At 36.7% G+C, this 115,343-nt stretch carries 110 protein-coding genes, 1 pseudogene, 1 riboswitch and 1 other annotated feature (1 of these 113 cut by a window edge); of the genes and pseudogenes, 86 read left to right on the top strand and 25 right to left on the bottom strand.

Annotated features, from left to right (window positions below; all coding sequences use genetic code 11):
- The first annotated feature begins 345 nt into the window (after positions 1-345).
- From A2J09_RS13220 to A2J09_RS13205, 4 genes are all read left to right on the top strand, one after another.
- A complete protein-coding gene (locus tag A2J09_RS13220) occupies positions 346-1,518 on the top strand; it encodes an ATP-grasp domain-containing protein (RefSeq protein WP_036162311.1) in 1,173 nt (390 codons plus the stop codon).
- A gap of 38 nt (positions 1,519-1,556) precedes the next feature.
- On the top strand, positions 1,557-3,239 hold the full coding sequence (locus tag A2J09_RS13215; protein ID WP_012295671.1) for a methyl-accepting chemotaxis protein: 1,683 nt from the start codon (positions 1,557-1,559) through the stop codon (positions 3,237-3,239).
- A 702-nt stretch (positions 3,240-3,941) separates the two neighbouring features.
- Complete coding sequence (locus tag A2J09_RS13210; protein WP_012295669.1) at positions 3,942-4,301, top strand: hypothetical protein; 360 nt, start codon at positions 3,942-3,944, stop codon at positions 4,299-4,301.
- Positions 4,302-4,310: 9 nt separating this feature from the next.
- Entirely contained in the window at positions 4,311-4,733 is a 423-nt protein-coding gene (locus tag A2J09_RS13205; RefSeq protein ID WP_036162309.1) for a hypothetical protein, read from the top strand.
- A gap of 455 nt (positions 4,734-5,188) precedes the next feature.
- On the opposite strand, the gene A2J09_RS13195 is transcribed toward A2J09_RS13205, so the two are convergent.
- Entirely contained in the window at positions 5,189-6,376 is a 1,188-nt protein-coding gene (locus tag A2J09_RS13195; RefSeq protein ID WP_012295667.1) for a site-specific integrase, read from the bottom strand.
- A 48-nt stretch (positions 6,377-6,424) separates the two neighbouring features.
- Complete coding sequence (locus A2J09_RS13190) at positions 6,425-7,237, bottom strand: helix-turn-helix domain-containing protein (RefSeq protein WP_051563299.1); 813 nt, start codon at positions 7,235-7,237, stop codon at positions 6,425-6,427.
- A gap of 132 nt (positions 7,238-7,369) precedes the next feature.
- Between A2J09_RS13190 and A2J09_RS13185 the strand changes: the two genes are divergently transcribed.
- From A2J09_RS13185 to A2J09_RS13150, 9 genes are all read left to right on the top strand, one after another.
- Complete coding sequence (locus A2J09_RS13185; protein ID WP_012295665.1) at positions 7,370-7,618, top strand: helix-turn-helix domain-containing protein; 249 nt, start codon at positions 7,370-7,372, stop codon at positions 7,616-7,618.
- Positions 7,615-7,884, top strand: a complete 270-nt coding sequence (locus tag A2J09_RS13180) for a hypothetical protein (protein WP_012295664.1) — start codon at positions 7,615-7,617, stop codon at positions 7,882-7,884. The genes A2J09_RS13185 and A2J09_RS13180 overlap by 4 nt, the downstream gene beginning before the upstream one ends.
- 76 nt (positions 7,885-7,960) lie before the next feature.
- Positions 7,961-10,546: a phage NrS-1 polymerase family protein gene (locus A2J09_RS13175; RefSeq protein ID WP_012295663.1), complete on the top strand. Its 2,586-nt coding sequence runs from the start codon at positions 7,961-7,963 to the stop codon at positions 10,544-10,546.
- A 344-nt stretch (positions 10,547-10,890) separates the two neighbouring features.
- Entirely contained in the window at positions 10,891-11,241 is a 351-nt protein-coding gene (locus A2J09_RS13170) for a hypothetical protein (protein ID WP_051563297.1), read from the top strand.
- 20 nt (positions 11,242-11,261) lie between these two features.
- Positions 11,262-11,903 (top strand): hypothetical protein, encoded by a 642-nt coding sequence (locus A2J09_RS13165; protein ID WP_012295661.1) that lies wholly within the window; start codon positions 11,262-11,264, stop codon positions 11,901-11,903.
- Between the two features lie 4 nt (positions 11,904-11,907).
- A complete protein-coding gene (locus tag A2J09_RS13160) occupies positions 11,908-12,264 on the top strand; it encodes an RNA polymerase sigma factor sigma-70 region 4 domain-containing protein (RefSeq protein ID WP_012295660.1) in 357 nt (118 codons plus the stop codon).
- 566 nt (positions 12,265-12,830) lie between these two features.
- A complete protein-coding gene (locus A2J09_RS24255; protein ID WP_231112966.1) occupies positions 12,831-14,312 on the top strand; it encodes an HK97 family phage prohead protease in 1,482 nt (493 codons plus the stop codon).
- Between the two features lie 116 nt (positions 14,313-14,428).
- A complete protein-coding gene (locus A2J09_RS23775) occupies positions 14,429-14,605 on the top strand; it encodes a hypothetical protein (protein WP_012295657.1) in 177 nt (58 codons plus the stop codon).
- Positions 14,606-14,702: 97 nt separating this feature from the next.
- Positions 14,703-15,635, top strand: coding sequence for a hypothetical protein (locus tag A2J09_RS13150; RefSeq protein WP_012295656.1), 933 nt, complete (start codon positions 14,703-14,705; stop codon positions 15,633-15,635).
- 189 nt (positions 15,636-15,824) lie between these two features.
- Here the strand turns inward: A2J09_RS13150 and A2J09_RS13145 are convergent, their stop codons facing one another.
- From A2J09_RS13145 to A2J09_RS13130, 4 genes are all read right to left on the bottom strand, one after another.
- Positions 15,825-16,145: a hypothetical protein gene (locus A2J09_RS13145; RefSeq protein WP_036162306.1), complete on the bottom strand. Its 321-nt coding sequence runs from the start codon at positions 16,143-16,145 to the stop codon at positions 15,825-15,827.
- Positions 16,146-16,222: 77 nt separating this feature from the next.
- Positions 16,223-17,038, bottom strand: coding sequence for a hypothetical protein (locus tag A2J09_RS13140; protein WP_012295654.1), 816 nt, complete (start codon positions 17,036-17,038; stop codon positions 16,223-16,225).
- A 295-nt stretch (positions 17,039-17,333) separates the two neighbouring features.
- Entirely contained in the window at positions 17,334-17,606 is a 273-nt protein-coding gene (locus tag A2J09_RS13135) for a hypothetical protein (protein WP_012295653.1), read from the bottom strand.
- Positions 17,607-17,650: 44 nt separating this feature from the next.
- Complete coding sequence (locus A2J09_RS13130; RefSeq protein ID WP_036162304.1) at positions 17,651-17,872, bottom strand: helix-turn-helix domain-containing protein; 222 nt, start codon at positions 17,870-17,872, stop codon at positions 17,651-17,653.
- Positions 17,873-18,190: 318 nt separating this feature from the next.
- Between A2J09_RS13130 and A2J09_RS13125 the strand changes: the two genes are divergently transcribed.
- Together A2J09_RS13125 and A2J09_RS13120 are read left to right on the top strand one after the other, a co-directional pair.
- Positions 18,191-18,586 (top strand): hypothetical protein, encoded by a 396-nt coding sequence (locus tag A2J09_RS13125; protein WP_012295651.1) that lies wholly within the window; start codon positions 18,191-18,193, stop codon positions 18,584-18,586.
- 201 nt (positions 18,587-18,787) lie between these two features.
- Complete coding sequence (locus A2J09_RS13120; RefSeq protein WP_012295650.1) at positions 18,788-19,630, top strand: hypothetical protein; 843 nt, start codon at positions 18,788-18,790, stop codon at positions 19,628-19,630.
- 336 nt (positions 19,631-19,966) lie between these two features.
- Here A2J09_RS13120 and rpsD read toward each other — a convergent pair whose 3' ends face one another.
- On the bottom strand, positions 19,967-20,569 hold the full coding sequence (gene rpsD, locus A2J09_RS13115) for a 30S ribosomal protein S4 (protein WP_008176787.1): 603 nt from the start codon (positions 20,567-20,569) through the stop codon (positions 19,967-19,969).
- Between the two features lie 468 nt (positions 20,570-21,037).
- On the opposite strand from rpsD, the gene A2J09_RS13110 reads away from it, so the two are divergent.
- Positions 21,038-22,918 (top strand): sensor domain-containing diguanylate cyclase, encoded by a 1,881-nt coding sequence (locus tag A2J09_RS13110; RefSeq protein WP_031418603.1) that lies wholly within the window; start codon positions 21,038-21,040, stop codon positions 22,916-22,918.
- A gap of 82 nt (positions 22,919-23,000) precedes the next feature.
- Here A2J09_RS13110 and A2J09_RS13105 read toward each other — a convergent pair whose 3' ends face one another.
- Together A2J09_RS13105 and hisJ are read right to left on the bottom strand one after the other, a co-directional pair.
- Positions 23,001-23,480: a GAF domain-containing protein gene (locus A2J09_RS13105; protein ID WP_012295648.1), complete on the bottom strand. Its 480-nt coding sequence runs from the start codon at positions 23,478-23,480 to the stop codon at positions 23,001-23,003.
- A 24-nt stretch (positions 23,481-23,504) separates the two neighbouring features.
- Complete coding sequence (hisJ, locus tag A2J09_RS13100; protein ID WP_012295647.1) at positions 23,505-24,299, bottom strand: histidinol-phosphatase HisJ; 795 nt, start codon at positions 24,297-24,299, stop codon at positions 23,505-23,507.
- A 162-nt stretch (positions 24,300-24,461) separates the two neighbouring features.
- Between hisJ and ezrA the strand changes: the two genes are divergently transcribed.
- From ezrA to A2J09_RS13075, 5 genes are all read left to right on the top strand, one after another.
- The gene (ezrA, locus tag A2J09_RS13095) at positions 24,462-26,165 is read left to right on the top strand and encodes a septation ring formation regulator EzrA (RefSeq protein WP_012295646.1); all 1,704 of its coding nucleotides are present in this window, start codon (positions 24,462-24,464) and stop codon (positions 26,163-26,165) included.
- 83 nt (positions 26,166-26,248) lie between these two features.
- The gene (locus tag A2J09_RS13090; protein WP_012295645.1) at positions 26,249-26,716 is read left to right on the top strand and encodes a GNAT family N-acetyltransferase; all 468 of its coding nucleotides are present in this window, start codon (positions 26,249-26,251) and stop codon (positions 26,714-26,716) included.
- Positions 26,717-26,832: 116 nt separating this feature from the next.
- Entirely contained in the window at positions 26,833-27,987 is a 1,155-nt protein-coding gene (locus tag A2J09_RS13085) for a cysteine desulfurase family protein (RefSeq protein ID WP_012295644.1), read from the top strand.
- Positions 27,987-29,201, top strand: coding sequence for a tRNA uracil 4-sulfurtransferase ThiI (gene thiI / locus A2J09_RS13080; RefSeq protein WP_012295643.1), 1,215 nt, complete (start codon positions 27,987-27,989; stop codon positions 29,199-29,201). Before A2J09_RS13085 ends, thiI begins: the two co-directional genes overlap by 1 nt.
- A 152-nt stretch (positions 29,202-29,353) precedes the next feature.
- Positions 29,354-29,572, top strand: coding sequence for an alpha/beta-type small acid-soluble spore protein (locus A2J09_RS13075; protein WP_012295642.1), 219 nt, complete (start codon positions 29,354-29,356; stop codon positions 29,570-29,572).
- Positions 29,573-29,642: 70 nt separating this feature from the next.
- On the opposite strand, the gene thiE is transcribed toward A2J09_RS13075, so the two are convergent.
- From thiE to thiM, 3 genes are read right to left on the bottom strand one after another with little or no spacing between them, the layout of a single operon-like run.
- On the bottom strand, positions 29,643-30,284 hold the full coding sequence (gene thiE / locus A2J09_RS13070) for a thiamine phosphate synthase (RefSeq protein ID WP_012295641.1): 642 nt from the start codon (positions 30,282-30,284) through the stop codon (positions 29,643-29,645).
- Positions 30,274-31,098, bottom strand: a complete 825-nt coding sequence (thiD, locus tag A2J09_RS13065) for a bifunctional hydroxymethylpyrimidine kinase/phosphomethylpyrimidine kinase (protein ID WP_012295640.1) — start codon at positions 31,096-31,098, stop codon at positions 30,274-30,276. The genes thiE and thiD overlap by 11 nt, the downstream gene beginning before the upstream one ends.
- Positions 31,086-31,853 carry a hydroxyethylthiazole kinase gene (thiM, locus tag A2J09_RS13060; RefSeq protein WP_012295639.1) on the bottom strand — a complete coding sequence of 256 codons (768 nt, stop codon included), beginning with the start codon at positions 31,851-31,853 and terminating at the stop codon, positions 31,086-31,088. The genes thiD and thiM overlap by 13 nt, the downstream gene beginning before the upstream one ends.
- An 86-nt stretch (positions 31,854-31,939) precedes the next feature.
- A riboswitch (TPP riboswitch) is annotated at positions 31,940-32,038 on the bottom strand.
- Positions 32,039-32,225: 187 nt separating this feature from the next.
- Here thiM and mbcS point away from each other — a divergent pair.
- The 5 genes from mbcS to A2J09_RS13035 all read left to right on the top strand — a co-directional run bounded on the left by mbcS (position 32,226) and on the right by A2J09_RS13035 (position 37,305).
- The gene (gene mbcS, locus A2J09_RS13055) at positions 32,226-33,809 is read left to right on the top strand and encodes an acyl-CoA synthetase MbcS (protein WP_036162300.1); all 1,584 of its coding nucleotides are present in this window, start codon (positions 32,226-32,228) and stop codon (positions 33,807-33,809) included.
- A gap of 183 nt (positions 33,810-33,992) precedes the next feature.
- Entirely contained in the window at positions 33,993-35,006 is a 1,014-nt protein-coding gene (gene sppA / locus A2J09_RS13050; RefSeq protein ID WP_012295637.1) for a signal peptide peptidase SppA, read from the top strand.
- A 12-nt stretch (positions 35,007-35,018) separates the two neighbouring features.
- Positions 35,019-35,645: an RDD family protein gene (locus A2J09_RS13045; RefSeq protein WP_012295636.1), complete on the top strand. Its 627-nt coding sequence runs from the start codon at positions 35,019-35,021 to the stop codon at positions 35,643-35,645.
- A 137-nt stretch (positions 35,646-35,782) separates the two neighbouring features.
- Entirely contained in the window at positions 35,783-36,286 is a 504-nt protein-coding gene (gene tpx, locus A2J09_RS13040; protein ID WP_012295635.1) for a thiol peroxidase, read from the top strand.
- An 89-nt stretch (positions 36,287-36,375) separates the two neighbouring features.
- Complete coding sequence (locus A2J09_RS13035; protein ID WP_012295634.1) at positions 36,376-37,305, top strand: class I SAM-dependent methyltransferase; 930 nt, start codon at positions 36,376-36,378, stop codon at positions 37,303-37,305.
- Positions 37,306-37,363: 58 nt separating this feature from the next.
- Here the strand turns inward: A2J09_RS13035 and A2J09_RS13030 are convergent, their stop codons facing one another.
- Complete coding sequence (locus A2J09_RS13030; RefSeq protein ID WP_008176818.1) at positions 37,364-37,813, bottom strand: universal stress protein; 450 nt, start codon at positions 37,811-37,813, stop codon at positions 37,364-37,366.
- A 401-nt stretch (positions 37,814-38,214) separates the two neighbouring features.
- Between A2J09_RS13030 and ald the strand changes: the two genes are divergently transcribed.
- On the top strand, positions 38,215-39,330 hold the full coding sequence (gene ald / locus A2J09_RS13025; RefSeq protein WP_031418618.1) for an alanine dehydrogenase: 1,116 nt from the start codon (positions 38,215-38,217) through the stop codon (positions 39,328-39,330).
- Positions 39,331-39,503: 173 nt separating this feature from the next.
- On the opposite strand, the gene A2J09_RS13020 is transcribed toward ald, so the two are convergent.
- Positions 39,504-40,592 carry a M24 family metallopeptidase gene (locus A2J09_RS13020; RefSeq protein ID WP_012295632.1) on the bottom strand — a complete coding sequence of 363 codons (1,089 nt, stop codon included), beginning with the start codon at positions 40,590-40,592 and terminating at the stop codon, positions 39,504-39,506.
- Positions 40,593-40,823: 231 nt separating this feature from the next.
- On the opposite strand from A2J09_RS13020, the gene A2J09_RS13015 reads away from it, so the two are divergent.
- The gene (locus A2J09_RS13015) at positions 40,824-41,507 is read left to right on the top strand and encodes a metal-dependent hydrolase (protein WP_031418620.1); all 684 of its coding nucleotides are present in this window, start codon (positions 40,824-40,826) and stop codon (positions 41,505-41,507) included.
- Between the two features lie 152 nt (positions 41,508-41,659).
- Complete coding sequence (locus A2J09_RS13010) at positions 41,660-42,967, top strand: DRTGG domain-containing protein (RefSeq protein WP_031418621.1); 1,308 nt, start codon at positions 41,660-41,662, stop codon at positions 42,965-42,967.
- A gap of 52 nt (positions 42,968-43,019) precedes the next feature.
- On the opposite strand, the gene A2J09_RS13005 is transcribed toward A2J09_RS13010, so the two are convergent.
- Complete coding sequence (locus tag A2J09_RS13005; protein ID WP_031418622.1) at positions 43,020-43,325, bottom strand: YtpI family protein; 306 nt, start codon at positions 43,323-43,325, stop codon at positions 43,020-43,022.
- Positions 43,326-43,415: 90 nt separating this feature from the next.
- Between A2J09_RS13005 and A2J09_RS13000 the strand changes: the two genes are divergently transcribed.
- The 8 genes from A2J09_RS13000 (at position 43,416) to A2J09_RS12965 (ending at position 53,745) form a co-directional block, all read left to right on the top strand.
- Positions 43,416-44,360, top strand: a complete 945-nt coding sequence (locus tag A2J09_RS13000; RefSeq protein ID WP_036162298.1) for a DHH family phosphoesterase — start codon at positions 43,416-43,418, stop codon at positions 44,358-44,360.
- A gap of 21 nt (positions 44,361-44,381) precedes the next feature.
- Positions 44,382-47,465, top strand: a complete 3,084-nt coding sequence (gene dnaE / locus A2J09_RS12995; protein WP_012295627.1) for a DNA polymerase III subunit alpha — start codon at positions 44,382-44,384, stop codon at positions 47,463-47,465.
- 132 nt (positions 47,466-47,597) lie between these two features.
- Positions 47,598-48,239 (top strand): FadR/GntR family transcriptional regulator, encoded by a 642-nt coding sequence (locus A2J09_RS12990; protein WP_012295626.1) that lies wholly within the window; start codon positions 47,598-47,600, stop codon positions 48,237-48,239.
- 24 nt (positions 48,240-48,263) lie between these two features.
- Positions 48,264-49,121 (top strand): acetyl-CoA carboxylase, carboxyltransferase subunit beta, encoded by an 858-nt coding sequence (gene accD, locus A2J09_RS12985; RefSeq protein WP_012295625.1) that lies wholly within the window; start codon positions 48,264-48,266, stop codon positions 49,119-49,121.
- Positions 49,114-50,070 (top strand): acetyl-CoA carboxylase carboxyltransferase subunit alpha, encoded by a 957-nt coding sequence (locus A2J09_RS12980; protein WP_012295624.1) that lies wholly within the window; start codon positions 49,114-49,116, stop codon positions 50,068-50,070. Before accD ends, A2J09_RS12980 begins: the two co-directional genes overlap by 8 nt.
- A 311-nt stretch (positions 50,071-50,381) precedes the next feature.
- Positions 50,382-51,341: a 6-phosphofructokinase gene (gene pfkA / locus A2J09_RS12975; protein ID WP_031418625.1), complete on the top strand. Its 960-nt coding sequence runs from the start codon at positions 50,382-50,384 to the stop codon at positions 51,339-51,341.
- A 26-nt stretch (positions 51,342-51,367) separates the two neighbouring features.
- Positions 51,368-53,128 carry a pyruvate kinase gene (pyk, locus tag A2J09_RS12970; protein ID WP_031418626.1) on the top strand — a complete coding sequence of 587 codons (1,761 nt, stop codon included), beginning with the start codon at positions 51,368-51,370 and terminating at the stop codon, positions 53,126-53,128.
- Between the two features lie 227 nt (positions 53,129-53,355).
- The gene (locus A2J09_RS12965; protein WP_012295621.1) at positions 53,356-53,745 is read left to right on the top strand and encodes an FxsA family protein; all 390 of its coding nucleotides are present in this window, start codon (positions 53,356-53,358) and stop codon (positions 53,743-53,745) included.
- Here A2J09_RS12965 and A2J09_RS12960 read toward each other — a convergent pair.
- Positions 53,729-54,694, bottom strand: coding sequence for an AI-2E family transporter (locus tag A2J09_RS12960; protein ID WP_036162296.1), 966 nt, complete (start codon positions 54,692-54,694; stop codon positions 53,729-53,731). The two genes, A2J09_RS12965 and A2J09_RS12960, sit on opposite strands and share 17 nt — an antisense overlap.
- Before the next feature lie 238 nt (positions 54,695-54,932).
- Here A2J09_RS12960 and citZ point away from each other — a divergent pair, with 238 nt between their 5' ends.
- From citZ to A2J09_RS12845, 23 genes are all read left to right on the top strand, one after another.
- Positions 54,933-56,048: a citrate synthase gene (gene citZ / locus A2J09_RS12955; protein ID WP_025114482.1), complete on the top strand. Its 1,116-nt coding sequence runs from the start codon at positions 54,933-54,935 to the stop codon at positions 56,046-56,048.
- A gap of 79 nt (positions 56,049-56,127) precedes the next feature.
- The gene (gene icd / locus A2J09_RS12950; RefSeq protein WP_031418629.1) at positions 56,128-57,390 is read left to right on the top strand and encodes an NADP-dependent isocitrate dehydrogenase; all 1,263 of its coding nucleotides are present in this window, start codon (positions 56,128-56,130) and stop codon (positions 57,388-57,390) included.
- Positions 57,391-57,573: 183 nt separating this feature from the next.
- Positions 57,574-58,512, top strand: coding sequence for a malate dehydrogenase (gene mdh / locus A2J09_RS12945; RefSeq protein ID WP_012295618.1), 939 nt, complete (start codon positions 57,574-57,576; stop codon positions 58,510-58,512).
- A gap of 284 nt (positions 58,513-58,796) precedes the next feature.
- Positions 58,797-59,237 (top strand): MaoC/PaaZ C-terminal domain-containing protein, encoded by a 441-nt coding sequence (locus A2J09_RS12940; RefSeq protein ID WP_008176852.1) that lies wholly within the window; start codon positions 58,797-58,799, stop codon positions 59,235-59,237.
- Between the two features lie 53 nt (positions 59,238-59,290).
- The gene (locus A2J09_RS12935; protein ID WP_012295616.1) at positions 59,291-60,007 is read left to right on the top strand and encodes a response regulator transcription factor; all 717 of its coding nucleotides are present in this window, start codon (positions 59,291-59,293) and stop codon (positions 60,005-60,007) included.
- Positions 60,004-61,536: a two-component system histidine kinase PnpS gene (gene pnpS, locus A2J09_RS12930; protein ID WP_031418633.1), complete on the top strand. Its 1,533-nt coding sequence runs from the start codon at positions 60,004-60,006 to the stop codon at positions 61,534-61,536. The genes A2J09_RS12935 and pnpS overlap by 4 nt, the downstream gene beginning before the upstream one ends.
- Before the next feature lie 375 nt (positions 61,537-61,911).
- The gene (locus A2J09_RS12925) at positions 61,912-62,280 is read left to right on the top strand and encodes a CidA/LrgA family holin-like protein (RefSeq protein WP_036162295.1); all 369 of its coding nucleotides are present in this window, start codon (positions 61,912-61,914) and stop codon (positions 62,278-62,280) included.
- A complete protein-coding gene (locus tag A2J09_RS12920; RefSeq protein ID WP_012295613.1) occupies positions 62,277-62,990 on the top strand; it encodes an LrgB family protein in 714 nt (237 codons plus the stop codon). Before A2J09_RS12925 ends, A2J09_RS12920 begins: the two co-directional genes overlap by 4 nt.
- A gap of 99 nt (positions 62,991-63,089) precedes the next feature.
- Positions 63,090-64,052 carry an FtsH protease activity modulator HflK gene (hflK, locus tag A2J09_RS12915; RefSeq protein WP_031418636.1) on the top strand — a complete coding sequence of 321 codons (963 nt, stop codon included), beginning with the start codon at positions 63,090-63,092 and terminating at the stop codon, positions 64,050-64,052.
- Complete coding sequence (hflC, locus tag A2J09_RS12910; protein WP_012295611.1) at positions 64,052-65,062, top strand: protease modulator HflC; 1,011 nt, start codon at positions 64,052-64,054, stop codon at positions 65,060-65,062. The genes hflK and hflC overlap by 1 nt, the downstream gene beginning before the upstream one ends.
- A 184-nt stretch (positions 65,063-65,246) precedes the next feature.
- Positions 65,247-65,663 carry a hypothetical protein gene (locus tag A2J09_RS12905; protein ID WP_031418637.1) on the top strand — a complete coding sequence of 139 codons (417 nt, stop codon included), beginning with the start codon at positions 65,247-65,249 and terminating at the stop codon, positions 65,661-65,663.
- A gap of 379 nt (positions 65,664-66,042) precedes the next feature.
- Positions 66,043-68,670: a DNA polymerase I gene (gene polA / locus A2J09_RS12900; RefSeq protein ID WP_012295609.1), complete on the top strand. Its 2,628-nt coding sequence runs from the start codon at positions 66,043-66,045 to the stop codon at positions 68,668-68,670.
- Between the two features lie 12 nt (positions 68,671-68,682).
- Positions 68,683-69,555: a bifunctional DNA-formamidopyrimidine glycosylase/DNA-(apurinic or apyrimidinic site) lyase gene (mutM, locus tag A2J09_RS12895; protein ID WP_012295608.1), complete on the top strand. Its 873-nt coding sequence runs from the start codon at positions 68,683-68,685 to the stop codon at positions 69,553-69,555.
- 13 nt (positions 69,556-69,568) lie between these two features.
- Complete coding sequence (coaE, locus tag A2J09_RS12890) at positions 69,569-70,162, top strand: dephospho-CoA kinase (protein ID WP_031418638.1); 594 nt, start codon at positions 69,569-69,571, stop codon at positions 70,160-70,162.
- Between the two features lie 203 nt (positions 70,163-70,365).
- The gene (locus tag A2J09_RS12885; RefSeq protein ID WP_008176871.1) at positions 70,366-71,388 is read left to right on the top strand and encodes a glyceraldehyde-3-phosphate dehydrogenase; all 1,023 of its coding nucleotides are present in this window, start codon (positions 70,366-70,368) and stop codon (positions 71,386-71,388) included.
- A 185-nt stretch (positions 71,389-71,573) separates the two neighbouring features.
- On the top strand, positions 71,574-72,044 hold the full coding sequence (gene nrdR / locus A2J09_RS12880; protein WP_008176873.1) for a transcriptional regulator NrdR: 471 nt from the start codon (positions 71,574-71,576) through the stop codon (positions 72,042-72,044).
- Between the two features lie 16 nt (positions 72,045-72,060).
- Positions 72,061-73,425, top strand: a complete 1,365-nt coding sequence (locus A2J09_RS12875) for a replication initiation and membrane attachment family protein (RefSeq protein ID WP_036162294.1) — start codon at positions 72,061-72,063, stop codon at positions 73,423-73,425.
- 27 nt (positions 73,426-73,452) lie between these two features.
- Entirely contained in the window at positions 73,453-74,382 is a 930-nt protein-coding gene (gene dnaI / locus A2J09_RS12870) for a primosomal protein DnaI (RefSeq protein WP_257216206.1), read from the top strand.
- A 425-nt stretch (positions 74,383-74,807) separates the two neighbouring features.
- Complete coding sequence (thrS, locus tag A2J09_RS12865; protein WP_012295603.1) at positions 74,808-76,739, top strand: threonine--tRNA ligase; 1,932 nt, start codon at positions 74,808-74,810, stop codon at positions 76,737-76,739.
- 170 nt (positions 76,740-76,909) lie between these two features.
- Positions 76,910-77,057, top strand: a sequence feature (ribosomal protein L20 leader region).
- A gap of 95 nt (positions 77,058-77,152) precedes the next feature.
- Positions 77,153-77,656: a translation initiation factor IF-3 gene (gene infC, locus A2J09_RS12860; protein WP_012295602.1), complete on the top strand. Its 504-nt coding sequence runs from the start codon at positions 77,153-77,155 to the stop codon at positions 77,654-77,656.
- A gap of 31 nt (positions 77,657-77,687) precedes the next feature.
- Positions 77,688-77,888 carry a 50S ribosomal protein L35 gene (rpmI, locus tag A2J09_RS12855; RefSeq protein WP_004226312.1) on the top strand — a complete coding sequence of 67 codons (201 nt, stop codon included), beginning with the start codon at positions 77,688-77,690 and terminating at the stop codon, positions 77,886-77,888.
- Positions 77,889-77,943: 55 nt separating this feature from the next.
- Positions 77,944-78,303, top strand: a complete 360-nt coding sequence (gene rplT / locus A2J09_RS12850) for a 50S ribosomal protein L20 (protein ID WP_004226314.1) — start codon at positions 77,944-77,946, stop codon at positions 78,301-78,303.
- A 134-nt stretch (positions 78,304-78,437) separates the two neighbouring features.
- Positions 78,438-78,701, top strand: coding sequence for a DUF1294 domain-containing protein (locus A2J09_RS12845; protein ID WP_012295601.1), 264 nt, complete (start codon positions 78,438-78,440; stop codon positions 78,699-78,701).
- A 29-nt stretch (positions 78,702-78,730) separates the two neighbouring features.
- Here the strand turns inward: A2J09_RS12845 and A2J09_RS12840 are convergent, their stop codons facing one another.
- Positions 78,731-79,123 (bottom strand): hypothetical protein, encoded by a 393-nt coding sequence (locus A2J09_RS12840; protein WP_008179260.1) that lies wholly within the window; start codon positions 79,121-79,123, stop codon positions 78,731-78,733.
- A gap of 105 nt (positions 79,124-79,228) precedes the next feature.
- Between A2J09_RS12840 and A2J09_RS12835 the strand changes: the two genes are divergently transcribed.
- The 12 genes from A2J09_RS12835 to A2J09_RS12780 all read left to right on the top strand — a co-directional run bounded on the left by A2J09_RS12835 (position 79,229) and on the right by A2J09_RS12780 (position 90,797).
- Positions 79,229-79,714: a dUTP diphosphatase gene (locus A2J09_RS12835; protein WP_012295600.1), complete on the top strand. Its 486-nt coding sequence runs from the start codon at positions 79,229-79,231 to the stop codon at positions 79,712-79,714.
- A 97-nt stretch (positions 79,715-79,811) separates the two neighbouring features.
- Positions 79,812-80,900 carry a M42 family metallopeptidase gene (locus A2J09_RS12830; RefSeq protein WP_008179256.1) on the top strand — a complete coding sequence of 363 codons (1,089 nt, stop codon included), beginning with the start codon at positions 79,812-79,814 and terminating at the stop codon, positions 80,898-80,900.
- 231 nt (positions 80,901-81,131) lie between these two features.
- Positions 81,132-82,652 (top strand): thiol-activated cytolysin family protein, encoded by a 1,521-nt coding sequence (locus tag A2J09_RS12825; protein WP_012295599.1) that lies wholly within the window; start codon positions 81,132-81,134, stop codon positions 82,650-82,652.
- A 294-nt stretch (positions 82,653-82,946) separates the two neighbouring features.
- Positions 82,947-83,912, top strand: a complete 966-nt coding sequence (argF, locus tag A2J09_RS12820) for an ornithine carbamoyltransferase (protein WP_031416420.1) — start codon at positions 82,947-82,949, stop codon at positions 83,910-83,912.
- Positions 83,913-84,219: 307 nt separating this feature from the next.
- The gene (locus A2J09_RS12815; protein WP_012295597.1) at positions 84,220-85,116 is read left to right on the top strand and encodes a LysR family transcriptional regulator; all 897 of its coding nucleotides are present in this window, start codon (positions 84,220-84,222) and stop codon (positions 85,114-85,116) included.
- A gap of 185 nt (positions 85,117-85,301) precedes the next feature.
- The gene (locus A2J09_RS12810; RefSeq protein ID WP_012295596.1) at positions 85,302-86,630 is read left to right on the top strand and encodes an LLM class flavin-dependent oxidoreductase; all 1,329 of its coding nucleotides are present in this window, start codon (positions 85,302-85,304) and stop codon (positions 86,628-86,630) included.
- A gap of 46 nt (positions 86,631-86,676) precedes the next feature.
- Positions 86,677-87,690, top strand: a complete 1,014-nt coding sequence (locus tag A2J09_RS12805) for an LLM class flavin-dependent oxidoreductase (RefSeq protein ID WP_012295595.1) — start codon at positions 86,677-86,679, stop codon at positions 87,688-87,690.
- Between the two features lie 12 nt (positions 87,691-87,702).
- Complete coding sequence (locus A2J09_RS12800; protein WP_012295594.1) at positions 87,703-87,981, top strand: glutaredoxin family protein; 279 nt, start codon at positions 87,703-87,705, stop codon at positions 87,979-87,981.
- 19 nt (positions 87,982-88,000) lie between these two features.
- Positions 88,001-88,819 carry a transporter substrate-binding domain-containing protein gene (locus A2J09_RS12795; RefSeq protein WP_012295593.1) on the top strand — a complete coding sequence of 273 codons (819 nt, stop codon included), beginning with the start codon at positions 88,001-88,003 and terminating at the stop codon, positions 88,817-88,819.
- Between the two features lie 24 nt (positions 88,820-88,843).
- On the top strand, positions 88,844-89,548 hold the full coding sequence (locus A2J09_RS12790) for an amino acid ABC transporter permease (RefSeq protein WP_012295592.1): 705 nt from the start codon (positions 88,844-88,846) through the stop codon (positions 89,546-89,548).
- 11 nt (positions 89,549-89,559) lie between these two features.
- Positions 89,560-90,267, top strand: a complete 708-nt coding sequence (locus A2J09_RS12785) for an amino acid ABC transporter permease (RefSeq protein WP_012295591.1) — start codon at positions 89,560-89,562, stop codon at positions 90,265-90,267.
- Between the two features lie 17 nt (positions 90,268-90,284).
- Positions 90,285-90,797, top strand: coding sequence for a GNAT family N-acetyltransferase (locus tag A2J09_RS12780; RefSeq protein ID WP_012295590.1), 513 nt, complete (start codon positions 90,285-90,287; stop codon positions 90,795-90,797).
- 41 nt (positions 90,798-90,838) lie between these two features.
- Here A2J09_RS12780 and A2J09_RS12775 read toward each other — a convergent pair whose 3' ends face one another.
- Both A2J09_RS12775 and sspI read right to left on the bottom strand, forming a co-directional pair.
- Complete coding sequence (locus A2J09_RS12775) at positions 90,839-92,218, bottom strand: FAD-binding oxidoreductase (protein ID WP_036162293.1); 1,380 nt, start codon at positions 92,216-92,218, stop codon at positions 90,839-90,841.
- Positions 92,219-92,296: 78 nt separating this feature from the next.
- The gene (sspI, locus tag A2J09_RS12770) at positions 92,297-92,506 is read right to left on the bottom strand and encodes a small acid-soluble spore protein SspI (RefSeq protein WP_008179231.1); all 210 of its coding nucleotides are present in this window, start codon (positions 92,504-92,506) and stop codon (positions 92,297-92,299) included.
- A gap of 101 nt (positions 92,507-92,607) precedes the next feature.
- On the opposite strand from sspI, the gene A2J09_RS12765 reads away from it, so the two are divergent.
- Positions 92,608-93,285: an RNA polymerase sigma factor gene (locus A2J09_RS12765; RefSeq protein ID WP_227256898.1), complete on the top strand. Its 678-nt coding sequence runs from the start codon at positions 92,608-92,610 to the stop codon at positions 93,283-93,285.
- Positions 93,286-93,472: 187 nt separating this feature from the next.
- Positions 93,473-95,623: a bifunctional diguanylate cyclase/phosphodiesterase gene (locus tag A2J09_RS12760; RefSeq protein WP_227256899.1), complete on the top strand. Its 2,151-nt coding sequence runs from the start codon at positions 93,473-93,475 to the stop codon at positions 95,621-95,623.
- A 45-nt stretch (positions 95,624-95,668) separates the two neighbouring features.
- On the opposite strand, the gene A2J09_RS12755 is transcribed toward A2J09_RS12760, so the two are convergent.
- From A2J09_RS12755 to A2J09_RS12750, 3 genes are all read right to left on the bottom strand, one after another.
- Positions 95,669-95,860: an H-type small acid-soluble spore protein gene (locus A2J09_RS12755; RefSeq protein ID WP_012295586.1), complete on the bottom strand. Its 192-nt coding sequence runs from the start codon at positions 95,858-95,860 to the stop codon at positions 95,669-95,671.
- Between the two features lie 12 nt (positions 95,861-95,872).
- Complete coding sequence (locus tag A2J09_RS23475; RefSeq protein ID WP_139015345.1) at positions 95,873-96,040, bottom strand: YfhD family protein; 168 nt, start codon at positions 96,038-96,040, stop codon at positions 95,873-95,875.
- A 120-nt stretch (positions 96,041-96,160) separates the two neighbouring features.
- A complete protein-coding gene (locus A2J09_RS12750; protein WP_012295585.1) occupies positions 96,161-97,570 on the bottom strand; it encodes a LysM peptidoglycan-binding domain-containing protein in 1,410 nt (469 codons plus the stop codon).
- A 165-nt stretch (positions 97,571-97,735) separates the two neighbouring features.
- Here A2J09_RS12750 and A2J09_RS12745 point away from each other — a divergent pair, with 165 nt between their 5' ends.
- The 3 genes from A2J09_RS12745 to A2J09_RS12735 all read left to right on the top strand — a co-directional run bounded on the left by A2J09_RS12745 (position 97,736) and on the right by A2J09_RS12735 (position 101,028).
- Entirely contained in the window at positions 97,736-99,085 is a 1,350-nt protein-coding gene (locus A2J09_RS12745; protein ID WP_036162292.1) for an FAD-binding oxidoreductase, read from the top strand.
- Between the two features lie 148 nt (positions 99,086-99,233).
- Positions 99,234-100,067: an alpha/beta fold hydrolase gene (locus A2J09_RS12740; RefSeq protein ID WP_012295583.1), complete on the top strand. Its 834-nt coding sequence runs from the start codon at positions 99,234-99,236 to the stop codon at positions 100,065-100,067.
- Entirely contained in the window at positions 100,051-101,028 is a 978-nt protein-coding gene (locus A2J09_RS12735; protein WP_012295582.1) for a sensor domain-containing diguanylate cyclase, read from the top strand. The genes A2J09_RS12740 and A2J09_RS12735 overlap by 17 nt, the downstream gene beginning before the upstream one ends.
- 7 nt (positions 101,029-101,035) lie before the next feature.
- Here the strand turns inward: A2J09_RS12735 and A2J09_RS12730 are convergent, their stop codons facing one another.
- Positions 101,036-101,431 carry a (deoxy)nucleoside triphosphate pyrophosphohydrolase gene (locus tag A2J09_RS12730; protein WP_031416407.1) on the bottom strand — a complete coding sequence of 132 codons (396 nt, stop codon included), beginning with the start codon at positions 101,429-101,431 and terminating at the stop codon, positions 101,036-101,038.
- A gap of 193 nt (positions 101,432-101,624) precedes the next feature.
- Between A2J09_RS12730 and A2J09_RS12725 the strand changes: the two genes are divergently transcribed.
- The 3 genes from A2J09_RS12725 to pheT all read left to right on the top strand — a co-directional run bounded on the left by A2J09_RS12725 (position 101,625) and on the right by pheT (position 106,248).
- The gene (locus A2J09_RS12725) at positions 101,625-102,389 is read left to right on the top strand and encodes a TrmH family RNA methyltransferase (protein WP_012295580.1); all 765 of its coding nucleotides are present in this window, start codon (positions 101,625-101,627) and stop codon (positions 102,387-102,389) included.
- A 391-nt stretch (positions 102,390-102,780) separates the two neighbouring features.
- Complete coding sequence (gene pheS / locus A2J09_RS12720; protein WP_012295579.1) at positions 102,781-103,818, top strand: phenylalanine--tRNA ligase subunit alpha; 1,038 nt, start codon at positions 102,781-102,783, stop codon at positions 103,816-103,818.
- Between the two features lie 12 nt (positions 103,819-103,830).
- Entirely contained in the window at positions 103,831-106,248 is a 2,418-nt protein-coding gene (gene pheT, locus A2J09_RS12715) for a phenylalanine--tRNA ligase subunit beta (RefSeq protein WP_012295578.1), read from the top strand.
- 159 nt (positions 106,249-106,407) lie between these two features.
- On the opposite strand, the pseudogene A2J09_RS12710 reads toward pheT, so the two are convergent.
- Together A2J09_RS12710 and rnhC are read right to left on the bottom strand one after the other, a co-directional pair.
- Positions 106,408-107,052, bottom strand: a pseudogene (locus A2J09_RS12710) (transposase); the annotation flags it as partial.
- Positions 107,053-107,454: 402 nt separating this feature from the next.
- Positions 107,455-108,381, bottom strand: a complete 927-nt coding sequence (gene rnhC, locus A2J09_RS12705) for a ribonuclease HIII (RefSeq protein WP_012295576.1) — start codon at positions 108,379-108,381, stop codon at positions 107,455-107,457.
- 135 nt (positions 108,382-108,516) lie between these two features.
- On the opposite strand from rnhC, the gene zapA reads away from it, so the two are divergent.
- From zapA to A2J09_RS12675, 6 genes are all read left to right on the top strand, one after another.
- The gene (gene zapA, locus A2J09_RS12700; RefSeq protein WP_012295575.1) at positions 108,517-108,777 is read left to right on the top strand and encodes a cell division protein ZapA; all 261 of its coding nucleotides are present in this window, start codon (positions 108,517-108,519) and stop codon (positions 108,775-108,777) included.
- A 5-nt stretch (positions 108,778-108,782) separates the two neighbouring features.
- Positions 108,783-109,322 (top strand): CvpA family protein, encoded by a 540-nt coding sequence (locus A2J09_RS12695; RefSeq protein WP_012295574.1) that lies wholly within the window; start codon positions 108,783-108,785, stop codon positions 109,320-109,322.
- A gap of 59 nt (positions 109,323-109,381) precedes the next feature.
- Positions 109,382-111,091 (top strand): DNA polymerase/3'-5' exonuclease PolX, encoded by a 1,710-nt coding sequence (gene polX, locus A2J09_RS12690; protein WP_012295573.1) that lies wholly within the window; start codon positions 109,382-109,384, stop codon positions 111,089-111,091.
- 18 nt (positions 111,092-111,109) lie between these two features.
- Positions 111,110-113,476, top strand: a complete 2,367-nt coding sequence (locus A2J09_RS12685) for an endonuclease MutS2 (protein WP_012295572.1) — start codon at positions 111,110-111,112, stop codon at positions 113,474-113,476.
- 22 nt (positions 113,477-113,498) lie between these two features.
- Entirely contained in the window at positions 113,499-113,912 is a 414-nt protein-coding gene (locus A2J09_RS12680) for a DUF350 domain-containing protein (RefSeq protein ID WP_008179180.1), read from the top strand.
- Positions 113,913-114,340: 428 nt separating this feature from the next.
- Positions 114,341-115,343: the 5' portion of an AMP-binding protein gene (locus A2J09_RS12675; protein WP_031419385.1), read on the top strand. Its footprint extends 692 nt past the window's final position; the window shows 1,003 of its 1,695 coding nt (coding positions 1-1,003); its start codon is at positions 114,341-114,343; its stop codon lies beyond the right edge, outside the window.

Genomic DNA, 115,343 nt, shown 5'->3' with positions numbered 1-115,343 from the left:
CGGAGTTTATTTCCTTGTAGGTAAATTATGGAAATATTTACACTTAATAATTATGACAAACACAGTGGCCATAGCGGAAGTGTCAACGTTGAGTACTAAAATGAATGCTCCAATATTAAAAAAGATTAACAGTATAAGAGTTATATTATATAGGTAAATATACTTGTTAGTAGTTAGATATCCTTTTTATCAATTACGATGTAAAATTACCTAAATAATAAAATGCGAAACTATGGATATTATAGGTATTTTATATTAATATAGATGATAGTTATTCTAACATACTTTTAATAATTATTTTAGGCTATGGATATTTAGAAAAATATACAGATAGGAGTGTAAAAGTTGATAATACTAGATAGACCTTATGTTTCTGATTTATTAGCGCACACAGTTAGTAAGAATAAAATTCCAGTTATCAAATTAAATGAAGTTTTTATACCAAATGAATCTACTATAAGTTTAAAAAAGGTAGACGATTTGTTGATTGAATTAGAGAAGAAGAATTATCAAATTCTCTTTAACTCTGAAAATGGACTTAATATTTTATCTAAATATGCACCTAATCACTACTTAACAATTGTTACAGATATTTTGAAAAATAAAGTTACTTTCAGGAAAACATTAAGTAGTCATTTTAAAGATTTCTTTTTCACAGAAGTATCTCTAAAAGAATTAGATGAATTAGATCCTGGTTCACTACCTTTCCCTATTATTGTTAAGCCTGTTATAGGATATTCAAGTGTAGGAGTACATCGTATTGATAAGGTAGAAGAATATAAAGAAACTATTGAACAACTTAAGTTTGAAATGGAAGTTACAAGTGCAGAGTATCCAATCGAAGTTATTAATAATCAATCCTTTATAATTGAGAAATTAATTGAAGGTGATGAATACGCTGTTGACGTATATTTTACAGAAGAAGGCGAGCCTGTTATCCTAAATATTTTTAAAAGAATGTTTAGGCATGAGAAGGACATGAGCGATAGAATTTACTATACGAGTAAGCAAGTAATAAATGAGTCCCTCAACAACATTCAACAATTTTTAAAAACTATTTCATCGCTCTTCGCATTAAAGCTTGTCCCTATACATATTGAAATTCGCATCGATAATCTCGGACAGATAGTTCCTATTGAAGTAAACCCACTTAGATTTGCTGGTATCGGTACAAATGAACTTGGCGTTTATGCATATGGTGTCAACGCATGCGAGTACTTTTTTAAACAACAAAAGCCTGATTGGGAAAATATAATTAATCAAATGGATGATTCAATTTATAGTTTTTGTTGTGCTGAAATAGATGCATCTATTGATTGTAAGAAAGTTGTGTCTATTAATCATGAAGCGTTTAAACTAAATTTTGAAGAAATTTTAGAATATCGACGGATGAAAGTGAATGAAAGCTCTACTTTTGCTGTAATATTCCATAAATCACCAGATTTAAAAGAAAATACTAGGTTATTGAATTTAGATCTGAATCAATATATTACGTTAAATGAATTGGTATTTGTTTAATAATAGTTAATTTTATATTACAGTTAGGAGCGTTAACGATGTTTAAAGGTATGACCATTAGAAAGAAAATATTATTAAACGTATTAATGCCTATTATTGTTATAAGCACAATTTTTAGTTTTGCCATATTTATTGTAGCTGAGCGTTTAATCGATGGATATATTATTCCTCAGTTTGAAGAGAGCTTAACAATGAAAATGGATGACTTTGAAGAGTTATTTGATAAAGAATTAATCAATAGTGCTAAAACAAACAAAAGTGCATATCAAGAACTGTTGTCCAGAGGAAATGACTTTCAAAAAGAGTATGAATTAGAAAATGTGTATATTATGAGTAAAGTAGATAATAAAGAAGTCATTTTATTTTTAGGTAATGACGATAAGTATTTATCACCACTAGCGTTTACAGATGAACAAAAAGCAGCGCTAGATACAACTAAAATGGTTACAAGTGATATTTATATAGATGATTACGGCGCTCATAAGTCTACATTTTTACAAGTTCCAGGAACAGATTCTGTCTTAGGGTTAGATGAAGATGCAGATTTTATAGTTGATCTGGAGAATTTATTAATAAAGGTATGTGTGTTATTAGCACTTATATTTATTGTGGTAAGTGGTATACTAGCATATTTCACTGCTAAAAGAATTTCTAAACCGTTAAATGAACTTGTTGATTATACTAAAGTAATTGCTGCTGGTGATTTAACACAGGAAATTAAAAATACAAGTAATGATGAAATTGGTCAGCTTGCATCAAGTTTTAATAGTATGCAAGTGCAGCTAAAAGAAGTTATAGGTCATGTATCCTCAACAGCAGACTATGTAGCAAGCGGGTCTAAAGAATTGACGCAAAGTATAGAGCAAGTGACAGAAATGGCCAATCAGGTATCAGCAGCAATTCAGGAAGTTTCAGTAAGTAGTGAAATGGTAACAACTGGGGCTATTCAAAATCAAATTGCGATTAGAGAAATATCAGAGGGGATAGTAGAAATCACAGAATCTACTACAAACGTTTCTGATGAATCTATTAGAACATCTGAAGAATCCAATCAAGGTAATCATGTCATTCAACAATCCGTACAAGGAATTGATTCAATTAACGAGCTTTCAAAAGCCTCTATGCAAATGACAGAACAAATGCATCGACGTTCTAAAGAAGTAGGACAAATTACAAATGTTATTACAAGTATTTCAGATCAAATTAATTTACTAGCATTAAATGCAGCTATTGAGGCTGCTCGTGCAGGTGAATACGGAAAAGGATTTGCTGTTGTCGCAGATGAAATAAGACATTTAGCAGAACAATCTGCCCAATCTGCTAATGACATAACTAAATTAATCTCTGAAATGCAAAACAATTCTAATGAATCGGTTGAAGCTATTACGAGAGTAGTAGATGAAATTAATCATGAGACTATCGCAATAAGATTGGCTGGAGATACTTTTCAAAAAATCTCATCTCTAATTTCAAACATTAGTATGCGAACGCAATCAATTGCTTCAACAGTAGAACAAATATCAGCAAGCTCTGAACAAGTATTAGGGACTACTGAGACAACTGTGCAATCATTGGAGCAAACATCAGCAGGTACCCAAAATATTGCTTCAACTATGCAAGAGCAATCTGCTTTTATGGAAGAAATGCTAGGAACAGCTAATCAATTAAACGAGATGGTTGAAAACTTAAAAGGTCAAATTGCACATTTTAAAATTAAGTAATCCTAGCAAAGTTAAAAGGATAAATTACAACCAGGAATGTATGTTCTGATGGAGGAGTCAGTGAATTGGAAGTTGTGAAGACGATGTCTTTGTCTTATTAGTAGATTCTTATATGAAGATTATTTCAGAGGTCTTAGATTTTACAAATATTCTAGAGCAAAAAGCACTATCACCAATACGGTAAAAAGCTACTATGAAGACCCACTGACCTATAAAAATGATATATATAAACACCTTTTGTTGAGATACGGGTAAAGGATAACCAAACAATCAACGGAGGTGTTTTTTCTATGGGAACAAAAGTAGGTTATCCAATAGAAGTAAAAATGAAGGCAATTGAGAAGAGATTAGCAGGAACCCCGGTCAAACAGGTATTAGAAGAATTAATAATAATAACATTGGTGTGTAATATACTACGATGGACTGCCTGAATCCCTTCGTAGATGTAGAAGTAGGAGCAATTATTATCTTTTATCCTAATTATTGAAAAGTAGTTAATCAAACACCTTCTCCATATAAATAATAGTCGTTTCAATCTTTTCGTGGCCGAGGGATTTCATTATTTAGACTGTTATCTGCATACGGCTCTTTTGTTTGTGAAGAAATAAATACATAACCATTTTCTTTAAGCTGTTCACCATCTTCTAATAGAATTTCAGAACGCCACACTCTATACTTTTTAACACTGCACGAACTCCTTTTATGAATTCACTGGAATCTGAACAGTTTATTGTTGCTCCAAGGATCGCTCCGATTGTATGGTTCGTTGCAGTTACATGTGTTAAACTAGTTGTAAAACAAATTCCAAAAGCAACAGTGAAATTTTCTTCACACGCAGTTATACAGGCTAACGCACGTCAACTTTCTTCCAAACAAGTTGCTGATGTAATTGTAAATGGAAGAAAATTCATGGATAAACATACACGTGCTAGAGCTATTTACGATAAAGATCAAAATATTAATGTAGTGTTTATAGGGAATTCAAAAGAGGTTGCAACGGTTTACAAACCTGATAGTGGGGAAATCGCTAAGAAATTTATTAATAGTAACTGGGGATGGTAAGATTTAATTATGGCAACCTTATACGATAGATCATTTGATGCATCAAAGACAAGTTTAGAAGTTGTTAATATAGAGAGTGATACTGTTTCCAGTAATATTTTGATTAAACTTAATTGTGGTGAACATCATTTAGATTTTAAGTTTTTGGTTTTACGAAGTGACCTTATAATGCTGCATACGCTGATATTAAATAATTGGGACGAATTATTGGAAGCAGAAGTATGGGACTCAACGGATCCATCTTTTTCATTTGCTATTTTAGCGAATAATAGTGATCTAATTGATGAACAGGTTTACCAATTCCAATTTTGGATTGATGCAGGAGAATATAACTCTCATAGAGCTACTCGTTCCGGTATTGGTATTACAATTTATCAAGATAGAAAATCTATTGAAGAATTTGCATTACAGATAAAAAAAGAATTTGATTAGGATTTAAAGCAAAGACCAGGCGCTCAATTGAAAGTGTGTACCTGGTTTTTATTAATTTATTCACTTTTTAATTCAGCCAAGTCATCTAAATCACAGTACTTATTAATGTAACTCTTAGCTGAACTCTTCGCTGAATGTTCCCTTGTTTTATCTCTGTTTTTTTCTCTGTAAGCCTGTGTAGCTCGTTTTGTGCTTCGGAATGAAGATAAATGTACATCTGTCCGTTGATTTTTTTGAAATAAATTAAAGTGACGTTCCCTCATTCGCTCCCCTAAACCCCCAGTAAAAAACGCTAATTATCCAAAGTAAAATACAAAACAAAAACCCCGTAAACACTTGGTATACCAAGGCTACGGGGTTTAAGAATCCGAAGATTTCTATCGTTAAAAAATTAACGAGAGTAGAATACAACTCACCTAGAAAACGCATTAACACCAATGGTTTAAGGTATATATTTAATTTTTAGCCCCAGAATTAGCCCCAATGCTATCACTGAAAATCTGAACTGTTTCTTCTTCAAGTTCTTTTAATACATGGCCATATACTTCATAAATCATTGCTGGCGTATTTCCTAAACGTTCGGCAATCACTTTCACATTGACACCTTTATTTAATAATACGGTACAGTGTGTATGGCGTAATCCATGAAGTGTGATTTCAGGTAGACTTGCTTTTTCTATCACACGTCTAGTCATATAAAGTAATCCAGAATCCGAAATTGGTTCACCTGTTTGATAGGAGACAAATACATAACTCGTATCTTTAATTTTCTTTCCGAAAGCAAAAAGAGTAGCCTTGCACCATGTATGGTACTTTTCTAATTGAGCTAATACAGATTTTTCAACTTTAATCGTACGCAGGCTATTTTTAGTTTTAGGTGTACGAGTTCCTTTTTGATCGCGTGTACGTTCAATAGTAATCGTATTGTTTTTAAAATCGATGTTCTTCCATTGAAGACCACACGCTTCACCTCTACGAATACCTGTATAGGCGATCAATAAAAGGAACGTATAATTTGTAATGTTTTCGGTTTCCTTAGCAGTTTTTAAAAACAGTCCTAATTCTTCAGGAGTTAAATAATTTTCGTCTGCTTTATTGGAGACGTTAGTTGCTTCATCAAATGCGATTTTGGTAAAACGATTTCGAAGTAAAATTTCTTCTTCTACTGCAGCGTTGATAGCAATTTTAAATAAATTGTGGAGCAATCTAACTGTACTTGGCTTGTATGTCTTTTCTAGCTCATTAATATAATGCTTTTGATAGATAGCTTTCGTAAGTTGTTGCAGCTTGAAATGTCCGATTAATGGCTTCATTTGTAAACGGATAGCCATTTCACGTTGTTTACGTGAGGTTATTTTCCATTTCTTTTGATTGGATTCATACCAAATATCTAGCCATTGGCCAACTGTTAGGTTATCATTTTCAATATACTTTGTTTCACCGCGCAGCGTTTGAGCCTTAACTTCCAACAGGGCTTTCAATGCTGCTTTTTCTGTTTTAAAGCCACTTTTTTTCTTTTCTCTCCGTTTATTAGCAGCATCATAATACTTATGGCGATACACCCACAGTTTTTCTTTATTTGCATTGAAATAGTGATATATTTCAGGTTCTTTTACTGATTTATATAACTTCACCTTTATCATTCCTTTCAGTTGCTGGCGAGCGCGTGTACAGGAAAAGGTGAGTGTTATTTAATCTTCATCATTGTTTAAGAGTGTAATGAGCTCTATAGACTTAATTAATCTTTGCTTCTCCTCATTAGTTAATTTTCTTCCCCTAAAATTTAATAGTTCTGAATTAAGGTTTAAAAGTTTTTCAATATCAAAAAAAGTTTCTTCTGCTTTTTCAAAAGGTATATATTGTGTCCGGGTGATACCGTCTTCTGTACTGCTTTGATAAGCTGGTAATGCAAAAGTAATCTTATGTGTAATATCTCCGCCAGATTCCTCAAATTCTTTTACTAAAGGATTCATGAATACTTTTTCGTCATCATTTTTACCTGATACAACAGAAGTTTGATGACCTTCAGGCATCCAGTTAGGCTCATAATTCTTTAAATCTTTTAACGCCATACTTAGTAACTGATTTTTTATGTTATTTTTAATTTCTTCAGTTGTTACGAAGAAATTAAATAAATACTCACCACCTGATTTACTATCTTCCGTTTCGAAATAAGAGGAGTACATTTCGAGTAATTCGTTATAGTTTTTACACTTTAAACTTTCGTTTTTTAGATCTTTTATTAGTTGTAGCTGGCTAGCATTAAAAGAATCGACTGTAAAACCTGTGTCAATATCTGCTAATAAATTAAGGTATCCAAAAGATACATCTAATTCATATGCAATTTTATAAAGTATTTCAAATGAAGGATTCTTATTTTTATTTTTTTCCAATTGTGAGAGGTAGGGGTGTGAAATACCAATCCTCTTTGCTGCTTCCCTTAATGTAAGTTTCTTTTCCTTTCTTGCATTGCTGATAACTTCTCCAAAAGTTTCTGCTATCATTGTTCCACCTCGCTGATTTAGCTTTTCTTTATCATATATGCCATTTGGTTGTTGGTCAATAACAAATGACTTGACTTTGGTAGCTAGCAACCTTAAAATGTGATTTATAGATAAATTGTGAGGTGAAAAATAATGTTCGAATTTGAATTGAAAAACAATAATGATACCAAACTTCAAATTGCTTTAAAAGGTGAAACATTGCGTAGTTTTTCAAGTTGTATAGGTGTTTCTCATGCATTCTTATCACAGGTTTTAAACAAAAGAAGAAAACCGTCTGCAATCGTTGCTGGTAAAATAGCTAAGGGATTAGGAAAAGAAATAGATGAAATTTTTTTAGTGCGATTGGTAGATAGCAACCGAAAGAGTGGTGCTGTGAAATGATTCCTGCAAACATTGAGGTGAATATTGATAAACAAGCCATTCAACAATACATAAAGATGCGGCTTGATGAAGAAGTTAGAGAAATTTTTTTCTTAGTGGATTTAAAAAAAATGTCAGAACTTCTGTGTATGAGCGAACGCTATATTGAAGATGAATTTTTGCGTGATCCGCGTGTTAAGGTACTGGAGGTAAGACGCAGAAAGAAGAGGTGGTGGAAGTATAAGCCACTGATTCAAGTGATAGATGAAATAGTTTCAGAATGGTAAAAATACACAACTTGGCGAGCGTGTGTACAGGGGGTAATTCCCAACGTGATGTGGCTTTGAAAGAAGGTGACAATGAATGTTGCAGAGCCAACAAATTTTTGAAATAGAACAAACTGAATTTACACTTTCACAACTGAAAACAGATTCTTATAATGACATTCCAATTGAGCTCCAACAGCTTAACAATTGGATCGTATGGAGATTAGAGTCACGTGATGGCAAAAATACTAAGATACCTTATAACGTGAATGGCGGTGAAGCACGTTCAAACGACGCTAATACATGGAGTTCTTTTGTAGATGCAGTAACAGCAGCAAGGACAGGTAGATATAATGGCATAGGTTTTATGTTTACACAGAATGATGAATACATCGGAATTGATATTGATAATTGCTACGAAAACGGAGTATTCAATGAGGTAGCAACTAGTGTAATAGATTCACTAGATTCATATACAGAGTTTTCACCCAGTAAAACTGGAGTTCATTTAATTGTGAAAGGTAAGATGCCTGATTGGGTAAGTGGTACAGGTAAAAAGAGCTCGAAATACGGTATAGAAATTTATTCGTATGGCCGTTATTTTACCTTCACAGGAGATAGAGAAAACGGAAATGAGATTCAAGAACGAACGGATGAAGTAGCCAAACTTTTAGAAACTTATTTTACTCGTGATGAAATGGCTGCATTTGCAAATGTAATCATTCCACAAGGTGTAGCAAACAAGGAAGAGGATTCTGTAACATGGCAGCGTATGTTTAATTCAAAACAAGGTGAAAAAATACAAGCAATGTATCGTGGAGAATTAATTATTGATAATGATCATTCGTCAACGGATTTGTCACTGTGTAATTATCTTGCTTTTTGGTGTAATAAAGATTTTTGGAAAATGGATCGGATGTTTAGACAGTCAGGTTTGATGCGTGATAAATGGGACGAGCGTAGAGGTGAATTATTATATGGTGAAATAACACTAATAAAAGCTATTTCTACTAAAAAGGAAACCGTTTCAGAATATGCAAACAAGAATGAATTACTGGCACAAGAAATTGATTCATTGATTTTCCCAAAAGGTTATATTTCTAAAAATGGCTGCTTGTATAACATCCTTGAGAAGAAAGATCGAAATGGTGAAGTGGAAGAAATCGAAATATTAATATGCCGTCAAACACCGATTATCACTCGATCATTCATGAATGTAGAATTTTCACAGTTATATCATGAACTAGCTTGGTCTGATAAGGGCAGGGGATATAAAGAAGTTATACCCGCTGGAGACCTTGCTATAAAAAAGGAATTATTGAAGCTTTCATATAAATCATTGGCTGTTACAGATAACAATGCCAAACACTTAATTACTTACTTCGATAGATTGAACATGGTGAATCATTTAGACCATGAGCACCTGGTAGAGAGGCTTGGCCATATAAAAAATACTTTTGTACATCCATTAAAAGCTGATAATGTAACAATTTTACCGCCTGATATTGGTGAAAAGCAATTATTAGAAGCCTTTCAATCATCGGGTACAAGTAATGAATGGATTGAAAACGTGTTTAAGCCCATTAAGAAACATCCAAAAGCTTTGTTAATGGTATTAGCGTCATTTACGTCAATCTTACTTCAAGATTTGAAAATGAAGCCATTCATTATTGATTTATCGGGTGTGACATCTCAGGGTAAGACAACGGTTTTAAGGGCTTGTGCAAGTGTATGGGGTACTGAGCATTTAGTATCAGAATGGAGTTTGACCAAAGTGGCAGCAGAGAGGAAAGCGTCATTTTTAAATAGTTTCCCTATTATTCTTGATGATACTAGAAAAGCAGATGAAAAGCAGTTACAGGGCTTTATATATGCTTTTAGTGGTGGTAGATCAAAAGGGCGTGGTTCAATCAGTGGATCTCAACGTGAATTTACATGGGGGAATCTATTGCTATCGACAGGAGAGGATTCGCTAAACGATTACGCTGAACGTGCTGGCGGTGTAGCTGCCAGGATATTGCCCATTACAGGCTTACCATTCGAAGGTGAGAATTATCAGTTTTTCAGCAATTTATATAATGCTATTGAAAACTACTACGGTTCAATAGGTTTAGAATTTGTAAGTCATTGGAATGAAAAGAAAAATACTGTGCTTCAATACTTTAGTGAATATAACGACATATTTCAAAAGAAATCCCAAGGCAATGAGGTTATAAGTAGAATTGCAAGATATTATGCTGCAATTGTTTATACAGGTAGATTATTAAATGAGTTTTTTAATTTGGAAATTGACTTGTTTCAGCTTTATCGTTTGTTTGATGAGTTAAATGCCGAAAATAAAGCTGTAGATAAACCTATGCAGTTGTTGGAGGCGATATTATCTGATTTAGATGCGGATAGAGGGGCTGTATATGGCGAATATCTGCCACACAGTGTGACGAAGGCAGTATATAAGAATGGTACCATTTATCTTTTGCCAAGTTACTTAAAGGATTTTCTTAAGTCGGAACAAAACACTATTCGTAATGAATGGCTTCGTAGAGGTATTTGCATTGAGAGTATTAATAATGGCAGTGTGGTTGACTATCAACAAATTAAACATAAGGGGAGGAAATTTAGAGGTGTAGCAATTCAACCGAAAATTATTGAAGAGTTAGGCTTTAATTTTGAGGAAAAGGGTTAGCTGTACCATGAGTACCACATTAGAAAGAATTAATATTATTTTTGGTACTCTTTTAAAACCCCTGATATCAAGGCTTATACAGTATTAGTACCAAAAGTACCAAGAGTACCAAGAAAAATATATATGATGAGAGAAAAAGTAGTTTAGCTATTTTGTACGTGTTTATATATATCCTATTTTCTTTTTGGTACTAGGTACTTTTGGTACTGTTAGCTATGAAGTGTTGGCATATAAGGGTTTATAAGGTACCAAATAAGGTACCACATAGCATATAAAGTATGGAAGGGTACCAAGACATGTCCAAATTGAATTAAAAAGTAACATATATTGTGGAGGGAATTGTCATGATATTAGCAAAGTTTGAAATAGATGTTTTATCAAGTTATTGGAAGAATTACAAAGCAAATAAGCACCGTATGAAACAACGTGAACACGAATATGGAAATAGCGGTCTCGACTCTTCAGAAGACATATTTTTGCAAAGAATTTCTATTATTACAAATGCAATTGAGTCAATTTACAAAGAAGTAGATGAGGACTTAAAAACAATTATCGATATGAGATATTGGTTCAAAGATGGACTAGCTAGTGATTGGGAAGTGATCGCAGATCGGCTTTTCATTTCTCGAAACAAAGTATTGAAATTGCATAATTGGTTGATTTATAAAACAGCTAAACGTGTTGGTTGGGCTTAATTGAGAGGATGGTGTGTTGCATGAATCAAACCATTATTTCGGAAGCTTTCGGTGAACAATTAGCACTCATTACAGCTGACACACCCTATGAGATTGAAAGTAATTCAGATACTTTCATTTCAGAACTAGAACATAAAGTAAGAAAGTTTATGTATTCGTTGTGGATGGATGCCCAAGCTAATAAGCTAGCAAACTATTTAGAGAAGAAACAAGCAGCACACTTTGCCCAGTTGTACGAATTTAGTTATGGCATTTCTTCTTGTGATAACGATGATCCTTTTTCAAATAGAACAGATACACTTGCCTTAATGATTATCGATGAGAAGGCTGCGTATAAGAAACGTATAGAACGTATTAGGCTTCAATATAAGCGTTTCAATGAGATATGTGAATTAATAAGTGTGGAAGATAGTGAGTTGTTTATACATTATTTTGAGCAGTCTCAGAAGGTAGACTACGAAACTTTAAGGAATACTGTTATTAGAAATCTAACAATGATCAGTGAACGTTATTGGCATGATGAACAAATAGCAGAAGAAAAGACAAAAGAAGTTAGCGCAACTATAGATGGAGAAGCACCAAAGATAGTACCAAGACCAGATATGAGTAAGCGTATGAAGCGTCAAGAGAAGTTAAGAAAACTCTTTGCGAAGGGAAGATAGGTTAATGGCGAACGAAGTGGATGAGGATTTCAGTATACAGGTTCGAATGATTGGCGATATTTATAATCTTATGAATAGAATTGAATACTATGAATCAGCAGCTAATAACGAATCATACGAACAAAAGAAACGTGAAGTAGCTACAAAACAATTGGGATTCCTTCAACAAGACTTAGAAGGTTACAAAATGTTTATGAGAAATAGTAATTCGAGAATGACTAAAATTGTTTATTACAAATACATTGAAGGGTTCACATTAGAAGAAGTTGCCGAACAAATAGGTATGCATCCGAATAATGTTAGAGCAATTCATCCAAAGTTTTCAAGATACTTAAAAAGTGAGGGATTGAATTATGAATGAAATACGTTGTACGAAATGTGGAAAGCTATTACTTAAAGCTGCTAAAGAACATGAAGCTGGAACACCGCTAAGTCAATGTGATTTAGAAATACAATGCACGCGCTGTAAAGCAATCAACCGTTACAAAGCTAAATAACATTAGAAGCTCACGAAGCTCATTACATTCCAGCAATGGTGTGTGGTGGGCTTTTATTTTTTTGTCACACTTGGTTGGTAGCCCCCCTACCAAATTAATTTTTTGTCCATTTTCCTGTAGACCGTATGAGCATGTAATTGCGCGCCTCAAAATTAATTTTTGAAAAAATTTTAGTGTGACAAAGTCTGTAAGCAATATATAACCCTGGTTTCATGCTACTTACAGGGTCTGTGCCATTTTGTCACATCTTGTCACAGTACACCATTGTGACAAAGTATGTCCTCATGCTGAAAGGAGGTGAAGTTGAATGTGGCTAATTATTTTCGATTCAATTCATTAACACTTAATCGAAGGGTAAAAATATCTATTGTTCAGTACAAAAGAGAAAGATTCAAGTTAAAAAATAATCAAATAAGAAGTAGGTGCTTATGTGAAAGTAAACGAAAGACGAGCAATGAAAAATGTACAAATTACAACTCGATCTAAAAAAGAGGGAAATGGGAATGTTGCGGTAGGTTATGCGGCTGTATTTAATTCCCCTACAGATATAGGAGATATGTTTAAAGAGGTAATTGCGCCAGGAGCGTTTAAACGGGCATTAGCTACAGGAAATGACGTGTGCTGCTTGATGAATCATAACTGGGAGAAAATTTTAGGCCGCACGAAATCAGGGACATTGAAGTTAGAAGAAGATCAGCATGGATTGAAATTTGAAGTGGATCTCCCTAACACAACAGATGGGACTGATTTAATTGCATTGATGGAGCGTGGTGACATTTCTCAATGTTCTTTTGGTTTTAGAATTGTGGACGAGTCTTGGGATCATTCAGTAGTTCCTTCATTACGAACAATCCATGAAGTAGAACTATATGAAGTATCGATTGTAACGATACCAGCTTATGAAGATACGGAAGTTAGTTTGACACGAAGTGCAGAAAATGTGGAATACACAGGAGGAAATTATCTAATGAGAAAAATGGTACAACAAAATAATGAAACACGCAAAAAATTTGGTAACTATTTAGCGGGGAAAATTCTTTCAGATGAACTTCGCTCGCTAGGAATTGATTTTAAAAACGGAAAAGTATTAGTTCCTACGGTTATTGCAAATGAAATTATTGGCTATACAGAACAGGAAAACTTGTTACGTAAATTTGGTACAGTCGTACCTTTAGACGAACAATTACAGTATCCGGTTTTAATAGATAGCTCAGATGTGCAAGTACATGTAAATGCTATTGAACGTACAGAAACAATCCCTGTCAACTCGATCGGCTTGAAGGCAGAAATATTAAATCCAGTTGAATTTGACTCGTTATCTCGAATTAAAAAACGTTTATTAAAAATGAATGTGAATGTTGCAGATTTAATTTTAAACGTCATGAAGAAAGAATATGTGAAGAAGGAAATTAATTTTATGTTTAACGGTACCGGTGCAGCATATAACGAAGGATCTTTGTATAATCGAGCTGTTGTTTTTACAGGTGAAGGCACTGATAATAATAAAGCTTTACGCGATTTATCAAAAAAACCTTCAACAGCGGTGCGAAACAATGCACGCTGGTTTGTTAACGATGCAGGGCTAGAGTTGGCAGAAACGATTACATTACCGAACGGAGAAGCAGCACTGAAGACATTGGAAAATTCAGAGGCTGGGGTAAAGTATACATTCTTTGGTTATCCATTACATTGTGTGGATGCAGTGAAAGGAACTAATGAAGTCAGTGCTGTCTTCTACTTTGGAGATATGTCGTCATTTGTAATCCAAGACAATTCAACAGGATTAGAGATTGAGATTTCAACAGAAATGTATGCACATCTAAATGAGGTAGGATACAAACTTTATAACTTATTGGACGGAAAATTAATTTATTCGGATCTTGAACCTACAGTATATCGATACGAAATATAATTCTATGTAAAACACTTACTTCGGTAGGTGTTTTTTTATGTCAGATTTGTATGATTGGAAATTTGCTGAGTTTAATTTATAGTTGAATTAAATTTGTGAAAAAGAGAGGGATAGTTATGGCTAAAACAATATTTTTTATAGTTGATGGAGAACTTAAGACGGTTCATCCTCCAAATGGCGTTAGATTGACTGCTGGAATTAATTTTGCTGATGTGATTTCTGGGCGAGAATACAAAGTCTTACTTGTAGAAGATACTGATATACAAGCTAATGTAGTCCTAACTCAAATTTGATAAAAAGTATGATAAGAGTCACATCTAATCAAGTGAGGCTTTTTATTAAACTAATAGGTATTAGTAGTAAATTATATGTTGGGAATGGAGTTAAGAAATGATGGAACAAGTAGAGTTATCGAATCTTGAGATTAGAAATTTACTTCTAGAAACGCTTGCATACGAAGGGGACAATATAGATACAGAAGGTAAGACTTTTAAGATGTATGGATATCAAGGAAGTCAATCTGATTTATTTCGATTATTAAATGGATTGCTAATAGAGAAAGGGATCAGATCTTGTAAAGATACTATGTACGGTTCAGCCTGGGGATGTAGTTCGCATTTATTGTATGAAAATAGTAATATTAATCTTTCTAAAAGTGAAATTCTAAAAGTGTACCAAGAGTTTAATAATCTTATTGTTCAAGGAATAATTTCACCTGGAGCTTATGGAAGCTACGGGACTGAGCTGCCTTTTTTTCACGTAACTAGTTATGGGATGGAATGTATTAAGCAAGCAGATATTTTGCCATATGACCAAGATGGTTATTTGAAAAAGTTGCAAAAAATAAAGGACGTGAACGATTGGGTTGTATTTTATGTAACGGAAGGGTTACGTTGTTTCAATGCAAGTTGTATTAACTCCTCAATGATAAATATTGGGTTGGCTGGCGAAACTATTGCAGAAGAATTAACATCTAGTTTTTTGGACTTTCTGAAAAAAAATGACACTCCATTATCAGTTAGTTTTGAAGCGGAATTGGTGGTATCACGCATCACTATTGCTCAAAAATATACCAAATATATAGAGTATCAAAAAAAGTATTTAAAAAATAATCAAGATGTAGGTTTATCAGCGTTGAAGCCTAAACTGGATAACTCTAGTTCAGAAATCTATGCAACATTTACGCGGTTAACTAGGAATTCAGTTTCTCACCCCAATGATATTATTATGGATAGAATTAAAGTACTTATGTTCTTTTTATCATTTGTAGATTATTGTGAACTTCAATACGATTTTATTAACTATTATAAGCTAAATTCCTAGAGTCCTTATACTTATCTAATTAATAGTGACTAATTTGAATACCCTTATAAAAAGACCACTCAGTGATGGGTGGTCTTGCTTTTGTAGTCCGAATATACTGTGGTAATAGTAAGTATCGTGGGATAATCGCAAAATAATCTTTATATCCTTTGTGAATAGTTATGTGATGCCATCCAGTTGAACAGCTCTTTATATTTGAGATAGGTGCTTTAAAGGAGCTGGCCCTAAATCAATAATTTTTATGATTTGAACATGGGTTACAGTTCCTTTTATTAAATTTATAAGGAATGGATAGACATGTCCAACATAGTCATCTAAAGATTTACACTCAAGATTGGTTTGCATACGAATAAGAAATTTAACTTCACAATCAGTGTAATTTTCTCCGTCAATGATTTTGGTGTTTGATCTTAAGATTTTTATTGTTGCAGAATTATTTTCAACGATAGTATTGTTTTCAATCTTTGAATAACAGGAACGAATAAAGGCAATACCTACTACACCGATCATATAGTTCCTCCTTTAGCTATAATTTAGGTTCTTCATACAAATACAATTCTGTTTAAGTTTCCAATAGTGTTTTAGCTCTAAATTTTTTTATAATGTTTTTTAGAAATGTATATATTTTCTATGTCAAAAATTTTGATAAACGTTTTCCCGTTAGGACTCACTCGAGGTGTTCCGTATACAATTACTGGAACGCCATTATCCCATGAACCAGATTTATAAGGTAAATCACTCCAAATAATATCTGCCACAGTATCATCTAGTAGAATACTAAGGTTGTTGTTTGAGTTAGTATTTAGCCATATTCGTTTATTGGAATTTCTGATATATCCGCAATAAAAGCCTGATATATTATGAATAATCATTTTATCCCAATCGAAGAGTATGTCTTTTAAAGGGAAACTTTTATTATTTACAGTGATATTCAACTTGGTATTATTTAAAGCACCTTCTAAATGTTGATTTAATATATTCCTTAAAGTTTTGCTTTTAGTTGTTTTTTTTGCAGGGTCAAGCGTAAAGGAATTTTTATTGTGTCCTTTTGTTGCACCAACATTCCCTGTTCCTTGCGTTTGAGTAACAGAACTAGATGCTGTGAAAAAATTTGTTTTCTTCAGTTTGATTTCATTTGGATTAACAATTATTTTAGACACTTTATTTTTTCCAGGGCTACTTGATACAGATTTTGATGAACTTTCCTTTGAGCATTTGCCAATATGAGTTGCAGCAAAACAAGGCGGTTTGTTATCAGTGGAAGCTTTTCGAAAACTTGCTTTTCCTTTACATTCAATACACTTTAGATGTTGTCTAAGAAATAATTTTTCTGGTTCTGGTAGTAAATTGAAATCGTAAGAATTATATCTAGTATTATTAAAGGTACACAAAGCTGTATCCATATTTTCCTCCTAGTATGTATAGTGGTATTTCCCCTTTGTTGTAATTTTATTGGAAAAATAAAAAACAGACAATCAAAAAGTAAGTTACCTTTTTGTCCCACCGCAGTGTCCTACCGTTAAAAAGCTGAAATCCATTGGGGGAGTGAGTTTTAAGCGATGAAATTTGAATTTTAATCATTAATTCTTTTAATCTTTTAAAACACGCAATTAATAATTAATATATATAATCAAGCAGCTGCAGAAATGTGGTTGCTTTTTATTTATGGCCAAAAGAAAAACACTTTCAGCAGCACAATCAGCCGAGAGTGTTTTTTTCTTTCAACCATTTTAATAGAAATTCCTCTGTTTCCTTAGCAGGGTAATACCACTTGCCACCAACCTTTGCTTTAGGAAAATTAGGATCGTGGAAGAAATTATCTTGGATTGAGTTCCAACTCATACATGTTCTACGCTTAAGTTCGTTAGAATCCCAAAATAGCAATTCATTTGAATGTTCATTTATTTTTTCTTCTATAGCTTCTTTAAGTAATTCCTCAACAACCATATTATCAATTTGAATTTTAATCATTTTTAATTCTCCAAAGGTATAACTAAATATTACGGACACCCGAATTATTGGGCGTCCTCTTTTTTATTCGGTGTGTATTCGATTAAATCAGAGATGTCGCAATCTAAAGCGATACATAATGCTTCAATAGTATTTAGATCAATTCGTGTTACCTCATTCTTTTGCAAAGCATATAAAGTATTTTTATTTAATCCACTTTTCTCTACTAATTGCGGAACTTTAATTTTTCTTTCAAACATAATTCTATCCAAAGTAATTTTAATCAAAATAATCCCTCCTAATTCAATTATACAATGAAGTTGGTATTTTTTCATAATTACTATTGACTAAATATTAACTAGTATGTACAATGAAGTTAGTAAAAAGTACAATGAAGTTAGTAAAAAGTACAATGAAGTTAGTACAAATCTATTTGATATGACCATCAAAGGTTAGTCGGTGAATGGACTAGAAATAGCTGACATGATGAAAGGGGAGATGAAATGAAAGTAACAGTTAAAGAATGGTGTGTTATGTCTGACCACAATAAACAATTACTTTTAAAGGCAGTAGCAAACAAATAAAACATATATAGAAGGGAAATCATGAATATGCAACAACAAAAACAAAACGTATTGGAAAAAGCAGTACTAGAAAGTAATAACAATGTTTATTGTTTATCTGCACAAATAGTTCAATTAAGAGTTGTACAACAGGCAACATCTCATTTAATGGATAAAATTGATGAAATCACTTATAAAGGTTGGCATGAGAACAGTGGAATGGCGTATGCATCCATTTTAGAAATTCAAGATACATTACGATTAATTGATATGGCCTTTAATCCATTGTTTAAGGAGATGTCGGAAGAAGTCAAAACCCTAAATATTCATACACAAGAATTGTATGAGACAGTGATTAAAAGTGAATCAGAGCAATCAAATATAAGTAATATCCACAAAGGTGAAACTCAAAGTATTTCAGAGGAGGTCTTCCAATAAGAAAGTTATCAAAGGAATGTATTCATAGAAGATATGTTAAATAGAGTATTAAGGTACCTTATGAAATTATAGGGTGCCTTAGTTTTTTTGAGTGATAGAACTTTGATACAGGAATATTTAAACTAGTATTATCCTAAATTGTGGTATAATTTTCGAAAAGCCTATGTTAAATGTCACAAATTGAGAGGATACTACAAACAAATGACCGATATTCAAAAAATGGTTGAAGAATATGTTGAATCGCAATGCGACGCAGAAACAAAAGTCATTTCTTCAAAGCCAGAACAAAAATATAATGATTTAGGTTATGAAGTTACCATATGGAATGTTAAAACTGATAAAGAAGGTGCTTGGTGGGTAGCTCAAGGTGACTTACCCATGAATTTATATTCCCAAGATGGTCACTACTTTGGGACTGACGAAGCATATTCTTTTCATATTGGAATTATGTTAAGAATGATGGATGCTGAAATAAACAAACCAGAGAGGTTTGTAGAATATATTTCTAATGGAAATGAATTATCTGTAAGTCTAAGTAGAAAACTAATTTTGGCTAGAGAAAAGTTGGAATCGGCCATTGAAATTGAAGAGATTCAAGCAATTGGTGTAATGTGTAGAGAAACATTAATTGAATTAATTGGCAACATTTTTGATCCGACATTTCTTGAAGAAGGACAAGAACCTTTTAAAAAGTCAGATGTTAAAAATCAGGGACAAGTTGTTATTAATAAATTTCTTTCAGGTTCAGAGAATGCTGAGTTGCGAAAACACATAAAAAATTTATTGAATGGTGCTTGGGATTATGCAAATATAATTACCCATTCTTCATCCCGCACTATACAGGAAGCGTCAGTATGTCTTACTATGACGGCAGCAGTTGTATCTTCTTTTGAGGACTTATTGGACAAGTTTTACGATCCAATAGCAGGTTTAAAGTGTGAAAAATGTGGAAGTAAAAAACTATTGGTTGCCGAGAATGACGAAACAACAGATTTATTAATTATATGCGAAAATTGTAGTTATGGGTTTCTAAAAAAAGATTAATTTGATAGATTGCTTGATAGTTCAAAAACAGGAAATAAAATATTGTAAGAAGCCTTGATTTATAAGGCTTTTTCTTTTTACACACTTCTTAGTTTCATAAAAAGTGCTCTTTAAAAAAAGATTGAAGCAATTAGCCCCAATCTGTGATAACTCACCTATGCCTGTACACACGCTCGCCGTATTTTTATTAGCCCCAATTTAGCCCCAATGCTAGCCCCATAATAACGATATTTAATGCATTATTGTGCATCGTCAATAAAAAGCAAAAACCCTAGAAAACCTTGATATAAAAGGCTTTCTAGGGTTTTCTAAACTACTCTTTGCAGAGTAATTTAATTAACGAGAGTAGTACTCTACGATGAATGATTCGTTGATTTCAGCTGATAACTCAGAACGCTCTGGAAGGCGAGTGAATGTACCTTCTTTTTTGTCAGCGTCAAAAGTTAAGTAGTCAGGTACGAAGTTGTTTACTTCGATTGCTTCTCCAACAACAGCAAGGTTTTGAGATTTTTCGCGAAGAGAAATCGTTTGACCTGGTTTTACGCTGAATGATGGGATATCAACGCGTTTGCCATCTACTAAGATGTGACCGTGGTTTACTAATTGACGAGCTCCACGACGAGTACGAGCTAAACCTAAACGGTAAACTAAGTTGTCAAGGCGAGTTTCAAGAAGGATCATGAAGTTTTCACCGTGTACACCTTTCATTTTACCAGCGCGGTTAAACAATGTACGGAATTGACGTTCGTTCATGCCGTACATGTGACGAAGTTTTTGCTTCTCTTGAAGTTGTAAACCGTATTCTGATAATTTTTTACGTTGGTTTGGACCGTGTTGTCCTGGTGCGTAAGGACGTTTTTCGATTTCTTTACCTGTACCGCTTAGTGAGATACCAAGACGACGTGATAATTTCCAAGATGGACCTGTATAACGAGACATATTGTTGTCTCCTCCTTTAAATTTGGTTTTTTTGTTGTAAAACAAAAACCAGTAGTACCCATTCTTACACGCATTTTATTTTCATGTATTTTCGCCTATGCAGCCGTTAGGTTACACAATACACCATCTATTTTTAAAAGTTGACTATCTAATTAGTTGTACAGAAGAAAATAGAGGAATAAAATACAATATAAGCTTATACCACTGCTGCGTTCATTTTACACAACCTCCATTGTAACTGCTTAGGACATGTACGTCAATTAATAGTATTTAAAATTTTATTACAGGTATATAGTAGAAAATTCTCACTGTCCATTCCTGATGTGTTAGAAATAGTTAAAGATGCGCTGTAAAATCTAAAATGTAAAAGTAAGGGAGAATTTACATAGTCAAAATGACACAAATTATGTATAATATATTATAAGTTAATAGTAATTGATTTGGACGTTATATAGAAAAGGTGATTTCATGACAGACCATTTACAAACGCTAAAATATATAAAATCTGATGTTTTGAGCTTTTGGGTGAGTTCTAATGAAGAACAAGCTAGTTTTAATGGGTATTTTTATTCATTAAAACAGTGTCTTAAGAAACACTTGGAAATTGATAATGTAGCTTTTCTTAGTTTTGAAGGTAATTCTTTAATACCTATTGAGGAGATGGCTTCATTAACGATTGAAACAAAGCTAAATGCTGTGTCATGGCTGATGATCGAAGCTAGTTTTTATCAACAAAAAGTAGTGAAAATTCCTTATATATTAAAGGCAAGACAGGCCTATTCAATGATGACAGATATGGTGCTTTTCCAAGCAGAGGGCAATAATCCCATTGGTGTATTACTTGTGGAGGCAACAGAGTCTTGGACAGACTTTATGACCTCAGATTACGGCGAAAAATGTATAGAAATACTTTCTCAGGTTCTTCAAATGATGAAAGATAATTTAGATGTAAAAATAAATGAAGACCAATATAGAAAACTATATAACATGACTGATTTATTTCATTCAACAATGGATATTGATTTAATTTTGGAAAATGTATTGAAAAATATAAGGGATAACTTCCCTGAATTTAATGTAGAGCTTATATTATCGAATGATCAAGACCGACACACGACCATCGATATTAAGCTTTTTGATTATTTATCGGAAAGACCTACCACTATTGAGGCTTTTGTATCAGGAGAGTTAACAACAGAACTTGCGAGTGATTTAAATTGCCGTTTATTAAATGCCCCTATTAAAGGAAGGCAAGCTATTTATGGCATATTACAAGTGAGTGCTCCAACTACTTACCTTTTTTCAACGACTGAAAAAGATTTTGTACGGATGCTTGCGCAGGCGTCAGGAAATGCACTAGAAAATGCAAAGCTATATCATCAGTCGCATCGCCTCGTCAGTGACTTACAACTTATCAATGAAACATCACATCGTTTAAATATGAGGATTGACATTCATGAAATGTTACTTTTCCTGCAAAAGCAGTTACTGAAATCCTTTCAACCAATGGAAGTTTGCTTCGCCTTTAAAAAAGATGACACCTTTGAAGTAGCGGGGGCAAGTACTTCGCTATTTAGTTCTGAAGAGGGTCAAACCTATATTAAGCATGTTGAACAACATTTTACTCAAACTAATGATCCGCTGTTTATAGCTGATTTTAGTCGATTAACCTCTAAACAAATTGAATATCGTTCCATAATGGCCATCCCCATTCTAATGGAAGAAAAGATCAATGGCTTTAGTATCGTTTTACATAAAGAGCCGTATTTCTTTTCGTTTGATAGCTTTAAATTAATGCAGTCTTTAATCCACCACTCATCTTTAGCAATTGCAAACTCTATTTTACGAACACAGCTTCAGGAAATGGTCGATTTGGATCATTTAACGAAACTATATGCACGTAGTTACCTTGATCATTTTGTAGAAAAGTCTCTTGAATATGATCAATCAGGTATGTTTTTGCTCATTGATATTGATAATTTTAAACGCATAAATGACACGTATGGTCATCAAGTAGGTGATAAAATACTGATGCAGATTGCCGTTCAGTTGAAGGAAACAATAGGTAGTCGAGGAATTTGTGCAAGATGGGGCGGTGAAGAGATGTCCATATATGTACCTAACATTAGTGAAAAAGAAGCTTTGGAATTAGCATCAGCCATCGTTGAAGTAATTCCAAGTGCCACCGATCCTCAAGTAACAATTTCAGCAGGACTCATTACATGGAATGATCAAGACCGACCAGCATTCCAATCTGTTTTCTTACATGCTGATACCGCTCTATATGAAGCAAAAAATAGTGGTAAAAATCGTTTTTGCATCCATGATGGTTCTTTTCAAAACCAATAATATGGATGGAGTTCTTGTAAATGGTTCTATAAAATAAATTGCCCTGAAATGACAATGCATTTCAGGGCAATTTTTTAACATCTTATATATGAAGTAGTAGTGTTTGAACAAAATGCTCTAAACCAGCTTGATCTTCCTTGGAGAAGCGATTCACAGTAGGGCTATCGATATCAAGTACACCCATGACCTCACCTTGTTTCATTAATGGTATGACAATTTCAGATTGGGAGGCAGCATCGCACGCAATATGTCCTGGGAATTCGTGAACATCTTTGACAACAATCGTTTCTTTTGTTGCCACAGCTGTTCCGCAAACCCCACGGCCAATTGGTATTCTAACACAGGCAGGCAGACCTTGAAATGGACCGAGTACAAGCTCATTTTCCTGTAAGAGATAGAACCCCACCCAGTTAATATTTGTTAAAAATTGATGGAGGAGTGCAGAAGCATTGCTTAAATTTGCAATCTGATCCTTTTCACCAGTTAGTAGTGCATCTAATTGCTTAGATAGTGTAAGATACTGGTCAGCAATGGATCCTTCATAATTAATTTGTGTAAACATACAAGCACCTCGTTTAAAAGTTATTTAGATCGGTAATATAACATTATAATGTTGATGTAAATCAGTCACACTATGGGCATCGGAACCAAATACATAAGGTAATTCAATCGCCTGACAATAATTGATAAAGGCAAATGGTGGATAGGGCTCCTGACAAAATGGTTTACTTATACCAGCACTGTTTACATCTAATTCATAGCCATTTTGCTTCATACTGTCCAAAACTTGATAAAGTCGAGTGTCGTCATTAATTTTCTCATGATGAGCTAGCTGAAATTTATGAATCAGTGATGGGTGCCCAATCCTTTTTGGCTTATAAGAACCAAGGTCTGCTTTTATAGAGTGTAGGACTGTATCATAATATAAATGATACACCTGTTCAATAGAGCCAACTTTCTTAGAGAAATCAATAAAGCATTTAGGAGAGAAGTCGATACATTCAAAGGTGTCCTGCCACTGTAAAAAATGGACTGACAAGATGGCATCATCTAAAAAATGTCCATATGTATCAAGAAAATGACGAGTTTCTTGTTCAAAACCTTTGATATAATCAACTTCTAATCCGATACGAATTCGAATGTCTTTTGCATATTGTTTTTGCAAGCATTGTAATTCTTCAATGTATGGCATGAGATACTCGGGTTTCATCCCACTATCTTGGAGTGGGGTAGGATCAATAAACCCTGCTGGTAATGGGGCGTGTTCTGTAAACGTTATATCTGTGAAATTATGAGAAATTGCTTTTTCAATATATTGAATGAACGTGTCCGAACTGCCATGTGGACAATAAGGACTATGTATATGCCCATCACGTTTCAAAATGTACCACTCCTTTAGATCTATAGACTGCTATCTTAATATTTTACAATAGCAAAAATACAGTTTTCTGAAAATCACTTAAATTTTAGTACAAAAGGCGAAAACATAGTATATAATAAATACAACTAGCCGATTCGTTTATTGTAGAATAGGAGGCTTACGATGGAGTATATCATCATTCCGATTATCCTACTATTAATTTTAGCCATAGTAGGATTTATGATGCGAAGAAAACATGTTGCAATTATTGCAAAACTTGAAAATGAAAAATTACAAATACAACATAAACCTATAAATGAAGAAATTTCAAAAGTAAAATCTTTGAACATGAACGGTGAAACGGAAGAAATGTTTGAACGATGGCGCAATATTTGGGATGAAGTCATCGATGTACATATGACTAAAATCGATTCACTTTTATTTGATGCAGAAGATCAAATTAATCGACTTCGTTTTAAAAAAGCGACATTAATTGAACGTGAAATCGAAGACTATATCAAAAAATGTGACCAAGATAAAGATAAAATTTTAGAGGAATTAAATGAATTAATTGGCAGCGAAGAAAAAAATAGAATTGAAATTGAACAGTTAAAGGAATATTACCGTTCTGCAAGAAAAACATTGCTAGCACACCAGCATTCCTTTGGTGTAGCATTACCTGCACTGGAGAAAAAGCTAGAGGAATTTGTTGAGCAGTTTGAAAAATTTGATGTTCTGACGAATGAAGGTAATTACTTGCAGGCGAGAGAAATTGTGATTAGCTTAAATCAAGAATCCCAGCAGACATTCGAATATATTAATGATGTCCCAACAATTTTGACGGAATTACAAGTTAAGCTGCCGGGAGCCGTTCAAGAATTGCGTAATGGTCAACGTGAAATGGAAGACCAATCCTACTATCTGCAGCATTTAGAATTAGCAGAGGCATTAAATAATTATGAAAAAGAATTTGCTAAGTTAAAAAATGACCTAGCAGAGCTAAATTTAATGGTGGTTAAACCTCGTGTAACAGAAATCAATGAAGAAATCGATCATTTTTATGATTTACTGGAAAAAGAGGTTATTGCCAAAAATTATGTGGATCAAAATTGTGATCGTTTATTAAGCTCAATTACAAATGTTATTACGTCTACAAAATCAGTGAGTGATGAGGCAACCTATGTACAACAAAGCTATCACTTAAATGAAAAGGATGCTGAAATTCCAAAAGCAGCATTAAAGCAATTGGAAGCACTGCAACGTCGTTACGATTTATTAGCCATGCGTGTCAAAGAAGAAAAGTCTGCGTATTCAAGCTTACAAGAAGAATTAATTGAAATAAGTGAAGAGCTTGAACGAATTCATGAAGAGCAAGGTCATCTGTCTAATACAATGAAGAAACTTCGTATTGATGAAAACAAGGCCCGCGCTCAAGTTGAAAACTTAAAGAAAATATTACAAGATACAGATCGTCTCCTAAATAAGGCGAATATTCCAGGAGTCCCAGAGGAGATGGACGCACGACTTGATGAAGCGGCAGAGCATATATATGTAGTTATGCAAAGTCTGCAGGAAGTTCCGCTTAATATGGGAACGGTTCATAATAATTTAAATGCTGCAACACTTTGTGTAGAGGATGTTAGAGCAAAAGCTCATGAGTTAATAGAGAATGTAATGCTCATAGAACGTATTATTCAGTATGGTAATCGTCATCGTGCATCCAATCCAACATTAAATGCGCGTTTAAAAGAGGCGGAGGAAGCATTCCATCAATTCCGTTATTCCAAAGCATTAGAGGAAGCAGGGACAGCTGTGGAAGAAATGGAGCCAGGTGCATTAAAACGTATTCAAGAAATGGTAGCAGAGCAGACTATGACTAACAATTAAAACTACATTTATGCTGTTTAAAAAGTTTAGAAATTACTTTTTAGACAGCTTTCTTTTTAAATTTGGATAAGGGTGTGAGACGGATGGGATTGTTCATTCGAAAAATGAATGAAAAGTATGCTCAGGAAATTGTATGTTGGCAATATGAAGAGCCCTATGATTTTTATAATAATGAATTATCCGAGGAATCCTTGCGGGAGTTTCTTGATAATCCTTACTTTGCCATAATTAATGAGCAAGAGGACTTAATCGGTTTTTATTGCACGGGGTCAGCTGCGCAAGTGCCAAAAGGACATGATTATAATGCTTATTCAGAAGATTATATAGATATTGGTATTGGCATGAAACCAACGCTAACAGGAAAAGGTTTTGGCACAAAGTTCTTTTCATTTATCATCAAGAATATGGAGGAAGAATATCCTCAGCCGCTCCGTTTAACAGTCGCCCTATTCAATAAGCGAGCTATATTCCTATATGAAAAATTAGGATTTGTGAAAGAGCTCGAATTTAGTACGCCAACGGAATTTATTACGATGTTAAAAAAATTGTGAGTTCCATCACTCTTGAGATTAAAATATGAATTATCGTTAAAGTTAGTGGTCAATCGCTAAAGATTGCGTTATGATAAATACCGTTACATCAACGTTTTGAAAGTGTGTGAAAAATAATGAATGATACAATTTATTTAGATAATAGTGCCACAACTAAACCATTAAAAGAAGTTCTTCAGGCGTTTATGGTTGTAAATGAGCAGTATTATGCCAATCCTGCATCCATCCATGCTATGGGTGTTGAAGCAAATGATTTATTAATGCGGGCACGTGAGCAAGTAGCAGATATTTTGCAAACAGAAGCAAAAAATGTGCTATTTACTTCAGGTGGTACGGAATCGAATAATGCGGCTATTTTTGGAATAGCGCGTAGCAATACACATATAGGAAAGCATATTTTAACAACTGAAATTGAGCATCCTTCTGTTTTAGAGACTGTGAAACAGCTCGCAACAGAGGGCTTTGAAGTGGAATATTTAAAGGTTGATCATCGTGGTATTATTTCATTGGATGAACTTCGTGCAAAAATACGTAAAGATACAATTTTAGTAAGTATGATGCATGTAAACAATGAGATGGGTGCTATCCAACCGATTGATGAAGCAGCTAAATTAATCCATGAAATGAGTCGTGCAGCCTTACATGTGGATGCTGTACAAAGCTTCGGGAAATTAGCTGTATCCTTTAAGGGTGAAGAGGGACCGGATTGTATTTCGATCTCTGGCCATAAAATTCATGGCTTTAAAGGCTCTGGCGTATTAGCATTTCGTAAAGCGATAAGATGGCAGCCCTATGCACTTGGAGGTGGCCAAGAATTTGGATTGCGTAGTGGGACTGTAGCTGTTCCACAAGCTGTGGCTTTATCTAAGGCAGCTCGTATTGCGGTTGAAACCATGCATGACCATGCAAAAAAATACCGTCAATGGCATGATGAAATTCTTGCACAGCTAAATGAATATGGAGAGGCTATTCATATTTTGTCGACTCCACAGGGAGCGTCACATATTATATCTTTCAGTGTTCGCGATTTAAAAGGAGAAGTCATCATTAATGCGATGCAAAAACGAGGTGTGATTGTATCAACATCCAGTGCTTGTTCTTCGAAGCAAACTAAAACAAGTCATGTTGTCGAAGCATTGCATCTAGATGAGCATTATAAAAAAGGTGTCATCCGTATTAGTTTTGGTGCACATAACACAGCCGAAGATATTAAAAAGTTTAAACAAGTATTAGCAGAAGTAATGCTAGAGCTTAAAGGAGAAATAAAGTAATGATTTGGAAAGAAATTTTAATTCGATATGGTGAACTTTCTACAAAAGGTCGCAATAAGATGGATTTTATCCGCCGTTTACGTGAGAATATCCGCCATGCTTTTGCAGATTTAGGACATCTTCATATTCGTACCGAACGTGATCGAATGTTTATTGCAATAGAGAATGACGCACAAATGCAAACACTTGTAACAGGTTTGCCTAAAATTTTTGGTATCCAATCATTTAGCCCTGTTGCAGCGTGTGAAAAAGATATGGAAAGTATGAAACAACTTGCGATTACGATAATGGAAACATTTAAAGACCAGCCATATACGTTTAAAGTGGAAGTGAAACGTACTGATAAAACCTTCCCATTAGAATCACATGCGATTCAGCGGGAAATTGGTGGATATGTTTTACCTCAATTTAACAATTTATCGGTGAAAGTGAAGCAACCAGATATCGAGTTACGTGTAGAAGTCCGTCATGATGCAACCTATATGATGGCGCAAGTCATTCCAGGTGCAGGAGGAATGCCTGTAGGATCAAATGGGAAGTCATTGTTAATGCTTTCAGGTGGTATTGATAGTCCTGTTGCAGGTTATTTAATGATGAAACGCGGAGTCCGTTTAGAAGCTATTCACTTTTTTAGTCCACCCTATACAAGCCAAAATTCATTAGAAAAAGTAAAAGTGCTTGCAAATGAGTTAACGAAATTTGGTGCTAATATTCGTTTGCACGTTATTCCTTTTACTGAAATACAAGTATTGATTAAAGAGAAAGTACCATCTAATGTATCAATGACAACAACTCGTCGTATGATGTTAAAGGTTGCTGATCAAGTACGTGAGGAAATCGGAGCTCTTGCGATTGTCACGGGAGAAAGCCTTGGACAAGTAGCGAGTCAAACACTTGAAAGCTTAACGGCTATAAATGCAGTAACGAATACGCCTATTTTACGACCATTAATTTCATCAGATAAATTAGAAATCATTGAGTTAGCTGAACAAATTGGCACCTATGAAACATCTATTCAGCCTTTCGAGGACTGCTGTACAATCTTTACGCCTGCTAGTCCTAAAACAAAGCCTAAGCTCGAAAAGGTTGAGCATTACGAAAGCTTTTCTGATTTTGATGAACTTATAGCACGTGCTGTCAAAAATCGTGAGGTCTATATTTTCCCTAAGAAAGAAGAAGAGCAACAGCAAGATAAGTTTGCTGATCTTTTATAAATCAAAAGTTTAAAAACCGTCTCAAATAGCCTATTTGAGACGGTTTTTTTTGTATAGTTAGGCATATGCCAATAGAGGTACAATTTACCTTTATTTTTTTTGTATTAAAAATCTAATAACGCACATTCTATATTCACAAGGAGGTGAGAAACATGGCTTCAAACAACAACCGCAGTTCAAACCAGCTTGCAGTACCTGGTGTACAACAAGCACTTGATCAAATGAAATACGAAATTGCACAAGAATTTGGTGTTCAATTAGGGGCTGACGCTTCAGCTCGTGCTAACGGTTCCGTTGGTGGTGAAATCACTAAACGTCTTGTACAAATGGCAGAATCTCAATTAAAGGGTATGCCAAACAACAACCAATAAATGCTAAATAAGCATTTATAAACTTAAAACCAGTGACCGTAAAAGGCACTGGTTTTAGTTTGTTTAAAGATCATCTTTTTATGCGATTTAAAGACTTAAATATGGATACTGTTTGTTCAATATCCTCACTTTCACAGAGAGCAGAGATAACAGCAACTCCATCAGCACCAGCTTGAAAAACAATATCAGCATTTATCCCATTTATGCCACCTATAGCCACGATAGGTAAGTTAGGCTGTAATTTGGAAGCCTGCTGTAAAAAATTGGTGCCACATGGTGGCTGTGCATCACTTTTAGATGTTGTGGCAAAAATAGGGCCGATACCTACATAATCAGCATGATGATCAATAGCTATTTGTAGTTCCTCCTGCGAATGCACGGAAACGCCAAGAATCCGGTTCGCCATTTTTTTCCGTGCAATGGCAATCTGTTCATCATCTTGTCCAATATGGACACCATCAGCACCAAGTCGTACTGCTAGATCCACGTCATCGTTAACAATAAACGGCACATGGTAATGTTGACATAATTGTTGACACTGGCGGGCAAATTGCTCATAAGCTAGTCCTGTTAATGCGTAAGGACCTTTTTCACGTAATTGAAACATGGTTATGCCAGCCCTCAGCGCTTTTTCGAGAACAACTAACGGCTCTTGATGGGAAACATTGCTTGTACCCATAATAAAATAAAGCTGTAAATCCTCACGTTTCAACTAACTTCACCTCGCAGGCACCATTATGCAGCCGATAAGCAAAATGATTTGTAGGGCCATGACCATTACCAATGGCTAAATCATGCATAATAGCTAATTGTATAAATTTTTTAGCTTCAATAACAGCTTTTTCAACTGTCAAACCTTGACCAATAAAAGCAGTGAGAGCTGCTGAAAATGTACAACCTGTACCATGTGTGTTTTTCGTCGGAATACGAGGAGACTGCATGGAAAAATATTTGTCATTTTTTATAAATACATAATCAATCGCATATAACGAATTGGGTAGATGCCCACCTTTAATGATGACACAGTGAACACCTAGTTGGAAAAAGCATTGAGCGACCTCCTCCATATCAGAGAATTGATTTATTTTTCTTCCAGTAAGTGCCTCTGCTTCTGGTATATTTGGTGTCACAATTGTAGCAAGTGGTAGTAAAGAAATGCGCATGGCTTCAATAGCCTCTTGCTGCAATAAGTTTTCTCCACCTTTTGCAATCATAACTGGATCAACAATTAGTGGGATTTTTAAATCCTGTAAAATGTGTGCGATTGTCTGAATAATATCCGAGGAATAAAGCATCCCCGTTTTAATCGCAGCAATCGAAAAATCTTCTAGTAATGCATGAAATTGTTTTTCAACAAAATTAACTTCAATTGGGAAAACCCCTGTTACACCTCGTGTGTTTTGAGCAGTTAAAGCTGTAATAACTGAGGTACCGAAAACCCCTAATTCCTGGAATGTTTTTAAATCAGCCTGAATACCAGCGCCACCACCACTATCTGAGCCTGCAATTGTCGTTACAATATGCATGAAGCCTCACCCTCCTTTGAAAGACGATGTAGGGCATTTAGCAAAGCAATTTGAATATCCCCGATATCCTCTGTAAAGGCTGATGCTAGCTCAGCTGCTTTTTTGTAGTAAGTGAGGGTTTCCACTAATTGACTGTATGGATCTTCTCCTGAAGAGTAGGCGGCTCCACATATAGCACTAAGTAAACAGCCTGTACCAGTGACTTCTGTCATTTGTGAATTTCCACCAGTTATCCATTGGCTCTGCACACCGTCTGTCATAAAATCATGTTCGCCTGTAACAATGACTATACAGTTGTAGCGTTGAGCCAATAATGTTGCTTCTGTTTCTATGTCAATAAATCCATCACCACTATCAACACCTTTTTGTTGCCATTCCACATTCACTAATGCCGCAAGTTCTCCCTTGTTACAGCGTATGACCGCAAATTGTATGTCTGTAAGTAATAGGTGTACGGTTTCCTTGCGATAAACTGTGGCACCTGCGCCAACTGGATCTAATATAACAGGAATACCAAGGGTATTTGCCTTTTTTCCTGCTAACAGCATCGCTTCCTTTGTTCGATCATTCAGTGTACCAATATTGATTAAAAGAGCTTCTGCAATGGCCACCATTTCTTCTACCTCATGGCTGTCATCAGCCATGACAGGAGAGGCTCCTAATGCCAATAAGCCATTTGCTTGGAAATTAGCCACAACATAATTAGTTATACAGTGTATAAGCGGTTGTTGTTGACGAATCGTTTGAAAAATCATTTTAGTCCTCCTTCATGGGTGGACGTAAGCACGCAAAAAAAGGCTCTTTTGTGTAAAAATGCACGAAAAAGAGCCTTTCATCTGAAAAAAAGATGTTCATTGCTCCCTACGTCAGTATTAACTAACAGGTTCAAAGGGTCAGGTTTTACCTTCTCAACTCTTTATGAGTCCCCCTGCAATCTTGCTTTTAGTTGACCAAAATGTACCATACTTTTCATATGTATTCAATAGCAAGTTTTCCTATCAACAAAACGTGACTGATGCCATATAGGTAAGTATGATAGTTGTCATGACTTTACTCAAATCAAGTGTAAACCATTGAAAATTCTAAGAAAGGAGTATAATGTGTCTTATCAAAAGGGGGCATTTGCCATGAAAAGACAAGAATTAGTAGCACCAGAATGGTATAACATAACTGATGAATTTGAAAAATATGCTAAGGATTCAACTAAAAATGCATTGATAATTTATGAAGAGCATTCTGATGTACAATTTATCACCTACGCACATTTACTTGAAAGAGCGAATCAGGCGGCACATGTCTTTACAAAAAATGGATTAACTAAAGGTGATGTCATTTTAGTGATGGTACCACGCTCAGTAGAAGCATACATTGTCTATATTGCTGCATTAAAAGCGGGTTTAACAATCATTCCAAGCTCTGAAATGCTAAGAACAAAAGATATTGAGTATCGTATTCATCATGCCGATGCTAAAGCAATTGTGGCCTTTGAGCCTTACATTCAGCAATTTGATCAAGTAGAAAATTTACAAGAGGTGCAGCTATTTGTTATTGGAAATGCTCATGAGCCATGGCAGCCATTGTTAGACATAATGCGAAAGCAACCAACAACTTACATAAGTTCTACACCAACAAAAAGTACAGACCATGCATTTTTAGCTTATACAAGTGGCACAACAGGAAATCCGAAAGCTGCAGTGCATACGCATAGCTGGGGCTATGCACATTTACGGACAATAGCTCCTCATTGGCTAGGAGTACAAGAAAATGATATTGTATGGGCAACCGCAGCACCAGGATGGCAAAAATGGATTTGGAGCCCGTTTCTCGCCATTTTAGGCAGTGGTGCCACTGCTTTTGTCTATAAAGGAAAGTTTGATGCGGCAACCTATTTAACATTGCTTGAAAAATTTAAAATGAATATCTTATGTTGTACACCGACTGAATATCGTTTTATGGCAGCACTTGACAATTTACAGGAGTATGATATCAGTTCAATTCGACAAGCTGTTTCAGCAGGTGAGCCCTTGAACAGTGAAGTTATAAAAAAATTCGCGGATACTTTTCATCTACAGGTGCGAGATGGTTATGGTCAAACAGAAAATACCTTACTGGTAGGGACTATGGTAGGTATGGAGGCAAGAGTTGGTTCGATGGGGAAGCCTACCCCTGGCAACACCGTTGAAATTATAGACGATTTTGGTGAGCCAGTAGCTATAGGAGAAGTAGGTGATATTGCCGTTCATCGAGAAACACCTGCACTCTTTAAAAGATATTTAAATGATCCAGAACGTACAAATTTACAATTTCGTGGTGATTGGTATATAACAGGGGATCGAGCTTATAAAGATGCGGACGGCTACTTTTGGTTTGAAGGACGCGGGGATGATGTCATTATTTCCTCAGGTTACACAATTGGACCCTTTGAAGTGGAGGATGCGTTGATGAAGCATCCGACTGTGAAAGAGGTTGCTGTCATTGCAAGCCCTGATAGAGTTCGCGGGAACATCGTTAAAGCATTTATTATCCTGCAGTATGGTGTTAATGGTGATCAAGGGCTTATTCAAACCCTTCAAAATCATGTGAAATCATTAACAGCACCTTATAAATATCCACGTGCTATTGAATTTGTTACAGAGTTACCCAAAACTGCATCTGGTAAAATTAGACGTGTCGAATTAAGGCAACAAGAAATAAAAAAATGTATACAATAATCATTTCCTAGGAAATAATGTCGAAAATCAGAGTTCATCAAAGAAATGAACTTTGATTTTTTTTGTAATTTTAGGTAAGGTATTATGAGGAAATAAATAGAATAAAACTAATTGCATATTATTGCAAAAAAATGAAACTAATGAGCAAGTCATACGTATTACGTCATAAGGAGGCGGAAAGAGATGAATGTTAAAAGGTGGGTTGCATTAATAGTAGCAGGTGTTCTTTTACTGTTTTCATTGGGGATTAATACCATTTTTGCGCTATTTAAAGCAGATTTCCTAGGTAATTTTGATAGTTTAATGGCAGGAAATAACTTAGATGTATATGAAAATGTAATTGAAGGGGATAATTTTGATAAAAGGATTGCCTATTTAAAGGTGGATGGCACGATCCAAGATATTGGCTCAAGTTCACTATGGCAGCCTGTTGCATATGATCATCAATTTTTCCTAGAACAATTGGATAGTATTTTGTACGATGATACGATTGAAGGAATTGTTTTAAGTGTTAACTCTCCTGGTGGAGGGGTAAAAGAATCTGCTGAAATTTATAAAAAGCTGTTAAAAATTAAAGAAGAAAGACAAATTCCAATTTATGTATCAATGGATTCAATGGCAGCATCTGGTGGTTATTATATTTCAGCTCCAGCAGACAAAATATTTGCACATCGTGATACAATAACAGGCTCAATTGGTGTTATCATGCAATCTATTAATTATCAAGCATTGGCTGAAAAAGTCGGTGTCAAATTCGAAACGTTTAAATCTGGGGAGCATAAGGATATGCTAAGTCCAATGCGTGATGTGACACCAGAGGAACGTGCAATGATGCAGGATATGATCAATGAAACATATGAAGAATTTGTGGATATCGTTGAACAAGGACGTAATATGTCAGAAGCCGATGTGAAGAAAGTGGCGGATGGCCGTATTCTTGGTGGTACAAAAGCACTTGAAGCTGGTTTAGTCGATGAAATTGGCGACGAAGAAGCTGCCATTGCAGCCTTACGCGCCGATTTTGGACTAGAAGATGCTGTATTATTTGAATATGCTTATGATATGGGCGGATGGCAATCATATGTTGGGATGAAAATTGGCTCCATGTTCGGTCCTTCAGCAGAGGAAAAAATGCTAATGAAAATTATGACAGATTACAATGCACCTAAAATGATGTATTTATACGGGGAATACTAAGGAGGGAGTTCAATGACAAACAATGAAGTTGTTATGCAAGGTTCACCCTCAATGGAAAATAACTTTTTTAACAATGGCACGGAAGATTTAGCAAGGCAAAAAAACTACACATTAAAAACAGCAGGCTTTTGGATTCGATTGTGGGCATTTTTATTGGATGGGTTTATTGTGTCTGCTGTAGTTGGAATACTCTTTAATCCTATCTTTTATTTAATGGATTGGTCCTTATCAGAATCAGTTTGGTATGCTCCAATCTCCATTATTTCAGCGGTTCTTTATTATAGTTATTTTGTCCTTATGACAAAATTCTTTGGTCAAACGCTAGGGAAGATGGTATTTGGATTACGTGTCATTTCATTAAAGCATGGTAACCTTACTTGGTCAGATGTATTATTCCGTGAATGGATTGGGCGTATTATTAATAATATTGTGATGCCTCTTTATATTTTGGTAGTTATTTTACCAGACAATCAAGGGCTGCATGACTATTTCGCCGATACAACAGTGGTTCATGAGAAAGTCTATATTGAAAAGAATTTAGTGCCACTTTCTATAGAGAAAAAAGATGAAAAGATAGCTTCTATTGAACAAGAGGGAAAACCTGAGCTAGAAAAACTAGAAGAAAAAAATGAACAATAAACAAGAGACTGTCTCAAACGATGAGACAGTCTTTTCTATTGCTAGCTAACACTTTGAATAAAGTAAGCTATCTTAGTTGCAATTAATTCCCTTCATTTAGTAATATTATGTACATATGATGATTAGGAGGCGTTTATATGGCACAAGTAACATTTAAAAATGGTCCAGTGACACTAGTAGGTAATGAAGTAAAGGTGGGCGATTTAGCACCAGCTTTTACAGTATTAGCGAATGACCTTTCACCTGTAACATTAAAAGATTCAGAGGGGAAAATTCGTTTATTTAGTGTTGTACCATCATTAGATACTGGTGTATGTGATGCTCAAACACGTCGTTTCAATGAAGAAGCAGCTAACTTAGGTGATAATGTAGTGATTTACACAGTATCTGTAGATCTTCCATTCGCTCAAAAACGTTGGTGTGGGGCAGCAGGTATTGATGCAGTTCAAACGGTTTCTGATCACCGTGACCTTTCATTTGGTGAGGCTTATGGCGTGTATATTCAAGAATTACGTCTTCTGACACGTGCTGTGTTTGTTGTGGATGAAAACAATAAAGTAACATATGTTGAGTATGTACCTGAGGCAACAGATCATCCAAACTATGAAGCGGCTATTGCAGCTGTCAAAGCACTAGCATAATGGCCTGGTTTTAGGCTAAGATAATACTAGACAAAGGGGCTGTGACGAGTGTTTGTCACGGCTCTTTTCTGCTTGAAAGGAAGTTATCTATGGAAAATATCGAGAAATTATTTGGTATGTTAAATGAGCATGCTGAAAAAATCGAAAAAGAGCACAATACAACTTTGTTAGAGGGGTTGCTAGATGGGCTAGAGGCATGGCTTGATGGCGAGGTTGATTTCTCACAAAAAGATGCAACGAAAGAGGATATTCGCAAGGCTATACAAATTGCCATTCTAAAAGGAATGCGTAAAAGCTCTCAACCAAACCATCAAATGACACCTGATACGTTAGGGTTATTAGTGGGCTATTTTGTTGAGCAAATCTTTGCTGAACGTCTTGAGCAAGAAAAAATATCGATTATGGATCCAGCAGTAGGTACGGGAAATTTATTGCTAACAGTTATGAATTTATTAGATGGAAAAGTCGAGGCTACAGGTGTAGAAGTAGATGAGCTACTTATACGTTTAGCGGCAGCTACAGCTGATTTAACAGAGCAGCCAATTTCTTTATATCGACAGGATGCCTTGCAAGATTTACTAGCAAATCCAGTTGATGCAGTTGTTTGTGATTTACCTGTTGGTTATTATCCAAATGAAGAAATTGCCCTTGAGTATGAATTGTGCTCGTCAGAGGGAATGAGCTATGCCCACCATTTATTTATGGAGCAATCTATGAATTATACAAAGGAAGGTGGCTACTTATTTTTCCTTGCGCCATCACATCTGTTTGATTCAGAGCAGTCTAAGCAACTTCACAAGTACATTCAAAAGCACGCTTGGATTCAAGCAATTATTCAGCTACCTGATTCCATGTTTGCCAATAAATCATTAGAAAAGAGCATTGTCATTTTGCAAAAGCAATCGAAGGAATGTCAATCACCTAAAGAAGTGCTTTTAGCAAAGGTACCAAATATGCAAAATAAACAAGCACTTGCCTTATTCTTTGAAAAAGTGAAAATGTGGAAAGAAGGCAAGTAATTGCTCATAGAATTCAAAAAGGTATCCTACTGTAGGATACCTTTTTATGTATTGCTGATTAGTTTTCAGGTGTGCGGATTACAAGAACGTCACAATTAGCTGAACGTACAATTGCTTCAGATACTGAACCAATTAGGAAACGTTCTACTGCATTTAGACCTGTGGCACCACAAATGATTAGATCTGCGTCTACGATTTTAGAAAGCTCTTTAGTAATAATATTTTTTGGAGAACCATATTCGATGATTAGGTTAACGTTTGCGATACCTTCATCTTCAGCTTGCTTTTTGTAACCATTTAATAGTTCTTCAGAGAATGCTTGTGCACGTTCTGCAATAGAACGGTCGTATGCTTCGATTGCAGCGAATGAACGTGTATCAATAACATTTACTAAATTTAATACCGAACCTTCATTACGCTTCGCCACGTCAATTGATTTACGAAAGGCGTATTCAGCTTCCTTAGAACCGTCTACTGCAACCACAATGCTTTTATAATGATTAGCCATTTGAAAAACCTCCCTGATTTGTATATGTTGATTATACCAAATGATTTTCTAAAGGAAATACTTTCCGGAAGAAAAATTATGAAAAAGTGAAGGCATTTCATGAAGAAAATATAATTACTTCATTCCCACTATTTGCAGCGTGCAAACGTATTTTTGGCTTTCGGAATGGCTAGTTCCTATTGCTATAAGCTTCCTTTTTATTTTTTAAATATAGTAATTTATTAGCTGGAATTACCGTTTAAATATTTTGTATTTTGGAAATGTTAGAAATTTTATTTGTATTTACTTTAATTAAAGCTTTTTTTTTATTTGTTTGGTAATATGGAATTGCAAGGGGTGCATCTATTTTTAATTACATAAATGATGCTGATTTTTTACGTAATGGAAGGGGATAGGGAACTATGAAAATTGGTATTCCAAAGGAAATTAAAAACAATGAAAATCGTGTAGCGATGACACCAGCAGGAGTTGTTACTTTAACACATGCAGGCCATGAGGTGTACATTGAAACTGGAGCAGGCTTAGGATCAAGCTTTACGGATGCTGATTATATTGCAGCTGGTGCTCATATTGTGAATACTGCTAAGGAAGCTTGGTCACAAGAGATGATTATGAAGGTGAAAGAGCCTGTAGCTTCTGAGTATAATTACTTTTATGAAGGTCAAATCCTATTCACTTACTTACACTTAGCGCCAGAAGTTGAATTGACTCAGGCACTTTTAAATAAAAAAGTTGTAGGGATTGCCTACGAAACCGTTCAATTAGCAAATGGTTCACTACCGTTATTAACACCAATGAGTGAAGTAGCAGGTAAAATGGCTACACAAATTGGTGCACAGTTCTTAGAGAGAAATCATGCTGGTAAAGGGATTTTACTTGGCGGTGTATCAGGTGTACAACGCGGTAAAGTGACAGTCATCGGTGGTGGTATCGCGGGAACGAACGCTGCGAAAATCGCTGTTGGCATGGGAGCAGACGTAACAGTTATCGATTTAAGTCCTGAGCGTTTACGCCAATTAGAAGATATGTTTGGCCGTGATGTTCAAACTTTGATTTCTAATCCTTATAATATTGCAGAATCTGTGAAAACTTCCGATTTAGTAATTGGTGCCGTGTTAATTCCAGGCGCAAAAGCACCGAAGCTTGTGTCTGAAGAAATGATTCAATCAATGCAAGCTGGCTCTGTAGTAGTGGATATCGCTATTGACCAAGGTGGTATTTTTGCTTCTTCAGATCGTGTCACAACACATGATGATCCAACTTACGTAAAACACGGCGTTGTCCATTATGCAGTTGCGAATATGCCGGGAGCTGTACCACGTACATCAACAATTGCTTTAACAAATAATACAATTCCTTACGCACTTCAAATTGCAAATAAAGGCTATAAACAAGCTTGCCTAGACAATGCTGCACTAAAAAAAGGTGTGAATACATTAGATGGACAACTAGTATATAAAGCTGTAGCAGATTCACAAGGAATTCCATATGTCAATGTGGATGAGCTTATTCAATAATTTCCTGTAAAAATGAAAAATCCTTCGAGAAATTCACTCTCGAAGGATTTTGTTATTTTTCTTACAAACATTTCCCAAGTAAAGATCAACGACGCTTTTATAGGCAAGCTCTCAAAAATTTTGTGTTTGTCTACAGTCTGTAGGAAGACAAATTCGATGCTTCCTTTTTTATATTATAGAATGATTAAATCTTTCGGGAATTTTGTTAGTACTTCCACACCATCTTTTGTTACAACAACATCATCCTCGATACGTACACCTGTTACATCTGATTTATATATTCCAGGCTCAATCGTAAAGACCATACCCTCTTCCATTGTCATGTCGTTTGTTCCTGTAACAGATGGGAATTCATGTACAGAAATACCAAGACCATGTCCAAGACGATGTGTGAAATATTCTCCAAAACCGGCTTCTGTAATCGTATCGCGTGCGATTTTATCTAAGTCCATAGCACGTACACCAGGCTTCACAGCTGAAACAGCATTTTGGTTAGCTGCTAACACAGCATGATAAATTTCTTTTTGTGCTTCACTTGGCTCACCAAAGGCAACTGTACGTGTAATATCAGAGCAATAGCCATCATAAATGACACCAAGGTCAAATAGCACCATATCCCCTTTTTCTATTTTACGTGCGCCTGGATGACCATGAGGAGAGGCTGTTTTTGGTCCACTTAGTACCATTGTTTCAAAGGACATTTTACAGCCTTTATCTTGAATAGCATTTTCAATGGCTGTTAAAATTTCCATTTCTGTTTTACCTTCAGCAATTTCCTTGCAACCGATTTCAATAGCATAATCAGCTAACTCCGCAGCTTTGCGTAATTTGTCTAATTCACTTTCATCCTTAATTACGCGCATTGCATTAATTTTTTCGTCTAAACGTACAAAATTTGCTTGTGGGAAGGATTGCTGTAGTGCCTCTAAGCGTTCCACAATGAGCTGTGCTTTTTCAATGGCAAACGTAGTTGGTTGAATTTCACGTGATGTAATGGCTTGTGCAAGCACTTCCATCGAATTGTCAGTATCTTGGTGACCAATAACCTCATAAGACCAACCAGCCGCTTTTGCATCTGGAATCTCCATTTGCGGACAAATTAGAAAAGGTTCAGCATCTTTAAAAATCATGACACCTAGTAATCTCTCATGTGGATTACTTTTAAAGCCTGAAACGTAAAAAACATTGTCAGGTGTAGTGATAAATGCTGCATCAATGTGATTTTGCTGTAAATAACTTTGGATTTCTTCAACCTTTGACATAAATATGTCCTCCTTTTTAGTACATGGAAAATTTTAATGAGGAACCTTCGACTTTCTAAAGAAAAGGGCTGTTCCTTTTTATCACTGAATAATTGTGATCTAACAAAGTATAAAATTGTTAGAGAGTGATACGATTATTCTCTGTACAAGCATATCAAAAAAAGGAAAAAAGCGCATGGGTAGCGAATTAAAATGGAGGGGTTGTCATTTATAAACGAGGAGGACATTAAGATGGAAATAAGCTATCATGGACATTCAATTGTCAAAATTCAAACAAATGGGAAAACAATTTTAATTGATCCTTTTATTAACGGTAATGGACAAACAGATTTAAAGGTTGCTGAAGAAGCACCAGATATTATTTTATTAACACATGGTCATAATGATCATGTTGGAGACACCATAGAACTAGCGAAGAAAAAAGATGCGCTAGTCATTGCTCCAAATGAATTAGCCAATTGGATTTCCTGGCAAGGAGTTAAAACACACCCAATGCATATTGGAGGGGCTAAGGAATTCGATTTTGGGAAGGTAAAGTTTACGCAGGCTTTCCATGGCTCTTCTTATGTAACAGATACAAAAGAAATTATTTATATGGGAATGCCAGCTGGGATATTACTATTTGTTGAAGGGCTAACGATTTATCATGCAGGTGACACAGCTCTATTTAGTGATATGAAATTAATTGGGGAGCGACATCCAATAGATATAGCATTCCTACCAATTGGTGATAATTTTACAATGGGTCCAGAAGACGCTGCATGCGCAGTTTCATTCTTACAGCCTAAAATAGTTGTACCTATTCATTACAATACATTCCCACCTATCGAGCAAGATCCACAGATTTTTGCTGATTTAGTACAAAACTCAGAGGTTCAAATTTTAAAAGCTGGTGAGAAAGTAAACTGTTTCTAATCGTTGATTATGCTGTACTATATGAATTGACACCACGCTGGTAGTTGGAATGATAGGGTTTTTTAAACAATTTGATCACTTTATATTAAATATTTTTATAAAAAATATGGTACACTAAGAGCAGAATTGAAGCTTAGGAAATAGGTGATATTTTGTCTACAAAACATGAGAAAATTTTACAATACATCGAGTCACTACCTGTGGGCGATAAAATTTCAGTACGTCAAATTGCGAAAGAAATGCAAGTGAGTGAAGGGACTGCATATCGTGCTATAAAAGAAGCAGAAAACCGTCGCTTAGTAAGTTCAATTGAACGTGTTGGAACAATTCGTATTGAAAAGAAAAAGAAAGAAAACATTGAACGTTTAACTTTTGCAGAAATTGTCAACATCGTAGATGGTCAAGTTTTAGGTGGAAAATCAGGTCTACATAAAACGTTAACGAAATTTGTTATAGGGGCAATGCAATTAGAAGATATGATGCGGTATACAGATGCGGGTAGCTTATTGATTGTAGGGAATCGTTTTAAAGCCCATGAAAATGCACTTCGAGCAGGTGCTGCTGTTTTAATTACAGGGGGTTTTGATACAACAGATGCCAATAAACAACTGGCTGATTCATTAGATTTACCTATAATTTCAACTAGCTATGATACGTTTACTGTAGCAACGATGATTAACCGAGCTATTTATGATCAGCTCATCAAAAAGGATATTTTATTTATTGAAGATATTTATGTTCCAATGACTGACACAGCAGCGTTAAAAAATGATGAGACCATCCGTCATTTCCAGAAGTTAAATGAACGCACCACACATGGTGCATTTCCAGTTGTCACTCATCAAAATAAACTTGTCGGAATGATTACTGTAAAAGACGTTATTGGTCGAGAAGAAAATGAGTTAGTTGAAAAGGTTATGACGAAGAATCCAATTGCTGGTTCCATGAAAATGAGTGTTGCTTCAGCTGGGCATCGTATGATTTGGGAAGGGATTGATCTGTTACCTATCGTAGATGACGACAACATTTTACAGGGTGTCATTAGTCGTCAGGACGTGCTTAAAGCATTGCAGCTAGCTCAAAGGCAGCCACAGCATGGTGAAACTATAGATGATTTAGTGAAAAATGAGATGAAGGTACTTGGTGATGATGAGCTGGTCGTGGAATTTAAAGTTACACCTCAAATGACAAATCAATACGGGGCAATTTCTTACGGTGCTTTCACCACTCTACTTGCTGAAGTGGGTTCATTTGCATTAAAGCGTCGCAAACGAGGGGATGCAGTAGCTGAGAATATGACCATTTATTTTATTAAACCGGTACAGATGGAAAGTACACTTACAGTCAAGCCACGAATTTTAGACATGAGTCGTAAGTTTGTGAAAATGGATTTTGAAGTGTATAATCAACAAATACTTGTTGGTAAGGCAATGATGATGTTCCAGCTTTTAGAACGTTAAGTATTAAAAGGGATGGCCTAGCGCAATTGCTTGGTCATCCCTTTGTTACATATTATCGATTAATGCGGAATTCTTCTTCAACAAATTGACCATAATGACGCGCTTTTTTCGTATTTTCTACTACGACAAAGATGCCTAGCACGACAAGAATTGCTACAATTACAAATGTATATAAGCTAGGGAATAAATAGGCTTGATTAAATCCGAAAAACAGTAGGAAGGAACCGAAGCCGATATTCGCCTTACTTTTATACCAATTTTTAGCGATTGGTAATGATGAACGGAACTGTTTTGTTTTAAAATAAAAATAAAAGACAAAAGATATAATTATCGCAAACACAAATATTAAATTGAGCATAGTAAACCTCCTAGCATAACTAGACATTATTGTAACGATAATTCTGGAAAAATGCTAACGGTTCTTACTATCATTTTGGAGGAATTTATTGTGAAAAGACAAATCATCGACACAATTGCTGCCTATGAAACAATCATTATTCATCGTCATGTACGACCAGATCCAGATGCTTATGGCTCACAACAAGGATTAAAAGAATTGATTTTAACAAATTATCCAGATAAAAAGGTTTTTGCTGTAGGTGAGCATGATACTTCCTTAACATTTATGGCACAGCCTGATCAAGTAGTTGATGATGTTTATGACCATGCTTTAGTAATTGTGACTGACACGGCCAATACCGAACGTGTTGACGATCCACGCTATACTAAGGGGAAAATGATTATTAAAATTGATCATCACCCTAATGATGATGCCTATGGTGACCTTTTATGGGTCGATACGACAGCAAGTTCTTGCAGTGAAATGATTTACGAACTGTATGAGGAAGGTAAGGAAGTGGCTAACTGGCAAATGTCTGATACTGCTGCACGATTATTATTTGCTGGAATTGTAGGAGATACAGGTAGATTCCAATTCCCAAGTACTACGGCTAAAACATTTAAAGTGGCTGCAGACCTGATTACATATGATTTTGATCGAAATCAAATTTTTGATGGTATGTATGAAATGGAGCAAAAACTGCTTAATTTACAAGGTTATATTTATCAAAACTTTAAAATGGATGAATATGGAGCAGCTCATGTGAAGCTAACAAAAGAATTATTAGCAGAACATGATATTGTACCGTCAGAAGCATCACTGCTAGTAGGTTGCCTAGGTAGTGTTAAGGGGATTTGCTCGTGGGTTGTATTCATTGAAGAGGTAGATCAAATTCGTGTACGTTTACGTTCGAAGGGTCCTATTATTAATACATTAGCAAAAGAGTTTAATGGTGGTGGACATCCGCTGGCTTCTGGAGCTACGGCTTATTCATGGAAAGAAGCAGATAACGTCATCACAAGATTACAAGAGATTTGTAAAGCGTATCATTAAAAAGAAAAGGAAGGGATTCATTTGACACATGTATACACAAAGATGCATACGAGCGCGGATTTATTGAAAAGCACAATTCGGCTTGAGCAATTGATTCCTTTTTTACTAGAACAAAAGACGCAGGCCTGTGCAATCGTAAATACGAAATTGTACGGGCTTTTGCCTTTTTGTAAAGCCATGCAGCAAGCAAAAATACATGCCGTCATGGGGCTTTCTGTTAATGTGCAATGGCATGACACAACGCTTCCTCTTGTACTGTATGCACAGTCTCAGGAGGGCTATCAACAGTTATTGAAAATTAGCAGTGCGGCTTCAATTAGGGAAGACGGAGTGCTACCTTGGAAATGGCTAGAGGGCTATGCAGCAGGCTGCTTGGCATTGCTTTCATCCGATGATTTAGCCGAATTAAAAGATTGGCATGGAGTAGTATCTGCCTTAGCTCATCTCTTTCAGCATCACTTTTATATGGGAATTACCAGACCTGGAGGGGTGGCGCTAGCTAATGAGAATGAGCTTGTAGAGTGGTGTGAGGGACAGAGGATTCCACTTGTAGCTGTTCAGAGCTGTTATTTTTTACGACCTGAAGATCATTTTGCATACGAAGTAGCAAGAGCAATCGATACGGGAGACAAGCTTGGAGATACGATGCTAACAGCTAAATTACAGGGTTATTTTGCACCAACAGCACAAGAGTGGCAAAGTTGGTTTACTGATCGACCAGAATGGCTTGAGACCTGTGGACAAATGCTTGCTAGCTGTCGTGCTATCATTCCTGAAATGTCTGTACAAATGCCTAAATTTCCTGTGCCAGTAGGTGAAACAGCTGAGAGTTTACTTGTTAAAGAAGCATTTTCTGGATTAGAGGAACGATTTAACCAGCTGGACATTCCGTATGGTTACCGAGAAAGACTACGATATGAGCTTGAAATAATATGTTCAATGGGCTTCGCTGATTATTTTTTAGTTGTAGCTGATTTTATGCGCTTTGCCAAAGACAATCGCATTTTAACTGGACCAGGTCGTGGTTCCTCCGCTGGGTCACTAGTTGCCTATAGTCTAGCTATTACGCAAGTAGATCCACTCGCCTATGGTTTATTATTTGAACGATTTTTAAACCCTGAACGGATATCCTTACCTGATATTGATATTGATTTTGTCGATAGTAAACGACATCAAGTGATTCAGTACGTTGCACAAAAATATGGTAAAGGCAATGTCGCCCAAATCATTACATTCGGTACATTGTCTGCCAAAGCAGTGGCTCGAGATGTCGCAAGAGTATTTGGTTTTGGTGCAGAGGTATTAGAGAAAATTTCAAAAATGATTCCGAATAAACCGGGGATTACATTGCAAAAGGCTTTAGAAGAATCATATGATTTACAGGAGTGGCTCTCTGAGGATCACCAGCATCAGCGTTGGTTCGAAGTAGCGCAAAAATTAGAAGGTCTGCCTAGAAATTCCTCTACCCATGCGGCAGGCATCGTTATTGCTCCTTCCTCCTTAGTCAATACAGTCCCTATTGAGGATGGACATGAAGGCATATATTGCACACAATGGCCGATGGGTGATGTAGAGGCGAGTGGGCTTGTCAAAATGGATTTTTTAGGTTTACGCAATCTAACTATTTTAGAGCAAATTCGTTGGTCCATTTATAAAGCGGGTGGACCTTGGATTGATTTTGAACGAATTCCTATGCATGATGAAAAAACTTTTCAATTATTGCAAAGTGGTGATACATCAGGTATTTTCCAATTAGAATCGGAAGGAATGAAACAAGCATTACGAGACATTCATCCTACACAATTTTTAGATATTGTGGCTGTGAACGCACTTTATCGTCCGGGTCCAATGGAATTTATACCTGTCTATGCTAGACGAAAAGCCGGTAAAGAATTAGTGGTTATGCCTCACCCTGTGTTAGAGCCAATTCTACAAGAGACTTTTGGAGTTATTGTCTATCAAGAGCAGATTATCAAGATTGCCTCTGTGCTAGCAGGATTTTCAATGGGTCAAGCAGATTTACTTCGCCGTGCCGTTAGCAAAAAAAATCGTCAAGTCCTGGAGGAGCAACAGGTTACCTTTGTACAAGGGGCATTAAAACAAGGCTATGATCAGCATGTGGCGACAGAGGTGTATGAATTAATTGTCCGCTTTGCTGATTACGGATTTCCTAAAAGTCATGCTGTAGCTTATAGTATTATTTCTTATCAAATGGCTTATTTAAAGGCACATTTCCCTCAAAGCTTTTATGCTGCATTATTATCTAATGCAACGGGAAATGTAGATAAAATTCAACAGCTAGTACAAGAGGCCAAAGACAAAGGTATCCCGTTTTATCCACCTTCATTAAAGGACAGTACAAAATATTTTACGGTTGAGCAGGAGGGGATCCGTTATAGTTTAGCAGGGATTAAAGGCGTCCCTCATACTTTTATTGAAAGTATCAATACATTGCGCCAAACGAACCCTCAGGCATTATATAACCTTTTTGATTTAGCTGTGGCATTAAGTGCACAGCATTTTAAACCGAAAGTAATAGAATCATTAATTTATGCTGGAGCCCTAGATTATCTAGAAAAGGACCGTGCAGTACTAATCATGACAATAGATGCTGCCTTAAAACACGCTGAACTACTACGGCCAAATGAGGATATTGATATATCAACTGCTACAGAATTTAACTTTGGAAAGCCAAAATATATGCAAGTTGATGATATGCCACAAAAGGAAAAATTGATACATGAGAAGGAAAGTTTAGGCTTTTACATTTCTGCCCATCCGGTTACGCAAGAAAGACCATATTGGGCTGATGTGAATTGTACAAGTCGTGAGTTAAAGCAAATGCGAGATGGTACGTATGTGAAAATGATTGGTGTCATGGAAGAAGTAAAAAAAATTCGTACCAAAAAAGGGGAGCAGATGGCCTTTGTCCAGTTACAGGATGAGCATGGATCTGTTTCTGCTACATTATTTCCACAAGTTTTTCAATTCGTTCAAGATTTGTTAGTAGAAGATGAAATTCTGGTTGTAGAAGGGAATCTAGAAAGACGTTTTGGAAAACCGCAAATTAAAGTAAAACATGCGCAAGCGACGAAAAAGATATGAAATGAAACAAGAATTAAGAAACTGCATTGAATTTTATGCAGTTTTTTCTTTACTTTTTAACAGTTATTCTGTAAGCTAGAGTCAACGTTAAAAAGTGGTCAGACCACTTTTCTGATAAGGGGAGTTAGTCGTATGGATAAAAAAACCGAACAAAAAAAAGTGTTTTTAGAAATCGTCCAACAACTACGTCAACTCATTAAAATGGAAAAAATACAAGCAGGTGAAAAGCTTCCCTCCGAACGAGTCTTATCGGAGCGTCTAGGTGTCGGGCGATCCTCTGTCAGAGAGGCATTGCGAAGTCTAGAATTACTAGGTCTTATTGAAACGAGACATGGTGGTGGTACTTTTCTTGCTTCCACACATAAGCATCAGCTTGTAGAAATACTGTCGATGTTTATATTAGAAGATGAAAAATCGAAAAAAGATGTCGAATTTACGCGACAAATTCATGAAAAGGAAGCTATTCGCGTAATAAGTTGTACAGAGATTCTTCGCACACTACCTGTGTGGGATAGTTTTTTTGTGAAACTAGAATTAGAAGGTATGATTAATTGTCGTGATATATTGCGAGAACTTCTAATCACAACAGGCAATCGTTTATCATTAAAAATCTGGTTTCAGTTGGCAGCTTACGATGGCGACCGTTTAAATCGAAACTCAACAGAAGATGAAAAAATAATCATTCAAACCATGTTGAAATCGATGCAGCTAGGGTACGAAAAAGAAGCACTAAAAGCTTATGAGCAGTGGATGAGTACTGTACAAAGCACTTAGACAACAACAAAGGGGGAGTCAAACATGGCAATACGTAGCTTATTTAGTGGTAACCGAAAAAAGAAAGAGGATGGACAGGAAAAAGCATTTCCAGAAGGATTAATGACAAAATGTCCTGAATGCCGCCATATTCAATTAACGAAAGAACTAGAAAAAAATCATAAAGTGTGTACGAAATGTAGTCATCATTTCAAAATGACTGCACAAGAACGTGTAGACTACTTCTTGGATGAAGGTTCATTTGTTTCGATGGATGACCATTTACAAACAAGCAATCCATTAAACTTCCCAGCATATGTGGAGAAAATTTCAGCTGACCAAGAAAAAACGGGCTTGAATGAAGCTGTGCTAACGGGTGTTGGTACATTAGACGGAGAGGAAATTGTTGTGGCCATTATGGATTCTCACTTCCGTATGGGTTCCATGGGTTCAGTTGTGGGCGAAAAAATTACTCGTGCAGTAGAAAAAGCAACTGAATTAGGTGTGCCTTTTATTATCTTTACGGCTAGTGGTGGTGCACGTATGCAAGAAGGTGTACTATCTTTAATGCAAATGGCAAAAACAAGTGTTGCTTTAAAGCGTCATAGTGATCAAGGCTTATTGTTTATTTCTATTTTAACGCATCCTACAACTGGTGGGGTTTCAGCAAGCTTTGCCTCTGTAGGTGATATAAATATTGCAGAACCACAAGCATTGATTGGCTTTGCTGGTCGTCGTGTCATTGAAGAAACTGTAAGAGAAAAACTACCGAATGATTTCCAAACAGCCGAATTTTTATTAGAGCATGGCCAATTGGATGCCATTTTCCCTCGCAAAGATTTACGTAAACAAGTTTCATTACTTGTAAAAATGCATACGAAAGGCGGCGTGCAACATGTCTAAAAATTTAGCTTTTGAAGAACCAGTTATCCAACTACGAGAAAAAATTGATGAATTAAAAACAATTGCTACTGAAGCAGATGTAGATATGACAGGTGAGATTGAGAAATTAGAAACACGGTTATCACAATTAGAGCAATCTATTTATGCGAATATGAAGCCGTGGGATCGTGTGCAAGTAGCAAGACATCCAGAAAGACCTACTACTTTACAATATATTGAAGCGATATGTGAGAATTTTATTGAGTTGCATGGAGATCGTACTTTTGGTGATGATGCTGCAATCCTTGGTGGAATTGGTATTTTTGAAGGGCAACCTGTAACAATAATCGGACACCAACGTGGGAAATCTACAAAAGAAAATATACGACGTAATTTTGGTATGCCTCACCCAGAAGGGTATCGTAAAGCCTTACGTTTGATGAAGCAAGCAGAAAAATTCAAACGGCCAATTATTTGTTTTATCGATACAAAAGGTGCTTATCCAGGTAAAGCTGCAGAAGAACGAGGGCAAAGTGAAGCAATTGCTAGAAACCTTGTTGAAATGGCAGGCTTAACAGTTCCAGTCATCAGTATTGTGATTGGAGAAGGAGGAAGTGGCGGTGCCTTAGCATTAGGTGTAGCAAACCGTGTCTTTATGCTTGAAAACTCAACATATTCCGTTATTTCTCCAGAAGGAGCAGCGTCGATTTTATGGCGTGATGGTAGCCTTGCTAAGCAAGCGGCTGAAGCAATGCGAATAACAGCACCGGATTTAAAAGAGCTTGGTGTTATAGATGGTATCATACCTGAGATTATTGGTGGTGCGCATCGCAATGTAGCAAAACAGGCACTTTATATTAAAGAATGCATTAGCACTACACTTCATGCATTAAATTCTCTAAATGGAGAACAATTAATTAACGATCGTTATGAAAAGTTCAAAAAAATCGGACAATATACAGAAGTATAAAACCATTTTTTAAGGCTTTCTTTTGATAGCATCAACAATTATGGGGATATGAATTTGCTCGTTAAGAGACAAAAATTGTTTCTTAACCTATTAAAAAGCTATAAAAAATAAAGAAGCTAGGTACGCAATCTGAACGTCAGACTTCTTGAAAAAATGTTAGATTTAGGATGTTTTTGGATGGAAAGAGTGTGTGAAAGCGCATTCTTTTCATTTTTTATGTAAAAGTTATGTTTTTGTATCATCAGAACCCTTACATAGTTTGTTTTTTCATGTTAATGTGAATAATAATAGTAACTGCAGGAGGTTCGACAATGAAAAAAATTGCTGTATTAACTAGTGGTGGAGATGCGCCTGGAATGAACGCAGCTATTCGAGCGGTTGTTCGTAAGGCAGCATTCCATGGAATTGATGTTGTCGGAATTAAACATGGTTATGAGGGCTTAGTAAAAGGTTATTTAGAAGAACTTGATCTAGGCTCAGTTGGTGGTATTATTCAGCGTGGTGGTACCCATTTAAATTCTGCCAGATGTCCAGAATTTAAAGAAGATGCCGTGCAACAACAAGGAATTGAAAACTTACGAGCTGCCGGAATAGAAGGTCTTGTTGTCATTGGTGGTGATGGTTCTTATAGAGGGGCTATGGATCTAGTGAAAAAAGGCTTCCCTGCTGTAGGTGTACCAGGGACTATCGATAATGATGTTCCAGGGACGGAATATACGATAGGCTTTGATACGGCACTCAATACAGTAGTAGAATCCATCGATAAAATCCGAGACACAGCTACTTCACATGAAAATTCCTTCATAGTTGAGGTTATGGGTCGTGATGCAGGGGATATTGCTTTATGGGCAGGGCTTGCTGCGGGTGCTGAAACAGTTTTAATTCCAGAAGAGGATTATGATTTAGATGATATTGTGGCACGCTTAGATCGTGGTGCAGCACGTGGGAAGAAGCATAGTATTATTATTGTGGCAGAAGGTGTTATGTCTGGAAATGAACTAGCTAAGCTGATAAAAGAAAAGACTGGAAAAGAAACTAGAGTTTCGGTGTTAGGTCATATTCAGCGTGGCGGTTCACCAACTGCACGTGATCGCGTATTGGCAAGTCAGTTTGGCGCACATGCAGTGGAGTTACTAATGGAAGGCAAGTATGGCCGAGCAGTAGGTATTCGCAATCATCAAGTTATTGATTATGATATGCCTGAGGCCTTTGAAAAGAATCATGAGGCAGATGTAAGTCTATACACGCTTATGAAAGAACTATCAATATAATTTGTTATAAACGGAGTGGGCAAAAAATGAGAAAAACAAAAATCGTATGTACAATTGGACCTGCAAGTGAGTCATCAGAAACATTAGAAAAATTAATTGAAGCAGGTATGAATGTAGCCCGCTTGAATTTTTCACATGGCTCTCATGAAGAGCATGCGGGGCGAATTCATTTAATTCGTGAAGTGGCACAAAAGTTAAATAAACCAGTAGGAATTTTATTAGACACAAAAGGTCCTGAAATTCGTACGCATAACATGAAAAATGGTGAGCTTCATTTAACAGCTGGTCAAGTGATTGATATTTCAATGACTGAAGTGGAAGGCACGGAGACAAGCTTTTCTGTTACGTATGAGCAATTAGTAGAAGATGTTGAACAAAACTCCATTATTTTACTTGATGATGGTCTTATTCAATTACGTGTATTAGCTACAGATGTTGAAAAAGGTTTAATTCATACGATTGTAGAAAATGCTGGTGTTTTAAAAAATAAAAAGGGTGTTAACGTACCAGGTGTATCTGTACAGCTTCCAGGTATTACAGAAAAGGATGCACAGGATATTTTATTTGGTATTGAGCAAGGCGTTGACTTCATTGCTGCTTCATTCGTTCGTCGCGCAAAAGATGTACTAGAAATTCGTGAGTTGCTTGAGCAAAATGGCGGTGGGCATATCCAAATCATTCCTAAAATTGAAAACCAAGAGGGTGTCGATAATATAGATGAGATTATCCTTGTGTCTGATGGATTAATGGTAGCACGTGGAGATCTTGGTGTTGAAATTCCAGCAGAAGAAGTACCACTTGTACAAAAGAAATTAATTTTAAAATGTAATCAAGTAGGGAAACCCGTTATTACGGCCACTCAAATGTTGGATTCAATGCAACGTAACCCACGTCCAACACGTGCAGAAGCAAGTGATGTAGCGAATGCAATCATTGATGGTACAGATGCGATTATGTTGTCAGGAGAAACTGCTGCAGGTCTATATCCAGTGGAGTCAGTACAAACCATGAATAAAATTGCTCAACGTACTGAAAATTCGTTAGATTATAAATCGATTGTTTCTACACGTAGTCGTGAAAAAGAAGCCAATATGACAGAAGCTATTTCACAAGCAGTCGCGTATACATCCATTAATTTAGGTGTTAAAGCCGTATTAGCACCAACAGAAAGTGGTAATACAGCTAGAATGATTGCCAAATATCGACCTGGTGTACCAATTGTTGCAGTAACAGGCTCAACAAATACAGCCCAAACATTAACTTTAGTATGGGGTGTGCATCCAATTGTTTGCCAACGTGTTACAACAACAGATGAGATTTTAGAATTAGCTGTGGATGAAAGCTTGAAGCATGGTTTCGTCACACATGGTGATGCTGTTGTAATTACAGCAGGTGTGCCTGTTGGAGAAGCAGGAACAACAAACCTAATGAAAGTACACATTATTGGCGATTTACTTGCTCGTGGTCAAGGAATTGGCAAGGCATCCGTTGTAGGTAAAACGGTAATCGCTAAAAATGCAGCTGAAGCACTTGCTTATGATACAGAAGGAAGTATTCTTGTAACAGTGGGTTCAGACCGTGAAATGATGCCAGCAATAGAAAATTGTATAGGGCTAATTACTGAAGAAGGTGGACTAACGAGTCATGCTGCAGTAGTTGGACTAAGTCTTGGTATCCCTGTAATTGTTGGTGTAAAAGAAGCAACAACATTATTACGCCATGGTCAAGAAATTACGATGGATGCTGAAACAGGCGTTATCTATAAAGGACATGCTAGCGTTCTTTAATAATAAACAAAAAGCTCTAGTGTGATTTGTTGTACTAGAGCTTTTTAATAAGGGTTGTACAAATTAACTATATTAAGTGCTATATGGAAAGCTTCTTAATTATATCTCCATTAATAAACAAAAGTGATTTGGTATTATTTGATGAGAGGCATTCATTTTTTTATGAAACTAAATGGGCTATAATAACGTATATAAGGTATACCTTTTCAAGTAGAAAGGAGAAAAATATGCGAAAAATTTTTCTTGGTTTCATTGTCTACGCATTAGCCGAATTGGCGTTATTAATAGTTATTGGACAAAACATTGGTGTTTTAAGTACATTATTACTCATTATTGTCACTAGTGTACTTGGGATTTATGTAATGAAAAATAAAGGTATGAATTCTGTCCAAAGTGTAAAAAATACATTAGCACGTGGAGAGGCTCCGGGATCTGCGTTGGTAGATACATTATTAACTTTTAGTGGTGGGCTACTTTTAGCATTACCAGGGTTTATTACAGATATTATTGGCTTACTACTGCTTCTGCCTTTTTCACGAAAAATGTTCCAACCAGTTGTCTATTATTGGATGCGTAAAAAAATGAAAAAAGGTCAATTTATTATCGTTCAAAGATAGAGTTTTCTTTTAGCTTAACTGCTAAAAATAAAAAGATTGGGCTAAGTAATATTCCATAAAAGCCAAATAATAGAATAGAGGCGGCGCTGATGAAAAATGTATGGAATGTACGTAATTGAAGCGTGTTGGACCAAAGCATGGAGTCAGCTAGCTGCCTTGTTAATTGTACAAATAAATACAATAGTAAAATGGCTACACATAAAAATGTATTACCATTGAAATAAAAATAAATACTCATCGGTACAAGAAATACACCAATACCGAAAAATGGCAGTACATCTGCAAATGCGACAATAAAAGCTTTAATAATAGCTTGTTCAAACTGAAGGATCATAAAGCCTCCACAAAGAATAAGTAAGGTAATTGTAAATAATTGAAATTCCACAAATATAAAATAATGAAAAAGTTGCATGATTTTCGCAAAATGTGATTGCCACTCATGACGATATTTCTTTGGCACATATTGAAAAAACCAATAGCGTGATTTACGTGTTTCAAGTAAAGCGAAATAATAAGCTACCAAGAAAATGAATACCTCAATGACATGTTTCATTAATAATTGGAAAAGATCAGCTGTATATATAATGATCGAATCAAAAATAGAAAGTGATTTCTCCTTTAAAACTTGTATAAACATCGATTCATATTCACTGAAAAGTGGGAAGTTTTGTAATGTATTACGTATCTCCGGAAAGATGACAATTACACTGTTGATGGATATGACAACAAGCAAAAAAATACAAGTTAAAATCAATACCTCCACAATTATTGCTGCTATCCAATAGGCGATCCTACAATATTTATGCAAAAAATTTATGATAGGATACGTCGAAAATGATAAAAAAATCGCGAGTGAAACTGGCAGCACGAACCAAAGTATGACTAAATAAAAGATAAACAGTAAAATACTTGTGGTTCTTTCGTATGAAAAATACTTTAAATTCCTCATTTTAACAAAATCACCTCAAATCATAATGTCAAAAAATACAAAAAAAACTCTTTAGGGCATATATATAGTCGTTCGGACGTCTTTTTCTTTATTTGGAGGATTTTCATTCACAAAGCTGTCAAAAATGATTATAATAGCAATGTAAGCGATTTACTTAATGGTTCATATGAGCAAAATCCGTAAATGCAAGAAAAAAACGCATTTACAACAAAATATAAATATGAGGGAGCGATAATTTATGTCAGCAACTAAAGGTTTAGAAGGTATCGTAGCAGCGGAATCTAAAATCAGTTCAATTATCGATGACACACTTACATATGTTGGTTACAACATTGATGATTTAGCACAAAATGCGTCATTTGAAGAGGTAATTTACTTGTTATGGCATACTCGTTTACCAAAAGCGGACGAGCTAGCTGAATTAAAACAACAATTGGCAGACAATATGTCAATTCCGCAAGCGATTGTCGACCAATTCAAAACATACCCACTTTCAACTGTACATCCAATGGCTGCACTACGTACTGCAGTATCTTTACTTGGTGTATTCGATGAAGAAGCGGATGTTATGGACCCAGAAGCAAACTACCGTAAAGCAATTCGTCTTCAAGCTAAAATTGCTACAGTAGTGACTGCATTTGCGCGTGTTCGTAAAGGTTTAGAACCAGTTTCACCAAAACCTGAACTAGGATATGCGGCAAACTTCTTATACATGCTTAAAGGCGAAGAGCCAGCAGATATTGAAATTGAAGCTTTCGACAAAGCATTAGTATTGCATGCTGACCATGAGTTAAATGCATCTACATTCACTGCACGTGTATGTGTAGCTACATTATCAGATGTTTATTCAGGGGTAACTGCGGCAATCGGCGCGTTAAAAGGGCCACTTCATGGTGGAGCAAATGAGCAAGTTATGAAAATGTTAACTGAAATTGGCTCACTTGAAAATGTTGAATCTTACATTCAAAATAAATTAGACAACAAAGAAAAAATCATGGGCTTCGGTCACCGTGTATATCGCAAAGGCGACCCTCGTGCACCACATTTACGCGTAATGTCTAAAAAATTAACTGAACTAACTGGTAAACCAGAGCTTTATGAAATGTCAGTTAAAATCCATGACATGATCGTAGAACAAAAGAAATTACCAGCTAACGTAGATTTCTTCTCTGCGTCAGTGTATGATTCTTTAGGTATTGATCATGACCTGTTCACACCAATTTTCGCAGTATCACGTACTTCAGGTTGGGTGGCACACATCCTTGAGCAATATGCAAATAACCGCCTAATCCGTCCACGTGCTGAGTATGTTGGACCAGGCATGCAAAAATATGTTCCAATCAGCGAGCGCTAATTTGGAAAATATGCTAGAATGTTTGGGACTGTGTTATCACTAACACAGTCCTATGATTATGAATTTAGGAGGCAACAGAATGTCAAACAAAATTGTAGTTGAAAATGGCGTACTTAATGTACCAAATAATCCAGTAATTCCTTTCATCGAAGGTGATGGAATTGGTCCAGATATCTGGGCAGCAGCATCACGCGTAATCGACGCAGCAGTAGAAAAAGCTTATAACGGTGAAAAGAAAATTGAATGGTTAGAAGTTTTAGCTGGTGAAAAAGCATTTAACCAAACTGGTGAATGGTTACCACAAGAAACTTTAGACAAAATTAATGAATACTTAATTGCAATCAAAGGTCCTCTTACTACACCAATCGGTGGTGGTATCCGCTCTCTTAACGTAGCATTACGTCAACAACTTGACTTATATGTATGCTTACGCCCAGTACGTCACTTTGATGGAGTGCCTTCTCCAGTTAAACGCCCAGAAGACGTTGATATGGTTATCTTCCGCGAAAACACAGAAGACATCTACGCTGGTATTGAATTCGAATCTGGTTCAGAACAAGCTCAAAAAATCATCAACTTCCTACAATCTGAATTTGGTGTAAATCAAATCCGCTTCCCAGAAACTTCTGGTATCGGTGTAAAACCTGTATCTAAAGAAGGTACTGAGCGTTTAGTACGTTCTGCTATTGAATATGCAATTAAACATAAACGCCCATCTGTTACTTTAGTTCATAAAGGTAACATCATGAAATTCACTGAAGGTGGATTCAAAAAATGGGGTTATGAATTAGCAGAAAAAGAATTTGCTGATCAAACTTTCACTTGGAATCAATACGATGCAATCAAAGCTGAACAAGGTGAAGAAGCAGCAAACAAAGCACAATCTGATGCTTTAGCAGCAGGTAAAATCTTAGTAAAAGATTCTATCGCAGATATCTTCTTACAACAAATCTTAACTCGTCCAACTGAGTTCGATGTAGTAGCTACAATGAACTTAAATGGTGACTATATTTCTGATGCACTTGCTGCACAAGTTGGTGGTATCGGTATCGCTCCAGGAGCTAACATTAACTATGTAACTGGACATGCGATCTTCGAAGCTACTCACGGTACAGCTCCAAAATATGCTGGTTTAGATAAAGTAAACCCATCTTCAGTATTACTTTCAGGTGTATTAATGCTTGAACACTTAGGATGGCAAGAGGCTGCTGACATGATCACTAAATCTGTTGAGCAAACAATTTCTTCTAAAGTTGTAACTTATGACTTTGCTCGTTTAATGGATGGCGCTACAGAAGTGAAATGTTCAGAATTCGCTAATGAGTTAATCAAAAACTTATAATTTTCTATTCTGATATAGAAATTTTCACGTAAAAGTGTGCTTATAAATGCCGATATAATTAGGGTAAAAGTGAATTTTCGTTAAATAAAATATTTACGATGAACTTGTTTAATCGAGGGAGTGAGATGTATTTCTCCTCCCTCTTTTAAAATATATAACCCCATTTTAAAGGAGCGTATTCAAATGTCTCTGAAACGTAAAAAATTATCAGTAATCGGTGGAGGATTTACAGGTGCTACAGCAGCGTTCTTAGCAGCTCAGAAAGAACTTGGTGACGTTGTATTAGTAGATATCCCTCAAGCAGAAAATCCTACAAAGGGAAAAGCTTTAGATATGTGGGAAGCAGCGCCTATACAAGGGTATGATGCGTATGTAAAAGGTACTTCCGATTATGCGGATACAGCGGATTCTGACGTAGTCATTATTACAGCTGGAGTAGCCCGTAAACCAGGTATGAGTCGTGATGATCTTGTACAAATCAACCAAGGCGTCATGAAAACGGTGTCCAAAGAGATTGCCAAACATTCACCAAATGCCACAATTATCGTACTTACCAATCCAGTGGATGCCATGACCTATACAGTCTATAAAGAAACTGGTTTCCCAAAAAATCGTGTGATCGGACAATCCGGTGTTCTTGATACGGCGCGTTTCTGTGCATTTGTCGCAGAAGAGTTGAATGTGTCAGTGAAAGACATTACTGGTTTTGTATTAGGTGGTCATGGAGATACGATGGTGCCTTTAACACGTTATTCGTTTGCAGGTGGTATTCCATTAGAATCATTAATCTCTGCTGAACGTCTAGAAGCAATTGTAGATCGCACACGTAATGGTGGTGCTGAAATCGTTAACTTACTTGGTAACGGTTCAGCGTACTATGCACCTGCTGCAGCATTGATTGAAATGGCAGAAGCTATTATAAAAGATCAGAAGCGTATTCTTCCATCTATTGCTTATTTAGAAGGTGAATATGGCTATAGCGATTTATATCTGGGTGTTCCTACATTACTTGGCGAAAATGGTATTGAAAAAATCTTTGAGCTTGAGTTAACAGACAAAGAAAAAGAAGCTTTAGACCAATCGGCAGATGCAGTACGCAGCGTGATGAAAATTCTAGTGTAGGTTAATAATGTCCGACTCAAGGTGCTGTCCGTCAGAAACTTTAGGGGAGCATATCGATCTCTCTTTATTTCAGCTATTGAAAAAATATATAGCAGTGTCTGTGTATCTGAAGTTCAACAGTGGTACATGAGTATTTGCTGGATTAAGAAAACGAGTAGGTAACTCCTGCTCGTTTTTTTATGTATACGTGTTGTGAGACTTAGGGTACTTCGGCTTTTCGTTGTACTTTTGGCATAAAATTGATACTATGAATGTAGTATGATAGAAAAGGGGTTGGCGTATCTTTGCTTCAAAAAAATAGTAAACTTGGTCTGACAATTGATGAAATTACAGTTGGCGAAAAGATCCATATCACTGAAAAGATTGAGGATAGGGATCTGTTGTTGTATTTGGGGCTCACGAATGATAGTAATCCACTATACATTCAACATGATTATGCGGCGATGACACCTTTTGAAAAACCGATTGTCCCGACCATCATGTTAAATGGTATTATTACATCAGCTGTGTCAAAGTATATTCCTGGACCAGGTGCACGAATTATTGAGCAACATTTAAAATATTTAGGTCCTCTCTATCATTATGAATTGTTTGATACGCTTTTAGAGGTAACAGCAGTTAATAAATACGAAAATACGATTACTGTGTCTGTTCACTCTTATAATGAGCAAAAGCAGCTTGTGATTGAAGGTATGTTGTTGGTGACACCACCACTTGCATTATAGACGTCTTGAGATTTGAAATGGGGGTTTCAAATCACTAACGGAGGCATTATATTATGACAAAAACGATATTAGTTATTGAAGATGAATTTTCAATCGCAACATTATTGAAATATAATTTAGAACAGGCTGGCTATTTAGTGGAAACAGCTGCGGATGGACAAGAAGGTCTGGAAAAAGCAATTGACATACAGCCTAATTTAATCCTGTTAGATTTGATGCTACCAAAACTAGATGGTATGGAAGTATGCAAACAAATACGTCAGCAGCGTATGAATACGCCCATTATTATGTTAACAGCAAAAGATGATGAATTTGATAAAGTACTTGGTCTAGAATTAGGTGCAGATGATTATATGACTAAACCCTTTAGTCCGCGGGAAGTATTAGCACGAGTTAAGGCTGTTTTAAGACGTTTTACACAAAATGTTGTATCAGATGAGAAAGATGAGCCTCAAGAGAAAATGTTTGAGTTTGGGCAATTGCGTGTATTTCCAGAGCGCTTTGAAGTCTTTTTACAAGATGAAGCATTGGAGTTTACACCAAAGGAATTTGAATTACTCATTTACTTACTAGAAAATAAAAATCGTGTATTAACACGTGATCAGCTATTAAGCGCTGTATGGAAATACGATTTTGCTGGCGATACTCGAATTGTGGATGTTCATATTAGCCACCTTCGCGATAAAATAGAGGAAAATAGTCGTAAGCCAATGTTTATTAAAACAATTAGAGGGCTGGGCTATAAATTTGAGGAGCCGAAAACGTCATGAAATCAATGAGCAACCGCTTATTTTTGACATTCATGTTTTTACTTGGAACGATACTAGCTGTCCTAATGATTGTTATAGGTCAGCTTTTTCCTGTTTATATTAAGCAACACAATGAGGAAGCAAATACTCATAAACAAGCATTAATGACTCAAATAATAGATGAACGCAAGATTCAACTTTCACAGGAAGATCAAGAAGCATTAATTGCACCACTGAGCTTGGATCAAGAGGATTCTTTGACCTTTGTGCGGGCGAGGCTCTATATCATATTGGCAATTCTCTTCACTATCACACTGATTTTAATCGGAATTGTCAGTCGCTATATGATTCGAAATTTTACAGCACCAATCGATAATGTTACGGAAACGGCTCTTGAACTTGCAAAGGGGAACTATCGTGCACGTGCACAGGAAAATGAATATGAACGCATGATACCATTAAGTCATTCGATTAATATTTTAGCTCGTAATTTACAGGATATTACGACTGTCCGTGAAGTAGAGGAAGAGAGGCTGAAAACGTTAATCGAAAATATGGGCAGCTCTCTCATGATGATTGGGCGTGAAGGCAATATTTCAATCGTAAATCGCGTTTTTTTAGAGCGATTTGGTATGCAGATTGATGAAGTTCAGGGAAAGGTCTTCCGGACAATTGGTTTACCCAAATCATTAGAGCAGTTTATCGATCACGTATTTCTTACAGAGATGCCTTATCGACAGCAGATTAAAATGGAGATAAAGCAGGAGCTATATAATAAAGAAGTATATGGAGCACCTGTAATAGGGGACCATGGACGATGGCTAGGCGTTGTTATCGTTATGCATGATATAACGGAGCTTGTCCGTTTAGAGCAAATTCGCAAAGACTTTGTTGCCAATGTATCACATGAATTGCGAACGCCGATTACCTCTATTAAAGGTTTTTCCGAAACTTTATTGGATGGAGCCTATAAAGACGAAAAAATGTTAATATCTTTCTTAGAAATTATTTATAAAGAAAGTAATCGTCTTCAAATGCTCATTCAGGATTTATTAGAGCTTTCTAAGATTGAGCAGCATGGCTTCACGGTTAACATTATGCCAATGGGCTTGCAGGATGTGCTGATTCGTGGAGCAGAGCTAACAGCGCCACGCTTAGATGAAAAAAATATGAGCTTTCAAGTGGATATTGACGGTGACGTACAAGTAATGGGAGATGCCAATCGTATTATTCAAATAGTGACGAATTTAATTACCAATGCGATCACCTATTCCCCAGAAAATACAACGGTGTCTATTCGTTTAAAGGAAAATGAAACATATGGCATTATTGAAATTGAAGATCAAGGAATCGGCATTGAAAAGCATGAAATTGCCCGCGTGTTTGAGCGCTTTTATCGTGTTGATCGCGCGAGAAGCAGAAATTCAGGCGGCACAGGTCTAGGTTTAGCGATTGTAAAGCATCTTGTTGAGGCCCATCATGGACGTATTCAAGTAGAAAGTGAAGTTGGAGTAGGGACAACAATGATTGTGATGATTCCGAAAAATTAACAAATCCTTTACATGAACAAAATGTTACATTCATATTTGGGGACTATACTTGTCAGTAGAAACCCCCTTATATGATTGTTAAGACTTTAACCTAAAAAATCACTCACCATCTTTGTGTTGGGGGATTTTTTAATAACTGCTTTATTTTTCACTACAGAGAATCTATTGTCTAATGATTAGGCACTAGATTCTTTTTTCTGTTTTACAGAGAGGGTAAATAGGTGTAAAGTATAGTAGCATAAAAGTTTAACATCAATCCATTGTAGATTGTTTGTCAAATTACAGCTTGAACAGTCAGTGAAAGCATAACTTCTTTTCATTTGAATCGTGTTTTCTGACTGTTGAAGCAGAGAAAAAAATGAGAGAAGGATGACCATGAAAATCGTCAAAAGTATCGTGCAAATTGGCTTTCTTTATTTCCTTTTATTGATTGGAAATAGTATTGCACGCCTACTTCACTTGCCGATTCCAGGGAGCATAATAGGACTCGTTCTATTATTTTTACTTTTACAGTTTCATATTATCAAGCTTGAATGGATTGAGCTAGGGGCAGCATTATTACTAAGTGAACTTTTACTCTTCTTCATCCCATCTGCTATTGGTGTCATCGATTATGATGCATTATTCGGTGTCCAAGGCATGAAGGTTGTATTGGTCATTGTTGGAAGCGCGATTATTGTGATGTTTGTAACGGGCTATACGGCACAATGGCTAGAACATCGAAAGAAGGGTGATACGGTATGAGTTTTGGGATAGCCGGTATTAGCTTACTTGGAACAATTATTATTTTTTATATTTGTAAAATGATTTATAAGAAATATAAAAAAGAATGGCTGACACCGATGCTGGTGACGCCAATTGTCATTATTATCTTATTATTACTAACAGGTATACCATATAAATCTTATAATGCAGGAGCCAGTGTTTTAACAAATTTACTAGGACCAGCAACAGTTGCTTTTGCGGTTCCTATCTATAAAAACATCAATTTATTAAAAAAACATGCCTTCGAAATATTTATAAGTATTGCGGTTGGTTCAACAGTTGCTATTATTTCATCTTTTATTATGGCCATAGTAGTAGGGTTAAACAATGAGCTTGTGCATAGTTTAGTGCCACGTTCAGTGACAACACCTATTGCAATGGACATTTCAAATATGATTGGGGGCTCCCCTACTCTAACAGCTGTCTTTGTTATGACGACAGGCATTTTAGGAAGCCTATTAGCACCTATCGTTATTAAAATATGTCGATTCCACAACCCATCGTCTAGAGGCTTAATGTTAGGAATGGGCGCACATGGGGCAGGTACATCAAGAGCTTTTGAATTTGGTGAACTAGAAGGAACATTTGCCAGTTTAGCAATGATTGTGGCTGCTTTAATTAGCATTGTATTAACCACAACCATTTTCCCAGTCTTTGAACATCTAGTTATTAATATCCTGTTACCATAAAAGGTAGCAGGATTTTTTTATGCTAAATTCACTATATTTTGAAACTTTTTATAAGACTTTCCCGTAAACATAAGTAAATAATAAAAGGGAGGAATAGACATGAGTGTGAAAAGGACACTAATGATGGTTGGACTTGGGATTTTTGGAGTTATTGCACTTATTACCGTATTTACATCTTGGTACACTGTAGATGAATCAGAACAAGCGGTTGTCATTACATTTGGTCGTGCCGATGAAATGGTTACAAACCCAGGACTACATTTTAAATTACCTTGGCCAGTTCAATCAGTTGAAATTTTATCGAAAGAAACGTTCAGTTTACAGTTTGGCTATAAGCAAAATAAGGCAGGAGAGCTAGAGGCCTATGATGCTGAGACAAAGATGATTACAGGCGATGAATATATTGTATTAACTGACCTTGTTGTACAATGGAAAATTACTGATCCTCGTAAATTTTTATTTAACGCGCAAAGCCCCGAAGAAATTTTACATAGCGCCACATCAAGCGCCATTCGTTCAATTATTGGTAGCTCTACAATTGATGCAGCATTAACAGATGGGAAGGCTGAAATTGAAGCAAAAACACGCGATTTACTAGTGTCCTTAATCGAAAAATATGATATTGGTATTGGCGTATTAGGTGTGAAGTTGCAAGATGTTGAATTACCGAACAAGGAAGTGCGAGCTGCCTTTACAGCAGTAACAGATGCACGTGAAACAAAGAATACAAAAACGAATGAGGCACAAAAGTATATGAATCAGCGTAAAAGTGAAGCTGAGGGTGAAAAAGATGCTATTATTTCCAAGGCACAAGGTGCAAAAACAGCCCGTATTGAGCAAGCTCAAGGTGATGTAGCTGTCTTTAATAAGATGTATGAGCAATATAAGGGGAATCAACAAATTACACGAGAACGATTAATTTTAGAGACACTTGAAAATGTTTTACCGAAGGCGCAAATATATATTATGAATGATGATGGTAGTACAATGAAGTACTTACCGCTACAGCCATTACAGCCTCAGCAGCCACAAACAGATAAAAAAGAAGGGAGTGGGAATTAATGGACCAAAAAAATAAGGACCTTGACAAATTCCTCAATTTTTTATCAGGAAAAAGTAAAAAAAAGGCTCCAACAGACGGTAACTCGGGAGACAATGTCGTGAAAATGGAGAAAAAAGGCACGCTCAATCCTAAAAAATATCTGTCTCTTGCCATTACATTAACAATTGTCTTTGCGGCAGCCCTTACTATCTTTGCTAATGTTTATATTGTAAAGGAATCTGAGTATGCCGTTGTTCGCCAGTTTGGAGAGGTAGTAAAATTTGAACGAGATCCAGGCTTAAAAATGAAAATTCCTTTTATTCAAAGTGTTACACGATTACCAAAAAATCAGATGACCTATAATATTTCAGAAGAAGAAATTAATACAAAGGATAAGAAACGAATTATCATCGATAACTATGCTGTTTGGCGTATTACGGATCCAAAAGCTTTAATATCGAATGCAGGTACACTTAGTAAGGCAGAGACTCGAATGGAGGAGTTTATTTACTCAGTAATTAGAACAGAGCTAGGGCAACTACGATACGATGAAATTATTAATGATGAAAATTCCTCACGAGGAAGTATCAACGATCGTGTAACAGAGCGAGTTAATGAATTGTTACAAAACGACAAATATGGCGTAGAAGTAGTGGATGTACGTATTCGTCGTACAGACTTACCCGCTGAAAATGAACAATCTGTATTTACCCGTATGATTTCAGAGCGTGAATCAACGGCTCAATTATATCTTTCTGAGGGGGATGCAGATAAACGACGTATCGAAGCGCAAACTGATCAACAGGTGCAGGCAATGTTAGCTACAGCGAATAAGGAGGCATCCATTATTCAAGCTGAGGGAGAAGCAGAAGCTGCAAAAATATACAATAAATCATTTTCTCAAGATCCTGAATTTTACTCCCTATACCGCACGCTAGAATCCTATAAGAAAACGGTTGGAGAGGATACGGTCATTATTTTGCCAGCGTCATCACCTTATGCGAAAATTTTATCTGGTTATTTAAAATAATAGATAGTAAAGTCGTCTCTCCTATTAAGAGGGCGACTTTTTTTAAATATGAAAATTATAAGTATCCATACAATTGGATTGTTATATTGTGAAAATAATAGAAACTTACAAATTTCTATTCCCCAACCGCCTATAATTTGATAGAATAATAATGTTTAAAAAAGAACTGTTGGGGGTAATAGTTGTGAAATTAAGAATTAGCACATGGCTCCAAAATGTAGGAATTGCTTGTAGTATAGCGTCGTTATTGACTCTTTTTTTCCGCCTATCTGATTTTGCATGGATGACAAAGAGTGTTTATCATATACCTGTATTTTTTGTCAGTATCTTTTTAGTGAGTATTATTATTGCGAATGATGTAAGAAATCTGTTTAAAAAGTTGTTTTGGTATGAAAAACGGAAGGTCAAGCGTCCTATATGGCAAGTCGGTATTGGCTTTATTTTCTTTTTAGCACAAATTAGTGCTGTGATGGTATTTAGTAAAGAGTTAACACAGCCACAGCTGGGTGGAATGCCATTATTTTTAGTATTTGCCTTTATGAATGCATTTATCTTAACGATTATATATGAAGAAATTTTTTATCGAACAGCTAATCAATAAATCCATTATAGAACTTTCATTCACAGGAGTTTTCTCCACGAATGAAAGTTTTTTACGTTTTTTGCATTGAATACGTAGAATCATCTACCCTGTTGATATGGAAATAATTAACTTTCTTTACTGTTCAGAGAAGGTCGATAACTGAACGCATTCTATTTTGTATGATCAGTAAAATTTCACTGATTGGCTTGTCGCTATAGATTGAAATACAGAAGTAATGGATAGGATTTTAAAAGTGACGGGTAAAACCAAGAGAATGACGGATAGCGACTCGAAAGTAGCGAATATCCAAGGGGATGACCGTCTGCTTTTTTTTACTTGAAATGTATTGTTATGATAAAGTAGAAGGAAGTAGAAGACAACGCAGGAGGATCATATTATGACAAAAGAAAAATTACTATTATTGGACGGTAATAGTTTAGCATATCGCGCGTTTTTTGCGTTGCCATTGTTGACGAATGATAGTGGTATTCATACAAATGCTGTATACGGCTTTACAACAATGCTACAAAGAATATTAGAGGAAGAACAACCAACGAAAATTTTAGTGGCTTTTGATGCAGGAAAAACAACTTTCCGTCATGAAACCTTTACAGAATATAAAGGTGGACGACAAAAGACTCCACCAGAATTATCGGAGCAATTCCCTTATATACGAAAGCTAATTGATGCTTATGGAATAAAACAATACGAGCAAGATTTATATGAAGCGGATGATATTATCGGGACGCTGGCGAAAGAAGCTTCATCACAGGATATGGATGTGATTATCGTTTCTGGTGACCGTGATTTAACACAGCTTGCGACGGAGCAAGTAACAGTTTATATAACGAAAAAGGGGATTACAGAAATTGAGAGAAATACTCCGGCCTTTATTGCAGAAAAGTACGGTTTAACGCCGCTACAGATTATTGATATGAAAGGCTTAATGGGTGATTCTTCAGATAATATTCCTGGTGTGCCAGGTGTTGGTGAAAAGACTGCCGTCAAACTATTAAAAGAGCATGGCTCCGTTGAGGCACTTTATGAGGCGATGGATACATTGAAAGCTTCTAAAATGAAAGAAAAGCTGGTAGCCAATGAAGAGCAGGCTATTATGAGTAAGAAACTGGCAACGATTTATACAGATGCACCAATTACCATTTCACTAACTGATCTCGCTTACAACGGACCAAATGAAGAAGAATTAATGAATGTATGGCGTGAGCTGGGCTTTAAATCACTGCTCGAGAAAAGTGATTTTACTGTGCAAGAGCAAGAGCAAACACCTTTTGATTTTGAACAAGTTCAAGAAGTACGCCAAGAAGACTTACAAGATGTGATGGCTGTGCATGTGGAGCTAGAGAATGAACATTACCACACTTGTGCGCTACTAGGGATGGCATTATCTGATGGAACAAAGACTCAATACATTCCTTTTGAGATTGCGGCAAAATCAGATATACTACGTCGCTGGTTAGAGGATTCATCAAAAATAAAATATATGTCTGATTCCAAAGCGTCTAAAGCGGCATTAAAACGAGCAGGTATTCAATTAGCTGGCGTTGATTTTGATTTAGTGCTTGCTTCGTATATTAATAATCCCGGACTTAGTGGAGATGATGTTGCCACTCTTGCAAGAGAGCTTGGGTATTATGATGTACAAGCAGATGAAACGGTCTATGGAAAGGGAGCCAAACGTGCTGTACCTGAAATAGATAAGCTTGCTCAGCATGTTAGCCGAAAAGCCTATGCTGTATGGTCATTACAGCCGAAGCTAGAGGCATTATTAAAAGAAAATGAACAATTTGACCTTTATAAAGAGTTGGAATTGCCTCTGGCAGCCATTTTAGGTGAGATGGAAAGTGAAGGCATTACTGTTAACCGTGCCACGCTAGAAAAAATGGGACAAGAGCTTAACGATAAGCTTGTCGTACTTGAACAAGAAATTTATGCGGAGGCAGGAGAAACCTTCAATATTAATTCACCAAAACAATTAGGTGTTATTTTATTCGATAAATTGGGCTTACCTGTTATTAAAAAAACGAAGACGGGCTATTCGACGGCTGCTGATGTATTAGAAAAATTAAAATCAGAGCATGCCATTATTGAATATATTCTGTTATATCGTCAGCTTGGTAAATTACAATCTACTTATATTGAAGGGTTGCTAAAGGAAATACATGAAAAGGATAGCAAGGTGCATACTCGTTTCCAACAAGCTCTAACCGCTACAGGACGACTAAGCTCGACAGATCCAAATTTACAAAACATCCCTATCCGTTTAGAGGAGGGACGTAAAATCCGTCAAGCATTTGTCCCTTCAAAAGAGGATTGGATCCTGTTTTCTGCGGATTATTCGCAAATCGAATTACGTGTACTCGCTCATATGTCGGAAGATAAAAACCTTGTAGAGGCCTTCCGTGAAGGGATGGATGTTCATACACGAACAGCGATGGATGTATTCCATGTATCCGAAGAAGAAGTTGATAGTAATATGCGTCGTGCAGCAAAGGCTGTGAACTTTGGGATTGTTTATGGAATCAGTGATTATGGTCTATCACAAAATCTAGATATTACCCGTAAGGAAGCGGCAACTTTTATTGAGAAATATTTCGCTAGTTTCCCAGGCGTCAAACAGTATATGGATGATATTGTGCAAAATGCGAAGTTCAATGGCTATGTCACAACGATTTTAAATAGACGTCGGTATTTACCAGATATCACAAGCTCGAACTTTAATTTAAGAAGTTTTGCTGAGCGTACGGCTATGAATACCCCGATTCAGGGAAGTGCTGCGGATATTATTAAAAAAGCAATGATTGATATGGATGCTCGACTAAAAAAGGAAAATATGCAGGCAAAGCTACTCTTACAAGTGCATGATGAATTAATCTTTGAAGCACCTAAGGAAGAGATTGCGATGTTAGAAAAAATTGTACCAGAGGTAATGGAAAATGCGATTGAGCTTTCCGTACCGCTAAAAGTAGATTTTAACCATGGTTCGACATGGTATGAAGCAAAATAAGGAGGGGTTCAAATGCCTGAGTTACCAGAGGTAGAAGGTGTCGTCCAGGCATTGAAGCCAAAGGTTGAAGGACGTACAATTCAACATGTTCAGCTATCTGAAAGGGTACACTTTTCTTTTAGTGAGGGGAAACAATGTATTGTTAAACAAGCGGAGCCTGATGCATTTGAATTAACATTGTCTGAAATGACGATTACAAAAATTGAACGACGTGCGAAATATATTTTCTTTCATTTATTGAAAGATGAGGTTCCTTATGTTCTTGTTAGTCACTTAGGAATGACAGGTGCATGGTTTGTTGTAAATTCACCAGAAGACATCAACGAAGCCAAATTCCAAAAGCATATACATGCAACATTTAAGATGGCTGATGGTGGTTACTTAATTTATTCAGATATACGACGTTTTGGTGAACTACGATTTTTGGCAAAAATTGAAGATCATATACCATTAACAAAAATGGCACCAGAGCCCTTTGATGAATTAGCGTGTGAATTTTTTATAACAAAATCTACATTACCGAAATATGCGAATAAGGCCGTAAAAGAAGTGATTATGGATGGTCAAGTCATTTCGGGTTGTGGCAATATTTATGCAACGGAGGCGCTATTCGCTCAGAAAATTCATCCTGCACGAAAAATGAACCGCATAAGTGAGAAGCGCAAACGAGCATTATTTGAGGAGATCGTTGCTGTTTTACGTCAAAGTATTGAAGCAGGTGGTTCAACTATCTCTGATTATCGAAATATTAATGGGGAAGCTGGGAGCATGCAGAATCGTTTGAAAATGTATGGGAAAAAAATATGCCCCGCCTGTGAAACAGCAACAAGTCAAATGACGATTGGTGGGCGGACGTCGTCTTTTTGCCCAAATTGTCAACATTAAAGGGGATTTAACAATGATTATCGGACTTACAGGAAGTATTGCAAGCGGAAAAAGTACAGTAGCAAAAATGATGCTCGAACTAGGATTACCGATTGTGGATGCAGACATTGTAGCGCGAGATGTTGTCGAACCAGGAACGGAGACATTGGCATTTATTGCAGAAAACTTCGGCCAAGATATTTTACTAGAGGATGGCAATTTGAATCGGACAATGCTTGGAAATATTATTTTTCATGAGCCAGCCAAACGAAAAATTTTAAATGATATTATGCATCCGGCCATTAGAAAGGAAATGCTACGTCAACGGGATGCCTATTTAGAGGGCGGTCATGAACATGTTGTCATGGATATTCCCCTGTTATTTGAAAGTAAGCTTCAGCATTTTGTAGAGCGTATCATTGTAGTGTCGGTAAGTGAAGAGGTTCAGCTTCGACGTTTAATGGAACGCAATCATTTAACAAAAGAGGATGCCTTGGCGCGCATGCATTCACAGTTGCCTATGTCTGTGAAAGAAAAGGGAGCTCATGCAGTCATTTATAATAATGAGAATCTGGAAAATACAGAGGAACAATTAAAGAAAATTCTAGCTTTCTGGGGTGTAATTTAAATGGCTTCAGACTAAAAATGTGTAGCAAGTACATCTTGCTACACATTTTTTATGGGTGAATGCCATAATAAGAGATAATTTTTCAGAAAATAAGAACTTTAATAATATGAGTATATAATGTTCATCTTTTTTAAAATTGTGTTATACTAATCACCATAAAGTATATAATTAATCTGAGTATGTACTCACAGGAGGATTTTTAAATGACAGTATCAATTGCTATTAATGGTTTCGGACGTATCGGACGTATGGTTTTCCGCCAAGCGATCGTACAAGAAAATTTAAATATTGTTGCTATTAACGCTAGCTATCCAGCAGAAACGTTAGCACATTTGATTAAGTATGACACAAATCACGGAACATTTGAAGGTACAGTAGAACCAGCAGGCGATGCTTTAGTTGTAAATGGCAAACGAGTTCAAATTATTAGCGAACGCGACCCATTAAAATTACCTTGGGCTACAATGGGTGTTGATATCGTTATAGAAGCTACAGGTAAATTTAATGAACGTGACAAAGCAGCAATGCACTTAGAGGCTGGCGCAAAAAAAGTTATCTTAACAGCACCTGGTAAAAACGAAGATGTAACAATTGTTTTAGGTGTTAATGATGACAAACTTGATATTGCTAAACATGATGTAATTTCAAACGCTTCTTGTACAACAAACTGCTTAGCACCAGTAGCAAAAGTATTAAATGATACATTTGGTATTGAAAATGGTTTGATGACAACTGTTCATGCTTATACAAACGATCAAAAGAACTTAGATAATCCACATAAAGATTTACGTCGTGCACGTGGGTGCGCACAATCAATTATTCCTACATCTACAGGTGCTGCCAAAGCATTAAAATTAGTTCTACCTGAATTAGAAGGTAAAATTCATGGTATGGCACTTCGCGTTCCAACACCAAATGTTTCTTTAGTGGACCTTGTAGTAGATTTAAATACAGATGTAACAGTTGATGCTGTTAATGCAGCTTTTGTAAAAGCTGCAACAGAAGGTCCAATGAAAGGTATTTTAAATTTCTCAGTTGAACCACTAGTATCTTCTGATTACAACACAACGACTTACTCATCAACAGTTGATGGGCTTTCCACAATGGTATTAGGTAACCGTAAAGTGAAAGTACTTGCTTGGTATGACAATGAATGGGGTTACTCTGCGCGTGTTGTGGACCTAGTGAAAAAAGTAGCTAATGCATTAGAAACAGTTAACGCATAATAATATTTTTATCTTGAGCACATTGAAATCTAACGGGTTTCAATGTGCTTTTTTTAAAAAACTTTCCTTGTACTTTAGGTGCTTTAGGTTTATCATGAGCTCACTACGTGAATGCACTTTTCTTATATGTAGGAAATTTGTTATAATAGAAATATTAAATTGTTGTAAACCAGGAGAGTAATTATATGAGATGTCCATCTTGCCAATTTAACGGAACGCGTGTTGTGGATTCGAGGCCAGTAGATGATAACAAAGAAATTCGTAGACGTCGTGAATGTGAGTCATGTGGCTTCCGTTTTACAACGTTTGAAAAAATTGAAGAGACCCCATTAGTTGTAGTGAAAAAAGAAGGTTCACGAGAGGAATTTAGCCGTGAAAAGGTACTTCGTGGCCTTATTCGTGCCTGTGAGAAACGCCCAGTTGCGCTTGATATACTGGAGCAACTTGTCCTATCAATTGAAAAAGATCTTCGTCGTATTGGAAATTCGGAGGTACGTTCAGAAGATGTCGGTGAATTGGTCATGGATCGCTTAGCCAAAATTGATGAGGTGGCGTATGTCCGTTTTGCATCGGTCTACCGACAGTTTAAAGATATCAATGTCTTTATCGAGGAGATTAAAGATATTATTCAACGTCAAACGGAGCAGAAATCATAGAAAATAGAGAGGATGAATGACGTTGATTCATTTATATAAGGAATTGCAGCCTGGCGATCCTTTTGACATTCGTCTACCTCATGCATTTTCTACTCAAGAGCGTCAATTAGTAACATTATTCTATCAACCGTTAACGGGCTCAGACCCCATCAGCCTATACTTAACTTTATGGGCTGAAGCAGAGCAGATACCAAAGCAGCAAATGACACATTATTATTTAATGAATGTGCTTGGTCTGCCCATTGGTAAAGTGTTTGAGGCACGAATAGCCCTTGAAGCGATTGGTTTACTACGTACATGGAAAAAAGAAAATGCTGGTGAGCGGAGTTTTTTATATGAGCTACAGCGTCCATTAGATGCAGAAAGCTTTATGAAAGACCCGTTGTTGTCGATGTTTTTATTTAGCAAAATTGGAGAGCAGGCATATCGTAATTTGCGTCAACGTTTTATATCCCCTGTAAGGGACGCGGAGTTAAAGGATGTATCTCGTGCCTTTATAGATGTCTATAAGCCCGTTCATTCCAATATTCCATCAGATTTACAAGTGGATACGAATCGTAAGGATAAACAACAAAGGGTGTATCCTTTTTATTTGGAGCAATTTGACTTCGATTTGTTACAAGCAGGGTTATCCGAGCAATTGGTACCGTCTAGTTTACTGACATTAGAAGTTCGTGAGGCTATCGCAAAGCTAGCATTTTTATATCATTTAACAGCGCTCGATATGCAAAAAGTGGTGATTCTTGCTTTAGACGATGATTTAGGAATTTCTCAAGAGCGCTTACGCAAGGCAGCTGCTGATTTCTATAAGTTAACTGTGTCAAAAGAGCCGCCCAAAATAGCGAGAGTTAGCGAACAGTTGCCATTAGAAGAAACGGGACAAAAAACGAAGGATCAGGAGCTACAACACTATTTAGAGACTACAGCTCCTATTCAAGTGTTACGTGACATTAATAATGGAAAAGAACCTTTGCAAACCTCTGTACAACTTGCGGAAAGTTTGATTGTACAGCATGGCATGCCGGTTGGGGTAGTCAATGCTTTGCTAGAGTATGTTATGTTAACAACGGATATGAAGTTACCTAAAAAATATGTGGAAACGATTGCGGATCATTGGGTTCGTAAAAATATTCAAACCGCTAAAGAAGCAATGGAACTTGCACGCCAAGAGCATGATAAATATACAACTTGGAAAAATAAACCTCAAACGACCACTAAAACGAGTCAGCGTGTTAAGGGACGTTCAGGACATCAACGAGAAGAAAAAGTTCCTGAGTGGTTTTATAAACGTGATGAGAAACAAGAGGAAAGTACTTCTAGCACGATAGATTTTGAAAAAGAACGTCAAAAAATATTAGAAATGCTAGGGAAAAGTGAATAGTAAAGAAGGTGAACAACAATCGAACCAATAAATGGACCATTAAAACGAGCTATTAATGTACCCTCGTTTCAAGAACGCTATGAAGCTATGCGACGTGAAATTTTAGATAATCCCCGAGTACAGGAATTTCTTGCACGTCATGCAGATGAATTAAGCTATGATAATATCGAACGAAATTTACCTAAGCTGCATGAATTTATTAGTCAATCTACGGAATGTTGTGGTTGTGATAACACAGAACATTGTACAAACTATTTAAAAGGCTTCCTCCCTACTCTAAGGGTAGTTCGGAATACAGTTGAAATTGATTATGTACGCTGTGAGCAAAAGATCAGGGAAGAAGAGCGTCGGGATGTCGCGAATATGATTGCAAGTATGCATATGCCAAAAGATGTGCTTCAAGCAACTATTCAAGATTTAAGTATCGATGATGAGTCTCGGGTGATGATTGCCCAAAAAGCAGCACAATTTGTAAAAGCGACAAAAGAATCTGGTCATTTACCATCAAAGGGTTTTTACTTATACGGTAAATTCGGCGTGGGGAAGTCTTTTGTGCTTGGTGCAATTGCCAATGAGCTAGCGTCTATTAAAATACGTTCAGTGGTTGTCTTCGTGCCAGAATTTTTACGGGAAATGAAAAATGCTATTGGCGATAATACATTGAATGAAAAAATAGATTATATTAAAAAGGCACCTGTTTTAATGCTCGATGATTTAGGTGCAGAAACAATGACCGCCTGGACACGGGATGAAATTTTAGGGACTATTTTCCATTATCGTATGGCGGAACAATTGCCAACGTTTATTACATCAAATTTTAATTATGGAGAATTAGAGCACCATTTAGCTCAATCACAAAAAGGTGATATTGAGGTTGTTAAGGCAGGCCGTATAATGGAGCGTATTAAAGCCTTGACAGAGCCAATTGAAATGCGTGGCAATAACCGTAGGATGTAACATTGGTAGTTGCATTTTTCGACAATCGAGCGTATACTGACTCATATACTAAATATCAATATGCATTGATGAGGACATGAATTTTGTGTATCAGCTTCTAGAGAGGGAAGTCAACGGCTGAAAGCTTCCTAGTTTGAACGCATCATTTACTACCTGCTGAGCAGCGAAAGGGATAATCTTTCGCCGGTCCCTAGCCCGTTAGCTAGCCTTGAGCTTCGTCTGACTTGATAAGTCGGAAGGAAGAAGGGTGGAACCACGAGCATACGCTTCGTCCCTTTTGTGAGGGACGGGGCTTTTTTTATTATTTTAGATGTGGAGACTTCGCTTAGTCCAATTGTGGAGAGCGCTCATATTGGCAGCTGAATCACTTTATTAGTCTACAATCAATCATTATGTATTCAACTTAACAAAGGAGTGCAAAGAATATGTCAGAAATGATTAAATTAACTTTCCCAGATGGCGCAGTAAAAGAATTTGTAAAAGGTACATCAACAGATGACGTAGCCTTATCAATCAGCCCTGGCTTACGAAAAAAAGCTTATGCAGGTAAAATTAATGATGTATTGGTAGATTTAAAAACACCAATCGAGGAAGATGCTACAATTGCCATTATTACACAAGATGATGAAGAAGCACTTGAGATTTTACGTCACTCAACAGCTCATTTAACAGCACAGGCAATTAAACGTTTATTCCCAGATGTAAAACTTGGTATTGGTCCTGTCATTGATGGAGGATTCTACTACGATATTGATTCTCCTACACCCATCACTGCCGAGGATTTACCAGCAATTGAAAAGGAAATGAAAAAAATTATTGCTGAAAATCTAGAGGTAGAACGTAAAAATGTAAGTCGTGCGGAAGCACAAGCAATGTATGAAGAAATTGGCGATGAATATAAATTAGAATTACTAGAGGCAATCCCTGCAGATGAGCAAGTGTCCATTTATTATCAAGGGGAATTTTTCGATCTTTGCCGTGGTATTCACGTACCATCTACTGGTAAACTTCGCGAATTCAAGCTGCTATCATTAGCAGGTGCCTATTGGAGAGGGAACTCTGATAACAAAATGCTACAACGTATTTATGGTACAGCGTTCTTCAAAAAAGAAGAATTAAAACATCACCTACAAATGCTAGAAGAAGCAAAAGAACGTGATCACCGTAAAATCGGGAAGGAATTAGAGCTATTTACAACTTCTCAAAAGGTCGGCCAAGGTTTACCACTTTGGTTACCAAATGGTGCAACAATTCGTCGTGTTATTGAGCGTTATATTGTCGATAAAGAATTATCTCTTGGATATAAGCATGTTTATACACCTGTATTAGGTTCAAAAGAGCTTTATCAAACTTCAGGTCACTGGGATCATTACCAAGATTCTATTTTCCCACCAATGGAAATGGACAACGAGACATTAATTATGCGTCCAATGAACTGTCCTCACCATATGATGGTTTACAAAAATAGCATGCATTCTTATCGTAGCTTACCATTACGTATTGCTGAGCTTGGAACAATGCACCGCTATGAAATGTCGGGAGCAGTTTCTGGCCTGCAGCGCGTACGTGGGATGACTTTAAATGATGCACATATCTTTGTTCGTCCAGACCAAATTAAAGCAGAATTCCAAAAAGTCGTGCAGTTAATCTTAGAGGTGTATAAAGATTTCGATTTAAATGATTATTCATTCCGTTTATCATATCGCGACCCTGCTGATACTGAAAAATACTTTAATGATGATGCTATGTGGGAAAAAGCACAAAGTATGTTAAAAGAAGCAATGGATGAGCTTGGCTTAGATTACTTCGAGGCTGAGGGTGAAGCAGCATTCTATGGTCCTAAACTGGATGTGCAAGTAAAAACAGCGATTGGTAAAGAAGAAACTTTATCAACAGTTCAGCTAGACTTCTTATTACCAGAACGTTTCGACCTAAGCTACGTTGGGGAGGATGGCAAACCACATCGTCCAGTCGTTATTCACCGTGGCGTTGTATCAACAATGGAGCGCTTCGTTGCCTTCTTAATTGAAGAATATAAAGGTGCATTCCCAACTTGGTTAGCTCCTGTCCAAGTAGAAGTCATTCCAGTATCGAATGAAGCACACTTCGATTATGCAAAACAAATCGAAGAGCAATTAACAGCAGCGGGCTTACGTGTGGAAATGGATGATCGTGAAGAGAAATTAGGCTATAAAATTCGTGAAGCACAAATGAAAAAGATTCCGTATATGCTTGTCATTGGTGATAAAGAAGTTGAAGCTAAAGGTGTTAATGTTCGTCGCTATGGCTCAAAAGATTCCGAAACAATTAGCTTTGAGAATTTCCTAGCAGCTATAAAAGCAGAAATTACAAAATAATCTTTCTTAAAAAACCTCACTTGCATAAGTGAGGTTTTTTGTATAAAATGAATCTTGCTGTTGTATAAATTATTTAATAGTAGGTCAATCTAGAAATGATAAGAAAATTAGTATTTGACAGCTTATCATATACATGCTAATATAATTAAGGTTAATGAATACAAAGTTTGTGGTTGAAGTAGAGGCTGCCCGCTTCTCACCTGATACAACGCTTTAAAGGCTGTGAACAGGTATGACACGTTGAATTGTTTTGCGTAGACTTGCGCATGCACATATAGCGGGCGGACATCTTCAAAATGTCCGTCCTTTTTTTATGGACATGACAAGAGGATGTACCGTTCAACCGGGCAAGGCTTTGCCCAAACCATGTATTCGCGACAACTACTTGGAGGTGGATTACTATTAGCAAAGACATGTATGTAAACGAAGGCATTCGCGCACGTGAACTTCGATTAATCGATCACAATGGTGACCAGCTTGGTGTAAAGACACGTAATGAAGCGCTAGAAATCGCCGCTCGTGTAAACTTGGATCTTGTCCTTGTGGCCCCTCAAGCCAAGCCGCCAGTCGCTCGTATCATGGACTATGGTAAATTTAAGTTTGAACAGCAAAAGAAAGACCGTGAAATTCGTAAAAATCAAAAAGTCATCGTAATGAAAGAGGTTCGTCTGAGCCCGACAATCGATGAACATGATTTCCAAACGAAGCTACGTAATGCGATTAAATTCCTTGAAAAAGGCGATAAAGTAAAATGTAGCCTACGTTTCAAAGGTCGTGCGATTACACACAAAGATATTGGTCAACGTGTGTTAGATCGTTTTGCTGAAGCTTGTGCTGAAGTATCAACGGTAGAACAAAAACCGAAGATGGAAGGCCGAAGCATGTTCTTAGTTCTTCAACCAAAGAACGAGAAATAATATTAGACGAACAGTTTAGGAGGAATTCGACATGCCAAAAATGAAAACTCACCGTGGAGCTGCGAAACGTTTCAAAAAAACGGGTTCAGGTAAATTAAAATATGACCGTGCTTATGGAAGCCACTTATTCGCAAACAAATCTACGAAACAAAAACGTCACTTACGTAAAGCAAACATCGTTTCATCTGGTGACTTCAAACGCATCAAATCTTTACTTGTTTACATGAAATAATTGACTACAAAAATACTAACATTCATTTTTTAATGAAAAGCAGGAGGTAATTCATATGCCACGCGTAAAAGGCGGAACAGTGACGCGCAAACGTCGTAAAAAAGTATTAAAATTAGCTAAAGGTTACTATGGTTCAAAACATACATTATATAAAGTTGCTAACCAAGCAGTAATGAAGTCAGGTCAATATGCATACCGTGACCGTCGTCAGAAAAAACGTGATTTCCGTAAATTATGGATCACTCGTATCAACGCAGCTGCTCGTATGAACGGTCTTTCTTACAGCCGTTTAATGCACGGTTTAAAAGTTGCTGGTATCGAAGTTAACCGTAAAATGTTAGCTGACCTTGCTGTAACTGATGCTGCTGCATTCACTCAATTAGCAGACGCTGCTAAAAAAGCAGTAGCTAAATAATATTTGACTCAGTTAAATATTATTTCTGCACCGAAAGCGAATGCGATAGGTGAAGAAAAAGACTGATGGATTTTTCCATCAGTCTTTTTTGTGTTAGATTAATCATATACGTTTTTTTGATAAAGGAGTAGAAAATGGGACAAGCAGTATTAGCTTATATGAGTATTATATCGATTGTGTTGCTCATTTTAATGGGGATGGACAAATCGCGTGCTAAAAAGCATGAATGGCGTATTGCAGAGCGTACTTTGTTCACACTAGCCATCGTAGGAGGGGCAGTAGGTGGAGTGCTTGGCATGTATTTATTCCGTCACAAAACACGCCATAATAGTTTTGCCTTTGGATTTCCTCTACTGGCAGCCATCCAAATTTTTATTATCGTACAGCTTTGGATATAAATAAAAACATTTTAAAACACACATCCTCATCAAGAGGATGTGTTACGCATAAGCTGTTCAATGGGCTGCTTCCAATTGATTTTCGCACTTGGATAATTCAATAGTATTTCTTGCTGTAAATATTCAAAGTCGCCTTTTGTAAAGCCCTGCAATGTTGCAGTATCACGTGCGCCGACAAAAATAGTGACAACCTCGAAGGCATCCTCTGTTGTACCTAAGTATTTTTCGCCTTCAAAAAGAGCACCCTTATAGGAAATAAAGAAATTTTTCCGGACATTTTTAACGTCATCATAAAAGTAATATTGGCCTTTTTCATAGGCTTCGTCAAGTTTGCGTTTAGGATCAGTTATATAACGAATCGCTTTATAAAATACATAAATAATAAGCGCTATTACAGCAAGTCGAATTAGTAACGGCAACATGTTTAAATTTCCCCCTTGAAGAAAGGTTATTCTTTCCTATACGATTGGGGAGGTCAAATAGTTTCACTTTTATTTAAATATTTTTTAGAAATTTAGGAGAAAAAAATGAATATACAACAATTGTTTATGATGCAAAAAGAGCTGGATGATTTCATTGAGCAAACTCAAAATATTCAGAAAGATGTATTTCAAGAAAAAGGACTAGCATTATTGGTAGAGCTAGCTGAGCTAGCCAATGAAACGCGCTGCTTTAAATTTTGGAGTACAAAAGGGCCTTCAGCACGAGAAGTCATTCTAGAAGAATATGTGGATTCTATTCATTTTATCCTTTCCTTAGGCTTATTAAAGAACTATACAACCATCGAAAAATGGCCTGTGATAGAAGAACAGAGACATTTAACAGCAACATTTATAGAGACACAAAGTGCTATTTTAGCTTTTATCGAGCAACCGACAGAGGATCGATATCTAGCAATTTGGCAATGCTATGGTTTACTTGCATACAATCTTGGTTTTACTTTCGAAGATGTAGTTCATGCATATATTGAAAAAAACCAAGAAAATTATAATCGTCAGCGTACAGGATATTAAATAATTAAGAAATACACCAATTTTCAGACGATTAAGCTAGGAATATTTCGGTAAACGAAGTATAATAAAATAGATATAAGAAGTAGGAGGCAAAAGAATGACACAACTAGATCCAACATTACAAATGTTTAAAGATTTAACAGATGCAAATGGTATTGCAGGTAATGAACGTGCACCGCGTGAGGTCATGAAAAAATATATTGCACCGTATGCAGATACTGTAGAAACAGATAACCTAGGTAGTGTAATCGCTAAAAAAGTAGGCGATGAAAACGGACCTAAAATCGTCGTGGCAGGACATTTAGATGAAGTAGGTTTCATGGTTACACAAATTGATGACAAAGGCTTTATCAAATTCCAAACAGTAGGTGGCTGGTGGAGCCAAGTTATGCTGGCACAGCGCGTGACAATTACAACACGTAAAGGTGATGAAGTAATAGGGGTTATCGGTTCAAAGCCACCTCATATTTTACCTGCTGATGTCCGCAATAAAGTAGTAGACATTAAAGATATGTTTATTGATATTGGTGCAGCTTCTAAAGATGAAGTGCTTGAATGGGGCGTACGTCCTGGCGATATGGTAACACCATATTTCGAGTTTAATGTTATGAAAAATGAAAAATATTTATTGGCCAAAGCTTGGGATAATCGTATTGGTTGTGCCATTGCTATTGATGTAATGAAAGCTTTACAAAATGAAAAACACCCTAATATTCTTTACTCTGTAGGAAATGTGCAAGAAGAAGTTGGACTTCGTGGTGCTAAAACAGCTACACATAAAATCCAACCGGATATTGGATTTGCCGTTGATGTAGGTGTAGCAGGAGATACTCCAGGAGTAACAGCTAAAGAATCAACGAGTAAAATGGGGGCAGGTCCTCAAATCGTTGTGTATGATGCATCTATGGTTTCACACCGTGGCTTACGTGAATTCGTATTAGACGTAGCAGACGAAAACAATATTCCATACCAATTTGAGGCAATGGCTGGCGGCGGTACAGATGCTGGCTCCATCCATGTAACAGCAAATGGTGTACCAGCATTATCCATCGGTATTGCGACACGTTATATCCATTCACATGCAGGTATCCTACATCGTGATGATTATGACAACGCTGTTAAATTAATGGTTGAAGTCATTAAAAAATTAGACCGTGATGCAGTCAATAAAATTACATTCGACTGATTGAATGGATAGAACTAAATAGATAAACAGTAGTTTTGCCTTCTAACTAAAATGTTAGAAGGCTTTTTTGTTAATGAAAAAAGATAGTAGACATATCGCACAAAATTAACATAATAGTTATCATAATAATCATAAGTACATATTATTTGCACAATAAAAAATGAAACGAAAATACTATATTTGAAAATTATTTTTATATGGTATAATTTCCTATAAAAGGAGTGGATTTATTTGGGAATTAAAAAAACAATCAAGTTTATATTATGTTTATCTATTAGTTTATGCATTCTAAATTATCCAAGTATTTCATTTGCTGAAACACTTGATACTAATAGTTCTAGTGTAAAAAGCAAATCTGACATTGATACGGGTATAGCAAACTTGAACTACAACAACAGGGAAGTACTAGCAGTGAATGGTGACAGAGTTGATAGCTTTGTTCCAAAAGAAGGGCTTAACTCCAATGATAAATTTATAGTGGTGGAGCGCAATAAGAAATCACTGACAACTTCACCAGTGGATATATCAATTATTGATTCGATGGCGAATCGTACATATCCAGGAGCCCTACAACTTGCCAACCAAGCTTTTGTAGACAATCAACCCAACTTATTGGTGGCTAAAAGAAAACCCCTAAATATTAGCATTGATTTACCTGGTATGAAAAGAGAAAATACTTTGACTGTTGATAATCCAACATATGGTAATGTATCTGGAGCCGTGGATGAGTTAGTATCTACTTGGAGCGAGAAATATTCCTCTACACATACTTTACCTGCAAGACTACAATATTCAGAATCAATGGTTTATAGCAAATCTCAAATAGCAAGCGCTTTGAATGTAAACGCCCAAGTTCTCGACAATTCACTGGGAATTGACTTTAATGCGATTGCGAATGGAGAGAAAAAAGTGATGGTTGCCGCATATAAACAAATTTTTTATACGGTAAGTGCAGAACTGCCTAACAATCCATCAGATCTTTTCGATGATAGTGTTGATTTTGCAGAGCTAACTCGTAAAGGGGTAAGCAATGATGCTCCTCCTGTAATGGTGTCGAATGTAGCTTATGGTAGAACAATTTATGTGAAATTAGAAACAAGCTCTAAGAGTAAGGATGTACAAGCAGCATTTAAAGCATTACTGAAGAATGTTAACACGAATGTAGAAACTAGTGCACAATACAAGGATATTTTTGAGGAAAGTTCCTTTACCGCTGTAGTATTAGGCGGAGATTCACAAAAGCATAATCAAATTGTCTCAAAGGACTTTAATGATATTAGAGAAGTCATTAAAGATAATGGAGAATTTAGTCTTAAAAATCCAGCTTATCCAATTTCCTATACAAGTGTTTTCTTAAAGGATCATTCAATTGCTGCTGTTCATAATAATACAGATTATATTGAGACGACAGCTACAGAATATTCTAAAGGCAAGATCATCCTTGATCATTATGGTGCATACGTTGCTCAATTTGAAATAGCATGGGACGAATTTTCCTATGATGAGAATGGAAATGAAGTATTAACTCATAAAACGTGGGATGGAAACTGGAGAGATAAAACAGCTCATTTTTCTACAGTCATACCGCTTCCGGCTAATTCGAAAAATATAAGAATTTATGCAAGAGAATGTACAGGTCTTGCTTGGGAATGGTGGAGAACGGTTATTGATGAATATAATGTTCCATTGTCTAATGAAATCAAAGTCTCCATTGGAGGAACTACATTATACCCAACAGGCAGTATCGAGTAAGTAGCCGTATATAAAGATAAAGAATTTTTACCTCCTAACAAATTAATGTTAGGAGGTTTTTACGTTTTCAAGTTCTTTCAATAACTGCCCCATGTTCCTTCTTTATTCATACCCCTTTCTATAATTAAACTACAAAGGATTCAATCTTAAAAAATGTTATTATGCATAAATATTCAATATGACGAATTTTTGTCACATTTAATATTTATCGAAAAAAATTATAAAAATTCAGTTGATTTTATATTTATGCATGATATACTGATTTCAACAGCAATGAAACAAGGAGCGAAGGCCATGAAATTACTCGAAGAAGTACAGCTAAAGTTAGTTTCTAGTTTAAAAGGAAAAGACCTATTAACGTTGCTTGACTATACAAGTCAAGAAGTTAAAGAACTTATTGAATTAGCAACTCAGCTTAAAATGATTACCAAAGAGGGGAAATGTCCAAGATTACTAGAAGGCAAAACACTTGGTATGATCTTTGAAAAACATTCAACGCGTACTCGTATTTCCTTTGAAGTTGGTATGAATCAGCTAGGTGGAAAAAGTATGTTTATGCATGCACGTGACTTACAAATAGGCCGTGGTGAATCCATTTACGATACAGCACATGTCTTATCAGGCTATTTGGATGGGATTATGATCCGAGCAAATTCCCACGCAATGGTGAAGGAACTAGCAGAGCATGCGGCTATTCCCGTCATCAATGGATTAACAGATATTTATCATCCATGCCAAGCTTTAGCGGACTTAGAAACAATTGCAGAAAACAAAGGTTTTTTAAAGGGACTTAAAATTGCCTATGTAGGAGATGGCAACAATGTAGCACATTCTTTAATAGTGGCTTCAGCACATGTTGGGATGAATGTAGCTGTGGCGACACCAGCAGGCTATGAATGTGATGCGGAAGTGATCGCTAACGCACAAGCAATTGCCGCGGCAAATGGCAGTACAATTATGGTGACACATGACCCTGTGGAAGCTGTATTACAGGCAGATGTTGTTTATGCAGATGTTTGGACTTCGATGGGCCAAGAGGAAGAAGCAGCAAAACGTTTGCAAGATTTTGCAGATTACCAAATCAATGATGAGCTTGTAGCATATGCGAAACCGAACTACATGTTCCTGCATTGCTTGCCAGCACATCGTGAGGAAGAAGTGGCAACATCTGTTATTGATGGCCCTAATTCTTACATTTTTGAGCAAGCTGAGAACAGACTTCATGCACAGAAAGCAGTTCTTGCATCAATTCTAGCGTAAGATTTGAACTATACTTTTCGAGTTGAAAAGTACAATAAATAGAGTTTATATGCGCAACAGAGGGTGCCCATATGAATAACCTACAAGTGGCTGACAGACAGAGGGATGATCACCACGCGCGATGCTTGTTGTCAAGATGGATGGCTACATCGCTACATAGTCAAGTAACCTGGGAGACGCTGGGTTACTTTTTTCTTTTGTATGGAGTGATAGAGGACTAAAAACTAAGTTTTCCTATAAAGCATAGAGAATATAAAAAATTATTTATATAATAGATTTAAATAAGGAGTGAAGGGATGGAACTCACATGAATATAGACCATATAGAGGCTTTTTTATATGTTGTCCATTACAAGAGTACGCATAAGGCAGCCAACGCTTTGTTTCTTTCTCAACCGACGGTGACTGCACGCATCAAATCATTGGAGAGGGAGCTAGGGGTTGAATTATTTTATCGAGAGGGACGAAGTGTAACATTATCAGATAAAGGCAAAGATTTCTTACCTTTCGCCACTCAAATCGTGCAAACATTTCAGCAAGGAAAGAAGCAATTGGAAAAGACACAGGAAACAGACGATGTATGTATTGGTGCAAATGGCGTAACAGCTCAGTATTTTTTAGCGGATGCGTTACCTAAATGGAAAGAACAATTTCCTAATTTGCGTTTTCAATTGGTGACAGGCTCAACAGCTATGCTATTAGAAAAATTGGAGAGTCACCAAATACATGTAGCTTTCATTCAGTATGTGCACAGAGAAGGAATATTCAACGAGTTATTATTAAAAAATGCAGTGAAACTTGTGAAGCATTGTGAACATCCTTTACCACAATATGAATGCATCGAGGCGAAAGAATTGGTACAACAGAAAATGGTGTTTTTTGAGTGTGGAGCGTTTGATTGGAATTATGTGCATAAAATGTTCGAGGTAGAGGGTGTAGCAGCCAATATAGAGGTTCGAACAGATCATTTAGAAATCGCTAAGGCCTTCATTCGCACAAAAAACTATATTAGCTTTTTACCACAGCTTTGTGTCAAAAATGAGCTTGAAAGCGGCGAATTTGTTGAGGTAGATGTGAAGCATTTACTGGATATGAATCAACATATATTCCTAACTTATAAAAATAAAGATACATTGATTTCAGATTTTTGGGAGACAATTTGTCATACAGCGAAGGATTTTGAAAGGGGACAAATGATGGAGTGATAAAATTTTTTATGTAGCCGATAAATTTTTTCTATTACTTAACCTATTGCATATTGTCTGAATGAACTGTAATATCATTCTCAATCCAAATTTATTTATGAATGATCGTAAATAAATATTTTTTTAACTCGAAAACATACTTAACCACTATGTTTAGTAAAAAATAAAAATAAGGAGGAATTGATATGGCTAGACAAGACAAAATTCGTTTGGGAGCAATTATTCACGGAGTAGGTGGTAATATTTCAAGCTGGCGTCATCCAAAGGTAGCGAGCAATCAAAGTGTCAACTTGCCTTTTTATATTCAGCAGGCTCAAAAAGCAGAGGAAGGGAAATTTGATGTTGCTTTTATTGCGGACGGCTTATTTATTAATGAAAAATCGATTCCTCATTTTTTAAATCGTTTTGAGCCTATTACGATATTATCGGCATTAGCATTAGCAACCAATAATATAGGGCTAGTTGGAACGGTATCGACATCCTATAGCGAACCATTCACAGTGGCACGTCAATTTGCCTCTTTAGATCATATTAGTGCAGGGCGTGCAGGCTGGAATGTGGTAACTACTCCTTTAGAAAGTACAGCTTTGAACTACAATAAAACAATAGATCAACATCCTAGTCATGCAGAACGTTATCAAATCGCCGAAGAATATTTAGAGGTTGTTAAAGGATTATGGGACTCCTGGGAAGATGATGCATTTATTGCAGATGTCGAAAATGACCAATTTTTTGATCCAGAAAAATTACACACGTTACATCATAAAGGGCAGTATTTTTCAGTCCAAGGTCCACTAAATATTGGGCGAACAAGGCAAGGCCAGCCAGTTATATTCCAAGCGGGTGCATCTGATGCTGGGATTCGATTGGCTGCTAAGGATGCAGATGCCATTTTTACACATGGGACATCTATAGAAGAATCACAAAAGTTTTATAAAAGAGTAAAGACTGAGGTTGCAGCATTTAAGCGAAATCCAGATGAAGTAAAGATTTTTCCGGGTATTTCTCCAATCATTGGCGATACAGTAGAGGAGGCAGAGGCAAAGTATCAGGAAATCGTTGAATTAGTTTCCATTGACCGTGCTTTGGCTTATCTTGGTCGTTACTTCGATCATCATGATTTTACACAGTATGATGTGAATGCGCCGTTTCCAGAGCTGGGAGAAATTGGGTCAAATAGCTTTAGAAGTACGACTGATTATATTAAACGCTATGCTAAGCAGGAGGGGCTTACATTACGTCAAGTTGCTTTACGTGAGGCGACTCCGAAAACGGCATTTTTTGGGACGGCAGAGCAAGTGGCTGATCTTGTACAGGAATGGTTTGAGCAGGAGGCAGCAGATGGCTTCATAATCGGTGTAACGGTACCAGGTGCCTTAGAGGATTTTGTTGATAAAGTAGTACCGATATTACAAGCTAGAGGGCTTTATCGAGAAGACTATGAAGCTGATACATTGCGTGGAAATTTAGGATTGCCATTTAAGAAAAGTAGGTATATCAAACAGTCTGTTTAAAAACCTAGTAAATTTATTTGAATAAGTGAAATTAAGGAGGCTGTGTATGAGTTATACATTAGGCATATTAGATCAAAGTCCAATTATGGATGGAGCTACAAATGAGCAAACATTACAAAAAACTGTCGCATTGGCACAGAATGCAGAGCAGTTAGGCTACTCTCGTTTTTGGGTATCGGAACATCATCATTCGGATGCACTAGCAGGGTCATCTCCCGAAGTATTAGTGTCCTATTTACTTGCAAAAACCGCATCTATTCGTATTGGTTCTGGAGGAGTCATGCTCCAGCATTACAGTCCATACAAAGTAGCTGAAAATTTTCATGTCCTTTCATCCTTAGAGCCGGGGCGTGTTGATTTAGGTGTTGGGAAGGCACCAGGTGGTTTACCGCTTTCTACAAAAGCCTTACAATATGGCACGCTCAATCAAGGCGAGGATTTTGAAAAGAGACTCACATTTTTACAGCAATTAATTGAACAAAATGTACCTACGGATCATGATCTTCATGGTGTGCAAGCCACACCTATCCCAAAAGTAAGTCCGGCACTATTCTTATTAGGGGCAAGTCCACAAAGTGCAGAACTTGCTGGAAGACTTGGTATTGCATTCGTCTTTGCACGATTTATTAATAGTGACAATGAATTACTAGCACAGGCGTCTAGTATTTATCGTGAACATCATCCTAAAGGCCACTTTGTGGTCTCAATCGCAGCTGTTGCAGCACCTACAAATAAAGAAGCAAAGGGACTGATAGAAGACCAAAAAATTACAAAAGTTCATTTAGCAAGCGGTAGGACGTTGACTCTACAATCCGTAGAGCTAGCAGAAAAATTTGGGCAGGAGTCTGGAGAGGAATATACGGTCAAACAATATGATGCGGATATTGTTTATGGATCACCAGAAGAAATTAAAAATCTACTTGATCATTTTCACGTTCAATACCAAATAGATGAGTTCATTTTGCACACGCCTGTACGAAAGGAATTTGAACGGCAACGCTCCTTTGAACTTTTAAGTCCTATTCATTTAAAGTTGCAGCAACAAGTAACAGTAAGATAAGGAGGAAAAATAATGAGTGTGACTAGAGATATAATTGTTTGGTCAAAGCAGGGATGCAGCTATTGCGATGATATAAAAGCGTATTTACAAGAACAGCACCTTCCTTATAAAACGGTAGATGTAACAAATCATGATTCATTTAGAGATATTCTTGACTTAAAATATGGTGTTCGTTACGTGCCCATTGTAGAAATTGGCTCGAGAGAAAGTGGTGTCTATAGAGCCATAACAGAAATTGGTTTAGAACACGTAAAGAATGCACTTGCCGTGAGCTTACCCTCACAAACATAGAAGAAGGAGAGGGAATTATATGAAAAAAATATTATTTTATATGCTACTTTTGCTGACGGCGCTTTTAACAGCATGTGTAGAAAAATCGGACGGAGATTCGAATGAACAAAAAACAGCGCAAGGAGGAGAAGATGTCCAAAAAATTATCGTTGGTACAGGTACACAGTTTCCAAATATTTGTTTTATAGATGAAAAAGGCAACTTAACCGGCTATGATGTGGAGCTAGTTCGAGCAATTGATGAAAAGTTACCTGAGTATGAATTTGACTTGAAAACAATGGAATTTTCAAATTTATTACTAAGTTTAGAAACAAGAAAAATAGATTTCATCGCCCATCAAATGGAAGTTAATAGTGAACGAGAGGAAAAGTTTTTATTTAATAAAGAACCGTATAATGTTTTCCCATTAAAGGTGACAGTAAATGAAAAAAATAATGAGATCCAATCTATTGAAGATTTGAAAGGGAAAAACGTAAGTGTTTCGCCAACAAGTAACTCCGCTGTCTTTCTTGAAAAATATAATAAGGACCATCATTTAGGCGCGAATATCGTGTATTCTTCAGGTTCAGTCGATGTCAATAATCAACTAGCAAGTGGCCGTATTGATGCCATTATTACGACACCCTTTGCCGTGAAATACTATAACGAAAGCAATGAAGCACAGCAAAAGGTTGTTGGGGATGCATTATTAAATTCGAAGGTTTATTTCTTATTAAATAAGGATGAGGTGAAGTTACAAGAGCGTTTAGATGAGGCTATTGTTGAGCTGAAGAAAGAGGGGGTTATTAGCAAACTAAGTAAAAAATGGTTAGGTGATGATTATACAGTAGACTTCTAACAATCAAGGAAGGAAGAAAGAGGCATGGATAATAATCTTGATTTTGTACTCATTGCGAAAGTACTTCCAACATTGCTTCAGTATTTACCAGTAACTGCAGAAATACTAGTGTTCTCCATAATTTTTGGTATAGTGCTAGGAATTATGCTAGCAATACCAAAGCTTTTAAACGTAGCGCTATTAAAGCAAATTATTACAATTTATATTTCATTTATTCGTGGCACACCAATCTTAGTGCAATTGTTTTTAGTGTTTTATGGAGTACCAGCACTCCTAAAGTTCATTCATATTGATGTTACTCGATTGGATGCTATGTATTTTGTCATTATTACGTATACACTGAGCAATGCGGCAGCCTTTGCTGAAATATTTCGTGCAGCCATATTAACTGTTGATCGTGGGCAAATAGAAGCAGCCTTTTCCGTGGGCTTAAACGGGCCTCAAGCCTTTTTGCGAATTGTTTTCCCTCAAGCAATCCGCGTTGCTTTTCCAAATATAGCGAACACCATGATTAGTTCATTAAAAGATACCTCACTCGCTTTTTCTATAGGTGTAATGGATATGGTTGGGCGCGGAGAGACTTTAATTGCGTCCACAACACGGGCTTTTGAAATATATGTGGCATTATCGATCGTTTACTTTGCGATTGTCATAATTCTTGAAAAAATATTCAAATTCAATGAACGTTATTTCAATCGCTATATGCCAAAAGAAGTTGAAACTTATTAGGGGGATGTGCTATGACCATTGATATTGTATTTGTGATGGAGGCTTTACGAGAAATTAGTAAAGTAATACCGCTAACACTATTCATGACATTTACCCCAGTTTTTTTGGGTATTGTAATTGGAATTATGGTAGCCTTTGTACGGATAAAACAAATAAAATTTTTGACGCCCTTCTTAAATTTTTATGTTTCCTTTTTCAGAGGCACACCTATTATTATGCATATCATGCTTGTTGATTTTGGATTACCCATGCTAGTGGATGGTGTGGTAAATACTTTTCACTTATCATTTCAATCCAGTTCAATTCCTATATTATTTTTTGTAATACTTGCATTCACATTCAGTGCAGGGGCATATGCATCGGAAATTATTCGCTCTGGTATTTTAAGTGTCCCCAAAGGGCAATTAGAAGCGGCATATGCAATAGGTTTAACATTTACACAAGCAATGCGACGGTATGTTTTACCACAAGCATTTGGTAAGTCAATTCCTAACTTTACTAATGTCTTTATTGGTTTTTTACATGCCACATCATTAGCTTTTTTTCTGTCCATCAAAGAATTGACAGGAGTGGCGAACATTGTTGCTTCTGTGAACTTGAAATTTTTAGAGGCTTTCATTGCGGTTGGTATCATTTATTGGGGGATTTCGATTATTACAGAATCGATCTCACATCGTATTGAAAAAAGAGTAATGGCCTATAGTAAAAGTGGGCTTTAGTTGAAAGGGGAAAATATATGACAACAGCGGAAATTGTTATTGAACATTTACAAGAGGAAGAGTATGCAGATTATCGTAAGGTTTTAGTAGAAAGCTATGGGCAATATGAAAAGGATTATAAGGACCCAGAGCAATGGGCGTCCTATTTAAATGATATTCGAGCATCCGTTGGCAATCCAAACGCCGAAACTATTCTAATAGCAAGGAGAGGGGATGAGATTTTAGGGGGACTGCAATTATTTACCGATGCAGAGAAAGCATATGGGCTGCCAGAGCTTAATATACAATCGACCATCGTTCGTTTATTGGGGGTTCATCCAAAAGGAAGAGGGCAGGGAGTTGCTAAGAAATTATTGCATGAAAGCTTTGCCTTTGCAAGAAAGAGACAGGATCAGGCACTATACTTGCATTCAGGAGATATTATGCAGGCTGCTATTAATCTTTATTTATCTTTAGGTTTTGTAAGAGACGAGTCAAAGGAATTTTATAAGGGAGATATATTAGTAAAGAGCTTCCGCTATGATTTATAAATAAAAACCGCTGATTGTTGGAATCGGCGGTTTGTTTATGGTTATAGGGAGAAGACTTTCCCGGGATTCATTATGTTAAGGGGGTCAAGTGCTATCTTAATACTTTTCATCACTGCAAGAGAGGTACCATGTTCAGTAGCTTGATATTTCATCTTACCAATGCCAACACCATGTTCTCCTGTACATGTGCCACCTCGAAGCAGAGCATATTGAACAATTTGCTTGTTGAAGCGATCGGCTTTTGTCTGCTCCTCCGCATCATCGGGGTTTAACATTAATAGCGCATGAAAGTTACCGTCTCCTACATGCCCGACAATTCCTCCTACTAGTCCCACATTATTTAGCTGCTCCCTTGCATATAAAATGGTTTCGGCAAGCATGGAAATAGGAACACAAACATCTGTTGACATAAGCTTTTTACCAGGATGAGCATGCATATAGGCATAGGCCAATGAATGGCGTGCTTCCCAAAGTTTATTACGTCCAGCATTATCCTGTTCAAATTCAACAGATAGGCAATGAAAATCCTTAAAAATTTCTGTGGCAAATGCTATATCTGCATGCATACCTGCCTCATTTCCCTGGAACTCTAAAAATAGTGTCGGCTTTTCGTTAAAGGATATGTCATGATAAGTATTGACTTGTTGAATGGAGGCTTCATCAACTAACTCCACCCGACCAACCATTATTCCTGTTTGTAATAATGCAGTGACGGAACTGACAGCATCGCCCACTGTATTAAAAACAGCCCGTCCTGCGGTCACAAATTCAGGTATTCCATATACTTTCAGTGTAAGCTCAGTAAAGCAACCAAGCGTACCTTCTGAGCCAACGAATAAACCGTTTAAATGATAGCCAGAAGAGGACTTCGCTGCTAAATTTCCAGTATGAATCACAGAGCCATCTGCCAATACTACCTCTAAATCACGAACTTGATCGCGCATAACACCGTAGCGAACAGCAGTAGTGCCACTAGCATTAGTAGCTGCCATACCACCTAGTGTGGCATCAGCACCCGGGTCCACTGTAAATTGTAGCCCATGCTTTTTTAATTCTTTATTCAATTGTGAACGTGTGACGCCTGGCTGTACTTTTACAAGAAGGTCTTCAGGTCTAACTTCTAAAATAGCATTCATTTCAGAGAAATCGATTGAAATACCATTTGCAATGGGAATTGCATTTCCTTCTAGACTTGAGCCAACACCGAATGGTACAACCGGAACACGTTGTGCATGCGCGACTTTTAAGATGGCACTGACATCAGCGGTGGAACGTGGAAAAACAACGATATCAGGTAAGCTCATCGCATGATGGGATTCATCCTTACCATGTAGCTGTCGTACCGTTTCGTTTGTTGACACTTGCTCTTCTAATAATACCTGTTTGAGTTGATTGACAATAAATTCTACTACAACAGTCATTCCAATCCCTCCAAATTTTCTGATAAGTAAAACATTATCATGCATTTATTGGAAAGGGAATGCATTGCTTATAAAAAATCAGTTTGCAAATGCTTTTTCTAACTTTTGAACGAATGCTTCTTGTTCAGTAGAGCTTGATTGCTTCCACCATTTTTCAAAAAATACCCCAAGTCCTGGGAGTAAATGCTCTTCTCCACGGCTAATGGCATCTTCAACAATATCTTTAATTTCTGCTGCAGATTGACCGTGTACATTGGCTGTAATCGCATCTCTAATTTGAAAATTCATCTATTTCGCCTCCTTAATAGTAATTTGTCCAAGTATCGTTTTAATATGTACGAAATACCAAAGAAAATAGTTCAATTTTACAAAAACAAGGTGTAATTATGATGAATACTGCTAGTAATTTGAATCATATTGAGCGATTAAATGATAAAAGTGAACATTCGATTTTTATATATATCCATTTTAAGATAACATCACCTAGGAATATCGGACTGTGCATAGTTGACAGGAAGAGACAAATGACTATCCATAACAATCGAAAGCCCACAACTACCCAATCATTTGAGGAAATATTGGAAAGTGTGCAACCGATGATTAGTTCTATTCTTACAAACTTTAGAATTTATAAAGATTATGATTATTATCGCCAAGTAGCGACTATTGCTGTTTGGAGGGCATGGTTAAAAGCAGATCCAGCAAAAGGACAATTATCTGGTTATATTTATTCCAACATAAAAGGAGAAATATTAAATGAATTAATAAAGGAAAAAAACTATTTAGAGAAAATAGCAACAGTTGATGATGAAACACTTGATTTTCTTCGTAGTGAGTTCGAGCGAGAGGAATATAACCATCCACAAAGTTCCAACTTTCTAGAGAATTTGATAGGACAGTTAAAACAGGTAGAAAGAAGCATCTTATATTTATATTATGTAGAAGATCGCAGTGATCAAGACATCGCTAATATACTAGGTTTTTCCGTAGCAGCCAGTAAAAAAAGAAGGGAAAGAATCATTAAGAAGTTAAGAAATAAGGATTCTAGAGTGGAAAAAAAGCAATAATATATCAAAAGTATGCTAATATTGTAACAAAATGAATATTAGCATGCTTCTCTTGACTGCATACAAATTACGATAAAAGTGTTATGATTTGTAAGTAGTCAAAGAAAAATACAATTTTACATAAATTATTCAGTTGCAGTAGTTAAAAATACCTAGTGATTTTACATAGTAGTATGGAGGGTTTGTGTTGGGCAAATGGTTTAATCAGATCGATAAAAAAGAGGTTTGGTACATGGTATTACCATTACTACTGGTCATACCATTATTAATTTTTAGCAATCAAGTATATGATGTTTTTCAAGGTGAAATTTATACAAATTTAAAATTGATTATACAAGTATTGATTATTGTGTTTACAATGGCAATAGCCATACAATCCTATTTAGTATTTTCTCACTTACTATCCAATCAGACTTTATACATAGGAAATGTGTTTTTTATTTTAGCATTACTTGAATTAGTAAGTTTATTTTTTAGCCATAACCATTATATTAAATGGGACTATATAGATGGCACTTTACATATCTTAATACGTTTTTACTTATCACTTGGTTTTTTATTCATTATTTTATATCCTAAAAAACAATTAACAATAAAGTATAGAATCCTTAGTTATAGCGGTTCTCTACTTTTTGTTATAGCAAGTATTCTCCTAGTTTTTATTTCACCAAAATTTTTGCCAGTACAATGGATAGATCCTATTGATAATATGGTACACCTATTTTCTATTGTTCTTCAACTGATCACAATAAATATTATTAGTAGGTTTTTTAAGAAAATGCCAAAGCGTTCCATGTGGCTCATCAGTGCGGCTATATCGCTTATTGTAAGTGATACGCTTTTTATAATAAGCCAAGATACACATGCTATTTGGGATTTCTCCGCCCTTATTTATCAATTTTTAGCATTTTACTTTTTCTTAAAGGCAATTTATTATACATCGGTTGAAAAGCCGTTTCAACAACTGTTGAAAATCAAAAAAGATCTTGAACAATCACAACGGGAGCTTCAATTTCAAGCCTATCATGATGATATTACACTATTGCCAAATGAGCATTTATTACTTAAAACATTAAAGGAAAAATTACATGAAAACGAACTTCAAAAGGCAATCATTGCGATAGAAATTGATCGGTTTGCAGCCATTCGTTCTTCCATAGGAATCAGTCATTCTAATAAAATGATGAAGTTAGTGGCAGACCGTATTCAAACGATTTTACCACCGCACTATTTTGCGACCAAACTACAAGAGGGCCAATTTGTCATTTACATTCACCATGTAAAGACTGTTGAGGAGCTATTACAATTTTGCTTAAATCTAAAAAGTGCCATGAAAAAACCTTTACAGGTACAATTATTTTCGTTAAATGGCAATTTGAATATGGGAATTGCCCTACAAGAGGAAAAGTGGTCGGGGGAAGAGCTATTGATGCATGCCCAACTAGCCATGCGAGAGTCTAGACAAATACCTCAAAGATTTCTTTTTTATAAGCCATACATGTCTAAAGGAATTGCAGATCGTATATTGCTTGAGCAAGATTTACATAATGCATTAGCCAATAATGAATTTTATTTAGATTATCAACCACAGGTAAATTTAAAGAGTGGTGCGATTGAATCTGTTGAAGCATTAGTACGCTGGCGACATCCAAGTCGGGGGTTTGTGTCACCTGAATTATTTATTCCGATTGCTGAAGAATGTGGTCTTATTATTCCTCTTGGAAAATGGATATTAGAAACAGCCTGTCAGCAAGCGAAACAATGGGAGGAACAAGGGTTACCTCCAATCAAAGTAGCTGTTAATCTTTCACTTGGACAATTATTTCAACAGGATTTAGTTGAAATGGTGGCTGGAATATTACAACGTTCAAAATTGGATGCTCATTATCTACAATTAGAAATTACAGAAAGTATGACAATGAATATTGATCAAATGACACAGCTACTGCATGAATTAAAGGCGCTTGGCATTCAAATAGCAGTAGATGATTTTGGAACAGGATATTCATCTTTATCCTATTTAAAGGATTTTCCAATAGATTGTCTAAAAATTGACCGCACTTTTATTAGAAATGTTCCACATAATCCAAATGATGAAGCACTTGTATCGATGATTATTTCGATGGCCAAGCATTTACGCTTGAAGGTTGTGGCGGAGGGGATTGAAGAGGTTGAACAGCTTTCGTTTCTGATGGAAGGTGGATGTGATTATATTCAAGGTTACTTATTTAGTAAACCGATTTCACCTCAGCAAATTTCGGAAACCTTTCATGATTTGCACCACCATGTAAATGACGTCTTGATGCAGCTTCAATATAAAGAAAATTATAGTGTGTAAGCAATGCAAAGAACCTGCTTAGTGATGAAGCAGGTTCTTTCTTTTCTAGTGAACGAGATATTCTTCCTTCAGTTCGGATATATCTACTTCAGAACGCTCCTCTAAAGAGCGTCGTAGGTGAACAGTCGCTGTTTTCTCATCATCATGGAGTTTATCAATCCAAACGGATACACCATTATAGCTCACTTCATATTCTAACGGTGAGGCGACAATTTCATGTGCACGTTGATAATCCAACAGAAGCCCCCCTTATTTTTTCTTCTTATTGTGCTGATTTTGGGTTACTGAATTAATCAGCTCCATGAACTCTTGAGAAAATTCCTCGCTAACCTTATTAGGGGCGATCTTCTGATTTTTTGGTGTTTGAGGTAATGAACCTTTATTGTTACTTTGACCTTGTTTATTGTCTCTTCCCATGTGAGTTGCTCCTTTCAAATTGATATATCTTAATATGGCTTTGAAATGAGCTTTTTATCATGGGAAAAAATCGGGAAAATGTAGCATATCTTTATTAGTTGAGTACACAATAAGAAAAAGCTAAGGTTTTATTATAGAAAAATTTTCATTTAAAAGTACCCAATTTTGTGGAAATGGGAAACCTAAAGCCCAATAACTAATTCCTCGAAGGTTATATTGTTTGACTAAGTCAAATTTAGCTTGGGCACTTCTTGCATCTTCAAACCATACCTCGTGATTTCTCCCTTGTTCATCGACATAACGATAGAATGGGGATTGTGCTGTTTGGTCAAATTGGATAGTAGCGCCATATTCAATGGCTCGATTAAGAGCCTGCTGTGGACTAAAAGTTTCGGCTTCTTGGCCTTTGACATGGGGTAATAGCCAATCACGAGCATATAGCTCAAAGCCTAATAAAATTTTATTTGCTGGTATTTCTGTCAGTGCATATTCCACAACTCTTCTCATCTCATTAATAGGGGAAATCGCTTGAGGAGAACCAAAGCGATACCCCCATTCATAGGTCATCAAAACCACAAAATCTGCTATTCGACCGTGCGCCGCGTAATCGTGTGCTTCATATAACGTTCCAGCTTGCGTTGCACTTGTTTTAGGTGCGAGTGCAGTTGACACGAGATAGCCCATTGGATGAAGCGTATCCGCAGCTAATTGTATAAACGCATTGTAATTTTCTCGATCTGCTGGTAAAACATTTTCAAAATCAATATTCAAAACTTGATAGCCCTTCTCTTGCATTACCTGCAAAACATTATTCATCACCTTGACACGTAAATCTTCATTGGACAAGACAACATGTGCTAAATTAGAGCCACCCTCTGTAGAAGTAAAATTAGTGAGCGTTAGCATAGGAATGATGTTTTTAGCCTGTGCAGCTGCTATCATTTTTTCGTCGTTTATAGGCTGTAGTGTACCGTCTTCCTTCATCATATATGCAAAAGGACTAAAATAAGTAAGTAGATGACCAACGGCATTAATGGAATCAATCGCTTCCTCAGATGGTTGGTAAGAATAAGCATTTACTTCAATGAGGGGTAATTTTCTAGGGATGATTAACTGAGCGCCGACATAAATCATATTAGGGTTGTTTATATGATTTACAGCAACAATTGCTTGGATGGTCGTCTCATACTCTTGAGCTATTTGCCATAAAGTTTCTCCAGGCTCCACAATATGAATGATTGGTGGAATAATTAATTTAGTGCCAGGGGTTAACATATCAGGGTTAGTTAGATGATTGTCTGCAATGATGGCTTCTAGCGGAACGCCAAATTGCTGTGCAATTGCCCATAATGTATCTCCGCTTTTAACGGTATAGGTGGTATAGGGTGACGGTATAACAAGTGATTGTCCGATGGCTAATTGATCTGGTGTGGCTAACGCATTTAATAAGGTAATAGATTGCACAGATACCCCATAACGATTGGCAATATGCCATAGCGTTTCCCCAGCACTTACTACATGAATAATCATAGAACACCTCCTACATGATAGTTCATTACTGCATCATATGATTCAAATGAAGAAATGAGTATTTTTATAAGAGAAAAGTAAAATGCTTAAAACTTCAAATTCTTTCCCTATGATACCTAGCATAGGATATGACATAAGTTAGGTATGATAGGAAAGGGGTTTGAGGTGAAAAAAGCGAAACTTACAGGCAGAATCGTTACTCCTGAAGATCCGAATTATGAACAAGCCAGGACGAATAATAATTTAAGTAATCCAAAATATCCGAGAATAATTGTATTTTGTCAAAGAACAAAAGATGTGGTGAATGCCTTGAGATGGGCAAGAGAAAACAATGAACCTTTCAGGGTTCGCAGTGGCCGCCATAGCTATGAAAATTATTCGATATTAAATAAAGGACTTGTCATTGATATAAGTGATATGAATCACATGGCTATTAATTTGCAAGATATGTCGGTCAAAATCGATGCTGGAGCCAATTTAGGAAAGGTGTACAGAGAATTATGGGAAAATGGTGTAACGATACCTGCTGGCACAGAAAGTAGCGTTGGTGTAGTTGGCTTAACTCTTGGTGGGGGGATTGGCATGCTGTCACGACCTTTTGGGCTAACTTGTGATAATCTCCTCGAAGTAGAGATAGTGACGGCAAGTGGACAGGATGGGGCTAGAATCATCCAAGCAAATAGGCAAAATCATAATGACCTCTTTTGGGCAAGTTGTGGTGGCGGCGGCGGTAATTTTGGGATTGTTACTTCATTAACATTCAAGCTTCATGCTATCAGTGAAGTTTCGCTCTTTTCTATCACATGGGGATGGGACGATTTTGAGCTTGCTTTTAATACTTGGCAAAAATGGGCTCCCTTTACCGATAAGCGTTTGACATCGCAAATTGAGTTAAAGACTAAGGAAGTTGGAGAGGTTGTAGCACAAGGGGAATTTGTGGGTCCTACAGCTGAGTTAAAAAAACTTCTTCGACCTCTAAGGAAGGCAGGTTCACCAACAAATATATGGATAAAGGAAGTACCCTATATCAAGGCTGTAGAATTTTTTGATCTACCGAGTGGTAATCAACCAGTTCTCTATAAAAGATCAGGTTCCTTTATAGAGAGACCACTTCCTTTTGAGGCCATTAAAAGAATGAAGGATTTTTTAACGCTTGCCCCTAATCCAAATACGACAATTTGGCAACAATCCTTAAGAGGAGCAATCAGTGAAATTTCGCCAACTCGCACAGCCTATTATTACCGAAATGCAATAATGGCTCAAGAATACAATACTTCTTGGAAAAAGCCAGCTGAAGAAAAGAAAAATATCGAATGGGTGGAGAACATACGAAGAGCTTTATCTCCATATACCACTGGTGATTATGTCAATTTCCCAGATCGATTTATTCAGGATTGGCCAACAGCCTATTATGGTCGTAATTTTAGAAGGCTGAGAGAAGTGAAAACAAAATATGATCCATTTAATGTTTTTCACTTTCCGCAAAGTATTCCGCCAATTAGAAAATGGTTATAGACAATATGATGAGCAGTATGCGGACGCATTGCTGCTCTTTTTAATGATCAAAGTATGTCCAATCTACAAGTGGAAATTAATCTTGATAATTACCGTACCAAAGTTCACAATAAAACTATTACATATATTTCTAAAAGGAGTTAGTTGGATGGAAAATATTGTTGTTCGTAATCATGTAAAAATAGTTGGACAAGGAGATCAACCGATTATTTTTGGACATGGTTTTGGCTGTGATCAAAACATGTGGCGTTATATTACGCCTGCATTTATGGACAAATATAAAATTATCTTATTCGATTATGTCGGCTCTGGAAGATCAGATAAAAATGCCTATATATCAGAGAAATATAAAAATTTGGAAGGCTACATGCAAGATTTATTGGATATTATTGAATCTTTAAAATTACAGCAAAGTGTTTTTGTAGGACATTCTATTAGTTCCATGATTGGATTACTTGCATCCATCAAAAGACCGGAATACTTTAAAAAATTAATTATGATTGGTCCTTCTCCATGTTATTTAAATGATGGTGAATATATTGGTGGATTTGAGCGTAGTGATATTTCGGAATTATTAGAGATGATGGAAATGAACTTTGCGGGTTGGGCAAGTTATATGGCCCCTATCGCAATGAGCAATCCTGAAAATCCAGCATTAACGGATGAACTCAAACAAACATTTAAATCTGCAGATCCTGTCATTGCGAGAGAATTTGCCGAGGTAACATTTTTATCGGATCATCGAAATGAATTATCACAGGTAACAGTCCCTGTTTTAATTATACAATGCTCCGAGGACAGTATTGTGCCCATAAGTGTAGGAGATTATTTACATAAACATATTAAAGACAGTACTTTTAGCTTAATGGAAGCGAAAGGACATTACCCTCACATTAGTCACCCAAATGAAACCATTCAGTGTATTATGGATTTTTGTAGAGAAGATAATGAAAGGATTATTGTAAATGGAACAACGACTTAATGATGCGCCCTGTGGTTTTCTTTCCATCACTCACGAAGGATTGATTGCCGAGGTCAATCACACCTTACTAAAATGGATAGGCTTTGAACAGGTGGATTTGCTACAACAACATTTAGAAATACTTCTATCTACTCCTAATAAATTAATTTTTCACTCCTATTTTTATCCGGCGATAAATTTAGAACAGCAAGTAGAGGAATTGTTTATTCATCTCAAACATAAGGAAGGTATGGCCATACCTTTTCTAATGAATGCTAGATTGTATACGGAAGATACGGTAGAGCGAATTGATTGTATTTTAGTCAAAATGCAAAAGCGTATTGATTATGAACAAGAGTTACGTTCAGCTAAGAAGCTACTAGAGGCAGCCTACCAAGAAAAAGAACAGGCGTTAGCCAATTTGGAGCAAATATATGTAGAAATCGAACAACAACAGGCAAAATTATTAACCGTGAATGCTTCCTTAGTTGAATTATCGGAGACAGACAAACTGACGGGTTTAAAAAATAGGAGATTCTTCCAAGAAAAACTTGAACAACAGCTCAATAGTTATTATGAATCAGCTAAGCCTTTCTCTCTATGCATTCTTGATATTGACCACTTTAAAAAGGTTAATGATACGTTTGGACATCAAGTAGGTGACGATGTTCTTGCTCAATTGGCACAGCTATTAACACAACGAGCGCGTAAAGAAGATACCGTCGTTCGTTATGGTGGTGAGGAATTTGTTATGATTTTACCGGAAACCGAGATTGCCGCAGCAAAAGAGATAGGGGAGCAAATAAGAAAAACCGTTGCGTTAGATCATTGGCCAGTTGGGCAAGTGACCATAAGTATTGGTTTGGCAACCGTCACATCTAAAGATACTGGTACGACCTTGCTAAAGAATGCGGATGATGCCTTGTATGCATCGAAAAAAAATGGTCGTAACCAAGTGACCCATTTTTATGATATGAAGTAAATGTGTTTTATTGTTCCGCTAATAATTTTTGAATGGAAGGTAAATCTGCAGGAGCGAAAGAAAGCTCAAGCAATTGCTGACGAGGAACCCATTTTGCTTCAGCGTGTTCCAATATTTGTGGAGTACCTTCAACAATAGTGGCTAGATAAGTTTCTAGGTGAACGAAAAATGGTTCATATTCATAAAGAGTTTGCGTTACTGGATCACCAACTTGAATGATGCAGTTGAATTCTTCAAGGATTTCTCGATAAAGTGCTTGCTGAGGAGTTTCGCCGGATTCAATTTTACCACCAGGGAATTCCCAATAATTAGCGAGCACCATATGGGTATTTCTTAAAGCACAAAAAATTTCTTGTCGATCATTTTCAATTATGGCACCAACTACATGGATTGTTTTTTTCATCCGCATCCCCTTTTTTGATACTGTAAAATTACTGAGAAATATGTATGATTATAGCATAATGGATTTATTAGAGCTGTACTAAAGTTATACTTGTCTTAGAAAAATAACAGTTTTCTCACATAGCTATGAAATTTGGTATTTCCTAAGGTATAATAATGGTCAATATATAGGAAAAAGGCGGTAATAGGTAGCAATGAAGAGAATCGAATCTACGCAAAATGCGTTAGTGAAATATTGGAAAAAATTAGCGACAACAAGAAAAGAGCGGGAACGATCAGGTGAATTCATAGTCGAAGGCTTTCACCTCATAGAAGAAGCATTAAAACATAAGGAGCAAGTCCTACAGATTATTGTGCGTGAAGGTGTAGATTTACCGATGCTATGGCCAATTGATGGAATCGCTATTGTAGAGGTGACGTCAGTAGTAGCGAAGGAATTTGCTGAAACAGAAACGTCACAAGGTGTTTTTGCTATTTGTAAACAGCCTGTTTTAGAGGAGGAAGCGAAGACATCTTGGCGTAAAGTGCTATTGATCGATGCTGTTCAAGATCCAGGTAATATTGGGACAATGATACGTACAGCTGATGCTGCTGGGTTAGACGCTGTTATTTTAGGGAAGGGTTGTGCCGATATCTACAATCCTAAAACATTACGAGCTGCACAAGGCTCACATTTCCACATCCCTGTAGTACGTGAAGAATTAACAGAATGTGTCGACTTTTTACAGGATCAAGGAGTACCTGTATTTGGTACGGCATTGGATGAAGACGCGGTGCCTTATAGCGACATTCATCATACTGGTGCATTTGCGATTATAATGGGGAATGAAGGAAGTGGTATTCAGCCACAGCTTTTAGCAATGACAGACCAAAATATAATCATTCCTATTTTGGGTCAGGCAGAATCACTAAACGTAGCTGTTGCAACCGGTATAGTTCTATATGGTTTTGTGAGATAATTAAGTGATTCATGCTTGTTGCTAGTTGTCCCTTGATTTGCAACAGTTTATTATTGTATAATTAACTCTAAAATGTAAGTTTAAATATGAAATGCTATGACCGGGAAGTAGTAAAAATTGTGAATGGACGACAGGGAGCGTGTGGCCGGAGATTGAGAGCCAACGCCGTACCGATGCAATTTTGAATTCAGCCCGTGAGCAGCTACCGGGACCAGCCTAATGCTGTAAAGGTAAGCCGGCTTTATCAAGTCGTTATGTCAATGAAGTGATTGTAAGGATATTGGGCCTTGCAATAACTAGGGTGGTACCGCGAATATGTCCTCGTCCCTTTTTTAGGGGCGAGTTTTTTTATGCCTAAAAACAGGCGTTAATTTTCTAGGGAGGTTTTAACATGGAAGAGCAATTAAAGCAATTAGAGCAAGAAGCACTTGCTAAAATTGAAGCGGCAGCAAGTCTAAAAGAATTAAATGAAGTACGTGTTGCATATTTAGGGAAAAAAGGGCCCATTACTGATTTATTAAAAGGTATGGGTAAATTATCAGCTGAAGAGCGACCAAAAATGGGTGCTTTAGTGAATAATGTTCGTGAAAACGTAACGGCAGTATTAGAGTCAAAGGCTGCTGTACTTGAAGAAGCGGCTATTGCTGAAAAATTAGCAAGTGAGTCGATTGATGTTACTTTACCTGGACGTGCAATAAAAGTCGGGAATCGTCATCCATTGACACGTGTTATTGAAGAAATTGAAGATTTATTTATTGGCATGGGCTATGAAATTGCAGAGGGTCCTGAAGTAGAGAAGGACTACTATAACTTTGAAGCATTAAATTTACCAAAGGGTCATCCTGCTCGTGACATGCAAGACTCGTTCTATATTTCCGAGGAAATATTATTACGTACCCATACATCACCTGTACAGGCTCGTACTATGGAAGCTAAAAAAGGTGAATCTATTCGTATCATCTGTCCAGGAAAAGTATTCCGTCGTGATAATGATGATGCCACTCACTCACATCAATTTATGCAAATTGAAGGTTTAGTAATTGGGGAAAATATTCGTATGAGTGATTTAAAAGGAACTTTAGATACCTTAGCAAAAAAAATGTTTGGTGCTGAACGTGAAATTCGACTTCGTCCGAGCTTCTTCCCATTCACAGAACCATCTGTTGAAATGGATATCTCATGCTTTAAATGCGGTGGTGCAGGATGTAACGTATGTAAGAGCACTGGCTGGATTGAGATACTAGGAGCAGGTATGGTTCATCCAAACGTCTTAGAAATGGCTGGCTATGATCCGAAGAAAGTTTCTGGTTTCGCATTTGGTATTGGTGCAGAGCGTATTGCCATGTTGAAATATGGTGTCGACGATATTCGACATTTCTATACAAGTGACACTCGTTTCTTATCACAATTCGAGCGAACAGAGGCGTAAGGGGGATAAAATATGTTAGTATCATTAGAATGGTTAAAAGAATATGTCAATACACAGGACTTAGCACCTGAGCTATTAGCAGAAAAAATTACACGCTCAGGGATTGAAGTAGACGCAGTCATTGATCGTGCGAATGCAATGGATAAAGTTGTAGTCGGATATGTTGTATCAAAGGATAAACATCCAGAAGCCGATAAATTAAATATTTGTCAAGTTGATGTTGGAGAAGAAGAGCCTCAACAAATTATTTGTGGTGCTCCCAATGTAGATGCTGGTCAAAAAGTAATTGTGGCTCGCCCAGGTGCCCATTTGCCAGGCGGTATTAAAATTAAAAAGGCCAAACTCCGAGGACATGAATCAAATGGCATGATCTGTTCATTACAAGAGCTTGGTATTGAAGGAAAGCTTGTTCCTAAAGCTTATTCTGAGGGCATTTACGTGCTTCCGGAGGATGCGGAAGTAGGAACTGACGCGCTAGCCATTCTAGGCTTACGCGATACGGTGCTAGAGCTTGGTTTAACACCAAATCGCTCAGATGCACTTTCAATGCTAGGTGTAGCGTATGAGGTGGGTGCTATCCTGTCAGAGGAAGTAAAGTATCCAAATATCGCTTATCAAGCTGCCAATGAAAAAGCAGAGGATTTACTAAAGCTTCGCGTGGAAGATATGCAAGCAAATCCAATGTACGTCGCAAAAGTTGTGAAAAATGTCAAAATTGGTGAGTCTCCAATGTGGCTTCAAAATCGTTTGATGGCAGCAGGTGTGCGCCCGCATAATAACGTAGTGGATGTGACGAATTATGTGTTAATGGAATATGGTCAACCACTTCATGCCTTCGACTATGATAGCCTAGCAACGGGTGAAATCGTTGTTCGTAAAGCGACAGATGGTGAGAAAATCACAACTTTGGATGATCAAGAACGTACATTAAGAGCGTCAGATTTAGTTATTACGAATGGCAAAGAGCCAGTTGCTATAGCTGGTTTAATGGGTGGTGCTAATTCTGAGGTAACGGATTCTACAACGACTGTTGTCATTGAATCAGCTTATTTCGATGGCTTAACAGTGCGTCAAACATCTCGTCATCTTGGCCTTCGATCAGATGCATCTGCTCGCTTTGAAAAAGGGGTGGACCCTAACCGTGTTTTACCTGCTGCCGAACGTGCTGCAACATTACTTGCTGCATTAGCTGGTGGTGAAGTATTGGAAGGAACATGTATAGTAGACGAGTTAGACAAAACACCAGCACGTGTTGTCGTTTCACCAGATTTTATTAACGAACGTTTAGGCATGAAGATCGCATTAGAGGATATGCTTTCTATTTTAGAGCGCCTAAAATTCGGAGTAGAAGCTGCAAATGGTTTATTAATTATTGATGCACCAACACGTCGTCAGGATATTAAAATCGAAGAGGATATCGTAGAGGAAATTGCTCGACTTTATGGCTATGATGAGATTCCAATGACATTACCAGAAGGTGCAACACAAGTAGGTAGTTTGACATCTTATCAAGCTAATCGTCGTGTTGTTCGTAGCTATATGGAGGGTGCTGGTCTGTATCAAGCTGTGACGTATTCATTAACATCTGATGCGCTGTCACAACGATTTGCATTGAAAGCCGAGCCAGTAACTCGTTTACTAATGCCTATGAGCGAAGATCGCTCTACACTACGACAAAGCCTAGTTCCACACTTAATCGAAGCAGCAGCCTATAATGTTGCCCGCCAAGCAGACAGTGTAGCACTATATGAAATTGGCTCAGTATTTCTTGGTCAATCGGAGGAAGGACAGCCTTTCGAAGAAGAGCATCTAGCAGCAGTCCTTACAGGGAAATGGCTAGATCACGCATGGCAAGGTGAGAAAAAGGCTGTAGATTTCTTCGTCTTAAAAGGTGTTATCGAGGGTGTCATTGGCAAGCTTGGTCTAGGAAATCGTATTTCATTTGAAAAAGCACAAATTGATGGATTACATCCAGGTCGTACAGCTAGCATATTATTAGATGGCGAGCAAGTTGGGATCATAGGTGGACTACATCCTGCAGAGGAAAAAGCATGGGGTGTAAAAGATACTTATATCATGGAAATGAATCTCGTTGCTCTATTAAATGCAACAAATCAAGAAGCGCCACTTGCTTATACACCAGTACCTCGTTTCCCTGCAATGTCTCGTGATATTGCGCTCATTATGGACCGTATAACAACTGCAGGTGAAGTCGTTAAAGCTATTAATGAAGCCGGCGTGAAATTATTGAAGGATATCCGTGTATTTGACGTTTACGAAGGTGAGAAAATGGAGCAAGGGAAAAAATCTGTAGCATTCTCACTCACATACTTCGACCCAGAACGTACGTTAACAGATGAAGAAGTAGTAGCTGCACACAATAAAGTACTAAAAGCAATTGCTACAATCGACGGTACAGAGGTACGCTAAAATTTATAATAAAGACTGTCGTTTTAGATGGTCTTAAACTTAGTCAAAAGTCATCGAGAAGTTTACTCTCGATGACTTTTGTCATTTTTCTTTCTCTTTTATTTTCAATATTTAGTAAATCATTGCTATCCAACATTCTCTTCGAGCATAGATGCTCTATTAAGCTGTCTGCCACGTCCAAATAGCTAGTTTCTTTAAATTCATGGCAGCAAAAGTAAGCATCGCCTGCATGGACCATTTTTTTAGACCTCTTAAGGTTGTCCATCGCTTACCATGCTTTTCTTTTGCATCCGCAAAGACACGCTCAATCGTTTCTTTGCGCTTGGCATAAATTTGTTTGATGTCATAGGAATGGCGTAAATGTTCAGCTTCCTCCACATACGACGCCCAAATATGACGTTGAATGAGTTTTTGATGATGCTTACTTTCTGTACATTGGGAAAGGCATGGACACTTCGCACAAATCAAAGGATTCGATTTATATTGGCGATATCCTTCCTTCGTCGTTGTCGCATACTTCAATATCTGCTCTTGTGGGCAAAGATAACAATTATAGTGCTCGTCATATATATACTCATGCTTTCGGAAGAATCCATCTTTCGTTTTAGGACGTGTATATGGAAGAACAGGCAACATTTGATTCTCTAACAAAAAGTTCGTAATCGCTGGTGTTTTATAGGCTGCGTCTGCCGCAACAGCTAATGGTTTTTGAACGTTTTGAATGACCCTTTCCACAAGTGGCTGCAATACATGGCTATCGTGCACATTTTCCGGAGTCACAATGGCACCTAAGACAAAGCCTTCTAAAGGATAGATAAATGAAAAATCAATAGCAGCCTCTAGTTTTCGCACTAAATGATTGTTGGGAACTAATGGATCAATCGTTAACATTTCTAATTGTTCTCGTTCATTGGATGGATTCTTCGTCATCATCGTTTATCACCTCAAAAATTTACTTTTCAACACCCTATGTAGATGGAGTACTTTATGTAGAAGTTGATGGGAACGAAGGGCGGCGACTCCTGCGGGAAAAGCGGGAAAGTCGAGATCCTGGACTGAGCGAAGCGAGGGAAGCAGCTCGACCCCGCCCGCGGAAAGCGTCCGCCCGTAGTGGAAATCAACGGCTTTACTTTATTTCATTGTAAAAGAAAAAATACTGTCATATAGACAATCTTTTTTAGTGGTTAATTTATATATAGTAGTTTTTTAAATCATCTTTCTCGCTTTTTCTGTATTAGCAAAATGCCATTTTGTAATGGAGCGTAGAAATTCTTCGCCTTGTTTACGCCAAATACGTGCAGCTTGCACATCTACCTTGTTTGAGGCCCCTTTCATTAACTCTAGACCCGCTATATCACTTAGACGATCCATTTCCTTTAAAAACGCAGCACGAGCTAGAATGGATGCTGTGGCCACGGCTACATGCAATTGCTCGGCTTTAGTAGAAAAGTACACGCTTTCCTGTACAATTTCTCGTTCGTTTTTTAAGTAATTGTAATAAACACCCCGTTCTGCAAACTGATCAATTAAGATATATTCAGGTGTTTCGGGAGCCATTTTTGCCAGGGTGTTGTGCAGTGCCTTGTTGTGCATCATGGCTTTCATTTTCCCTTGTGAATAGCCTTTTGCTTGTAGGCTGTTATATTTTTCATTGCGTAAGATGAGAACACTATGAACGCAGGCTGCTCGTAAATCAGGAGCAATTTTCCGCATATAATCATCCGATAACATTTTTGAGTCTTTGACACCAAGCTCATTGATTAGTTCAATTTTGGATGAAGGTACATACACGGCAGCTACTGTCATGGGGCCAAAATAATCCCCTGTGCCTGTTTCATCTGAGCCTAATACGGACATCAATGCAAATTGGTCTGGTAGTGTATCCCCCTTTGCCCCAATAATAGCTGATTTCGAATTCGGTGTTTTTTCAATTGTCCCCCAGCGGGCAGCTTCACGCTCAGCGCCACCACCTTGAAACATTAATTTTCCTGATTTATACATTGTTATGGAGGTATCTGGTAGTTTTGCGGCGAAGATTACACCAGCAGCCTTACGTTCAATATAGTTGGCTGCATAGTATGCCATCACCTCTTTTTGAATATTTGTTGAAATGGAAAGCACAATATTTGACATTTAATCGATCCTTTCTGTCCTCATTGTTCACAATTTTATACCTTTCATGGTATGATAATAAATAGCTTTTTTGTGTGATGGTGCTAGCAAGCGAAAAAAATCTTGCGAGTATCGAATTTATAGGAGGGTGCGACTATGGAAAAACAAGAAAAGAATAAAATTTCTGTGGAAATATATGGTCATACATATAAAATGGTCGGCTTGGAATCCATTGGCCATATGCGACTTGTTGCTTCGATTGTTGATGACCGTATGCGCGAGATGAACGTACATAATCCCTCACTTGATAGCACAAAACTTGCTGTTCTGACAGCAGTAAATACAGTACATGATAATTTACTATTAAAAGAGCGGCTGGAGCAACTGGAAGAAGAATTGAAAAAATTAAAGGGTTGAAGAGAATGTTAGATTTAATCATATTAGTGGTACTGTTAGCTGGAATTGGTGTCGGTGCAAAACGTGGTTTTATTGTACAAATGATGCACATTGTCAGCTTTATAGTAGCCCTAATTGTTGCGTATATTTATTATAAGCCATTAGCACAAAAATTTGTATTTTGGGTTCCATATCCAGGAGTTACTGATACAGGTAGTCTTGGTGTCGTGATAGACAGTCTAGATTTAGACCGCACATTCTATCGTGTAATTGCTTTTGCGGTAATTTTCTTCGCCGTAAAAATAACATTGCAAATTGTGGCATCGATTTTTGACTTTATCGCTTATTTACCTGTACTGAATACAGTAAATCGTTGGCTAGGAGCGCTGTTCGGCATGATTGAAAACTATTTAATTATGTTTATTTTGCTATACGTATGCGCTTTACTACCGATTGATAGCATACAAAATTTAATGTCGAAGTCATTGTTAAGTGGTCTTATTTTAGAGCATACACCGGTCATTACAAAGATGTTCCAAAACTGGTGGTATATTTATATGCAATAGTCAACTATGCACTTCTCTCTGTTTTGAGAGAAGTGTTTTTACGATAGGAGGAATTATTGGTGAATAAAAAAACCATTATTCGTACACTCGAAAAAATTGCTCTGTACATGGAATTGCAAGGTGAAAATCCATTCAAGGTATCTGCTTTTCGAAAAGCAGCCGCAGCACTTGAAGGAGACGAGCGTTCATTAAGTGAAATGGATGATGTAACCAAACTTAAAGGTATTGGCAAGGGGACGGCTGCTGTTATTGAGGATTTGATGGTAACGGGTGAATCGAGTTTGCTAAAAGACCTAGAAGAGATTGTACCTAAAGGATTATTGCCATTGTTAAAGTTGCCAGGTTTAGGTGGAAAAAAGATAGCCAAGCTTCACCAAGAGCTAAGCATCGATTCAGCGGAAAGCTTAAAGGAGGCTTGTGAAGCAGGCAAGGTTCGTGAATTAGCCGGCTTTGCTGCCAAAACAGAAGAGAAAATTTTAAAGGAGCTTGCCAATTTAGCTAATCGTTCTGAGCGTTTACCCATTTGGCAGCTAGAGCCTGTGGTTTTACAAATAGAGGCCCTTCTAGATAGTATGGAGGAAGTGGAACGTTTTTCAGTAGCTGGAAGTTTCCGTCGGGCAGTGGAGACTAGTAAAGATATTGATTTTATTGTTGTAACAGAAGCGGTTGACGTAGTCCGTGAAAATTTAATAAATACATTAGCCATTCAAGAGGTTGTTGCAGCAGGAGATACAAAAATCTCGGTGATTTTGGATTTAGATGAGCCAGTCAGCGTTGATTTTCGCTTAGTGAAGGACAAGGAATATGCAACTGCCTTGCATCATTTTACCGGCTCTAAGGACCATAATGTACGCATGCGCCAACTTGCAAAAGCGCGAGGAGAAAAAATTAGTGAATATGGTGTAGAGCAGGAAGATGGTACGGTTCTAACATTTCAAGATGAAGCGGCATTTTTTGCTCATTTTGATTTACCTTGGATTCCACCTAGCTTACGTTCAGGGACAAAGGAGTTTGACAAAACAGAGGAAATACAAAAATTAGTTCGACTTGAGGATATTAAGGCTGATTTGCATATGCATACGACGTGGTCGGATGGTGCATATTCTGTTGCAGAAATGGGCAAGGCATTACTAGCACGTGGCTATCAATATGGCGTTATTACGGATCATTCTCAATTTCTAAAAGTCGCAAATGGTTTAACACCAGAGCGTTTAAAAAAACAGCGAGTGGAAATTGAAGCTTTTAATGAAGCTCACCCAGAATTTCATTTATTTACAGGTACAGAAATGGATATTTTACCGGATGGAACCTTAGATTTTGATGATCAAGTATTGCGGGAATTAGATTTTGTGATTGCTTCTATCCATTCAAGTTTTACACAATCACAGGAAAAAATTATGGCACGTCTACTGACAGCTATGCAAAATCCTTATGTCCATATGATTGCCCATCCTACAGGGCGAATTATTGAAGATCGTGATGGCTATAATCCTAATATGAAACAGTTAATTGCCTGGGCGAAGGAATATGGTAAAATTTTAGAGTTAAATGCCAACCCTTACCGTCTTGATTTATGTGTTGAACATTTAGAAATGGCTTTAGCAGCAGGTGTACCAATAGCAATTAATACGGATGCCCATGATTCGGCACATTTACGTTTTATGGATATTGGAGTTCGCTATGCCAATAGAGCATGGATACCAAAAGATTTGATTGTGAATACATGGACGTGTGATCAATTTGAAGCGTTCATACGACGAAATAAATAGGTTGAGGAGGTGTTCTCAGTGATTGCAGAACGCGCATTGAAAACACTAGAATACGATAAAGTACGGCAACAAGTGGCTACCTATTGTACTTCTTCAATTGGGAAATCAGCCATCGAGGAGCTTGTACCACAGACTGATTATGATAAAGTAGTACAACTATTAGAAGAAATGGATGAGGGTTTATCCATTTTACGTGTAAAAGGTAATGTACCGATGGGTGGGATATTTGATGTTCGACCATCTGCAAGAAGAGCACAAATAGGGGGCATGTTAGCAGCGATAGAGCTAATGGAAATTTCTAGTACAATTCGAGCTAGTAGAATTCTCCGCAATTTTATCGAGGATTTAGAAGCCGATGAAGTAATTGAGATTCCACATTTCATCGCTAAAAAGGAAACAATGCCTGTATTAACGGGATTACAGCATGAAATTAATAACTGTATTGATGATAACGGAGCCGTTTTAGATTCGGCTAGTACAACTTTACGAACTATTCGCCAATCCTTACGCTCGGAAGAAGCTAAGGTGCGTTCTAAATTGGAGAGCTTAATCCGTGGCAGTAATGCATCGAAAATGCTATCTGATACACTTGTTACAATTCGGAATGATCGCTTTGTCATTCCTGTCAAGCAAGAATATCGTCATCATTACGGTGGAATCGTCCATGACCAATCCTCTTCTGGACAAACATTATTCATTGAGCCAGATTCTATCGTCCAAGCGAATAATGAAATTCATCGTTTGAAAATGAAAGAACAGGCTGAGGTTGAAAGAATTTTACTAGCTTTAAGTGCAATGGTGCAAGATGTAGCACCAGATTTATTTAACTTAGTAAAGGTATTAGGGGATATCGATGTCATTTTAGCTAAAGGCAAGTATGGCCAAGCCAATAAGTGTACAATGCCTAAAATGAATCAGGACGGCTATATCCGCCTTGTTCGTGCACGCCACCCTCTGTTACCAATAGATATAGCTGTGCCAAACGATATTGAGTTTGGGAAAGACATAACAGCAATAGTCATTACGGGTCCAAATACAGGTGGTAAAACGGTCACTTTAAAAACAGTTGGCTTGTGTACATTAATGGCTCAAGCAGGGTTACCGGTACCAGCATTGGATGGATCTCAACTTGCTGTGTTTAAACAATTGTTTGCTGATATTGGAGATGAGCAATCTATAGAGCAATCGCTTTCCACATTCTCATCTCATATGGTCAATATTGTCGACATCTTACAAAAATTTGATCATGAGTCACTTGTTCTATTTGATGAGTTAGGAGCAGGGACGGACCCACAAGAAGGGGCAGCTTTAGCCATTTCTATTTTAGATGAGGTGCATGGTCGTGGTGCTCGTGTGATGGCTACGACTCACTATCCTGAACTCAAAGCATACGGTTATAATCGACCTGGTGTTGCCAATGCCAGTGTAGAATTTGATATTGAAACATTGAGTCCTACCTATCGTTTATTAATTGGTGTTCCTGGACGTTCAAATGCATTTGAAATATCCAGTCGCCTTGGTCTCCCAGAGTCCATTATTGAGCGTGCTAAAGGCTTTACAGGAACAGATCGACATGAGGTTGAATCGATGATTGCTTCATTAGAGGAAACACGTCGTCAATCGGAGGATGATGCAGAGCGTTCCCATGCATTATTGTTAGAGTCAGAGAGCTTACGTAAAGAGCTACAAGATAAATTGCAAGCCTATGAAGAGCGTAAAGAGGCACTTGATAAGAAAGCTAAAGAAAAAGCTCGTAAAATTGTAGAAGAAGCGAAACGTGAAGCGGAAGGTATTATTGCTGAGCTGAGAGAAATGCGTAAAAATGCCGACCAAGTTGTTAAAGAGCACGAACTGATTGAAGCACGTAAACGTTTGGAAGAAGCAACACCGCTTGAAAATAATAAAGTACTAAAAAAAGCTGCACAAGTAAAAGCCCGTGCACAAAACTTAGTTGTCGGGGATGAGGTAAAGGTGTTAAGCTATGGTCAAAGAGGTACTTTGTTAGAAAAAGTTTCGAATACTGAATGGGTTGTCCAAATGGGGATTTTAAAAATGAAAATCTCTGATAGTGATTTGGAGTATATTAAACCTGAAAAAGAGCCTATTGTACGAACAGCTGGTGTAAAAAATCGAAATGGCCATGTGAAATTAGAATTGGATTTGCGTGGAGAGCGCTATGAAGATGCAATTTTAAGGACAGAAAAGTATATTGATGATGCTTTACTCGCGAATTATGGTCGTGTATCTATTATCCATGGTGTTGGTACTGGGGCTTTACGCCAAGGTATTCAAAGCTATTTGAAAAACAATAAGCGTGTGAAATCCTTCCGTTTTGGTGAAGCCGGCGAAGGGGGCTTAGGCGTCACAGTTGTTGAATTGAAATAAGCTATAAAGGGGACGGAGAAAGATGCTGAATTCTGGCTTTTGGCGATATCCAATTATCGAAACGGCAGGATACTTTAGTGTTGTTGTGTTATGTTTAGTCGTGTCGATGGCATTGTTCGAAGTCGTGACGAAGTATAAAAATTGGGAAGAAATTAAAAAAGGTAATGTAGCTGTGGCACTTGCAACAGGCGGAAAAATACTAGGAATTTGTAATATTTTTCGTTTTTCCATTGCTCGTCATAGTACATTAAGTGAAATGATTGGCTGGGGTCTTTTTGGTTTTACGCTGTTAATTGTTGCCTATTTCTTATTTGAATTTATGACACCTCGTTTTAATGTTGATCAAGAGATTGCCAATGATAATCGCTCAGTTGGTTTCATTTCCTTTACCATTTCAGTTGGTCTATCGTTTGTAATTGGGGCAAGTATTGCATAGGAGTGTCATGACATGGAAAAATTAGCAAAGGTACTAATCATTGTCTGTATCGCATTTTTGGCAGTGGGCGTCTATTATATGATGACTATTTAAACATTTGAACGCATCCTTTTAAAGGGTGCGTTTTTTATTGAGCTAGCTTATTGCAGGTAGCCTCAACTAAATTTACGAAAGACTTGAGAGAAAAAATATTTTTCAAATATAGAAATATGTAGGTTATTTTTAATCTGAAAGACTTGAGAATGAATGAGTGTTCATCGTATCTAACCGCACAAATACTATTTAGAATAAGTCATAATAATGTTGTTAAATGCATAATAATTAATCGAAAATACGTTTATTTTCTATTTTCTGTTTGAAAGTGCATTTCTTTTTCATTATAATAAAATTAAGAATTGACAAAGTTTGGGACAAAGGGGAGAGGACGTATGACAGCAAAACCATGGCTAGCAAATTATCCTGAAGAAGTACCATCGTCTTTAACGTTTGAGGAAATTCCAGTGCAAGAGTTTTTGACACGCGCCTATAAAAAGAATCCATCAAAAATAGCGATTCATTTTATGGGGAAGGATTTGACGTACACCGAACTATATGAATCTGCTTTAAGATTCGCAAATTATTTACAATCATTAGGTGTGGAAAAGGGAGACCGGGTGGCCATTATGTTACCTAACTCGCCTCAAAGTGTAATCGCTTACTACGGTGCCATGTATGCGGGTGCTGTTGTCGTACAAACAAATCCACTTTATACTGAACGTGAGCTTCAATATCAAATGGCAGATTCGGGTGCAAAAGTTATACTAGTGATGGATATTTTGTACCCAAGAGTTATGAAAATTATCAAAGACACTGCCCTAGAAAATGTCATTGTGACAGCCATCAAAGACTATTTACCATTCCCAAAAAATTTAGTCTATCCATTTATTCAAAAAAAGCAATATGGCTTTAGTGTCAAGGTTGAACATAGTGGACAAAATCATTTGTTTTCAGAAATAATGCGCTCTGCACCAATCAAGGTAATGGATCATATTCCTTTTGATTTTGAAGAAGACCTAGCATTACTTCAATACACAGGTGGTACAACCGGATTCCCGAAAGGAGTCATGCTTACCCATAAAAATTTAATAGCCAATACGACAATGTGTGATGCATGGATGTATAAATGTGTACACGGTGAAGAGGTTATTATGGGTATCCTACCATTCTTCCACGTCTATGGTATGACAACGGTTATGCTTTTATCAGTTTTCACTCAAAATAAAATGGTGCTTTTACCGAAATTTGATGCGGAAACAGCATTAAAGACAATCGATAAGCAAAAGCCGACCCTTTTCCCTGGTGCGCCAACCCTATACATTGGTTTATTAAATCATCCAGACATTGCTAATTATGACTTATCATCTATAAAGGCCTGCCTAAGTGGTTCAGCTT

Origin of the sequence: Lysinibacillus sphaericus (assembly GCF_001629735.1) — a bacterium.
GTDB classification, from domain to species: domain Bacteria; phylum Bacillota; class Bacilli; order Bacillales_A; family Planococcaceae; genus Lysinibacillus; species Lysinibacillus pinottii.
Note: the sequence above shows the minus strand (reverse complement) of the source record. Positions and strands in the feature narration are given on the sequence as shown.

Coding starts and splice junctions, on each gene's coding strand:
- mdh (WP_012295618.1), top strand. CDS start 57,574: ATGTCTCTGAAACGTAAAAAATTATCAGTAATCGGTGGAGGATTTACA.
- rpmI (WP_004226312.1), top strand. CDS start 77,688: ATGCCAAAAATGAAAACTCACCGTGGAGCTGCGAAACGTTTCAAAAAA.
- thiM (WP_012295639.1), bottom strand. CDS start 31,853: ATGATTTTTCAAACGATTCGTCAACAACAACCGCTTATACACTGTATA.
- A2J09_RS12805 (WP_012295595.1), top strand. CDS start 86,677: ATGAGTTATACATTAGGCATATTAGATCAAAGTCCAATTATGGATGGA.
- A2J09_RS12935 (WP_012295616.1), top strand. CDS start 59,291: ATGACAAAAACGATATTAGTTATTGAAGATGAATTTTCAATCGCAACA.
- thrS (WP_012295603.1), top strand. CDS start 74,808: ATGTCAGAAATGATTAAATTAACTTTCCCAGATGGCGCAGTAAAAGAA.
- A2J09_RS13125 (WP_012295651.1), top strand. CDS start 18,191: ATGAATATGCAACAACAAAAACAAAACGTATTGGAAAAAGCAGTACTA.
- A2J09_RS12845 (WP_012295601.1), top strand. CDS start 78,438: ATGGGACAAGCAGTATTAGCTTATATGAGTATTATATCGATTGTGTTG.
- A2J09_RS13045 (WP_012295636.1), top strand. CDS start 35,019: ATGACAAACAATGAAGTTGTTATGCAAGGTTCACCCTCAATGGAAAAT.
- A2J09_RS12810 (WP_012295596.1), top strand. CDS start 85,302: ATGGCTAGACAAGACAAAATTCGTTTGGGAGCAATTATTCACGGAGTA.
- A2J09_RS13020 (WP_012295632.1), bottom strand. CDS start 40,592: ATGTCAAAGGTTGAAGAAATCCAAAGTTATTTACAGCAAAATCACATT.
- sspI (WP_008179231.1), bottom strand. CDS start 92,506: ATGAATTTTCAAATTAGAGATGCGATTACAGCCAATGTACACGGTCAA.
- pnpS (WP_031418633.1), top strand. CDS start 60,004: ATGAAATCAATGAGCAACCGCTTATTTTTGACATTCATGTTTTTACTT.
- A2J09_RS12830 (WP_008179256.1), top strand. CDS start 79,812: ATGACACAACTAGATCCAACATTACAAATGTTTAAAGATTTAACAGAT.
- A2J09_RS12775 (WP_036162293.1), bottom strand. CDS start 92,218: ATGACTGTTGTAGTAGAATTTATTGTCAATCAACTCAAACAGGTATTA.
- A2J09_RS13030 (WP_008176818.1), bottom strand. CDS start 37,813: ATGGCTAATCATTATAAAAGCATTGTGGTTGCAGTAGACGGTTCTAAG.
- A2J09_RS12925 (WP_036162295.1), top strand. CDS start 61,912: ATGAAAATCGTCAAAAGTATCGTGCAAATTGGCTTTCTTTATTTCCTT.
- pfkA (WP_031418625.1), top strand. CDS start 50,382: ATGAAAAAAATTGCTGTATTAACTAGTGGTGGAGATGCGCCTGGAATG.
- infC (WP_012295602.1), top strand. CDS start 77,153: ATGTATGTAAACGAAGGCATTCGCGCACGTGAACTTCGATTAATCGAT.
- A2J09_RS13090 (WP_012295645.1), top strand. CDS start 26,249: ATGGGATTGTTCATTCGAAAAATGAATGAAAAGTATGCTCAGGAAATT.
- A2J09_RS12790 (WP_012295592.1), top strand. CDS start 88,844: ATGGATAATAATCTTGATTTTGTACTCATTGCGAAAGTACTTCCAACA.
- coaE (WP_031418638.1), top strand. CDS start 69,569: ATGATTATCGGACTTACAGGAAGTATTGCAAGCGGAAAAAGTACAGTA.
- A2J09_RS13110 (WP_031418603.1), top strand. CDS start 21,038: ATGACAGACCATTTACAAACGCTAAAATATATAAAATCTGATGTTTTG.
- hflK (WP_031418636.1), top strand. CDS start 63,090: ATGAGTGTGAAAAGGACACTAATGATGGTTGGACTTGGGATTTTTGGA.
- A2J09_RS12780 (WP_012295590.1), top strand. CDS start 90,285: ATGACAACAGCGGAAATTGTTATTGAACATTTACAAGAGGAAGAGTAT.
- A2J09_RS13075 (WP_012295642.1), top strand. CDS start 29,354: ATGGCTTCAAACAACAACCGCAGTTCAAACCAGCTTGCAGTACCTGGT.
- A2J09_RS13175 (WP_012295663.1), top strand. CDS start 7,961: ATGTTGCAGAGCCAACAAATTTTTGAAATAGAACAAACTGAATTTACA.
- A2J09_RS12800 (WP_012295594.1), top strand. CDS start 87,703: ATGAGTGTGACTAGAGATATAATTGTTTGGTCAAAGCAGGGATGCAGC.
- A2J09_RS13205 (WP_036162309.1), top strand. CDS start 4,311: ATGGCAACCTTATACGATAGATCATTTGATGCATCAAAGACAAGTTTA.
- A2J09_RS12680 (WP_008179180.1), top strand. CDS start 113,499: ATGCTGAATTCTGGCTTTTGGCGATATCCAATTATCGAAACGGCAGGA.
- A2J09_RS13140 (WP_012295654.1), bottom strand. CDS start 17,038: ATGGATACAGCTTTGTGTACCTTTAATAATACTAGATATAATTCTTAC.
- A2J09_RS12785 (WP_012295591.1), top strand. CDS start 89,560: ATGACCATTGATATTGTATTTGTGATGGAGGCTTTACGAGAAATTAGT.
- A2J09_RS13210 (WP_012295669.1), top strand. CDS start 3,942: ATGAATTCACTGGAATCTGAACAGTTTATTGTTGCTCCAAGGATCGCT.
- rnhC (WP_012295576.1), bottom strand. CDS start 108,381: ATGTCAAATATTGTGCTTTCCATTTCAACAAATATTCAAAAAGAGGTG.
- zapA (WP_012295575.1), top strand. CDS start 108,517: ATGGAAAAACAAGAAAAGAATAAAATTTCTGTGGAAATATATGGTCAT.
- A2J09_RS13185 (WP_012295665.1), top strand. CDS start 7,370: ATGTTCGAATTTGAATTGAAAAACAATAATGATACCAAACTTCAAATT.
- A2J09_RS12840 (WP_008179260.1), bottom strand. CDS start 79,123: ATGTTGCCGTTACTAATTCGACTTGCTGTAATAGCGCTTATTATTTAT.
- citZ (WP_025114482.1), top strand. CDS start 54,933: ATGTCAGCAACTAAAGGTTTAGAAGGTATCGTAGCAGCGGAATCTAAA.
- mbcS (WP_036162300.1), top strand. CDS start 32,226: ATGAAAAGACAAGAATTAGTAGCACCAGAATGGTATAACATAACTGAT.
- A2J09_RS13135 (WP_012295653.1), bottom strand. CDS start 17,606: ATGATTAAAATTCAAATTGATAATATGGTTGTTGAGGAATTACTTAAA.
- A2J09_RS23475 (WP_139015345.1), bottom strand. CDS start 96,040: ATGGGAAGAGACAATAAACAAGGTCAAAGTAACAATAAAGGTTCATTA.
- sppA (WP_012295637.1), top strand. CDS start 33,993: ATGAATGTTAAAAGGTGGGTTGCATTAATAGTAGCAGGTGTTCTTTTA.
- A2J09_RS13150 (WP_012295656.1), top strand. CDS start 14,703: ATGATGGAACAAGTAGAGTTATCGAATCTTGAGATTAGAAATTTACTT.
- A2J09_RS13190 (WP_051563299.1), bottom strand. CDS start 7,237: ATGATAGCAGAAACTTTTGGAGAAGTTATCAGCAATGCAAGAAAGGAA.
- polA (WP_012295609.1), top strand. CDS start 66,043: ATGACAAAAGAAAAATTACTATTATTGGACGGTAATAGTTTAGCATAT.
- nrdR (WP_008176873.1), top strand. CDS start 71,574: ATGAGATGTCCATCTTGCCAATTTAACGGAACGCGTGTTGTGGATTCG.
- A2J09_RS13180 (WP_012295664.1), top strand. CDS start 7,615: ATGATTCCTGCAAACATTGAGGTGAATATTGATAAACAAGCCATTCAA.
- argF (WP_031416420.1), top strand. CDS start 82,947: ATGAAATTACTCGAAGAAGTACAGCTAAAGTTAGTTTCTAGTTTAAAA.
- A2J09_RS12795 (WP_012295593.1), top strand. CDS start 88,001: ATGAAAAAAATATTATTTTATATGCTACTTTTGCTGACGGCGCTTTTA.
- A2J09_RS13165 (WP_012295661.1), top strand. CDS start 11,262: ATGAATCAAACCATTATTTCGGAAGCTTTCGGTGAACAATTAGCACTC.
- A2J09_RS12735 (WP_012295582.1), top strand. CDS start 100,051: ATGGAACAACGACTTAATGATGCGCCCTGTGGTTTTCTTTCCATCACT.
- A2J09_RS13005 (WP_031418622.1), bottom strand. CDS start 43,325: ATGCTCAATTTAATATTTGTGTTTGCGATAATTATATCTTTTGTCTTT.
- A2J09_RS13160 (WP_012295660.1), top strand. CDS start 11,908: ATGGCGAACGAAGTGGATGAGGATTTCAGTATACAGGTTCGAATGATT.
- A2J09_RS12730 (WP_031416407.1), bottom strand. CDS start 101,431: ATGAAAAAAACAATCCATGTAGTTGGTGCCATAATTGAAAATGATCGA.
- A2J09_RS13170 (WP_051563297.1), top strand. CDS start 10,891: ATGATATTAGCAAAGTTTGAAATAGATGTTTTATCAAGTTATTGGAAG.
- A2J09_RS12740 (WP_012295583.1), top strand. CDS start 99,234: ATGGAAAATATTGTTGTTCGTAATCATGTAAAAATAGTTGGACAAGGA.
- A2J09_RS12960 (WP_036162296.1), bottom strand. CDS start 54,694: ATGAGGAATTTAAAGTATTTTTCATACGAAAGAACCACAAGTATTTTA.
- ald (WP_031418618.1), top strand. CDS start 38,215: ATGAAAATTGGTATTCCAAAGGAAATTAAAAACAATGAAAATCGTGTA.
- A2J09_RS23775 (WP_012295657.1), top strand. CDS start 14,429: ATGGCTAAAACAATATTTTTTATAGTTGATGGAGAACTTAAGACGGTT.
- pyk (WP_031418626.1), top strand. CDS start 51,368: ATGAGAAAAACAAAAATCGTATGTACAATTGGACCTGCAAGTGAGTCA.
- A2J09_RS12815 (WP_012295597.1), top strand. CDS start 84,220: ATGAATATAGACCATATAGAGGCTTTTTTATATGTTGTCCATTACAAG.
- A2J09_RS12750 (WP_012295585.1), bottom strand. CDS start 97,570: ATGATTATTCATGTAGTAAGTGCTGGGGAAACGCTATGGCATATTGCC.
- A2J09_RS12990 (WP_012295626.1), top strand. CDS start 47,598: ATGGATAAAAAAACCGAACAAAAAAAAGTGTTTTTAGAAATCGTCCAA.
- A2J09_RS13145 (WP_036162306.1), bottom strand. CDS start 16,145: ATGATCGGTGTAGTAGGTATTGCCTTTATTCGTTCCTGTTATTCAAAG.
- A2J09_RS12765 (WP_227256898.1), top strand. CDS start 92,608: ATGAATACTGCTAGTAATTTGAATCATATTGAGCGATTAAATGATAAA.
- A2J09_RS12875 (WP_036162294.1), top strand. CDS start 72,061: ATGACGTTGATTCATTTATATAAGGAATTGCAGCCTGGCGATCCTTTT.
- mutM (WP_012295608.1), top strand. CDS start 68,683: ATGCCTGAGTTACCAGAGGTAGAAGGTGTCGTCCAGGCATTGAAGCCA.
- hflC (WP_012295611.1), top strand. CDS start 64,052: ATGGACCAAAAAAATAAGGACCTTGACAAATTCCTCAATTTTTTATCA.
- A2J09_RS13015 (WP_031418620.1), top strand. CDS start 40,824: ATGGAAATAAGCTATCATGGACATTCAATTGTCAAAATTCAAACAAAT.
- pheS (WP_012295579.1), top strand. CDS start 102,781: ATGGAAGAGCAATTAAAGCAATTAGAGCAAGAAGCACTTGCTAAAATT.
- A2J09_RS12835 (WP_012295600.1), top strand. CDS start 79,229: ATGAATATACAACAATTGTTTATGATGCAAAAAGAGCTGGATGATTTC.
- tpx (WP_012295635.1), top strand. CDS start 35,783: ATGGCACAAGTAACATTTAAAAATGGTCCAGTGACACTAGTAGGTAAT.
- rpsD (WP_008176787.1), bottom strand. CDS start 20,569: ATGTCTCGTTATACAGGTCCATCTTGGAAATTATCACGTCGTCTTGGT.
- thiI (WP_012295643.1), top strand. CDS start 27,987: ATGATTTGGAAAGAAATTTTAATTCGATATGGTGAACTTTCTACAAAA.
- thiD (WP_012295640.1), bottom strand. CDS start 31,098: ATGCATATTGTAACGACAATTGCAGGCTCAGATAGTGGTGGTGGCGCT.
- A2J09_RS12980 (WP_012295624.1), top strand. CDS start 49,114: ATGTCTAAAAATTTAGCTTTTGAAGAACCAGTTATCCAACTACGAGAA.
- A2J09_RS13120 (WP_012295650.1), top strand. CDS start 18,788: ATGACCGATATTCAAAAAATGGTTGAAGAATATGTTGAATCGCAATGC.
- pheT (WP_012295578.1), top strand. CDS start 103,831: ATGTTAGTATCATTAGAATGGTTAAAAGAATATGTCAATACACAGGAC.
- icd (WP_031418629.1), top strand. CDS start 56,128: ATGTCAAACAAAATTGTAGTTGAAAATGGCGTACTTAATGTACCAAAT.
- A2J09_RS12920 (WP_012295613.1), top strand. CDS start 62,277: ATGAGTTTTGGGATAGCCGGTATTAGCTTACTTGGAACAATTATTATT.
- rplT (WP_004226314.1), top strand. CDS start 77,944: ATGCCACGCGTAAAAGGCGGAACAGTGACGCGCAAACGTCGTAAAAAA.
- accD (WP_012295625.1), top strand. CDS start 48,264: ATGGCAATACGTAGCTTATTTAGTGGTAACCGAAAAAAGAAAGAGGAT.
- A2J09_RS13035 (WP_012295634.1), top strand. CDS start 36,376: ATGGAAAATATCGAGAAATTATTTGGTATGTTAAATGAGCATGCTGAA.
- A2J09_RS12885 (WP_008176871.1), top strand. CDS start 70,366: ATGACAGTATCAATTGCTATTAATGGTTTCGGACGTATCGGACGTATG.
- A2J09_RS13215 (WP_012295671.1), top strand. CDS start 1,557: ATGTTTAAAGGTATGACCATTAGAAAGAAAATATTATTAAACGTATTA.
- A2J09_RS13105 (WP_012295648.1), bottom strand. CDS start 23,480: ATGTTTACACAAATTAATTATGAAGGATCCATTGCTGACCAGTATCTT.
- A2J09_RS13195 (WP_012295667.1), bottom strand. CDS start 6,376: ATGATAAAGGTGAAGTTATATAAATCAGTAAAAGAACCTGAAATATAT.
- A2J09_RS12965 (WP_012295621.1), top strand. CDS start 53,356: ATGCGAAAAATTTTTCTTGGTTTCATTGTCTACGCATTAGCCGAATTG.
- ezrA (WP_012295646.1), top strand. CDS start 24,462: ATGGAGTATATCATCATTCCGATTATCCTACTATTAATTTTAGCCATA.
- A2J09_RS12695 (WP_012295574.1), top strand. CDS start 108,783: ATGTTAGATTTAATCATATTAGTGGTACTGTTAGCTGGAATTGGTGTC.
- A2J09_RS12725 (WP_012295580.1), top strand. CDS start 101,625: ATGAAGAGAATCGAATCTACGCAAAATGCGTTAGTGAAATATTGGAAA.
- A2J09_RS13085 (WP_012295644.1), top strand. CDS start 26,833: ATGAATGATACAATTTATTTAGATAATAGTGCCACAACTAAACCATTA.